This window comes from Pseudarthrobacter quantipunctorum (assembly GCF_045291495.1).
Lineage (GTDB): Bacteria > Actinomycetota > Actinomycetes > Actinomycetales > Micrococcaceae > Arthrobacter > Arthrobacter quantipunctorum.
This window is the reverse complement of the sequence record NZ_CP148033.1, coordinates 399124-509947: the sequence shown is the minus strand read 5'-3', so window position 1 is coordinate 509947 and position 110824 is coordinate 399124. Positions and strand designations below refer to the sequence as shown.

Here is a 110824-nt window from a genome sequence, read left to right as displayed (position 1 = left end):
CACCGGTGGGAAACTGAGGCAAGACCCCGGACGGATTTTGGAGAACTGATGGCAAACCAGGACGCAGGCCGGAGTTCCGGCCCCAGCAGCAGCCGTGCGCTGTACGCCATCTCCGTGGCCGCGGAGCTGGCCGGAACAGGGCAGCAGAACATCCGGCTCTATGAGACGAAGGGCCTGCTGACGCCGTCGCGGACGTCCGGGGGCACCCGCCAGTACAGTGATGACGACATTGCTGTCCTGCTGCGGATCGGCGAGCTCCTGGAGCAGGGCCTCAACCTCGCGGGCGTGGCCAAGGTGCTGGAACTTGAGGCGGCCAACAACAAACTGCACCGCGCCCTCAAAAAGGCCAGGTCCCGGCCGCCAGCCTGAAGGCTGGGCAACAGACCGGTCCCACGGGGACAGTACTGCGGCGGGCCGGCCCCGCGGCAGGCCAGTACCGCGGCGGGTCAGTCCCGGGGCGAGTCCGCCTTGGACAGTTCACCGGTGATGCGTTCCCCGGGGATCCGGGCGGTGCGCCACGTGTCCAGTGCGATAACCCCGCCCAGGATGACCAGGGAGAGGGACAACGATGCGAGGGCGTCGCTGAGCCAGTGGTAGCCCAGGTACAACCTGCTCAGGGCGGCAAGCACGATGCCTATTCCCGCTCCCACGAAACCAAGAACGGCCGCTTTGGTGTTGCTCTGCCGGGAGAACACCAGGAAGGCGCCAACCAGGAGGAAGTCACAGGCACCCAGGACATGCCCCGACGGGAACGAAAACGTGTGGTCGATCCCGAAGAGCATCTGCTCCACGGGCGGACGCGAGCGCTGGACAATCCGCAGGATGATCTGGGAAATGATCACCCCCGTGACCATCGCAGACGCCAGCAGGATGGGGCGCCAGGCATGTTTCGCAGCGAAGCCCCACCACAGGATCACCACCAGGACAATGATGGGCAGGGCGACCGGACCGAAGACCACGGCGAGGAAAATCATGAAGGCAGTACCGGCGTCGGACCTTGTCCCCAGGAGCCAGTCGCGCACCGGGACATCCGCCGCGGACAGGCCATCGGCCTGCAGCACGCTGACCAGCGTGGCAATGAACAGCGCAACCCCCGCCACCACCAGGATGATGGCCGCGCGGTACAACCCGCGCCGGTCGGCGGGGTCCATGTAGCGCTCCTCCACCACGAACTTGTCATGGAAGGCCCGCCACCTGCCCTGGCTCTTGCTGGTGGTTCCGGAACCTGCTGAATCCTGATGTCCCACTGTGATGCCCGTCCCTGCGCCGTTGAGATTTTTCCTAGGGGAAGAGTATCGCGTTCCGCACTGGCACTAGCCTGTCTCCATGGGTGCCATGAATGAACTGATAGACGCTGCTGCGGTTCATTCCGCCGCAGCCATCCTCACGGAGGCTGCTCCCGGCGTGCGGTGGGCCAGGACACGCGCCGCCGCCTCCCTGCTGGGGGACCTTAACCTGCGCGCCAGGACTGATCTAGTGGCCGAGGCGCTGCAGGAGGACATCCGGGGCGTTCCCGGGGCGGGATATCCGACGGCGGCGGGCAGCTTCCGTGCCGCGCTGCGGTTTCCGGAGTTCACGGGCTGGATCCTGTGGCCGGTCTCGGAGGCTGCCGCTGCCCTTGCCGTCGAGTCCGGCGGAGCGGCAGACTTTGACGACGCGCTGGCGCTGCTGGCGGAACTGACGCCGAGGCTCACCAGCGAGTTTGCGGTCCGCCGCCTGCTGCGCCACGACCTGGACCGGGCACTGGGGGCCGCCTTGGAGTGGACGTCCCACCCGGATGAGCATGTACGCCGCCTCGCGAGCGAGGGCACCCGCCCCTACCTGCCGTGGGCGGTGCGTGTGCCCGGCCTCGTGGAGCGGCCCGAGGCCAGCCTTCCCGTCCTGAACGCGCTGTACCGGGACCCCTCGGAGTACGTGCGCCGGTCCGTGGCCAACCACCTCAACGACCTTGCCCGGCACGCCCCCGGCGCCGTGGTGGCTACGGCAGCGCAGTGGCTGTCCGCCCCTGATGGCAACACGGGCTGGGTGGTCCGGCACGGCCTCCGCACGCTGGTGAAGAAGGGGCACACGGAGGCCCTGGCACTGCTGGGCTTTACGCCGGCGCAGATAAACGTGGCCGGGCCCCGCCTGGACCGGAACGTGGTCCCTTTGCCCGGCGAACTGACGTTCTCCTTCGAGATCGCCAACACCGGCACGCAGGACGCGCGCCTGGCCGTGGACTACCTTGTCCATTACCGCAAGGCCAACGGCAGCCAGTCCGCGAAGGTTTTCAAGGTTTCAACCCTCACCCTTGCCCCTGGCGAAAGCAGGAGCCTATCCAAGAGCCATGCCTTTCGGCAGATGACCACCAGGGTGCACCACCCCGGCCTGCACGCCCTGGAGCTGCAGATCAACGGGGCAGTCCACGGGCGCGCAGAGTTCCTGCTGCAAGGACCTTAGACCGCAAGACCTTTGACCGTCCACAATTATTGATTGACTCCTTTATGACTCTGCAGTAACCTGCGTGTTAGCGCTAACAAGAGAACATTCGTGGAAAGACCCGGAACGGGGAACCTGCTGCTCCTGCGTCTGCCGGAACCCACGCCTGGCTAGTGCCGGGAAGGCCCGGGGCCGCATCAACACCAGGTCCTCCTGGCCGCTTTACACGCCGGCATGCGCAGATGCTTGCCGGCCCAGCACCACATCGCGGACCAGCATCCGCGTAAGGAGAAAATCGTGAGAATTAGGAAACTCCTGGGCGCCGTAGCGGTCGCCCTCGCAGTCACAGTCGGGGCCACAGGGTGCGGCACGCGGGGCGGCGCCACTGAAGCGGGAGCCTCCGCCAACCCCAGTGACTCCCTGGTGGGCATCTCGATGCCCACGCAGACGTCCGAGCGCTGGATTGCTGATGGCGGAAACGTGGAGAAGTCCCTCAAGGACCTGGGGTACAAGACGGATCTCCAGTTCGCCAATGACGACATTCCCACCCAGGTCTCGCAGATTGAAAACATGCTGACCAAGGGTGCCAAGGCCCTCATCATTGCTGCTATTGATGGCACCACCCTGACGGACGTCCTTGCCAAGGCCAAAGAGCAGAATGTCAAGGTTATTGCTTACGACCGGCTCATCAACGGCTCACCTAACGTTGACTACTACACCACGTTCGACAACTACACGGTTGGAGTGCAGCAGGCAACGTCGCTGCTGACCGGTCTTGGCCTGGTTGATGCCAGCGGCAAGAAGGTGGACGGCAAAGGTCCGTTCAACGTGGAGCTTTTCGCAGGCAGCCCGGACGACAACAACGCAAACTTCTTCTGGACCGGGGCGATGGACACCCTTCAGCCATATCTTGACGCTGGAACCCTGAAGGTTCCCAGCGGCCAGACCAAGTTCGAGCAGGCAGCCATCCTGCGCTGGCAGGCGCCTGTGGCGCAGAAGCGCATGGAGGACATCCTCACGGCCGCGTACAGCGCCGGGACAAAGCTCGACGGCGTCCTGTCGCCTTATGACGGGCTCTCCATCGGCATCATTTCGGCACTGACCAGCACCGGCGGTTACGCCCAGGGTGACCTGCCTGTTGTCACCGGCCAGGACGCCGAAAAGGGTTCAGTCAAGTCGATCATTGCCGGTGAACAGTACTCCACCATCTTCAAGGACACCCGCAAGCTCGGATCCCAGGCCGTAAAGATGGTTGACGCCGTACTGAAGGGCCAGGAGCCGGAAGTTAATGACACGGAGACGTACAACAACAAGGTCAAGGTGGTTCCGGCATACCTGCTGGAGTCAGTGATCATCACCGGAGACAACTACAAGAAGGAACTCATCGACTCCGGCTACTACACCGAGGCCGACGTCAAGTAGCCGTACCCTCCCTAGAGGTTGTGGCCGGGCCGGCGCGGCCCGGCCACAACCTGTCCCCCGGCACCTGCGGCCGCAGGTGGCCCTCTTTCCAACCAGTCGGCGGGAATTGACGCATGAACACACCCATTCTCCAGATGCGGGGAATTACCAAAACTTTCCCTGGGGTCAAGGCCCTGCAGGATGTCACCCTTGACGTTAACCGCGGCGAGGTACATGCCATCTGCGGCGAAAACGGCGCCGGTAAATCCACGCTCATGAAAGTCCTGTCCGGGGTCTATCCGGACAATTCATTTGACGGCCAGATCCTGTTCGAAAACGAACCCTGCACTTTCTCCAGCATCAATGACAGCGAAAAGCGCGGCATCGTCATCATCCACCAGGAACTGGCGCTGAGCCCGTACCTTTCCATCGCGGAAAACATCTACCTCGGCAACGAGCAGGCCAGGAACGGGTGGGTGGATTGGCGCAAGACCAACCTCGAGGCTGCCAAGCTCCTGGCCCGGGTGGGGCTGGCCGAAAACCCGGTCACGCCCGTGCAGCACATCAGCGTGGGCAAGCAGCAACTGGTAGAGATTGCCAAGGCACTGTCCAAGGAAGTCAAACTCCTCATCCTGGACGAGCCAACGGCAGCCCTCAACGACGAGGATTCCGGGCACCTGCTGGACCTCATCCTGCACCTGAAGGGCCAGGGCATCACCAGCATCATCATCAGCCACAAACTCAACGAGATCCGAAAAGTGGCAGATGCCGTCACCATTATCCGCGACGGCAAGACCATCGAAACGCTCCGGCTCGACGAAGGCGAGATCACCCAGGAACGCATCATCCGGGGCATGGTGGGCCGTGACCTCGACAGCCTTTACCCTGAGCGCACGCCGGTTATCGGCGAGGAAGTGCTGCGGATCGAAGACTGGTCCGTCCAGCACCCGCAGGACCACACGCGCATGGTGGTGTCCAACGCCAACCTCACAGTCCGCAAGGGCGAAGTGGTGGGCCTGGCGGGACTGATGGGAGCCGGAAGGACCGAGCTGGCCATGAGCGTGTTCGGCCGGACCTACGGGCGGGCGGTCTCAGGCAAGGTCTTCAAGTACGGCAGGGAAATTAACACCTCCACCGTGCCCGACGCCATCCGGCACGGTCTTGCCTACGCCACTGAGGACCGAAAACACTACGGTCTGAACCTCATTGAGGACATCAAGCGCAACATCTCCATGGCGGCGCTGGGGAAGCTGGCGAAACGTGGCTGGGTCGACAAAAACGAAGAAACGGCCGTCGCCAACCGCTACCGCACAAGCATGAACATCAAGGCCCCCTCGGTTGCAGCCATCACGGGCAAGCTTTCCGGCGGAAACCAGCAGAAAGTGGTGCTGAGCAAATGGATGTTCTCCGATCCCGATGTGCTGATCCTCGACGAACCCACCAGGGGTATCGACGTGGGCGCGAAGTTCGAGATCTACACGATCATTGCCAACCTGGCGGCTGAAGGAAAAGCAGTCATCGTCATCTCCTCGGAACTTCCCGAGCTGCTGGGCATCTGCGACCGGATCTACACCCTGTCGGCAGGCCATGTCACCGGTGAAGTGCCCATCGCCCAGGCTTCACAGGAAACCCTTATGCACTACATGACCAAAGAGAAGGAATAGCATGTCCGCCCTACGAGAATCACTCGGCTTCCTGACAAGCCGCCTCCGCCAGGTTGGCATCTTCGTCGCCCTGATCCTGATCGTCATCCTCTTCCAAATCCTTACTGACGGCATCCTGCTCCAACCCCAGAACGTCACCAACCTTGTAGTCCAGAACAGCTACATCCTCATCCTTGCCATCGGCATGGTCATGGTCATTATCGCGGGCCATATCGACCTCTCGGTCGGATCCGTCGCCGGCTTCATCGGCGCCGTGGCCGGCGTCATGATGGTCCAGTGGGGGTGGGCGTGGTGGCTGGCCATTCCTGCCTGCCTGGCGGTGGGAGCCCTGGTGGGGGCGTGGCAGGGATATTGGATCGCCTATGTCGGCATACCCGCCTTCATAGTCACCCTTGCCGGCATGCTGATCTTTCGGGGGCTGACGCTGATCACCCTGAAGAACCAGCAGATCACCCCGTTCCCCGACGAACTGCGGGCGCTGGGTGGCGGCTTCCTCCCCGACATCAGCGGAGGCACCTCCGTCCTGGAATGGCTGACCGTCATCCTCGGCGTTGGCGGTACCGCCGCGATCCTCTTCCAGGCACTGAAGGAACGCCGCATCCGCAAGAAGTTCAACCTTGAGAACGAGCCCATGGCCTGGTTCGCCATCAAGACGGCCTTCATCGCGCTGCTCATGCTCATCATCACGTTCCTCCTCGCCAGCTACCGCGGCACCCCCATCGTGTTGATCGTCCTTGCCGTCCTGGTCATCGCCTACTCGGCGTTGATGAACAACAGCATCTTCGGCCGGCACATCTACGCGATCGGCGGGAACCTGCACGCCGCCGAGCTCTCCGGCATCAAAACCAAGGCCGTCACCTTCCGGCTTTTTGTCAACATGGGTGTACTGGCGGCGCTGGCCGGTTTGGTCTTTACCGCCCGGCTGAACTCCGCCCAGCCCGCCGGCGGCACCGGCTTCGAACTTGATTCCATCGCGGCAGCCTTCATCGGCGGAGCCGCGGTCCAGGGCGGGATCGGCACGGTGGCCGGAGCGCTGATCGGCGGATTGATCATGGGTGTCCTGAACAACGGCATGTCCATCCTGGGCCTCGGCACGGACTACCAGCAGCTCATCAAGGGACTCGTCCTCCTGCTTGCCGTTGGATTCGACATCTTCAACAAGAACCGGACAGGTGGCGGCACCAGCATCGCCAGCCGTTTCAAGAGGAAGCCCGCACCACCGGCCGCTGAAGGAACTACTCCCCGCGGGACGGCCACGGACCAGCCCCTTCCTGTACCGGCCAGCACGTCAGATCCCCGCTGACCCTGACGGCCCGGCAGCTGCCTAAGCTGCAGCCTGGCCAAGGGAGTCCGACGGCGGCCGGCAACAGCCGCCGTCGGGCTCTGCCCTCAGTGCTGCGCGCTGCCTGCAGGGTCCTGCCAGTGGTCCCGCCAGGTGTGCTCAGGCTCAAAGCCCAGCAGCCGGCGCGCCTTATCAATGGACAGCATGGTTTCGTGTTCGCCCAGTTCCTTGACCACCTTGACGCCGGGGAACACTTCCGCGGCCAGGCTGGCACTGGACCGGCTCATGACGGTATCCGCGTTGGCAATGATGAACGCCTCGAATCCCGGCGTGCCGTTTTCGAGTGCGCGGGCCACCGCCTGGGCGCCGTCCCGGCCGTCAATGTAGCCCCAAAGGTTCCATTTCCGGAGGGTCGCATCGGAGTCGAAGGAAGGGAACTTTTCGTAGTCCTCCACGTCCATGACATTGGAAAAGCGCAGCCCCACGATGCTCAGTTCCGGGTCCCATCGCGTCAGTTCCACGGCCATCTGCTCTTCCAGGTGCTTCACCAGGGAGTAGGTGCTTTCCGGCCGTGCAGGGTACTCCTCGTCCACGGGGATGTAGGGCGGATCGACGTCGAACGGCAGCCCCAGCACCGTCTCACTGGAGGCGTACACCACCTTCTTGATGCCCGCGCGGCGTGCCGCCTGGAACACGTTGTAGGTGGACAGCATGTTGTTCTCGAAGGTGGCGGCATCGGGAATGATGCCCGGGGCAGGGATGGCACCAAGGTGCACCACGGCGTCGAAACCCTCGTGCCTGTCGTCCAGCCCCAGCAGCACGTCCAGGACCTGGCCGTAGTTGCGCAGATCCACCACAACCAGGCCGGGACTGCGGGTGCCCGCACGGTCCAGGTTGAGAACCTGGTGCCCGTCCTCCGTGAGCCTGCGGACCACGTGCCGCCCAAGTTTTCCGCTTCCGCCGGTGACCGCAATTCTCATCAGGTTTTCCTTTACTGTGGTGGCTTGCGCCGGTTCTTCGGTGCTGGCGTGCGCCCGTTCAGGCGCCGGGGCGCGGGGATGCCAGGAACTTTTCGACGGCGGCGATCGCCAGTTCGGTGATGTCGCCGGGATCCCCGCTGCCGTCCACGGAGACGAGCATTCCACGGCCGGCGTAGACCGAGACTACTTCATGCGTCTCGCGGTGGTAGAGATCCAGGCGGCGCCGGAACACGTCCACCGTGTCGTCCGTGCGGCCCTGCTCCGCAGCCCGCCGGAGCATCCGGCGCTCCAGGACGGCGTCGGGGGCGGTCAGTTCAATGACCGCATCCAGCGCAAGCCCCTGGGCCACGAGCATGTTGTCCAGTTCCGTGACCTGCGGGGCTGTCCGCGGATAGCCGTCCAGCAGGAAGCCTTCCTGGAGGTCGCTGTCCAGCAGGCGGTCCTTGACCATGGCGTTGGTGAGGTGGTCGGGGACAAAATCGCCGCCGTCGAGATAGCCCGCCGCCTGGTTTCCCAGCTCCGTTTCCTGGCTGACGTTGGTCCGGAAAATCTCTCCGGTGGAGACTGTGGGAACACCGAAGTGCCTGGCCAGGTGCTCTGCCTGCGTTCCCTTGCCGGAGCCCGGCGGACCAATGATGAGCAGCCTGGTCATATCTGTCCCTCTTCCTGCCCCTGGGGGCCGTCCAGCCGCCGGTTCCGGGGGTCTGCAGCCGGGAGCACCGGCGCCTGCTTCATTCTGCCGGTAACTCCCCCGCCGGCGCCAGGGAGCCCGCACCCGCATGTGTCAAAGTGACCGTCTTCCCCGTCGGAGGATGTATATACTTCTGGATATCGGTTTAGCAGCAGGCCGTTGGAAAGTTCCTCGATCCAGCGACCTTCACAGCCTGCCCGCACCGCCGGGGAACGCCGGAAGCCGCCGGGTTGTCCTGAGCGAATGGCACCAAAGAACCGTGGCCAGCGAGTCAACAGCAAAAACCGATACATCCATTACCGAGCACCTTCATGAACTGGTCCTCAACAGCTCTGACGTTGAGGACTTCCTCAATGAACTGGCACAGGTGTCCGCACGCAACCTTTCCGAGCCCGGCGATGAAATCATGTGCGCCATCACCCTCCTGCGGCAGCGCAAGGCCGCAACGGTGGCGAGCAGCAGCCCGGATGCCAAAGCCATTGCGCACCTCGAGTACGAGTTCAGCGAGACGCCCAGCCTGACAGCCTCCGCCGCCCTTGAGAGCGTCCACGTCCCCGACGCCCGCCACGACGGCCGCTGGCCGGAATACTCCTCGGCCGTGCTTGCCCAAGGCATCCGCTCCGTCCTTGCACTGCCCTTCCAGGTGGAGGGCGGGACAAAGGCTGCCCTGCTGCTGTACTCCCGCCGGCCGAACCGTTTCGAGCCTCGGATCCTTGAATTCGCCGAGGACTTTGTGGGCCAGACCTCCCTGGCCCTGCGGCTGGCGGTGCGCTTTGCCCACTACAGTGAAACTGCGGCGAACCTCCGGGCCACGCTGGAGTCCCGCACAGTCATCGACATGGCCGTGGGCATCATCATGGCGCAGAACCGGTGCAGCCAGCAGGACGCCTTCGACATCCTGAAAACGGCGTCCAGCACCCGCAACTCCAAGCTGCATGACGTTGCCGCGGCCGTGGTGAATTCGCTGGGCCAAGGCCCCGCGCGGACGCACTACGACGGGTAGTTTTCACAGGCTCCTCATATAGCCGGCAAATCCCCCTGCAAGCTTGCCTCCCTACAAATGAGGCATGACTTCGCAACAGACCAAACAACGTAAACCCGGCCGCGCCCGGCGGGCCGTCGTCGCCAGCGCCGTGGCCCTCACCCTGTCCGCCGGGGGTGCCACGGCCTGGGCGCTGGACCGGTTCGTGGTGGAGCACGTCGAGATCGCAGACGTCTCAGCCTACGAAGCCAGCCAGGCGGGTACCGCCACCGGAGCCTCGGCAGGCACCGCCACCGGCACGACGGCGGGCGGCACCAGCGATCCGGGCGGCACCGCCGTCGCCACGGACACCTCCTACGTCTCCGGCTCTTCCACCATCAATATCTCTGCGGTGGCCAACGGCAGCGGTGACAATACCGTCACCTACTACGTTGCCGACGTCGTCCTCGACGACGCCACCACCCTCCAGTCCGCTTTCGCCAACGACAGCTTCGGCGAGAACATCACCGAAACCACGTCCGCCATTGCTGAGGCCAACAACGCAATCTTCGCCATCAACGGTGACTACTACGGCTTCCGCGACACGGGCATCGTCATCCGCAACGGCGTGGTGTTCCGTGACGAGGGCGCGCGGCAGGGCCTGGCGTTCTACCGCGACGGCACCGTCACGGTCTACGACGAAACCACCACCACCGCGGAGCAACTGGTATCCGAGGGCGTCTGGAACACCCTTTCTTTCGGCCCGTCCCTGCTGGACAACGGCGAAATCGCCGAAGGCATCGAGGACGTGGAGGTGGACACAAACTTCGGCAACCACTCCATCCAGGGCGAACAGCCGCGCACCGCCGTGGGTATTATCGACCAAAACCACCTGGTGTTCGTAGTGGTGGACGGCCGCAGCCCCGGCTACAGCGCGGGCGTCACCATGACCGGACTCGCGGAAACCATGCAGGGCCTCGGCGCCACCACTGCCTACAACATCGACGGCGGCGGTTCCTCCACCATGTACTTCAACGGCGGGCTGGTGAACAACCCGCTGGGTGAAAACAAGGAACGCGGCACCTCCGACATCCTCTACATCGGGCAGTAGGGCCGGCCATGGTCATCCTGATCCCGGCCTACGAGCCGGACCAGCAGTTACCTGCCCTGATCCGGTCCATCCGCCAGGCAGAGCCGTGGCTTCCCATCGTGGTGGTGGATGACGGAAGCGGGGCGGAGTTTAAGGAAGTGTTCGACGCCGTCCGGGCCCTTGGGTGCCACGTCATCAGTTACGGGCGGAACCGGGGAAAGGGCTTCGCCCTGAAATCCGGCTTGGGCTTCATCGCGGACAACCTGCCCGGCCATGACGTGGTCTGCGCCGACAGCGACGGCCAGCACCGGACCGCGGACATCCTTCGGGTAGCCGTGACCCTGCAGGAAAACCGGTCCGCACAGGGCTGGTCCACGATGGTGCTGGGCAGCCGGAAGTTCACCGGCGGTGTCCCGGCTCGCAGCCGGTTCGGCAACACCGCAACCAGGGTGCTCTTCACCTTGGCCACCGGCGAGCGCATCCCCGATACCCAGACCGGCCTCCGCGGGTACCCCGCTGCCATGATCCCCTGGCTCCGGTCCGTCCGCGGCGACCGGTACGAATACGAGCTGAACCTGCTGCTTGAAGCCCGGAACGCCGGCTACGCCATCTGTTCGGTGGAGATCGCCACGGTGTACCTGGACGACAATTCCGGTTCCCACTTCCGGCCGCTGGCCGACTCGGTGCGGATCTACGCCCCGCTGCTGAAGTTTCTGGCCTCGTCCTTCGCGGCGTTCCTGGTGGACACCGTCTTGTTCGTGCTGCTTACGGTGCTCGTCGACTCCCTGCTCCTGGCCGTGCTGGGCGCCCGGGCTGTGAGTTCCGCCGTGAACTTCATGGTGAACCGGCGCATCGTCTTTGAACACGGCAGGGACAGGCCGGCCGGTGCCGCCGGCATCCGATACTTCAGCCTTGCGGCCCTGCTGCTTGCAGCAAACTTCGGCCTCATCTGGGCCTTGGAGGGCGCCGGGCTGCTGGCGCTTCCCGCCAAGATCCTGGCCGAGGCCATCCTGCTGGCCATCAGTTTCGTGGTGCAGCAGCGCCTGCTGTTCACCGCGCAAGCAAGCGGGAAAGCAGCTGGCAAAAGCTCCCGCACCGGGCCCAGGGAACCGTCAGCCAGCACTCATATACCGGGCTAGGTTCCGTCACAGCACCCGCACAGGTTGCCCGGGCATCGTGAATACCAGCCCACCGAAAACATCCCGGAGAATCCCATGAACCCCCTTATTTTCATCCTCGCCGACCTGGCAGCCATCAGCATCCTCACCTTCGCCCTCTACCTTCGCCGCCATCGCCGCCGCGACCTGGTGGTTTCCTACTTGGGCATGAACGTCGGCGTCCTGGCCGTGGCCACGGCCCTCTCGGGTTCCGCCGCCGGCCTGGGCCTGGGCCTGGGCCTGTTCGGGGTCCTGTCCATCATCCGGCTCCGCTCCACCGAGCTGGCCCAGCACGAGGTTGCCTACTACTTCTCAGCGCTGGCGCTTGGCCTGATCGCGGGCCTGGGCATTGAACCGCTTTGGCTGACCGGTTCCCTGATGGCCCTGATCCTGCTGGTGATGTTCGTAGGAGACCACCCGCGGGTCCTGCCGGCCCACCGGCACCAGACCGTCATCCTGGACCGCGCCATTGCCGAGGACGGCGGGCTCCATGCCCGGCTTGAGGAGGTCCTCCACGGCAAGGTCCACTCCGCCACCATTACGGAACTGGATCTGGTGAACGACAAAACCATCGTGGATGTCCGCTACGCCTACTCCCCCGCAACCTTCCCTGCACCGGCGTACCTTTCGGACGTGACGACGCCGGCGCCGCGCCACGCCGAACCGGCGCTCATGGAACCGGCACCGGTTGAACCTGTCCGCGTTGAGCCTGTTCCCGGCGAAGCTGTTCCCGGCGAAGCAGCCCCCGCCCGCCTGTCAGCCCCGGCAGGTGCCGCATGAACGCCCCCGCAACAGCCGTCGTCGGAAACCTCGGTTCCCTCCGGCCCGTAGGACTGGAGGAGCTCAACTCCGAAGCCGCGCTCCAGACCCGCGTGGACCGCAAGTACGTGGTCCCGGCCCGGCTGGCAGGCCAGCTCCTCACCACCTTCCGCGCCGACGTCCGCGTCCTGGACATGGACGGCACCCGCAGCTTCGCCTACGACTCGGTCTACTTCGACACCGCCCGCCTGGACAGCTACCTGCTGGCCGCCCACGGCCGCAGGCGCCGGTACAAGATCCGCACCCGGACCTACGTGGACAGCGCGGTGAGCTTCCTGGAAGTGAAAACCGAAGGCGCCCGGGAAGCAACGGTCAAGGAACGCATCCCGTACCTTCCCGAGGACCGAGCCCGGCTCACCGCCGAAGGCCTGGAATACGTCCGTGAAACACTCTCCGCCGCCGTGGGCTCAGTGCCCGCAGGCCGCCTGGAACCGGTCCTGGAAACCCGCTACCACCGGACCACCCTCTACCTGCCGGAGTCCGGGAGCCGCGCCACCATCGACACGGACGTGACCTGGCAGCGTCCCGGCCAGGCTCCCTGGGTGCTCGACGATGCGGTCATCCTGGAAACCAAGTCGGGCTCCACGGCCGGGCCGCTGGACCGGCACCTTTGGGCCCACGGGGTCCGGCCGTCCCGGATCTCAAAATTCGCCACCGGCATGGCCGCCCTGTGCCCAGACCTGCCCGCAAACCGCTGGAACCGGACGCTGCGCCGCAGCCTCGCCCTCCGGCCCGCAGCCTGACCCTGCTTCCCCCAACTTCACCAAAAGGAACACACACCATGAAACGCTTCCGCACACACCTGTCCGTCACCGCGCTGGCCCTCGCCCTCGGCCTGGCCGGCTGCTCCGTTGCCGGTTCAACTCCCACCGGGGTCTCGGCTGTCACCGCATCGGGATCCACCACCAGCGCCGGAACCACCGGCTCCGCTGCCGCCACCGGCACTGCCCAGGCAGTCTCGTTGGACGCCCTCGCAGAAGACACCCACTATGACGCCGACGACCTGACCTGGGATGCCGCCGCCGAAGTAGCCGTGACACTGGCGGACGGTGCCAGCGCTGCCGCCGGCGGAACGTCGTCGGACGCTGTAAAGGTCGACGGCGACACCGTCACCATCACGGCGGCAGGCACCTACCGCCTCAGCGGTTCCCTGTCCGACGGGCAGGTGGTGGTGGCTGCCGGTGAAGAAGACGTGGTCCGCATCATCCTCGGCGGGGCAGCCATCACCAGCTCGACGGGCTCCCCGTTCGTTGTGCAGGGCGCGAACGAGGCGATCGTCTACCTCGAGGACGGATCCTCGAACTCCCTGGGCGACGCCTCAACCTATGCCGACCAGGGCACGGACGCCCCCAACGCAGCCTTGTACTCCATGGCCGACCTCACCGTCGCCGGCACCGGGTCCCTCACAGTGGATGGCAACTTCAACGACGGCATCTCCTCGAAGGATGGCCTGGTCCTGGCCGCCGGTACCGTGACGGTGGACGCTGCGGACGACGGCATCGTAGGCAAGGACTACGCGGTTCTCCTGGACGGCGCGTACCAGGTGACGGCGGGCGACGACGGCTTCAAGTCGGATAACGGGGAGGACGAGGGCCGCGGCTGGGTGCTGATCAACGGCGGCACCCTGAACGTCAGCGCCGGCGACGACGGCATCAAGGCCTTCAACACGCTCACCATCGCTGCCGGCACCGCCACGGTTGAGGAATCGGAGGAAGGCCTCGAAGCCCAGCACATCATCGTGTCCGGCGGCACGGCCACCGTGACCGCCAACGACGACGGCGTGAACGCCTCCGGCGGCAGCACCAGTTCCGGCGGCATGGGCGGTGAGATGGCCGTGGGCGACTACACCGTGGACATCAGCGGCGGCCTGCTCACCATCAACTCCGAAGGCGACGGCCTGGACTCCAACGGCAACGCCAGCATCTCCGGCGGCACCGTCGTCGTCAATGGCCCCACGAACAACGGCAACGGGGCGCTGGACGTCAACGGTGAGCTGGCCGTCACGGGGGGAACCGTGGCCGCTGCGGGCAGTGCCGGCATGGTGGTCACACCGGGTGCCTCCTCCACGCAGTCCGGCGTGCAGGTGACCCTGGAGTCGTCCGTTCCCGCGGGTACGGTAGTCCAGATTGCCGACTCCTACGGCAACGTGGTGGCAGCCTTCGTCACCACCAAGGCCACGGCGTCACTGGTGTTCTCCTCCGCGGCCATCAACGACGGCGAGGAATACGCCGTCTATACCGGCGGGACGGCAACGGTCAGCGCGGGCATCGGCGAAGGGTCGCTCGACGGTGCCACGGAACAGGATACGGCTACCGGCGGCGAGTACACGGCAGCGCAGGGCCCCGGCGGCGGAGGCGGCGGCCCCCGCTGGTAGGCCCCCACGCTCCATCACTTAACGCGGCATTTCTCCCAACGCTCCATCACTCAACACAGCATTTCCCCCAACGCTCCATCACTCAACACAGCATTTCCCCCAACGCTCCATCACTCAACACAGCATTTCCCCCAACGCTCGCTCACGTCCGGCGGTAGCAGTCATGACACCGCCGGACGTTTGCGTGCGCCGGTGTGCTGTACGGGCGGCTGCTACTTGGCGAGGAAGCGCAGGAGCGCTTCGTTTACTTCGGCGGCGTGCGTCCACAGCAGGCCGTGCGGGGCACCTTCGATTTCCACATATTCGGCGCTTGGCAATGCCTTCGCGAACAGCCTGCCGGTGGAGTCGATGGGCAGGATATTGTCCGCGGTGCCGTGGAGGATGAGCGCCGGGACGTCGATCTTGGGGATGTCGTCCCGGAAGTCCGTGAGCCACGTGGGCTGCGCTGCAACGGATGCTGTGGCGCCCGCGCCGGCGGCGAGGTTCCAGCTGGCGTTCACGGCCTCCTGGCTGAGGCGGGATGTGCCCAGGAACGTGTCCGAGTTGTAGAAGTTCTTGAAGAACTCGGCGAAGAAGGCGTACCGGTCCGCTGTGACGGCCTCCTTCAGCCCGTCGAAGACCTCCTGCGGGACGCCGTCCGGGTTGTCATCGGTCTTGAGCAGGAACGGTTCCAGGGAGCCGAGGAAGGCTGCCCGCGCCACCCGGGCTGAGCCGTAGGTGCCCAGGTAGCGGCCCACCTCGCCGGTGCCCATGGAGAAGCCCACCAGTACAACGTCGTTAAGGTCCAGGGTTGTTAGGACGGTGTTGAGGTCGGCAGCGAAGGTGTCGTAATCGTAGCCCTCAGTGGTCTTGCTTGATTTCCCGAAGCCGCGGCGGTCGTAGGTGATGACACGGTACCCGGCGTCAAGAAGCGCAACGGTCTGCTTTTCCCAGGAGGATCCGTCCAGGGGGTAGCCGTGGATCAGGACGACGGGCTGGCCGGAGCCGTGGTCTTCGTAGTAGAGCTCGATATCAGTGCTGTTTTCGGTTCCAACGGTGATGAAGGCCATCGCGGCGGGTCCTTTCGAGACTGTGGGATCGGTGCGGCCGCCGAAGGTGCCGCGGCCGCGCAGTACCTACTCTAGGGCGGTCCACCGTTCAGTCCAGCCCTTCCCGCGCGGGGTTTCCCTACAGAGGCGTTTCCCTTCAGCCGCGTGGGTTTCCCTTCAGGCCGGTCAGGCTACTGGGAGGGTTGCGGAAGTTCGCAGGAAATCTTGGGATTCGCTCCCATGTAGTTCAGGGGCCCGGCGGCGATGGTGATGGCGATGGTTCCGGCCTCCGCGCAGTTGCCGGGTGCGGCGCCGAAATAGCCCCGCTGCCAGGCGGCCACCCCGCCGATAATGAGCCAGATAACGATGAGTGCTCCGAGAATCCGCATGATTCCTCCATTGGGCGCCGCGGCGGCTATGGGATCAATTATGCGCGCTGCCCCGGGGAGTGCGAGAGCGTCCGCCGAAAGCACGCATCAAATGCGAGAGCGTCCGCCGAAAACACGCATCAAATGCGAGAGCGTCCGTGGGAAACAGAAACACCTCCGGTCCCGGGGTATTCCCGGAACCGGAGGTGCTTTTGGTGCTTGGACTGGCAGTGCTGGGGTCAGGCCTTGGCCGTCTTGCCGGGCAGTGCCAGCTTGAAGATCTTGCCCCAGGTGGATCCGACCTGCTTCAGCAGCGGACCGGTGGTGTACTTCAAACCGTAGCGCTCGCAGATTTCACGGACCTTGGGTGCCACCTCGGCGTACCGGTTGGAGGGCAGGTCCGGGAAGAGGTGGTGCTCAATCTGGTGCGAGAGGTTACCGGTCATGATGTGCATGAACTTCGACCCGGAAATGTTGGCAGAGCCGATCATCTGGCGGATGTACCAGTCACCGCGGGTTTCACCTTCGGCCATTTCCTCCGTGAAGGTGTCCGTGCCTTCGGGGAAGTGGCCGCAGAAGATCACGGCGTGGGCCCAGACGTTGCGCACAGCGTTGGCGGTCAGGGTTCCGTAGAGCGCCTGCTTTCCGGAACCGGTCAGCATGGCGACGGCGGGGGTCGCGGCGTAGTCCTTGGTGAACTGCGTAACCACCTTCTTGCCCAGCGCCTTGAGGTCCTTGAGCAGCGCTTCCTTGGACTTCTTGCCTTCCTTGAACTCCGTCAGTTCGAGGTCGTAGATGGCAATACCCCATTCGAAAAGGGGCGCCAGGATGGCGTTGTACAGCGGGTTGCCGAGGTTCATCGGCTTCCACGGCTGCTGTTCGTCCATCCGCAGGAGGTTGTATCCGACGTCGTTGTCCTTGCCCACCACGTTGGTCCAGCGGTGGTGGAGGTCGTTGTGGGTGTGCTGCCACGAGCGCGACGGGGTGACGAAGTCCCACTCCCAGGTGGTGGAGTGGATGTCCGGGTCCCGCATCCAGTCCCACTGGCCGTGCAGCACGTTGTGCCCGATTTCCATGTTTTCCAGGATCTTGGCCAGGCTCAGCAGCGTGGTTCCGGTGACCCAGGCAGCCTTGTTCTTGCTGACCAGCAGTGCGGCACGGCCGGAGATCTCAAGGCCACGCTGGATCTTGATTACCCGGCGGATGTAGGCGGCGTCGGCTGAACCGCGCTTGGCCAGGACCTCGTCACGGATAGCGTCGAGTTCACGCCCAAGTTCCGCCACCTGCTCATCACTCAGGTGGGCGGCGGCCGGCGGCCGGACGGTGGGGCTGCCGGACTCGGCGAGCTTTCCGGGGCGCGTCCTTGACCCTCCGGTCGGCTTGCCTTCGGCGGGTGTGGTTTTGCTCGGTGTTACTACAGTCATACCGTGATGCTCCTCAGATTTCGAGGTTGACGGGTCCGGCGGCTGCCGAGACACACGTTTGGATCAGTTGGCCGGGTTCGCCGTGGACTTCCCCGGTGCGGAGGTCGCGGACCTGGCCGGACAGGAGTGGGGTTAAGCAGCTGTGGCAGATGCCCATGCGGCAACCACTGGGCATCAGTACCCCGGCGTCCTCACCCACGTCCAGGATGGGGGTGTCGCCGTCGGCTTCCACCTCACGGTCGGAGGCCTCAAAGGTGACCAGCCCGCCGTCGTGCCCCACGCCGGCGTCGAAGGTGGTGTTGAAGCGTTCGATCATGAGGTTGCCGGGGCTGCCGGCCACCGCAACGTCGGAACCCGGCGCTGCCGTGGTCAGCGCCGCGCGCTTCCACAGCGCCTCGGCGTCGTCCAGGAAGCTGTCCGGACCACAGGCATATGCCGCGCGTTCCTTCCAGTCGGGACAGATCTCGTCCAGCTGGGAGGTGTTGGTGAGGTCCATGCGGCCCTGCTCGCCGGTGAACCAGTGGGCGAGGCGGAAATTGGGGAACTGGTCCGCCAGCTCCGCAAGTTCCTCGCGGAAGAGGCTGTCGCCAGGAGTGCGGGCCGAGTGGACCAGCACGACGTCGGCATCCGGACGCCGCGGAACAAGGGTGCGGATCATGGACATTACGGGAGTGATGCCACTGCCCGCGGTGACCATCAGCAGGGGGCGGGGGTGCTCCGGGAGCACGAAATCGCCCTGAGGAGGAGCCAGGAACAGGACGTCGCCCGGCTTGGTGGTCCGCACCAAGGTGCCGGATACGGCCCCCACGTCTGTGACCGTGATGGCGGGGTCCTTGCCCGCAGGGGTGCTGAGGGAATAGGACCGCCAATGGCGGACGCCGTCCAGCTCGACGCCGATGCGCGCCCACTGGCCTGCCAGGTGGGAGTGCCAGCCGCGGCCGGGCCGGAAGAAGATGGTTGCTGACTGTGCCGTCTCCTGCACCACACGAGTGACCACGCCACGAAGCTGGCGGGCAGAGTAGACGGGATTGAACAGGGCTAGGATGTCCTCCGGCGACAAGGGCGTGGTGAGGACAGTGGCCGCCTGGGCCAGCTGGCGTAACCGGATCATGGGATTAAGCCTAGAGCGGCGCGAGCCATATTTCTCTCTCTCCGTCATATGACCGTTCCGCAGTCACGCTGTAGTAATGGCGCTAAGCCCCCAAGCCGCACTCTAAGAGTAACGGTTCGGCAACGCGGAAAGTTCCGTGGTGGTTCAATAAGCCTGCTTAGTATATCGCGGACAGGGCCTGCAGGGGAGAATTTTTTGCCGCCCAAGGGGCGTTACGCCTGTTCAGGAGCCCGGGCTCCATCCCAGCGCAGGCGCGATGTGCCGGGTGATATTGCCCAGCAGCTTCGCATTGAAGTCGACGCCCAGCTGGTTGGGGACGGTCAGCAGGAGGGTGTCTGCCGCCTGGACGGCGGTGTCCGCAGCCAATTGCTCCGCCAGGACGTCCGGGGAACCCGCGTAGCTCTTCCCGAACCTGGCAGTCAGCCCGTCGATAATGCCCACCTGGTCGCGGCCGTCCCGAAGGGCGGCGCCGGCAAAATACCGGCTGTCTTCTTCATCCACGATGGGCAGGACGCTGCGGCTTACCGACACCCGCGGCGCGTGTTGGTGGCCTGCCGCAGTCCAGGCGTCCCTGAACAGCTGGATCTGCTCCGCCTGGAGTTCGTGGAAGGGCACACCGGTGTCCTCGGTCAGCAGCGTGGAACTCATCAGGTTCATTCCGAGTTCAGCTGCCCATACCGCGGTCTTCCTGGAGCCGGCGCCCCACCAGATGCGCTCAGCGAGCCCGGGAGACTGCGGCTGGACCGGCAGGAGCCCGGTGGCCCCACCTGCGTAGCGCGGGTCTGCTTCCGCTACTCCCGCACCGGTGACCGCCTTCCGGAAGAGGGCGGTGTGGCGCCGGGCCATATCGGCGTCGGTTTCGCCGGTGTCCGGCACGTAGCCGAAAGCTGCCGCGCCTTGGCGGGCCGGCTCGGGTGATCCGCGGCTGATGCCGAGCTGCAGCCGTCCGCCGCTGATCAGGTCCGCGGCCGCGGCTTCCTCGGCCATATAGAGCGGGTTTTCGTAACGCATGTCTATGACGCCCGTGCCGATCTCGATCTTGGTGGTGCGCGCGGCGATGGCGGACAGAAGCGGGAACGGCGAGGCCTGCTGCCGGGCGAAGTGGTGAACGCGGAAGAACGCGCCGTCCATTCCGAGCTCCTCCGCAGCCACGGCCAGATCGATGGCCTGGAGGAGGGCATCACCCGCAGTCCTGGTGCGGGAGCCCTGACCGGGGCCCCAATGGCCAAATGAAAGAAATCCAATACGCTCCATACCTGGCCCAACCCCGCCCCGGCATCCAGCATTCCCGTCCCTCAAAGCCCGGCTGGCATGATGGCGGCGTGGGTATCCCTGATGAAGCTGTGAGCATCGCCAAGACTGTGGTGCTGTTTGTCCTGGCCGCAGCGGCGGAAATTGGCGGCGCGTGGCTGGTGTGGCAGTCAGTGCGTGAAGGCAAGGACTGGTGGTGGGCCGGCCTGGGCGTCATCGCCCTGGGGGCATACGGGTTTGTGGCCACATTGCAGCCTGACGCGCATTTTGGCCGGATCCTGGCGGCATACGGCGGGGTGTTCGTGGCCGGGTCGCTTGCCTGGGGAATGGTCTTTGACGGTTTCCGGCCGGACCGCTGGGACATCGCCGGTTCATTGATCTGCCTGCTTGGGGTGGCCGTGATCATGTTTGCCCCGCGCAGCGGCGCCTAGCACAAGGAAACGCAGCGGCACCTAGCACAAGGAAGCACAGCACCGCGCAGGGCAGGACAACCCGGCAAAGAGCAGCGTAGCTAAACTGGCACCGTGACCAACCGCGAGCAGCCCGCCAGCGCCCCCGTCCCGCCGTCGCGCGGGAAAATCGCCGAACGACTGCTGCCGGGCGGGGAAGAGCCGGACCCGCGGTTCACCCTGGCCAACGAGCGCACGTTCCTTGCCTGGATCCGCACGTCCCTGGCGCTGCTGGCCGGCGGCATCGCCATTGAAGCTTTCACCTCGGACCTCTTCCTGGAGCCGGTCCGCAAGGGCCTGGCGGTGGTCCTGCTTCTGCTGGGCATGCTGTTGAGCGCCGGCTCCGCTGTCCGGTGGCTTCGGGTGGAACGCAGCATGCGAAATAAGGCACCGTTGCCTCTGCCGCTTATTGTGCCGCTGCTGGCCGCCGCCGGCGCGCTGGCGGCGGCCGTCGTCCTGATCTTCATCCTCTGGCGCTGACCATGGCACCGTCCCGCGGCGCCGCGGCACTGCATGGGGATCCCGGCCTTCAACCGGAACGGACCACGCTCGCCTGGGGCAGGACCATGCTGGCCCTGGTGACAGTCAGCGCGATCTTCCTGCGGTGGCTGCCGCAGCATGGCCTGCCTATCCTGCTGCTGTTCACGGTGTCGGCCGGAACGGCGGCCGGCATCTACTTCACGCAGCGGCGCCGCTACCGGATCAGCTCGCACGGCATCCGTAAGGAAATGCACGACGCCGATATCACCGCCGTGCTGTGGACGGCTTTTGCCGGGGTGGTCCTGGGCGCCCTTGGCATTGGCGTGGTGCTTATTGGCTAGTGCCGCCGCACCGCTCCGCCTGCGAGAACGCCGGCTTAGAACATCGGCAGGAAGAAGCCGGCAAGGAATGCGGCCGCGCCAATGCCTGTCAGGTACCGGCCCAGCAGCGCTGCCGTCCTGCCCGCCTCTTCCGGCGCAGCAGTTTGCCACTGGGTAGGACGCTTGGGGTGGTAGTAGACCGGAAGGGTGTCGCCCACGGCGAGGTCCCTGATGTCGTGGGGAGACATGGGCGCGTGGTGCACCTGGAATTTGCGGTCGAACCAGCGAAAGCCCACGCCCGTACTGTCGGAGTACACCACGGCCTCAGCCACGGCCCACGGATGAACGAAGCGGCGGAGGAAGCCTGTGTAGAAGAGCAGTGCGAGCCCGGCGGGCAGGCACATCCAGGTCAGCATTTCCAGGATTGGACCTGCCATATCGAGCACAGTGGGCATGATTCAGATGGTACAGGCGTACGCTGAGGGAACCGTTCCGGGAAGTAAGGGGAAGCCATGAATGACCAGGATATTTTGACCCGCATCCAGGCCCTCGTTGAGGAGGAGCACACCTTACGGGAGGCTCCAGGGGACGGGCAGGTGCCTGATAAGGCGCGGCTGAAGCAGGTGGAGGAAAGCCTGGACCAGTGCTGGGACCTGCTGCGGCAGCGCCGGGCAAAGTCCGAATCCGGCGAGGACCCCAACGACGCCGAAGCCCGGCCCGTCAGCGAAGTTGAAGGCTACAAGCAGTAGCTTTCACACAGATTGGAGCATCTATGCGACTGGCTGTCGCCCAGATCATCAGCAGTGCAGATCCCGCCGGGAACCTGGGGCTGATCCGCGACTACGCTGCGCAGGCCAAAGCTGCCGGCGCAGAACTGGTGGTGTTTCCCGAGGCCGCCATGCGCGCTTTCGGCCATTCCCTCCGCGATATCGCAGAACCGCTCGACGGGCCCTGGGCTGGGGAAGTCCGGGCCATCGCGCGGGAACTGGATATTGCGATCGTGGCCGGGATGTTCACTCCCGGGAAGGACGGACGCGTCCGCAATACCCTGCTGGTCACGGGCCCCGGCGTGGAAACGTCCTATGACAAAGTGCACCTGTTCGACGCCTTCGGATTCGCGGAGTCAAAAACGGTGGACGCGGGCGAAACTCCGGTGACCTTCAAGCTCAACGGCACGGTCTTCGGCCTCGCCACGTGCTACGACGTCCGCTTCCCGGCGCTGTTCACTGCCAACGCCCGGGCCGGGGCGCAGGTCAACATCGTGTGCGCATCCTGGGGAGCCGGTGAGGGCAAGGCTGAGCAGTGGGACCTCCTGGTGCGGGCGCGCGCCCTGGACAGCACCACGTTCGTGGTGGCCTGCGGACAGGGGGACCCTGAAACCACCGGCGCAGGCCGGGCAGGGAGCGCCCCAACGGGCATCGGGCACAGCGCAGTGATCACTCCCCTGGGCTCCGCCCTAGTGACGCTGGGCGGCAAGCCGGAACTCGCCGTCGTCGATATCGACCCGTCCGTTGTTGACGAGGTGCGCAGCAAGCTCCCTGTGCTGGCCAACGCCCGGCAGTTCTGACCCACTCACTGCAAGGCCCTCGGTGCATCTCCCCACCTTTCGCTGCGAACGACGACGGCGCACGGCGTTTTTTCTGCCGCGCGCCGTCGTCGTCTTTTAAGCTGCGGAATTTCAGCGGGCCCTGGAGTGAGCTTGCGTTCACGGCCCTGAAACCTGCACGGTTTTCCGCGTTCGACGGCGGTTCTCACCTTTCCCGCCCGGCACCCTGCGCTGTAACGGCCCCTGGAGAACCACCGGTCCGGCCACTTCGCTGCATCGAGGACTTCCGTTAACAAGCCTGAAACATGATGGACGCGCGAACTTCACGTAAGGGCGGATTGTGTAACGCAGCCGCAACTTTTGCGCGCCTTTCCTGAAACACCGGCGGAGAAACATGGACGCCGGGGGAAGTGCGAGGGCCGGAAAGAGCGCCCCGCTGGCGCAACGCGAAGGGACCCGCAGGTGGAGATTTCTGCCCAACATGTCTGGCTGATGATTTCGGCCGCGATGGTACTGCTGATGACGCCCGGGCTGGGGCTCTTCTATGGCGGCATGACCCGCGCCAAGGCCGCGCTCAACATGATCATGATGAGCTTTATCTCCGCCGGGATTGTTGGTGTGGTGTGGGTCCTGTGGGGCTACTCCATGACAACGGGCGACGGCGTGCTGGGCATCTTCGGCAATCCCTTCGCCAACTTCGGCCTGCAGAACCTGATGAGCTCCCCCGACCTGATCAAAGCCGGCTACAGCGCCACGTTTGCGATCATCACTGTGGCGCTGATCAGCGGAGCCATCGCTGACCGCGCAAAGTTCGGCGCGTGGGCGCTGTTCGTACCGCTGTGGATCACCGTGGTCTACTGCCCCCTCGCCTACATGATCTGGGGAGGCGGGCTGATGAGCGCCGGCGGAGCAGTCACCGCCGTGTTCGGCCAGGTCATCGACTTCGCCGGCGGCGCGGTCGTGGAGATCAGCTCCGGGACCGCCGCCCTGGTCCTTGCCCTGATCGTGGGCCAGCGCCACGGTTTCGCCAAGGACCCCAACCACCGTCCGCACAACATTCCCTTCATCATGCTGGGTGCCGCCATTCTCTGGTTTGGCTGGTTCGGCTTCAATGGCGGCGCGGCAACAACAGCCGAGCAGGCCGGCCTGATCTGGGTGAACACGCTGGTGACTCCCGCCGCGGCGATGCTGAGCTGGCTGGTCACCGAAAAGATCCGCCACGGGCATCCCACGTCCCTCGGTGCGGCATCCGGCGTAGTTGCCGGGCTCGTGGCCATCACCCCGTCCTGCGCCAACATCAGCCCGGTTGCCGCAATTGGCCTGGGCTTCGTGGCCGGGGCTGCCTGCGCAGTCTTCGTTGACCTCAAGTACCGGTTCGGCCTGGACGACTCGCTCGATGTTGTGGGCGTGCACCTCGGCGCCGGACTCATCGGCACCCTTGCGCTCGGCTTCATCGCCCTTCCCGTGGATGGCCAGGGCGGCGGACTCCTCTACGGCGGGGGTGTGCAGCAGCTGATCGCCCAGACGGCGGCCGTGGTGATCACCCTGCTGCTCTCCGGCGCCGGGACCTTCGTCATTGGCCGGGCCATCAACAAGACCATTGGCTTCCGGGTCAGCCACGAGGCAGAGACTGCCGGAGTGGATTTGGCTGAACACGCCGAGAGTGCCTATGCCTTCGGTGAAATCGGGGCAGGCTTCAATCCGCTGCACCCCGCTTCCCACTCCCCCGCGGCCAGCGACGCCGGGACCGTAGAAGCAAACAGCAGGAGTGTGGCGCGCACCAAAGAAGACTCCTTCGCCTGAGCGGGGCGGCGTTTACGGCCGGTGGGCGGGCTCTGACAGGAGGGTCAGTCAGCCAGGATCTTGTACAGTGCCCGCCGGGTCTCATCCATCTTTTCGATGGCGGCGGCGCGCTGTTCCTCAGTGACACCGCTGCGGAACTGGTGGATTGCTCCCATCAGCTTGCCGATGCTCTGGTGGAACTCGCGGTCGGAACTGTCCGGCCCAGCACTCCAGGCGTTCTCCATTTCCTCCCCATGCTCGGCCACATAGGCCCTGCCCCGGTCCGTGAGGGTGAACTCCGTCCCGCGCCCCTCGCTGAGTGCTGAGATCAGGTCCTCGTCAACGAGCTGCTGCAGCGTGGGGTAGATGGATCCCGGGCTGGGCCGCCAGGCACCTTCGGTTTTCTCGGCAATCGTCTTGATCAGCCCGTAACCGTTCGAGGGCGCCTCGGCCAGGAGCGAGAGGACAGCTGCCCGGACATCCCCCCTGCTGGCCCGCCGTGAGCCGCGGCCGAAACCCGGACCGAACCCGGGGCCGAAACCTGGCCCAAAGCCGGGTCCGAAGCCAGGACCAAAACCTCCACCGCGGTGCCCGTGCGGCCCCCTGCGGGCCCTGCCGCGCCCGAATGCGTCCCTGCCCGATTCTGTCCCGGGAAATTTCTCCTCATGTATGCCGTTCATGGTGGCACTGTCCTTTCACGTAGGTTCTCTAAAGTTCTTCAGCGATAGTTAACGATATGTCGTTAGCTATCGGGAGGTCAAGACCAGGAGCGTGATCAAATCCTGACCTTCCAGCACCTCAAAGTGCCGCCGGAAGGGCGTATTCTTTGGGGACCTCCAAGCTCGAGGGCTGAACGATGGCGAAGAAAACGAAGCGCAGGCGCGGTCTCGGCACCGCCCTGGGAAGGTTCCTGGGGTTCCTGGCCGCGAGCGTCATGTGCGGCGTCCTGGCGGCCAGCCTTGTAGTTCCGGCGGTGGCGGCAGCTGGATACGGCGTCAGCAGTTCCATTGGTTTCTTCGACAGCCTGCCCGAGGAACTCACTGTCCAGCCGCCGTCGCAATCCACCAAAGTCCTCACCTCCGATGGCCAGCCGATTGCCACTTTCTACGCCGAAAACCGCGTCAGGATTCCGCTGGACCAGATGTCTCCGCACATCAAGGACGCGATCATCGCCATCGAGGACAGCAGGTTCTATGAACATGCCGGCATCGATCCCCAGGGCATCGTGCGGGCAGTGTTCTCGAATCTGACCAAGGGCGGCCAGCAGGGCGCGTCAACCATCACGCAGCAGTACGTCACCAACGTGATCAATGAAGCCCGGCTGTCGCAGGACAGGGCGGATGAGGTGATCCTCTCCGGACAGAAGGATGTTGGTGACAAGCTGCGGGAGATGAAGCTGGCGATTGCGCTGGAGAAGAAGTTCACCAAGGAGCAGATCCTTGAGGGGTACCTGAACATCGTCTTCTTCAACAGCGACGCCTATGGCATCGAGGCAGCTTCGCGCTACTTCTTCAGCACCACCGCCAAGGACCTCACCCTGCCGCAGGCCGCACTGCTGGCCGGACTCGTCAACAGCCCCACGTTCTACAATCCGGCGATCAACCCGGACAAGTCGATCGTCCGCCGGAACCAGGTGCTGTCGGAGATGATGCTGCAGGGCAAGATCACCCAGGCTCAGCACGACGAAGCCGTGGCCACGCCGATCGAGCTGAAGATCAGTCCGGAGCGGCAAGGGTGCGCCTACGCGTCCATGGCGCCGTACTTCTGTGACTACATTTCCCATCTCATCCTGAACAACCCCGCCTACGGGAACAGCCTGATAGAACGGCAGCGGAAGCTGTACCGAGGCGGCCTGACCATCGTCACCACCCTGGACAGCAGGCTGCAGGCAGCCGCCCAGGCGCAGGTGGACGGCACGGCCGGTCCAAACCCGGACAGGTGGGGCGCCGCCCTGGTCACTGTGCAGCCGGGGACCGGCAAGATCCTGGCGATGGCCCAGAACACGGTGTTCCTCCCGGAACCGGGCAAGTTCGACACGCACCTGAACTTCAATGTGGATGCCAAGGACCCGCAGGGGAACGACCTCAACGGAGCGGGCGGTTTCCAGCCCGGGTCCACCATGAAGCCGTTCACCTTTGCCGAGTGGCTGAACGAGGGCAAGTCCCTGACCGCTGAGGTGGACGCTTCACGGCGGGTCTATCCGCTGAACTTTCCCTGGCGGTCCAGCTGCGGGAAGGTGATGGGCGCCTACAGCACCGCGCAGAACAACCCCCAGCTGGGCGCCGCTGACGACCTGCAGAACGCAGAGGAGGGCTTCTACCGGAAGATGCCCATCAACTACGGGCTGTACAACTCGATCAACACGGCTACGTTCGCCTCGGCGGCGCAGCTGGACTTCTGCGGCATCCAGAAGATGGTGGACGCCGTGGGGCTTCACAGCGGGCTGGATGGAACCCCGGTCAACATGCACCAGCTGGGCAACCTTCTGGGCGCTATCGGCGTCGCTCCCCTGCACCTTGCCAACGCTTTTGCCACGTTCGCCAATGACGGCCGCTACTGCACACCCATCGCTTTGGTGGGCGTCAAGGATGCGACCGGGGGCAGCCTGCCCGCCCAGCCCGTGGAGTGCCGGGATGCCGTGAAGCCGGACGTGGCCCGCGGGGTCAACAATGTGCTGCAGGATGTGCTGGTCAGGGGCTCAGGTGTCTGGATCAATCCCAAGACCCACGACAAGTTCCCGGTGGCGGCCAAGACCGGCACCTCGAACAACAACGGGTCCACCTGGATTGTTGGCTACACCTCGGGTATTGCCACTGCTTCCTTCTTCGGCGACGCCCTTGAGGGACAGAAGCGGGCGGGGCAGAACGTCACCATCAACGGGACCTTCTATCCGCGCCTTGACGGCTACATGATTGCCGGACCGCAGTGGGCCAACTACATGCTGCAGGCGGCGCCGTTGTATCCCCGCAATCCGTTCCCGCCCGCTCCGCCGTCGATGATGAGCCCCAGTCCGTCACCCAGCCCCCGTCCCTAAGTCCGGCACCCGCCAGACGGAACAACGCGGCCAAGTACCTGCACTGCGGGTCTTGCCTTTGGCCCGTGCTCGTTGAGACGCCGTTGTGTCCCCGCGGCTGGTGCTGCGGGCGGATATCACGACGGCGGGCTGGCGTGCCCGTGCCGGGTAGGGGTGGTGCTGTGGAGTGGTAGGTGTGGCCGGTGGGGGTTTGGAGTTCGACTGTGTGTCTGGGTCCGGGGACTGGGATGGCTGAGAACCCGGGTGTTTCTTTGGTGTGGTTGCAGGCTTCGCAGAGGCCTTGGCCGTTGTTGCTGGTGGTTGGGCCGTCCTGGTGCCGGGGGGTGATGTGGTCGTGGTGGCGGATGGGTGCGTCGCAGTAGGGGGTGCGGCAGGTGTCGTCGCGGACCTGGAGGAACCGGCGGAGCCCGGGCGGGAAGAGCCGGGCCTTCGAATCCATCGCGAGGAGTTCTCCGCTGCCCGGCGCTGTGTAAAGCCGCCGAAGCCAGACATCGACGTCGCTGCTGTCCCTGACGTCAGTCCCTGCAGCGCCGGCGACGGCCGCTTCCGTATCAGGGGTCCTCTCGGCCAGCGCACCTCCCGTTATATCTTCCGCTGTACCTGCGGGCCGGACGCTACGGGGTTTGGCACCGGCGGGCCTCACGGCTGGCAATCCCTGACCCATAGCTTTCGGCCCGCCCCGCACTCCGGGGGCTTCCAGCTCTCCTAATCCTCCGAGGATTTTTTGCCAGGCCCAGTGGGCGGGGACGATGCCGTAGCCTGCGAGGCGGGCTGGTTCGCTGTCGCCCTGGAAGAGGGTGCGGTCGGTCATGACGAGCTGGACCTCGATGCCGGCGACCCCGCCAGGGGTGCCGGTGATGTTTTCAACGAGCTGGTCGGCCATGATCGCACCCCGGGACCGCTCATCACCCTGTGACCGGACGGTGTCCGCATGCCGGGTCAGGGCCGCGTAGACGGCCACCCCCTGGGCGACCGGGAGCAGTGCGGTCAGGCGGGCCATGGTGTCCGGCGCCGGACGAAGACTCACGGTCCGGTCGTTCACCGCGTGGGCCGCGCGTCGTGTCACCGAATGCGGGTCACGCCGGTACGCGGCGGCCCGGACCGCGGCAATAATGGCCCGGTCCCCGGCACCCGCCAGTGAACCAGCGCCTGCCAGTGAGTCATTGCCTGTCAGGGTGCCGGTGTTGGCGGCGAGTTCCTCGTCCACGGCGCACCGGTCCTCGGCGGACAGGCACGCGGTTTCCTTCACGATGAGGGTGGCGCGCCATTCGTTCAGCTGCCCGGACTCCAGGGCTGCCAGGGCGTGGGGCATCTCAGTGCCGAGGGCTTTGGCAAGGCCCAGGAGCCGGCCGCCGCGGGCCGGGGACTCCCGCCGCGCCAAAGCCACCTGCGCGGCAACACCGGCGCCTTGTTCCTTGGCCGGGACACCGGCCGCGGCCTGCTCCCGCCGCTGGGAAAGATCAAAAGCCACAGTAATCCGGGCCTGTTTAGCAGCGGCCAGCGACTTCAAATCCTCCAGCTCCCGCAACTGATCAATCATCCCCGGACCATCAGCAGCGGCCGTAATCGAAGCTAAGGCGCGAGAGATATCAGCAACGGACAGGACACCCTGAACCGGCGGCACACCAGAGTCAAGGTGCGTGCAGGCTGCAGGCGCAGCGGGGCTCCCCGCCGCCTGCGCTCTTGCCGGTGCCCCTGCCAACCCCTGAACCGCTCCCATGAGTAAAGTCTTTCAGCAGGGTGTGACATTGACCCGCTGCCAAAAACGCTATGTGGAAAACCAGGCACCAGCAGAAGCCGCCACCGCTCTGGCAGCATTGGCGTGGTGAAGAGCCTTGAAACCGATCGGCTAATCCTCCGCCAATGGAAGCCGGAGGACGCCGGCTTTGTACTGGACCTCTACTCGCGCTGGGAGGTACAGCGTTTCATTGGCAACCATCCCCAGGTGATGCGGGACCGGTCCCAGGCCGACGAGCGTATCCGCGCCTGGCAGCAGATGGACAACCCCGTCCACGGTGTCTGGGCAGTGCAGCTGAAGGAACAGCTGCAAGGACAGGCCGGGCTGCGCGGCCATGGCAGCGGCGGTGGCCCGAGCCCTTGCACTGATCAAGACCTTCCTGCCCCGCTTGCCGGCACCCTGCTCCTCAAGTCCATTCCGGCCTCGGGCGATGACTTGCCGTTGGAACCTTCAGGGGACACCGAAATTGGCTGGCACTTCCACCCTGATTACTGGGGGCATGGCTATGCGACTGAAGCTGCGGCAGCGGTCCTGTCCTACGCCTTTGCAAGCGGCCTGGAAAAGGTGGTTGCAGTGACCGCCCCAGCCAATAAAGCCTCGCAGAGCGTCTGTTTGCGGATCGGGATGAGGCATGGCGGGCAAACTCGCAGGTACTACAACGCGCTGTGTGAGCTCTTTGAAGCGACAGCCCCGGCACAAGCCAAGGACCACGCTGAGGCGCGGACCACGAAGGCGGGGAGTACGACGTCGGGAGGCCAGCGCCGTCGTCCGTCCGCCTAAGCCGTACCTTTCCACAGCCGCTGCCACCAGGGGCGCGCGGGCTGCGGTTCCGCCGGAGGCTCGGCGGGGCGGGCCTCCCGGCGCTGGCGCCACCGGTCCACTTCGTCCTCAACATCCCGGGTCTGGGTGATAACCGGCGGCCCGCCCTGCAGCTGGCGGCGGGCGTCGATGACGCGGCGGTTGAAATCCTGCAGGATGTCCCGCACCTGCTGCTCCGTGTACTGGGCGTCGAGCCTGGCATCAAGTTCGGCGTCCTCCTTCCGGAGCAGGATGGCCGCCGGACCGAGGCCGCTGATGTTTTCCCGCTGGATGAGGCCCTTGACCCACCAGTCGGGATCGTACGACTCCCCGAGCCCCGGAATTGGCTTGCCGGCGTACTTGAGGTTGTCGAACTTGCCCTGCGCCATGGCGTCCCGGACAAGGTATTCGGCCCGGGCGGCGTCGCTCACCTTCCTGCGCTTCTCACGCTCCTTCTCTTCAAGGGCGTCCAGCTCCGCTTCTTCCTCTGCGCTGATGCCTGCCCCGCGGTAGGAACGCATTTCGGCAGCACGCTCCAGGCGCTTCCGGTACTCTGCTGCACCGCTCCCCATTGCCGTCACCGCCTCACCTTTTTCCCAACGTCCCCTTCCAGTATTCAGAAGCCTTTGGCCGGGTTCAACGCCCGCCCGCACGACGGCACGGAAAGCCGGAGCCAGGCGGCGTCGCTTCGCTTAAGCTGGGCAGGCGGGGGCCGCACAAGGAGGAGGCAGTGCCATGGATGCCAACGGAGAAGCTGAGCGTTCGGCAACTTTCAGCTGGACAGATCCGCGCGTGGGCCTTGAGCACCTGTCCCGCTTGTCCGGGCTGGACTACCTCACCGGCATGCGGGACGGGACCATTCCGCGGCCGCCCATGGCGTCCCTGATGAACCTGGCCCTTGTTGGAGTTGAGCCGGGGCGCGTGGAATTCGAATGCCGGCCGGCCGAAGCGCACTACAACCCGCTGGGCATGGTGCACGGCGGCTTGGCCTGCACGCTCCTGGACACTGTTGTTGGATGCGCCGGACACAGCACCCTGGCCGCCGGATTCGGTTACACGTCCATCAACCTCTCGGTCAGCTACCTCCGCCCCATCACCCTCGAGCACGGAGTGCTTCGGGCCGAAGGTACCGTGACCAAACCGGGATCGCGGGTGATCTTCGCTGAGGGACGCATCTTCGGGCCGGCCGGTGAACTCCTGGCCACCGCCACCAGTTCGCTCCTGGTTTTCGCCACAGCCCCGGCCCGGTAGGGCTCCAGCCCAACCAGCCAGCAGCAGCCCCGCCAGCCCGGGAAAGACTGAAGCGTACGACGGCGGGACGTCCCGCCGTCGTACGCTTTCGTTGTGCTTGTGGTGCAGTAAGCCGGTCAGGCGTTGGCGTGTTCGGCGAGGATCGCGTCGATCTGGCCGACAGCTCCGGTCATGCCCTCCTCCATGCCCATCTGCACCATCTGTTCCATCTGTTCTTCGGATTCGAAGATGGTGGCAACGGTCATGGTGGTGCGGCCGCTGCTCTCCTCAAGCGTTACCGTGACGTGGGTGCTCCCCATGGCCTCGACGGGCGCGCCGTTGTCGTCCGCGAAACCGTCGTCGAACTCCAGCCTGGCAGGCGGTTGGATGGAGGTGAAACTCCACCACCCGCCGGCTTTCTCGCCCTCGGGACCGGTCATGTAGTAGCCGGCCCTGCCGCCGGGCTCGAAGTCGAACTTCTCGAAGGTGGCCGGCCAGGTGGGCGGCCCCCACCACCGCTCGAGCTGGCGCGGGTCTTCCCAGAGCTGCCAGACGCGTTCGACGCCGGCGTCGAACTCAGCGGTGAGGATGAAGCTGAGCGCCTCAAGATTCTTGGTGGTACCAGTAACGGACATTGCAGAACCCTTCCTTATCCTTCAGCCAGAATGCCTTCGATCTGGTCGACGCGCTGCCGCCAGATCGCCTCATACTCATCGAGCAGCCGCCGGGCTTTTTGCAGGCCTTCATGGTTTCCCCGCACGATCTGCTCCCTTCCGCGCTTCTCCTTGGTCACCAGGGATGCGCGTTCCAACACCGCAACATGCTTTTGGACTGCGGCGAAGCTCATGGCATAGAGGGCCGCGAGGCCGGACACCGAATATTCGCCCACTGTCACACGGCGGACAATATCGCGGCGGGTGGAATCGGCGAACGCCTGGAAGAGGCGGTCCAACTCGGCTTCACGAAGCTGATCTACAACCATTTGGTTGTACGATAGTCCTGCCCGCCCATGCTGTCAATGGCCTGTGGAAACGGGTTTACCGTTTCCCCGGGAAGGCCGTTCCGGCCGGTATCTTGAAGGCCATGAGCATCTTCCTCGCCGGCGCCGGGCCGGACCATGCGGCTTTTCCGGAGGTCTTTGACCGCTTTGCCCAGGCCGTCAGCCTGCGTTCCCGCCGGGAGGCGCCCGCCCGGGTGGCTGTGGTGGTCCATGACCGCCATGGGAACCCGGAAAGCCTCCTCCCGGCTTACGTTGATCCGCTGCTCGCACGGATTGAGGTGGAGGTGGTGCCGGTCCTGCTCGGCGCGGGCGCACCCTGTGCCCCTTCCGTGTTCGACGGCGTCGACGGGCTGGTGGTGGGCGGCGGGCTGACGCCGGGGTACCGGGAGGGGCTCGCGGCTTCGGCGGGCGCCATTTCCGCCGCGGTGGCCAGCGGGGTGCCCTACCTCGGCTTTTCCGCCGGGGCCATGATCGCACCGCAGAGGGCGCTGCTGGGCGGTTACCTGAGCCGGGGCATTGAGGTCTGTGGCGAAGAATGCTCGGAGGGCTTGGCCGAGCTCGAGATCCGGGACGGCCTGGGCCTTGCCCCGTTCGCACTTGATGTCCACGCAGCCCAGGCCGGCACGCTCAGCCGCGCGGTGGCAGCCGTAGCTGCAGGGCTGGTGGAGAGGGCTGTGGCCGTGGACGAGAACACCGCACTGGTGCTGGCAGCGGCAGGCGGTGACAGCTTCGAGGTACTGGGCCACGGCAACTGCTGGGACATCCGCCGGTCCGGCACGGCCTGCATCGTCTCCGTGCTGCAGGCGGATTAAAGGCCCGGGCGGAGCGGCACCAAGGACACCCCTTAGGCGTCGAAGTGCGTTTTGGCCCTGTCGCCGGTCAGTTGTTCAATCAGTTCCGCCGCGACGTCCCGCAGCTTCTGGTTGCGGTTGCTGGAGACCTTGGTGAGGATGTCCATTGCCTCCGCCTGGGAGCACCTGTTCTGGGCCATGATGACACCGCACGCCAGGTTGATGGCAGTCCGGCTCTGCATGGCCGCTTCAAGATTGTCCGCCCGGCTTTGCGCCGTGTCGAGGCGGACCGAAAGATGAAGCGCGTTGTGTGCGGCCGCAGCGAAGCCCAGGGCCTTCTCATAGACACCCGCGGTGAACATGCCCGGTTTCTGCGCAAAGAAATTCAAGGCAACACTGGCTTCGCTGCTGATCTCCAGGGGCACCCCCAAGGAACTGCGGATGTTTGCCTCTGCCAGCTTTCGGGTCAGCTCAGGCCACCGGCCATCGGTGGCGACGTCGTCGATAATCACCGGTGACATCTCCCGCAGCGCCTTGATGCAGGGGCCGTCGCCCACGGCCTGCTCAACCTCGTCCAGCTCCACCGCGCGCTGGCTGCTGCCGGCAACGGTGGTGGGCTTGCGCCGCAGTTTGAGTGTGACTGCACACTCAATATGGTCACCCGCCACTTCGGAAACGGATGCTGCGGCAAGCCCGGCCAGCCCGGTGAGGAACTCAACAACGTTTTCCGCGCCTACCAGAATGCTCTGGAGCTCTTTTATTGGTTCTTTCTCCGGTGAACTCGACATGGGCCCATCTTACTGTGCCACCCCTCGGCGGGCCGCGCGGACGGGAATGCCGGGCCATCAGGGCCTGCCGGCAGCACAGTCGAATACCGCCGGCAACCCCAGCAGAAGCGGCCACCCGTGTGGTTCCGGCATATCCATGGGTGGCGGACCGGCGTAGTGTCAACAGTAGGAGATTTCGGGACAGCCGGGATTGAATACTCGGGCCAGCCAGCGCAGAGAGCAGCGGCCGCCAGCCAGGGGCGAGCCTTCTGGTGCATCCAGGATCGAGGCCCGATGGCCAAGGAAAGCACGCACACAGCGCCGGACCCGATGCGGGACCTCCTGTTTGAAAGTCCTGGTATTCCAACCCCCACCGATGAATCCCCCGGCTCGCGCGGCGGCGGAGCGTAGGCATGTATCCCTACGGAACCGACGGGCCCGACCAGCCGAACCGGGCAGGTGAAGAACCCATGGGGACTGCCCGGCGCTTCCGGGACGCGGACCTGGCCCTGGACAAACTGTGGATCTACTACTACGGCATCGGCGGCGATATTGATGAGGTCTCCCTGGACGCGTACCTCCATGACGCCCTGGACATACCGGCTACGCAGGTGAACCTCATCGCCACAGCCATGACGGAATTGACGGAAGGGGAACCACGGTGACGGCTTACGGAAACAGCCCAGGCGGCATCGGCTCCGGGCGGCACGACCTGCCCGACGTCGACATGAGGCTGCTGGAAATGGTCCTGGACAACGGGGATGTTGCAGCCTTCCTCACCGACCTGGCGGTTGTTGCGGCATCGCGGCTCTCCGTTCCGGGGAATCAGGTCCATTGCGGGGTCACCGTGATCCGCCACAAGAGGCCCGAGGCCGTAGCCAGCAGCGATGCGGAAGCGCGCTCCCTGGACGAACTGCAGAACGGATTCGGGGACGGCCCCTGCCTTACGGCGCTGCGCGGCAAGACGTGGCTGCTGGTTCCGGACCTGGGCATCGAACAACGCTGGCCCGCCTACGTCGAGGTTGCCAGGGCCCAGGGGGTAGCCTCGATCCTTGCCATGCCGCTGGATCTTGCCGGTGAGGCAGAAGCTGTCCTGAACCTCTACGCCGGCCGGAGCCACGGCTTTTCAACGGAGGACATCGCCACTGTTGAAGCGTTCACAGACCAGGCGGCCAGTGCGATTCGGCTGGTCCTTCGCATCAGCCAGCTCAGCGAGGCGCGCAGCGACCTCTCCTCCGCCCTGAAGTCCCGGACCGTCATTGACATGGCCGTGGGAGCAATCATGGCCGAGAACCGGTGCACCAGGGACACCGCATTCAACATCCTCACCAAGGCTTCGAGCACGCGCAACGTCAAGCTCCGCGAAGTGGCGGCGTCCGTGATCGCCTCCATTTCCGGCGAGAAGGAAATCGACACCTACTTCGACGAGTAGGGTCCGTTGCGCCGTGGAGCAAAGGTTCCCCTCCGGGCCGGACGTGATCAGACTCACGCGCAACATTCTTGAGGCAGCGCAGTCCTGCTGGGCACTATGGAAGGGATCGGCAGGCACCACCTCCCACGCGGGAGCACGTGACAGCTGACGGCCGGTGTGCTTGGTCACATCGGGCTTGATCCGGTTGCCAACCCCCTTCGGCAACCTGCACCATTGAAGTACGGGAACGCGCTTTCCCATGCAGTACCGCCTCATAGAAGAGGCCACGGCCCGGTCAAAGAAGATTCCAGGCCGCCAACCGCAAGAAATGGAAGTTGAATAATGACGTTCGATGCCACTGACTCCGTGACCCTGAAAATCTGGGACCGGTCCGCCCTGCACCACACCCTTGACTCCGCCGTCAGCGAGCTGTCCGCGCGACACAACACCACCACCTGCCGTGTCGCCGTTACCTGCAGCGGACCCAACACCTTCACCCTGAGCCTGCGCGGCGAAGGCAAGGCCCTGGCTTCCGCCTAAGGTGCCACCGCTGAAAGGCAAGCGGACGACGCCGGCACCTCCCGGCGTCGTCCGCTTCCTTTAAGCGGGGCGGGCTTCCTTTCCCCGCCCCGGCAGGCGGCAAAGTAAAATGTGAGGAATCCAGGCAGAAGCGCCGTCCGAGCATCAAAGGTAACCATGAGGCAGCAACCACGTGCGCACGCCGAACCCGGCGCACCGGGCACACCACAGACAGACCCGGGACAGCAGGGCCCACGACAGGAGGGGACCGGCCAGTCAGGCACCAAACAGCCAGGCGCCGCGTCACTTTCACTGATTCCCGCGGCCCTTGTCTCGGCGTCGGGCTTCCTGCTGTTCGCATGGCAGGACCGCCTGTCCGGGTTCCTGCTCCTGGCCGCCGCCCTGGTTGTGGCCGGATTCATCAGCCGCAGGCTCCTGATCGACTTGGCCCTGATCGCCGTGGGCCTGACGGCCATGAGCCTGGTCCCCATCACCACGGACATCAGCACCGAGCACATGACGGTGATGGGAACCGCCATGGTCCTCGCCGTCGGCATTCCCTATTCCGTTTCAAGGTTCATCACCAAGGACCACGCCATCCGGTTCCCCATCAGGACGGGCCAGCCCTGGACGAGCGCGGAAAAGTGGTACCTTCCCGCCGTCCTGGTGATCGGGTATGCGCTGATGCCGGTCTACATGATCCGGACCGGCGTCTACACCAACTGGCCGGCTGTGAGCGACCCGGACGGCATCGCCCGGCTGTTCCTCGGCACCAACGTGCTGGGCATCTGGGACGAGCTCTTCTTTATCTGCACGGCGTTCACCCTGCTGCGCCGGCACCTGCCGGACTGGCAGGCCAACCTGCTGCAGGCGGTCCTGTTCACCTCGTTCCTCTGGGAGCTGGGCTTCCACTCCTGGGCTCCCTTCTTCATCTTCCCCTTCGCCCTGCTGCAGGCCCGGCTGTTCACGGTGACCAAGTCGCTGTCCTACATCGTCAGCGTCCACCTCTTGTTCGACTTCGTGCTGTTCCTTGTCCTGATCCACTCCCACAACCGCGAGTGGATCGATATCTTCCTGTACTGAAGTCCCCCGGCATGAAAGCGAACCACCACCTTGGATACTCCGGCCCGCGGCAACACCCGTTTTGACATCGCTTCCCTGCCGTTGCCGGTTATCCAGGCGCCCATGGCGGGTGGGCCGTCCACTCCGGAACTGGCCGCGGCAGTGAGCTCCCGGGGAGGACTGGGCTTCCTGGCCGCCGGCTACAAGACCGCGGCGGCGGTGAAGGCGGAGATCGAGGCAACGCGGAAGCTGACCGGTGCCCCCGTGGGCGTCAATGTCTTCGTCCCGCAACCCTCAATGGTCAGCTCCCGCGCGCTGGAAGAGTACGCCCTGTCCCTGGCTCCGGATGCACAGCGTTTCGGCGTCGCCCTCGGGGATCCGCGCCATGACGACGACGACTGGGACAACAAGATCGATGTCCTGCTGGAGAAGGCCCCCGAGGCGGTTTCCTTCACCTTCGACGTGCCGGACCCCGCCGTCGTTGCCGCCCTGCAGCAACGGGGCGTGTGCGTCATCGGGACGGTGACGTCGCGGCCCGAAGCCGTGCGCGCACTGGAGGCAGGCGTTGATGTGCTGTGCGTCCAGGGACCGGAAGCCGGCGGACACCGCGGCTCCTTTGACGCAGCACGGCGCCCGGAGGGTGAATCCCTCCACGGCCTGCTTGAAGAGTTGGCGGACCTCGGTGTGCCGCTGATAGCTGCGGGCGGGATCGTCACGGGTGCCGATACCCGGGAGGCCCTCTCCCGCGGAGCTGCGGCGGTCCAGGCCGGCACGGCATTCCTCCGCGCGGACGAGGCCGGCACCAAGGAGGCCCACCGGCTTGCCCTGGCCCCGGGGCGCTTCACCACCACGGGGGTCACGCGGGCCTTCTCGGGACGGAACGCGCGGGGGCTCCTCAACGAGTTCATGCGCCGCCATGACGGCGGGGCTCCCGAGGGCTATCCGGAGGTCCACCACCTCACCACTCCCCTGCGCGCAGCAGCGGCCGCTGCGGGGGATGCGGACTGGCTGAACCTGTGGGCCGGCACCGGTTTCCAGCGGACGACGGCGGGCCCCGCCTCGGCAATCCTGGCTTCCCTTACGCCGTAGCCCGGGGGAGTTTTAGGCTTGGCCTATTCCTCGCCCGTGTCCTGCGCTTCCAGGAACCTGTCCATGGCTTCGCAGGCCCGTTTCCAGCGGGCGTTCAGGGCGTGCCGGCTCAACGGTTCGGACATGCCGTTGAGCACTTTCTCGATGGCATCAGATGCGGCGTCCCGGGCCCGGTCCTGCGCCGCCGGGGTGTAGTAGTTCATGCCGGTTATTCGTTGCGCCCGCAGCAGCGGATGGCGGGACTGCCCCTCCACGCACGACGGCGGCCGGCCCCTTCACGGGACCGGCCGCCGTCGAACGCGTTGTGCTGCTAGAGGGTGGAAGTGTCGATCACGAAGCGGTAGCGGACGTCCGAGGCGAGGACGCGCTCGTAGGCCTCGTTGATCTTCTCGGCCGGGATGACCTCGATCTCGGCACCGATGCCGTGCTCGGCGCAGAAGTCCAGCATCTCCTGCGTTTCGCGGATGCCGCCGATCATGGAGCCGGCGAAGGACCGGCGGCCGCCGATCAGTGCGAACGCGTTGACGGGGAGCGGCTCGGCGGGGGCGCCAACGTTCACCAGTGCACCGTCGAGTTTCAGCAGCTGCAGGTAGGAGCTGATGTCGATCGAGGCGCTGACCGTGTTGATGATGAGATCGAACGTGCCGGCGAGGTCGCTGAAGGTGCTCTCATCGCTGGTGGCGTAGTAGCGGTCGGCGCCCAGCTTCAGGCCGTCTTCCTGCTTCTTGAGCGACTGGGACAGCACGGTGACCTCGGCGCCCATGGCGTGGGCGATCTTGACGGCCATGTGGCCGAGTCCGCCCAGGCCGACGACGGCGACCTTCTTGCCGGGTCCGGCGCCCCAGTGGTGCAGCGGGGAGAAGGTGGTGATTCCGGCGCACAGCAGCGGAGCGGCGACGTCGAGCTCGAGTGTTTCCGGGATCCGGACCACGAAGTCTTCGGTCACCACAACGTGGGTGGAGTAGCCGCCCTGGGTGATGGTGCCGTCGCGGTCAACGGCACCGTAGGTGCCCACGTTGCCCTTGAGGCAGTACTGCTCTTCGCCCTTCAGGCAGTTCTCGCAGTCCTTGCAGGAGTTGACCATGCAGCCGACGCCGACGCGGTCGCCCACGGCGTGCCTGGTCACCTCGGAGCCCACCTGGGTGACGACGCCGGCGATCTCGTGGCCGGGAACCAGCGGGTACTGCTGCGGGCCCCAGTCGCCGCGGACCGTGTGGATGTCCGAGTGGCAGATGCCGGCGAACTTGATGTCGATCAGGACGTCGTGGGGTCCCACTTCGCGCCGTTCGATGGTGGTGGGAATGAGGTCCTCAGTGGAGGACGGGGATGCATAGGCCTTGACGGTAGTCATGGGTCTCCTGGGTTCTGTTGGGGGTTATCAAAAATGCTACAGGGGCCGGATGCCATCAAACCGGATACGGGGGTCCGTAGCGGTGGCCCTGCTGTAACTGGTTCTGGCAGTCCTACCCTTGCCGGCCCTCGTACTCAGCATCGGTGATGTGCTCAGCCCAGGCTGTGGTGGCTGCCGGGTCTTCATCGTTTTCGAGGATTGCCAGGTGTTCCATGAAGGTTCCGTTGGCTGAGGCATGCCAGTGCTCTTCGCCCGGCGGAGTGTAGAGGGTCTGGCCGGGGTGGACGTCGATGATGTTTCCGTCCCGGGTGCCGAAGCGTGCCACGCCGGAAGTCACATGCAGGTACTGTCCGCGGGCGTGCGAGTGCCAGGCCGTGCGGGCTCCCGGCGCGAAGCGCACCTTGGCAACAACTGCGCGCTGTTCCGGCCCGTGGGGGAGCACGATCATGTCAACCCAGACATCGCCGGAGAACTGTTCGGGCGGGTTCTTGACGGTTTCGCGGACGGGCTCGAGGTTCATGGTGTTTCCTTTCGGACGGGAGGTGCCTCCATCAAACCGGCTGCCTGGAAAGGTAGCGAGGGCCCTGCTGAACCGGGTTTTGGCAGACCCTCCTTTGGGCGCCGGGATTCGTCGTAACGTGTCCTGTATGGATAACCGAGCCGAAGTACGGCAGTTCCTCTCCACGCGCCGGGGGCGCATCACTCCGGAACAGGCGGGCATTGAACCGTACGGCGGGCGGCGGCGCGTGCCCGGACTGCGCCGGGAGGAAGTGGCCCGGCTCGCCGGAGTCAGCGTGGACTACTACACACGGCTGGAACGCGGGAACCTCTCTGGCGTTTCGGAAAGCGTCCTGGACGCAATCGCCGGGGCGCTGGAGCTGGACCGCGCCGAACATGACCACCTTTACGACCTCGCCAGGACCGCCAACATGTCCGGCCGGAAGCGTGCCGCTGCCCCCGCCCCGTCAGGCGTGCGGCCCGAACTGCGGTACCTCCTGGATACCATCACCGGGGCGCCGGCCTTCATCGGCAACAACCGGATGGACATCGTGGCCGCGAACACCCTCGGCTACGCCTTGTACTCGGACATGTACCGGGGGCCCGGCCGGCCCGCCAACCATTCACGGTTTATCTTCCTGGACCCCAGGGCGCACAACTTCTACACGGACTGGGAGCGGGCGGCGAGCACCAACGTGGCCATCCTGCGGCGTGAGGCAGGCCGGAATCCGCATGACAAGGGCATTGCGGAACTCATTGGCGAGCTGTCCATGCGCAGCGACGAGTTCCGCACCCGTTGGGCCGCCCATAACGTCCGGCGGCACTACGCCGGGACCAAGTTTTTCCAGCATCCCGTGGTGGGCCTGCTGGAACTGAACTACCAGGTGCTGGGGCTGGAAGAGGACCCGGGGCACTCGCTCACGGTCTATCCGGCGACGCCGGGCAGCCCGTCCGAGGAAGCACTGAAACTCCTCGCCTCCTGGGCGGTGACGGAGAACATCGCGGAGCTGGCCGAGGCGAACGCGCGGGGCTAGGCACCATACGGGCTAGGCGGGCGTGCCCTCTTGGGCCGGTTCCGCCGGTTCCTCCGGCTCAAGCCCGGATTCATAGCCGATGAGCCAGTGGAGGCCGTGCTGGTCGATCACCTGCCCGTCCGATGCGCCCCAGGGCTTGGGACCGAGCGGGTCCACCACCCGTCCGTCCACGGCAAGCTTGTCGAACCACTCGTGGAGGACTTCCGGTTCGGCTGTCCCCAGCAGGGATAGCATGACCCCTTCAAGGCGGACGCTGTTCTGCCCTTCCGCCGCGTCCGAGCCCGCCACGGCAACCACGCCCTTGAGCACTCCGTGGGCTATAGCTTCCGGCGGCCCGTCCTTGCGCCCGAAGTCCTCATAGCTGTGCAGGAAAAGTTCCCCGCCGAAGACCTCCGCGTAGAAACTCAAGGCTTCACGGGCTGTGCCGGGAAAGCTGACATAGATCTGGGGTGCCGTCATTTGCCCAGCATACAGACGGCGCGCGGTGCACCTGGGGACGACTCCCGGCTGCAGGCCAGCCGGCTGGGTTGGCGCGCCGGTGGCGGTCAGCTGCCCTCGCGCCGCCAGCGGTAGGGAGTGGTGGTTGAGACCTTGACCAGTCCTGAGCGTTCCAGGATGGGCCGTGAGAATTCGGTCGAGTCGCTGTGGATGAGGGTCTTGCCCAAGCGGAGTGCCGACTGTGCCCGGCGCGCGGTCAGGGCCCGGTAGATCCCGCGACCGCGCCACTCCGGGCGAGTGGCGCCGCCCCAGATCCCGGCGAAGGCGGTGCCTTCCACCGGTTCGAGGCGGCCGGCACTGACAATCCGGCCGTCCGCCTCGGCCACCCACAGCTCCATCCCGTCATCGAGTGAGAGCCGGTGCAGCAGGGCATCGGCCATCCCGTCCGAGACCGGATCGCCAAAAACTTCATCCTGCATGGCGCTCATCGCCCGGACGTCCTGCTCATCCACCACCTGCCGCACCACCACCGCGTCGGGCACCGGTACGGGAACGCTGAGTGCCTGTGCGCTGCCGATCATGATGGATTCCGGCGGATCAGGAACAAAGCCGTGCTCCAGGAGCGCCCCATGCAGCCCGGGAGCGTGGTCGTGGCCGCGCGTTTTCCATTCCACCCTGGTGACTCCGGGATCAGCCAGGAAGTGGTCCACCGCCTCACGGACCAGCCGGCGGATGGCGTCCGAGCCTGCATCCCCAAGGTCCCGGTACGTCACAAATCCGCGGCCGTCGCGGAATGTCCCGAGGTGCAACGGGCCATGCTTTGTCACCGAGGCGGCGCCTGGTGTCTCGGCATCCGTGCGCAACTGGTCATCGTAGGCAGCCAGGAACCGTGCGGATTCACTCATTCCGCGAGTTTACTGGTGGCCGCAGGGTTCGGGTGCTTGGCCGCATCGGACCCATCCGGGGTTTCCTCCCCGGGCGGCTGAGGTTTGTAGACCCATGCCACCAGGACCACTGAGATGATCATCAGCAGGAACCAGGCCACGAGTTTCTCCAACCCAACGGGCTCCCAGCCGTCCACCTGGCCGGGATACAGCCACGCGCCGGACCAGGTTGCGATGTTCTCGGCCACCCAGATAAACAGCGCCACCAGCAGGAAGGCGACCAGCAGCGGCATCCTGTGATGCTTCCGGAACACCCGGAAGTGCATCACGCACCGGCCAAAGACAACCACGACGGCGGCGAGCAGCACCCAGCGCGCGTCCCAGATGTAGTGGTGGCTGAAGAAGTTGACGTAGATGGCCGCGGCCACGGCCGCCGTAACCCAGCGCCGGGGATAGTGGGCGAACCTTAAGTCGAACAGCCGGTAGACGCGGACCATGTAGGAGCCAACGGCCGCGTACATAAAGCCGCTGAAGAGCGGAACAGCGCCGACCCGCAGGAAGCCCTCGGCCTCGTAGGACCAGGAGCCGGCGTCGGTCTTGAAAAGCTCCATGACCGTCCCCACCAGGTGGAACAGGATGATGACCCGCAACTCCTTCAGGGTCTCCAGCCTGAACACGATCATGAGGATCTGGATTACGACGGCGGCGAGGGTCAGGAAGTCGTTCCTTGCCAGTCCGGCCCCGTCCGGGTACCACAGCCGCGCCGCCATAAGCACCGCGAGCAGGGCGGCACCAAAGATGCACGCCCAGGCCTGTTTCAGGCCGAACACCACGAATTCGGTGAGCTTGGGCCGGATGCGGCCTGCAGGTGCGCTGGCCAGGAAGCGGCGCGCCCGTTCGTCAAGCCGCGCCTCCAGCGGCGTGGAGCTAAGCACTCACGCGCCCTGCCCGGCGGGAGAAAGTGTCCAGCTCCGAGAGGCAGTAGTTCTTGAACCAGTGCCGGAGGCCCTGCGGCAGCTTGGGGTAGGCCACGGCGAGCGCTTTCATGGTGCGGTGGAACCGGCGCTCATGGCGTCCGCTCCACGGCAGGCCGAAGTCATCGCGCAGATGGTCCGGGAGGAGGCCGGCCGTCAGGAACCTGGCGAACGGCATGATGGCGCGGTACCAGAGTGCGGCATGCTGTGGGTACAGGAGCCCGCGGCCCACGCGGATGGCGGCGTCGCTCGCCCGGAGGCCGGCCATGCGTTCGTCATAGTACCGGTTGAACGCCGCACGGTCCTTCGGCCACATGTCGAGCGGAAGCTGCAGGGCTGTCCCAAGCTTCGCGTAGTCCCGGTACATGGCATCGGCGGACTCGTCGTCGAGCGGACCGTAGATTTTCTCGATGATGACCAGCGCGGTGTCGTAAAGCGTCGCCGTGACCCACAGCTGCAGCTGCGGGTCGTAGGCGTTGTAGCCGGGCGTTTCGTGATCAGCGTCCCGGCGGACAGGGACGTGGGCGCGGTTCACCCTGCGCCGGACCTCTTTAACCTGCTCGTCCGTCCCGTAGGTGACGGCATATACATAGGTCAGGGTGCCCTTGAGCCTGTTGATCGGGCGGTCCGTGAAGGTGCTGTGCTCCGCAACGCCGCGGCCCACGCCCGGGTCCGCAAGCTGCAGCAGAATGGCCCGTCCCGCTCCCGCGAGCAGGATGACCTCAGCGTTTAGGTCCGCAAGTTCCTGCGCCATTCCATCAGGGTACCGGAGGGTCCAAAGGATGGCGCCGGGCCGGGAACCGCCCTACCTGGACCGGCCAGCGAACCTGACATCGCCAGCACGAGCAACGCCCGCCGAAAATCGAGTACCCACCACTCGTGCCCTCCATCGTCGCTGCCCGTAGCGTCCTACGAAAGCCCGCGGGCATCACCGCGGGAATCTCTGCTGCGAGGGGGGTCATGGGCTGCATCGAGGCACCGACATGACCCAGCCCGACGGGAACGTCCCTCCCCTCCTGGACCCGGCAGTGCTGGAGCGGCTGCGCAACGAACTCGAGGATGACGAGGGCGTGTGGAAGGTCTTCGTGGAGGCCTTCATCGCGCAGATGCCCGAGAGGCTGCAAAAGGTACGGCTTGCCCTGACTACCGGCGATCTGCCGGGTGCCATGGATGCGGTCCTGAGCCTCAAGACTTCCAGCCAGATGGTGGGCGCGGAGAGGCTCGCCGCCCTCGCCCTGGATCTCGAAGGATCACTGCGGGAGGAAGCCAGGACCGCCGACCCGGCCGTTGTTTTGCCCCGGCTTGCGGCGGAGCACCTGCGGCGGCTCAAGCAGTGCGCCCAGCGCACCATCTATGTCCTGCAGGACCACCTGAGGAAGGGGCCCTGAACCGGCGGCACGCCACTATGTCCCGCGAACTAACGCGGCGCCCCGGAACAGCAACGGACGTCGGCGGAACCTCCCGCCGTCGTCCGTTCCAGTTGGGCCTGGCCTGCCGGTGCCGGCCCGGTCCAAGGCCGTCAGACCTGCAGTGTGGCGTAGTAGTGGCTGGTCTGGACGATGGCTGCAACCGTCTCAAGTTCGCTGTCGTCGCGGGGACCATAAACCAGGACCATGCCACTGGCGAGCCGGACGCCGGCCAGTGGATGGGCAACCGCCCAGCCCTTCGCTACCGCTTCCGCGGCCAGTACCGGGGGCAAGGCAACGTGGAGTGAGCCGTCGTGGGCGGGATGCTGATGGGCGAACTCCCCCACGGACGGCACCAGGAAGCCGTCCGGAGTTGCAGAAGGAGCGGGGCCCAGCATGAGTCCCGTGGCTCCGGGGACCGAAATGGCAGACTGCCGGGTGGAAACACCGGCCAGTGTGCTGATGCGGGACAGCAGTTTGTCCTGCAACTCCCGCGGCGCGTTGTCGCTTCGCTGTTCCTGCGGAATAGTCCATGACACCTGCGGACGATGTCCAACACGAAGCGGCAGGCTCTCGTCCCGCATCCCGGTCCACACGGCCTTTACGTCAGTGCCGCCATTGGCGCGCGACCGGGCAAGGAACGCAAGCCGTTCACGGATCCAGCCGCCGAGCTCGGCCAGCGTCTCACCCGTGATTCCGTGACCACCCGGATCGCGGCGGGCATAGGCTGGGGCGGCGGACTCCGTGAGGAGGTAATCCCACGTCCGCCGCAGCAGGTCTGCCGGGATGACCCGGTCCCGCTCGCCCTGCGCAACGAAGACGGGCACCCCGGTCAAGCGAGCCACGGAGAGTGGCACCCCTGCGTCGAAGGGCAGGGTGCCGTACAGGATCGCCGCGCCGGCAAAGCGCTGCGGGTCGGAAAGAAGCAGGCCACCGGCGAACGCCGCTCCCCCGCTGAATCCCACCAGCACCACGGGCCGGCCGGCCGGAGCAACGGCGTCAAGCCAGCTCCGGAACCAGGCCATCGCCTCGGTCAGCGACTCCTCGACAGGCCTGCCGATGCCACGGTTCCGGAACCAGGCGTAGCCGCCACCTTCAGCTATCGGAGCCCGCACAGCCGCGTAGGCCGGGCCGGTGGGCAGGTGCTCTGCAAGACCCATGATCTCGCGTTCATTTGAACCCCTGCCGTGCAGCAACACCACCAGCGGCTGCGCCGGATCCGACGATCCGGCGGTCGCAACCACGTGCGGGATGTTCATTAGTTGGTGACCTTGAGCCCGGTGTCCCAGTTGAAGTCTGCGAATTCAGGGTTGGCCTGCAGGGTCATCAGGACAAACTGGAAGCCTTCGAGCTCACGGGCGCGCTTGAGCGGCCCCACGACCAGGGGGCGCATCCCGGCGGCGCTGACAAAACCGCTGACCGCGCGGGCGGCTGCGTCGTCGTCGCCTGCGATGAAGACGTCGAGTGGCTGGCCGTCCGATTCCCCGACCATCAAGGTGCCTGCGAAGGTGGTGTTGAAGGCCTTGACCACGCTTGCACCTGCGGGTGCCAGCGCGGCGATTTCCTCTGCGGCGGACGTGCCCGGCTCCACCACCAAAGAATCGAAGGTTTCGAAGTTCACCGGGTTGGTGATGTCCACGATGGTCTTCCCTGCCAGCGCTGCACCGTAGGTGCTGACGACGGACTTGGCGGCCCCAAAGGGCACGGCGAGGACAACGATGCTGCCCCGGGGATCCTGCGCCGTGGTGCCGGAGGCGACGCCGGCACCCAGTTCGGCGGCGAGGGCCTGGGCCTTGCCTGCGTCCTGGCTGAGGATTTCGACGGTCTTGTTTGCTGCCAGGGCCCGGGTTGCGATGCCGCGGGCCATGTTGCCGTTGCCGATGATGGTGATGTCAGTCATGGGATTCTTCTTTCCAAAGATGCGGGCCAGGAGGTTTTTCATGGGGTTCTGTTCTGCCGGTTTGTGGATTACTACTTGAAGCTACAACTAAATGTACGCGCGCTTAGTTGAAGTGTCAAGTAATTATTTTGGGCCTAAAGACACCAGAAAAAAGTGCTGGGGACAGTGCATACTGGCGCCATGACTGATGCAGCGCGAAAACCGGACCGGCTCCTCCTCGTGCTGCTGGGGGTCGTCGGACTGCTGGTGGTGGTGGCGCTTGCCGTGGTGTTTTCCCGGGGAGAGCCGGAACCATTGGACGAGGCCAGCCCGGCGGGAGTTGTCCAGCGGTACAGCACTGCGGTCATCGACGGCGACCTCGAAACGGCCGAAACCTACCTCACGGACTCCGCCCGCACCATCTGCCGCGGCTCGTACTACGGTGAGCCCCGGCCCGCCCGCGTGGTCCTGGTGTCCACGTCGGAGCGGGACCAGTCGGCCACCGTGCGGGTCTCAATCGTCAATTCGTCCCAGGACGGACCCTTCGGCCCCTCCGAGTACGAGTCGGAGGACATGTTCAGCCTGGTGAAGGCGGATGGAGACTGGAAGATCAGCCAAGCGCCGTACCAGCTGATGGCATGTACCGGAACATTGGTCAAACCATGAGCGCCCCGGCCGGCATGACGGTTTCGACGGCGGGACTCGCCCAGGTGACACTGCGGCGGCTCATCCAGTACGCCCTGTTGTTTGCCCTGGTGGTGATTGCCGCCAGCGGCCTCAGCGGGCTGCTGGAGCGGCTGTTCACCTCAGGTGCTGTCCTGGCATCCACCGATGTCGCGGGGCTCGCCCGGTCCCTGGCCTTCACCCTGATCGGCGGCCCGCTCGCCCTGCTTCTGTGGTGGTTTGTGTGGCGGAGGCTGGACGACGAGGCCGAGCGCACATCCGCCGGGTGGGGCCTTTACATCACCGCCATGTACGGCGTTTCCCTCATTGTCTTCACCACCTCGCTGCTGGGGATGGCGGCCTCGCTCATAGGGCAGCGGGACGGTGACTGGGCGCCGGCGCTTGCCAACAGCATCGCCTGGGCCGCCATTTGGGCATGGCACCGGTGGATGTGGAAGCACCCCCGGAAGCCCACCGTCCACCTGGACGACGTGCGCGCCGTCGTCGGCTCTGTATTCGGCCTGCTGCTCGGCGCCGGTGCCGGCATCGCCGCGCTCAGCGGCCTGCTCGACGTCGCCATCCGGGGCTTCCCCCTGACCGTGACCGTTGAGCCGTGGTGGTACTCCGTGCTCCGTTCACTGGTGTGGGCGGCGGGCGGAACCGTCATCTGGTGGTGGCACTGGTTCAGGGAGGGCGGGCGCCGCTTCCAAACCAACCTGGTTGACAGCATCATGATCATCGTCGGCGTTTTCGCGGCCGGCATCACCGCCCTTGGCGGGGCCGGCGTGGTCCTTTTCGTGTTCCTGCGGCTGGCGTTCGACCGGGACGACCGCCTGAACGACCTGCTGGAGCCGCTGGCACCGGCCGTGGCCGCAACACTCGTGGGGGCGGTGGTGTGGCGCTACCACCGCACCGCGTCCATCCGCCGGTCCTCAGCCACCACGCGGGCAAGCCTCCTGGTGACGTCCGCGGTTGCCCTGGCGGCATCCGCTTCCGGGGTGGGCGTTGTGGTGAACGCGCTGCTGGCAGCCGCCGTCTCACCACTGGCGGGAGGGGCCACACGCACCCTGCTCCTTGGCGGCATCAGTTCCCTCCTGGTGGGCGGTCCGGTCTGGTGGCTGGCGTGGAAGCCCCGGTACCAGCCGCAGGCCGCCGACGCCATCCCGCCCGGACGCCGCGTGTACCTCATCGCGTTCTTCGGCGTCAGCGCCGTGGTGGCGCTTATTACGCTCCTGGTGATCGGCTACCGGGTCTTCGAGTTCCTGCTCGGAGACGTCACGGGCGGCAGCCTCCTGGACCGCATCCGCGCCCCGTTCGGGCTCCTGGTGGCAGCCGCCCTTGTGGCCGGGTACCACTTCGCCCTGTGGCGGCACGACCGGGGCCTCCTCGCGGCCGCCGAGCCGGCCAGGAAACGGACCATCGAGCAGGTCACCCTGGTCATCGGGCAGCACCCGGACCCGGACGCGTTGGCACGAGGCGTTGCCGAGGCTACGGGTGGCGCCAGGGTTACCGTCTGGCTTCGGGCGGACGACGGCGGTACGGGCCTTCCGGCGTCGGGCACGGCTTTGCCGGGGGCAGCTTCCCAAGCGCCGGCTGAGACGGTGAGTCAGGTGGCGGCCGCCCTGGACGGAGTCACGGCGCAGCACGCACTGGTACTCGTGGGCCACGGCAGGCTGGAAGTCATACCCCTGCACAGCCCGCCAAAATAGCGGGAGTTTTTGTCCAGATATGCAGGTTTCAGCGGCACTTATCCCCACATATCTGGACAAAAACTCTAGGCGGAGGCTGGGCGGTTTTCGCCGAAACTCAGCAGCACCTTCCCGGACTCAGCCGAGTTGCGCGCCACGCCGAAGGCTTCCAGGGCCTCCCCTACCGGGTATTCGTGCGTAATAACGGGGTCGATCTGCAGTGAGCCGTCCGCCAGGGCGGCAATAACGTCGTCGATCTCGTCATTGAAGCGGAACGACCCCTTGAGCTCCAGCTCCCGGGTGATGGCCAGGGAGATCAGCACCGGCTGCGGGCCGGTGGGCAGCAGCCCCACCATCACCACGGTGCCGCCGCGGGTTGCGCCCTGGATGGCGGAGGCGAGGCCATGATGGTTGCCGGATGATTCAATCACGACGTCGGCCTCCACGGCGGCGATCCCCTCGGCGTCACCGGCTGCGAGTACCGAGTCCGCCCCCACGGCTTTCGCGATGTCCAGCGGCTTTTCATGCATGTCGACGGCGGTGATACGGCTTGCGCCCGCCCGCTTCAGGACTGCGACGGCAAGGGCGCCGATGGGGCCGCTGCCGATCACCAGCGCGGACTTCCCGGCAACATCCCCTGCCCGCGACACTGCGTGCCAGGCCACGGCGGCGGGCTCGATCAGGGCTGCGGTGCGCAGGCCGATGCCCTCCGGCAGCGTCCGGAGCATCCGGGTGGGGAGGTTTACGTAGCGGCTGAACGCGCCGTCTTTGTGCGGGAACCGCGCGGCGCTGCCCAGGTAGGTGCAGCCTGGCGAGAGGTTGGGCCGGTCCGCCGGATACCGTGCAGCGCCGGGACCGGGTGTTGCCGGGTGGACTGCCACCGGAGTACCGGCGGCTGGTCCGGTTCCGTCAGTTGCGGCCCTGACCACCGTCCCCGAAATCTCATGCCCGAGCACCAGAGGTGCCTTCAGGATTGATTCACCGGCGGCGCCGTGCAGCCAGTAGTGCAGGTCGGAGCCGCAGATCCCTCCGTAGTGCACCTCGATCACGGCCTCATCAGGGGCGGGAGCCGCGAGGGTGAGTTCGTCGATCCGCAGGTCTCCGGCGGCATGGGCCACCACCGCCGGGCCTGTGACGGGAAGGACCGGGGAGGAAAGGTCTATATTGGTCAGCATCAGACCACCACCGTCATTCCGCCGTCGATAAAAATGGTCTGCCCGTTAACGAAGTCCGAACCGCTGGATGCCAGCCACACGGCGGGCCCGGCAAGATCCTGGACGGTTCCCCAACGGTTGGCCGGGGTCCGGCCCAGGATCCAGGAGTTGAACTGCTCGTCGTCCACCAGGTTCTGGGTCATTTCGGTGTGGATGTACCCCGGCGCGATCCCGTTGATCTGAAGGCCGGAGGCCGCCCACTCAGCAGTCATGGCACGGGTCAGGTTGCGCAGCCCGCCCTTCGCCGCGATGTAGGGCGCAATGGTGGGGCGGGCGAGGTCTGTCTGCACGGAACAGATGTTGATGATCTTGCCGTGGCCGCGCGGAATCATGAAGCGTGCCGCCTCGCGGCCCACCAGGAAAGCACTGGTCAGGTCCGTGGAGATCACCCGTTCCCAGTCCTTCACGTCCAGGTCCAGCATGGGCACCCGGTGCTGGATGCCCGCGTTGTTCACCAGGATCTCCAGCGGGCCCACGTGCTCTTCCACCCACGCGATGCCGCGCGCCGCCTCGGCGTCGCTCGTGACGTCGAAGGCGACGCTGTGGATGCGCCCGGGTGCGAAGTCGGCAGCCATTGCTGCGGCGGCATCCTTGAGCCGCTCCCCGTTGATGCCGTTCAGCACAACTGTTGCCCCGGCGTCGGCCAATGCCCTGGCCAGCGCGTTGCCGATCCCCCGGCTGGAACCGGTGACCAGGGCGACCCGGCCCGTCAGGTCAAAAAGCGAACTCATGCGAAGGGACCTGCCTGTACCAGGTTGGCCGGGGCCTGGCCCGCGGCGAGCGCCTCGAGCTGCTTCCGCAGGAGTTTGAGGATCCGTGGCTGGAACGCCGAGGCGTTGCCGCCCACGTGGGGGGTGATCAGGGCGTTGGGCGTGGACCATAGCGGGTGGTCCTGCGGCAGCGGCTCGGGATCGACGACGTCAATGGCGCACTGCAGGCGGCCGGAGAGGACTTCCTTGGTCAGCGCAGCGGTGTCCACCACCGAGCCTCGGCCCACATTCACCACCAGGGCGCCGTCGGGCAGGGCAGCCAGGACCTCCTCGCCGATCAGCTGGTGCGTGTGATCATTCAGGGGCAGCACCGACACCAGGATGTCGTGCGTGGCGGCGAGCGCTGTCAGGTCCGAGGACGCGTGGACCTTGCCGTGCTCGTCCGTCCGGGCCGAGCTCCCCACCCGCGTGACGGTGACTTCGAACGGCTCAAGCCGGCGTGCAATCTCGTGGCCAATTCCGCCGACCCCCACCAGCAGCACCCGCCGGTCCGCCAGGGACTGGCGCCGCTCCGGCTTCCACAGCCCATACTGCTGGTCCCGGACGGCCTGGTCGATGCCGCGCAATTTGGCGAGGATGAGCCCGATGGCCAGTTCCGCCGTCGCCGCCGCATGGACTCCCGACGCGTTCGCGACGCCGGCCGCCGGGCCCGCAGCCTCAATGACGCCGTCGAACCCGGTGGACTGCGTCTGTACAAACTTCAGCCCGGGAACCTTGGCGAGGGAACCCAGGACCGCGCCGGCGTTGATGTACGGCAGGATGACGCCGTCGATCCCGGCCAGCGTCCCGCCGTCGGGATCCTCCTGCAGGTCCCAGACGACGCCCCGCAGCCCGTCGGGCAGGGGTGAGAGATCATCGAGGAGCTGCTGGTCGGGGAAGCTGACGGTGCGGACTGTTTGCATCGGGAAACCTATCAATCTGGGACGGGAGTGCTGGGGCTAGCGGCGGTCGAAGGTGAGGCCGCCGGGGACCTGGAACGTGGGCATAAGCTCCAGCATGCCAACATTCACGTGCCGGGGCGTTTCGATGGCGTAATCCATGGCGTTGACGATGTCATCGGTGGTAAGTGACTCGTAACCTTCGTAGTACGTCTTCCACGCTTCCTCCATCGCCTCAGGGGTGCCGCCCATGTTCCGGCCGAAGATCTCAGTCTCCACGCGTCCGGGGCAGATTTCGGTGACCCGGATGCGCTTGCCCACGGTGTCGTTGCGGAGCTGGCGGGAGACCTGGTGCACCGCGGCCTTGGTGGCGTGGTAGACCGTGTGGCCGTAGAAGTTGTAGGTGCCTGCAATGGAGCTGACGTTGATGACGTGCCCCAGATCGCGCTCCACCATGCCCGGCAGCACCAGCCGGGTCAGCTGGAGCAGTCCGCGGAGATTGACGTCCACGAGTTCGTCAATATCGCTTTCACTGGAGTCCAGGATGTTGCCGGGCCGGGAAACACCGGCACAGTTGACGAGGACATCCACCTGGAGGTTTCCGACGGCGGCGGTCAGCGCTGCGGTGTCCGTCAGGTCCACCACGTGGGGCACCGCGCCGGTCTTGTCCGCGAGTTCCTTCAGGCGGTCCTCGTTCCGGGCCAGGGCGTGGACGGTGAGTCCGCGCTTGGCCAGGCGTTCGGCGATCGCGGCGCCCATGCCGGTGGAGGCACCGGTGACGAGGGCCGTTGAGTAATCGGAAAAGGACATGGAAGTCTCCTAGGAAGGTGCAGCGGCGTGCTGCGCAGGTGGTGGAAATTCGGTGAAATGAAGTGGAAAGTCAGGCGTCGCGAAGGGGCAGGTGCGCCCTGTCCTTGACCGTGCTGACGGCGGCCAGCGTGCCCAAGGCTGTGATGACCGCGTAGAAGGCTGGCATGTAGATGTTGCCGGTGGACGAGATCAGCCAGGTCATCAGCAGCGGCGCGGTGCCGCCAAAGAGTGCGGAGGAGATGTTGTAGCCCAGGCCGTATGCGGAGTACCGGACGCGGGTGGGGAAGAGCTCCACGATCAGGATGTGGATCACCGCGGTGTGCCCGGCGAAGACCACAGCCATGATGGAGGCGCCCAGGATGGCCAGTGCCATCTCGCCGGTGGCAATCAGCGCGTACGAAGGGATGCCCAGGACAGCCATGGCGATGGCGGAGCCGGCGATGACCTTCTTGCGGCCGATGCGGTCCGAGAGTGCGCCCATGAAGGGGATGGCGATGCAGATGACCACCAGGCTGCAGGCGGTGACCAGCAGCGCCTCGCCGATGGTGAAATTCAGCTGCTTGCCCTTGAGGAAGGTGGGCATGTAGGAGAACAGGACGTAGTAGCCGGAGCCGTTCATCAGCGGAATGAAGAGTGCCAGCAGCATGGCACGGCGGTGCTCGGCGGAGGCGAAGGCTTCCTTGAGCGGGTTGGCGGACAGCCCGCCCTCTTCCTTGAGCTTTTCGAAGTTGGGGGTGTCGCTGATGGCCTTGCGGATGTACCAGCCGATGATGCCCATGGGGATGGCCACCAGGAACGGGATACGCCACGCGAACGAGCCGAACCCGCCGCCGTCGATCGCTTCCTGCGTGAGCCAGGGGGACATGGAGTAGGCAACCAGGGTGCCGGTCAACAGTGCTGCGAAGGACGCGATCTGCGCGTAGGAGGTGATGACGCCGCGCTTGCCTTCGGGGGCGTGTTCAGCCAGGAACGTCATGGCACCCGCGGCTTCGCCGCCCACGGAGAAGCCCTGCAGCATGCGGAGCAGCACCAGCAGGATGGGGGCCGCGACGCCGATGGCGGCGTAAGGAGGCAGCAGGCCTATGCCTGCGGTTGCCACGCTGATGAGCAGGATGACGAAGACGAGCAGCTTTTGCCGCCCGATCCTGTCACCCAGGTACCCGCAGACGACGGCACCGAGCGGCCGCACGAAGAAGGAGACGGCGTAGCCGGCGAAGACGAAGAGCAGGGCGTTGTCCGGGTTCCCCGGCGCCAGGAAGACGAGAGCAAGCGTTCCGGCCATGAAGGCGAAGATGCCGTTGTCGTAGAGTTCCACGAAGATGCCGACGCAGCCGGCCGTGACGACCTTGCGGGTCTGCTTGCTGCTGAGCCGCTCTTGGTGCGGCTGGGCCGCATGCGTAGAGGTGGACATGGCTTTCCTTACTTAAGGGGATGGTAACAATGCTTTTCGGGGGAAGCGAGGGTCTTCAGCTTCCGGCGGCTGGTGCGAGCCGGGGCGGGCCCGGAGGTCCGCCCACGCCGAGGAGGGAGAACACGGTGCCCACCGTGGAGCGGAGGGTTTCCAGTTCCCTCAGCGCCGCGCGGTGTTTCGCTGTAGCTTCCGGGACGGAAGTTTTTTTGAACTGGATCTTATGGCCCGGCCTGGCTTGGGCCAGGACATCGAGTGAACGGCTGGTGACCACGGCCAGGACAGGGTAGCCGGCGGTGACGCCGCGCCCGCGGTGCAGCACTAGGAGTTCCTCCCGGGAGGGCACTTCGATTGCTCCCACCGGAACGCCGCGGGAGAGCACCTCGGCGGTGGACTGGCGTTCCGGAAGCGCCCCGCCAAGCCGCAGCCCGATGTGGTTGCTCCGGCCGCTGACGGTGTACTCGCTGTTGTAGAGCAGGTCCGCGGTATCCCCGAACTCTTCCACGTCCGGACCGTCCGTTACTTCCACCACCGCGGTGCTGTGGAACTCCGGCCGGGTCAGGCCCAGACGGAACAGTGGGAGGTCGAAGTACGGCTGCCGGATGGGCGGGACACTCTTGAATGTCCTAAGCTCAGTGCCTTCCGTGAGCCGCAGCCCGAATCCAACGACGGTGTCCGGCGCGCAGCTGCCCAGAAGGACCGGTGCGTGCACTGAGCCGTGGACCGCCACGTAGGCCCGGAGGCCGCCGTCGATCCGGCGCAGTGCCACCGTCTCCCCCGCCCGCACGGATACTGGCTCCCACTGCTGGCACTCGCGCCCGCCCACTGTGAGGTGCAGTGGTGCGCCGGTGACAGCGATGAGGATGTCCGTGGTGGCGCGCATCCGGAAGTCGAGGGCAGTGATTTCCAGGAGCGGGGAGTTGTCCGCGTTGCCGGCGAGGATGTTCGCTGCACGGGCTGAGAACTGGTCCAGCGCGCCGTTCACGGGCAGCCCGAACCGGGGTCCCCGGAAGCGGCCAAGGTCCGTGACCACGGAGTTGCCGGGCTGCTGGATGACCAGGCTCATCGGGCTGCCTCCAGTTTCCGGCCGGCGTATGTGGCGAAATCCTGGGGTTGGATCCGGTGGAACCGCAGCAGGTCGCCCGGCACGTAGGGAACCAGCGGCTCGGCCGTTGCGTCGAGGATGGAGAGCGGGGTCTGGCCGATGACGCACCAGCCGCCCGGCGCGGCAGCAGGGGCGATGACAGCCTGCCGACCGGCCACCGAGACGGCACCTGCGGGGACGGACAGCCGGGGATCCTTCAGCCGCGGGACGGGGAAGGGGAAATCAGGCCCGTCCATCATGGGCGAACCGGCCGGAGCGCCCAGGCAGCGGATCACGTACGCCCTGGCGGTGTGCAGCCGGATGATCTCCTCCACCGGGAGCTGCTGCTGTTCCGCAACGCGCTCCAGGTCCGGCCCATACTCGCCGCCGTAAACCACCGGGACACTGAACTCGCGGGGTGCGCGGGCGCGGGCACCGGTGAATTCGAGCTGGCGCAAGCCCAGCTGCACGAAGGCCCGGACCTGGCGGGCGGAGGTGGCGCCGGGGTCGAATTCCACGAGCAGGGAGTCGTATGTCGGCACCGCACCGTGGACGCCGTCGGCACCGGCAGCGTCCAGCCATTCGGCGAGGGCGTGGACGGCGGCCCAGTTGGCCTCCCGGTCTGTGGACGAGGCGACGACGCGCAGGGCAGCGTCCCCGGATTCGAAAACCTCCACCGGAGGCAGCGCTGGCGTGTTTATGGCGGTCATGTCAGGCAGCTTCCACTTTGGCTGCGAGGACCTGGGTGAGCGGCGCAATGGTGACGCAGGCGCGTTCCAGTTCCGCGCGGACCTGCCGCGCCAGCTGGACAGCTCCGGGAGTGTCCCCGTGCAGCAGGATGGTGTCCGCGGTGATCGGCAGGTCGGTTCCCGCGACAGTCTCGATCAGGCCCTCGCAGACCATGCGGACAGTGCGGTCAACGATGGCCGAGGGGTCGTGGATGACGGCGCCCGGCTGGCTGCGCGGCACCAGGGTGCCGTCTGCCTGGTAGGCGCGGTCTGCGATGCCCACGATGCCCACGGGCAGCTGGCGCGCTTTTGCGGCGTCTGCGAGTTCGCCGTCCTGGGCCAGGACAATGAGGTCGGGGCTGATGCGTGCGGCCGCGTCAGCCACGGCCTGGGCGTAGTCCGGACGGGTGGCCACGAGGTTGCCCAGGCGTCCGTGCGGTGCGAGGTGTACGACGGCGGCGCCATGGTAGCCGGCGAAGGCGGCCAGGGCTCCGAACTGGTACAGGACGTCATTACGGACTTCGTCAGCGGTGAGGTCCATGGCCCGGCGGCCAAACCCGCGCAGATCCGGGAAGCTGGGGTGTGCCCCGATGCTGACGCCGCGGCGCACGCACTCGGCGACCGTGGCGTTCATGATGTCAGGGTCCCCCGCGTGGAAGCCGCAGGCGATGTTGGCGCTGGACACTACTTCCAGGAGTGCCGCGTCGTCGCCCATGGAGTACGTGCCAAAGCCTTCTCCAAGATCTGCAACGAGATCAACGATGGGTCCCATGAGAGCCCTCCTTGGGGGTGGTGGCGCGGCGCTGGCCAGGGAAAGCGGCAGCTGCCGGAAGCGGAAGTCTGTGGACCCGCCGGAGGCGGCCTGGGTCCCGGAGCCCGGATTACCCGGGCTTGTAGAAAAAGTCTGACACCGGGACTTTGATCACACAAAGACGTAATCGGTGTCACGGGATAGGTGCCGGTTATGACCCGGCACTTATGTGGACGGCGGCCTGCCCGGCCCGCTTGTGCGGACCGGGCAGGACTGTTTCGTTGTGCGGGCAGAAGGGACGGACGAATCAGCGCAGGGCTTTGCGGAGTCCCATGACCCGCTCCACGACCACCACCACGGCGAGCGAAATGAGGATGAGGATGACGGAAAGGGCGGCGACGGCGGCATCCGCGGAGTTTTCCACGTACCTCAGCACCTGCACGGGGAGGGTTGGCAGGCCTGATTCGGCCACGAACAGCGAGATCACGGCTTCATCGAAGGAGACGATGAAGGCGATGACGCCGCCGGCGATCACCCCTGGCTGGATGATCGGGAGTGTCACGCGCCGGAACACGGTCCAGGAGTCGGCCCCCAGGATGCGGGCGGCCGCCTCGCAGGAAGTGTCGGTGGTGGCCAGGCTCATCAACGTGGTCCTGATGACGAACGGGATGGTGATGGCCACGTGGCCGATGATGATGCCCGCGTAGGTGTTGTTGAGTTCAAGCGGACCAAAGAGCAGCACCATGCCCAGCGCAAGGACGATGCTGGGGATCAGCAGCGGCGAGAGGAAGAACGACTGCACGGCGGCCTTGGCCTTGAACTCGAAGCGGTCCAGCGCCAGCGCGGCCGGCACCCCCAGCACCAGGACAATGAGCGTGACAATGACGGCCACGATCAGGCTGACCTTCATGCCCTCCATGAACGTGCTTTCCTGGGGCAGCATTTCGTACCACTTCAGGGTGAGCCCCTCCGGAGGGAAGGACAGGTACTGGTTGGACGCGAAGGACACCACAAAGACAATCAGCAGCGGTGCCAGCAGGAACAGGTACAGCAGGAACACCAGCGCGCCGAAGGCGGGTTTGGCGGGATTGAAGCGCGGCTTGAAGACTTTGGCACTGCTTACGTTGGCACTGCTCACGGTCAGCCTCCGATTTTCTTGGTGAGGCGCTGGTAGACGGCGATGATCAGGCCGAAGAGCACCAGCAGGATGACGGACAGGGCGGCGGCGAACGGCCAGTTGAGCAAGCCGGTGGTCTGGTCGTAGATCTCCGTGGCCAGGACCTGCACGCTGCCGCCGCCCAGGAGCCGCGGGGTGATGAAGGTACTAATGGAGAGGACAAAGACCAACAGGAAGGCGGTCAGGAGGCCTGGCAGGCACAGCGGCAGCGTGACCCGGGTGAAGACTTTGAACTTGCTGGCTCCCAGGGAACCGGCTGCCTCCTCCAGTTGGGGGCTAAGCCTGCCGAACCCGGAGATCATGGCCAGGATCGCGTACGGCATGAAAATCTCCACCAGGCCGATGGTCACGCCGGTCATGTTGTTAGTCAGCTTCAGGGGCGTGTCGATCAGGCCCAGGCCGTCAAGCGAGGAGTTGATCAGCCCGTTGGTTCCCAGGATGACCATCCACCCGTAGGTGCGGACCACGGCGGAGGTGAGCAGCGGGGCGATGGCGATGGCAATGAGCAGACCGCGCCATTTGCTGGTGCTCCGTGCGAGGAAGAGGGCTACCGGGTAGGACACGATGACGCAGAGGATGCCGACGGTGACGCCCATCTGGAAGGTATCCAGCGTGACCCGCCAGTAGTACGGATCGGTGAGGGGCTGGATGTAGGTGTCCGGGGTGAACGTCTCAACGATGACACCGTCCGGTGCGCCCTGGTTGAAGGACATCCGGACCATGTACGCCAGCGGGAAGACGAAGCTGACCAGCAGGCCGAGCAGGCCCGGCAGCAGCAGCGCCAGGTACGTGCGCCGGTTGCGCCGTTCAGTGGCCCGTTCGAGCTGCCCTTCGTCCCGGGCCCTTGGCCGTTCCGGCGCGGCGGGGGCTTCCAGGACCGTCATGCTGCCAGCCTCTCCGGTTGGGCGGTTGCCGGGAGGAGGTAGGCGTCGCCGGCTGCCCAGGAGAGGTAGGCGGCGTCTCCGATGCGGGGCAGGTCACCGCTGCTGGTCAGCATCTGCGCGTTGAGCTGCTGGTCCCCGACGCGGACCGCGACGGCCAGAGCGTCACCGGTGTAGCTCACCCGTTCGATGGTGCCTGCGAGGGGTTCTTGCGCCGCCCCGGGATGCAGGGACACGTTGAGCCGGTGCGGGCGGATGACCAGCTCGTGGCTGCTGCCTGACAGGCCGGTGGACCCGATGGCGCCGAACTGGCCCAGGCCGTCCACCTCCACCTTGTAGTAGCTTTCGCCTGCCAGGTTCGCCCGTCCCGTCTCCCCGCCGACGCGGGCGGCCAGGAAGTTGGCCTGGCCAATGAAGTTGGCGACGAAGTGCGTGCGGGGCCGCTCATACACCTCGGTGGGCGAGCCGAACTGCTCGATCAGGCCGCCGTTCATCACGGCGATCCGGTCCGCCATGTCCAGGGCCTCGTCCTGGTCATGGGTGACGAAGAGCGTGGTTGCCCGGGTGCGCTGCTGGATGGATCGGATTTCGGTGCGCATGGTTTCGCGGAGCTTGGCGTCGAGGTTGGACAGCGGTTCATCCAGAAGGAGCAGGGTGGGCTCCACCACCAGGGCACGGGCCAGGGCGATGCGCTGCTGCTGGCCGCCGGAAAGCTCTTTGGTCTGGCGCTTGCCGAGGTGGCCCAGCTGGACCATGTCCAGGGCGGCCGCAACGCGTGCCTTCTGCTCAGTCTTGGAAACCTGCCGCATTTCCAGCCCGAAGGCCACGTTCTGCTCCACGTTCATGTGCGGGAACAGGGCGTAGGACTGGAACACCATGCCCATCCCGCGCTTGTTCACCGGCGTGTGGGTGATTTCCTTGCCGTCCACCACGATGGAGCCGGCGGTTGGATCCATGAGGCCGGCAACCATCCGGAGGGTGGTGGTCTTGCCGCAGCCGGACGGACCGAGGAGTGCCACCAGGTGCCCCTCCTCAACTTCCATGTTCAGGCGGTCGACGGCGGGGTCAAGATCTGCTGCGTATCTTTTGGTCAGATCAACGATCGACAGTTTGGGTTCAGTCACGGTTTCAGTTCTCCTGAAGGGAAGTTGGGGAGGGGGCGCCGGCAGGCGCTAGTTGGTGATGATCTGGCGCTTCCAGGTGTCGGTCCACTTGTCGCGGGCCGAGGACAGGAATTCGACGTCCAGCGGGACGATGTTGAGGGAGCCGTCGGTGGGAACCACGCGGTCCTTCACATCGGCGGGCAGTTCAGCATTGGTGACGGAGGGTGCGTAGAACAGTGCCTTGGCGAAGGCCGTCTGTGCCTCTGCGGACAGTGCGTAGTCAACAAAGGTCTTGGCAGCCTCGGAGTGCGGGGCGTCCTTCACCAGGTTGATGGTGTTGATCTGGTAGACGGTGCCTTCCTTGGGGAAGGTGACGCCCATCTTCTTGTTGCTCTGGTCGCTGTAGAACTGGCCGCGGGCGTTCTGGCCAAGGCCAAGGACGGTCTGTCCGGTAATGACGTTCTGGTATTCGTCCGGATTGGGTGCGAACGTCTGGACGCCCGGCGCCATTTCCTTGAGGCGGGTCACGGCGGAGTCAATGCCCTGGGTGTAGTCCTCGCCCTCCATCTTGGAGGTGATGGCGGTCAGGGACAGTCCCAGCAGCGACGGCGGGGCGTTGACGTTGATCTTGCCGGCGTAGGCCGGGTCCCAGAGGACCTTCCAGCTGTCCGGGGCCTCGGGGAACGTGGCAGTGTCGTACACCAGGCCCACGGCGTCGAGCATGGCTACGGGACCGTACCCTTCCTTGTCCCGGAACTTTTCCGGGACGTTGGCAAGGTTCGGGACGCTTTCCTCGTCTACCTTCTCGAACAGGCCCTGCTTGTTGCCGGTAGTGGACACGGAGTTGTCCATGATGGCGACGTCGGTGGCGGGGTTGTTCTTCTGGCCCTGGAGGGCGCTAAGCATCTCGGCGGAGGACCGCTTGGAGGCGTAGTTGATCTTGATGTCCGGGTACTTGGCCTGGAAGGGTTCAATCACTGCAGCGGTGTACTGGTCCTGCCAGACGCCTGAGTAGGCAATGAGGTTCACTTCCCCCGAGGTGGCGCTGCCGTCGCTGCCGGCTGCCTCGCTGCCGCCCCCGCAGCCGGAAAGGACCAGAACCGCTGCGGAAAGGGCGGCCACGGCCGCCATTTTGCCTTTGATAGTTGCTCGCATTTGCTGTCTCTTTCTCAAGAAGAATCCGGGATGGTGACGGATTCTTGGATGCCCTGAAGCTATTGAGTGCATATTTCGGATATGTAAAAGAAAACGCCTATCCCGGTAAACACCGCATTTATGCAGAATGCGTCTGACGTCATCGTTAAATCGCATGCCTGGCCGGGGTAGAATGTATTGCTAATGAAATAGCGTTCCGGATTCAACCTAGTGTCAGAGATGTGCATCACACAAAGACCAGTTGCATATCCCTCCATAGCATCCGGTTATGGTTCAGGACGCGGCGAAGAGAGAAGGCGGCCATGGATACGCGGAAGCTTGCGTACTTCGTGCAGATTGTGGATTCCGGCAGCATCACCAAGGCCGCGGCGGCGCTGCACGTGGCCCAGCCTGCCCTGAGCCAGCAGGTTTCAGCCCTTGAGAATGATCTCAAGCAGCGCCTGTTGATCCGCAGCAAGCAGGGCGTCAAGCCCACCGCCGCCGGACACACGCTGTACCGCCATGCCCAATCCATCCTGCGGCTGGTGGACCAGGCCCGGCAGGACGTCGCCAAGTCAGGGGCAGCACCGTCCGGGCGCGTGTCCATTGCGATTGCGCCCTACAGCATGGCCTCAAGCCTGACGCCGCGGATCATCAGCGAGGTGGCCAGCCGGTACCCGGACATCGTCCTGCACGTGACGGAAATCTACGGCGGAGTGCTCAGTGAAGCCATCAAGAACGGCCGCCTGGACATGGCCCTCATCTACGAGCCCGGCCCCATTCGCGGCGTGCAGTTCACCACGATGATCGTGGAGGACCTGCACTTCGTGGTCAACGCAAACCGCGCCGGGGTGCAGCAGGCGGACGGCGGTATCACCCTTGAGGAGGTGGCCCGCCACGGGCTGTTCCTGCCCGAGCAGATCCACACCCTGCGCCAGGCAGTGGAGGCCGGTTTGGCGAGCAAGGACCTGAAGCTCCGGCTGGTGGGCGAGGTGGAGTCCGTCCCCTCCCTTACCCGGCTGCTGCGCGCCGATCTCGGTGCCACCATCATGCCCAAGTCGGCTGCTGACGCCCTGTTCCACGAGGAAGACTTCCAGGTGCTGCGCATTGTGGATCCGGCACTGCAGTGCAAGATTGCGCTGTGCACCCCGGACCATGATCCGCTGTCCGAGGCGGCGTCCGCGGTCCTGCTCGTTGTGAAGGAAATGCTGCAGGAAATGCTCAGCAGCACATATTCACGGTAGCGGGTCCATAGCTTCCGCTTATCGCGTCACTCATCATTGGTCTTAGTATTCCCACTCCCCCGATCCTAGAATCTAAGAAAAGCCGGGCAATTACGGCGAATTAATTCTTATGCGGATCAATGGGAGCACGCCGTGAAAAAGATAAACACCTTGGGCAGAAAATCGGGTAAAAGCCTGGGATTGATGGCAAAAACCGGATTCCACTGCCCCGCCAATGGTTTTTGGCGGCCCGAGGACCGCTCTGTTGAGCCTGTTTTTGTGTTCGAAGGCAGCATCATGCCAGCCGGCGGCAGGGGGTCCACCGTGTGGTACCTGGAGGATCCGTCATTCGGTCCCCCGGAGTATCCGCTGCCAGCACAGTAGGCCCCATGCTGGTTCTGCTGCGGCCAGGACTAGAGGTGCCGGAGGTACCGCTGCGGCGCATCAAGAAATGCGCGCCAACTGTCCACCAGGTCCAGCTCTTCCCAGTTTTGGGGCCGCAATCCCCATGGCCCAACCTCCAGGATCCGGGCCCCCGGAAGGGCCGCCAGAAGAGGCGAGTGCGTGGACATGATGACCTGGGATTCCCCGGACGCCAAGAGATCCTTCAGGACACCGAGGAGGCTCAGGCAACCGCTGAAGGACAACGCGGACTCCGGCTCATCGAGCACCCAAAGACCCCGCCCACGGAATCTGTTGACGGCAAGTTCCAGGAATGACTCCCCGTGGGACATGTCGTGGAAGCGGACGTCGTCGCGGCCCGAGGTGCTGGGATTTTTCTCCAGGTACGTAAAGAATCCGTGCATTGTTTCGGCCCGCAGGAAGTACCCGCGCCTGGTGGTGCCCGCGTTCCTGACAAGCTGCAGGTGATCGGCCAGCAGCGATTCACTGGCCCGGGTGCTGTGTCGCGCGCCGGATGAGCCGCCTTCGGGAGACAAGCCATACGCCAGGGCTATAGCTTCCACGATCGTTGATTTCCCTGACCCGTTCTCGCCCACCAGGACGGTGGCTGGCGTCAGGTCGAGCCCGTCTTCCAGTACCTGCGCCACGGGCGGCAGGACTGCCGGCCACTTCCGGCGGTCCAGGACGTTGGAAGGGTCCTCTTCCAGCCGGCGGATCGGATATCTGTCGAGGGCCATTCGTCCATTCTCGCAGCCGTCGCGGCGGGGAAGCGCGAGCCGCAGGCCGCAAATCGGGCCGGCGGCTCGCGCGTGGACTCCGCTCCAATCGGGCTGCTAGGGCTGTTCCACCAGCAGTCCCTTGGCCTTCAGGACATCCGTGAGGTTGCAGAGGTCGATGGTGGTGCCGCCGGCTTTGTACAGGCCAATGAGCTCACGCTCGGCGTCATCCCGTTCCTGCGAGAGGCGGATGACCTCCTCGATCTCGTCCTTGCGGACCACCACCACACCATCGGCGTCCCCTCGCAGGACGTCACCGGGATAGATGATCTCATCGCCAAAGACCACCGGGTGGTTGATGGGGCCGATGGTCTCTTTAACCGTGCCCTTGATGGACACGCTGCCGGAGAACACGGGCAGGCCCAGTTCAATAAGGTCCTGGGTGTCGCGGACACCGGAGTCCGTCACAAGCCCGGCCAGGCCCTTGGCCTTCATGGCGTTCCCCAGGACGTCGCCAAAGGTCCCGGCTTCTTCGTACTCCCCCGCGGAGGCCAAAATAACGTCCCCGGGCTGCGCGTAGTGGATCGCCACCTGCAGCATCAGATTGTCCCTGGGAGCGCAGCGGACGGTGGTGGCTGGACCGCAGAAGGACATGGCCCTATCGATGGGCTTGATGCGGGAGCTCAGTGCGCCCTTACGGCCCTGTGCCTCATGAATGGTTGCTGACGAGAACTTCGCGAGCCGGCTGACGGCGTCGGCGCTGGGGCGGTCGATGGTGGTTTTGACGTGGATCACGGCTTAATTTCCTTCGGTGGGGTTGGATCAGTTGAGGGCCTGGACGGCCTTGTCGATGGCGGCGATGGATTCCTCGATGATGTCCAGGCTGGTGGCGTAGGAGATCCGGAAGTACGGGCCCAGGCCGTAGGCAGAGCCCTGGATCACGGCTACGGAGGCGGCATCAAGCAGGTATAGGGTGAAGTCCTGGTCGTTGTGGATGGCCTGGCCCTCGGGCGTCGTCTTGCCGATGACCCCCGCACAGTTCACGTACGTGTAGAAGGCACCCTCCGGCGTCGTGCATGACAGGCCGTCAACGGCGTTCAGGGCAGCGACGGCGGTGTCCCGCCGCTTGCGGTAGGTCTCCACGCTGTCCCGGACGAAGTCCTGGCTGCCCGTGAGGGCAGCAGCAGCGGCGGCCTGGCTCACCGAAGACGGGCAGGAGGAAATCTGCGACTGCAGCTTGTTGATGGCGGCAATCAGCGGCGCCGGCCCGGCAGCGTAGCCCAACCGCCAGCCGGTCATGGCGTAGGCCTTGGACACGCCATTGACGGCCAGGACGCGGTCCTTGAGTTCCGGTGCCACCTCCACCAGGCTGGCGAGCTTGCCGTCGCCAAAATAGATCTGGTCGTAGATTTCATCCGCGAGGACAGCGACGTGCGGGTGGCCGACAAGGACATCGGCGAGCGCCCGCAGTTCCGGCCGGGAGTAGACGGCGCCGGTGGGGTTGGACGGTGCGTTCAGGATGACCCACTTGGTCCGCCCGGTAATGGCACCGGCCAGCGCCTCGGGTGTGAGCTTGAATCCGGAGTCCTCGCCGCAGGGAACCACGACGGGAGTGCCGTCGTTGGCAAGCACCATGTCCGGGTAGGAAACCCAGTAGGGAGCGGGGACAATCACTTCGTCACCGGCGTTGAGGGAGGCCATGAAAGCGGTGAAGATGACCTGCTTGGCTCCCCCGCCGATGGTGATTTCAGCAGGGGTGTAACGCAGGCCGCTGCGCAGTTCGAGGGTTTTGAGGATGGCCTGCTGCAGTGCAGGAGTTCCGGTGACGGACGTGTACTTGGTTTCGCCGCGGGTGATGGCCTCCACGGCGGCCGCCTTGATGTGTTCCGGGGTGTCGAAGTCCGGCTCGCCGACTGTCAGGTCAAGGATGCGGCGTCCTTCCGCCTTCAGCTCACGCACCCGGGCCGCAGCGGCCACGCTGGCCGAGGACTTGATGCGGGAAACCCGCGAGGCAGGTACAAATTCAGACATGGTCTCTTCCTAGGGAGTCAGGAGCGAGCGGCACTCGTTTCCTTCGAGACTAGGGAAATCCCGCTGCCATGGATAAGACCTAAAGTGCGTGGACGGATAAGCGTCCCTTATGGCTGGCGCACCCACAGTTTCCGGTTATGGGTCCACTCACTATTGGTATTTCCGGCGCGGACGCCTGGCTGCCTAGCCTTCTAGGTACGCCGGCCCGTTTAACGGGAAACCGAACCGAGGAGTGATCGTGAGCATTACGCACCAGGACGATTCCGGTTACTACCGCTACCGCGGAACGCCGAAACCCGACCCGGCCGCCCGGCAGGCGGACAAGCTCCGCAGGCTGCTCAAAGCGAACCGGCAGCGGATCGCCTTCAACGCCAGCAGCAGCCGCCCCCTGTCTGTGCGCCTGAACCAGCACATCGCGCAGGCCCTCCGCGACGGGATGAAGGTGACGCGCCTGGCCGAGGCAAGCGGACTTTCCCGCTGGACCATCCGCACCATCGGCCTGTCTTTTGATGACCTGCTGCCCTCCGGGACGCACCCGGAGCAGCAGTTGGCTGTCATCGCAGCGCTGAAGTCCGAGCTCGCTGAACTGGAGGAAGCGAAAGCTGCCCTGGAGGAGCGGCGGCTTAGCCTCCTGGCGGCTGCGCGCCGCCTCGGCGTCATGGATGACTTCGAGCTCGCTGCGCTCACCGCACTACAAAGTGGGGACATCCGCAAAATGACGTGGGGTCTTCAGCCCGGACTTCTCTAGACTGGCCAGTGGACGTTGAACCACGGACACAGAGCGAAGGAGCACAGTATGAGCGGAGTAGTTGTTGTGGGTGTGGACGGCAGCCCGTCGGCACGGAAGGCTGCGGAAGTGGCGCTGGGACTTGCGAAGTCGCTGGGAGGTTCCCTCCACATCGTCACCGCGTTCGACGTGGACCGGTCCGAAACCTTCGGCGTCGGCTCGGATGAAGTGAAGGTCTGGAATTCCGAAGCCGCCGAAACAGTCGCGAAGTCCCTCGGCGAGTCGCGGCCGGGAGTGGAGATCAGCTACTTCGCCGCCCGCGGGAAGCCCGCCGACGCCCTCATCAAGGAAGCCATGCGCCTCGACGCCCGGCTGATCGTCGTCGGCAACCGGCGCATGCGCGGTATCGGCCGACTCCTCGGCAGCGTGGCCAACAGCGTGGCGCACAACGCGCCCTGCGATGTCTACATCGCCAACACGTACGACGACTAATTCGCCTCCCCTGGCGGGGCAAAAGGACAGCAGGCGACGGCGGGACCTCCCGCCGTCGCCCGCTTGCTTTATGCGCCTATTGATCAAGATTTCCCAAGTTTATCCCGTCGATAGATAAACCCTCTTCCGTTGCCGCCCGGGCCTGCCTACCGTTGACTCCACAAGCACACCAAGGGGGATCTATGGAACGCTCGGACGACGGTACGCAGACGGCCCGCGAGGATGTTCAGCAACCTGACATTTCGGATCCGCTGGAGGGCCGGCAGCGCACAGTGGCCGAGTGGACCGGCGACCTCCTGCTCGGCATCCGGCAGCCCGTCCCGTTCAGGCTGGCCGACTGGCCGTAGGAAATTCCAAGGACCGGCCGCTGCGAAGTGCGGGCCACCTGGATCACCGGTATGACTACCCGGCAAGGGGTTTGGGAGCCATGCGCCCAACACGGCCAGCGCACTGATCCAGGTTGTTGCCTGCCGTTTCCGGCCCGCACGCCTCCGCGCCGGGAAACCTAGGTTGAGGCGTCCTTCTCGATTTCCTCGGCGAGGTCATCCACGGCCTCGGGACGCAGCCTGATGCCCGCCTCGTCGAAGCGTTCCTCGAGCACGTGGCTTACGTCGTCCTGTACGTGGCCCAGCCGGATCTCGTCACGGATCTCGTCCGCGATGCTCTCCGCCGTCTCCACGCCAGCAACCTCCTCCGCGCCATCGTTGCCAGAAGGGGCACCTGCGGTTTCAGCTCCGGTGTCAGTCATACTTCATCGTTGCCGGTTGCGCGGGAGTGGTCAACAGCCGTGCCTAGCCCTCGATCTCCACCTTGACGAAGTCCTCCCGGTGGAACATCCGGCGCTCGCGCCAGCCGTCCAGGACCACCCAGATGATGGAGCCGTCCGGCGTGGTCCCGTCCACCACGCCGCAGCCGATGGCCTGCCCGTCCTGCGAGAGGCGCACCGGCTGGCCCGCGGGCAGCGCGTTCCAGGACACCCGCCGCCAGCTGTCTGGTTCGCTCGGTTTCATGGCGCCTACCGCAGGACCACGGTCCGGTTGCCCAGAAGCAGGATCCTGCCCTCGCAGTGCCAGCGGACTGCGTTCCGGAGTGCCACGCATTCCGCGTCCCGGCCCACGGCCACCAGGTCATCGGCCGTGTACGTGTGGTCCACCTCGATGACCTGCTGGGAGATGATCGGCCCCTCATCCAGCTCCGCGTTGACGTAGTGCGCCGTGGCGCCCACCGTCTTCACGCCGCGCTCGTACGCCTGGTGGTAGGGCTTCGCGCCCTTGAAGCTCGGCAGGAACGAGTGGTGGATGTTGATGGTCTTGCCCGCGAGCCTAGCGGACAGCTCGTCGCTGAGCACCTGCATGTACCGGGCCAGGACCACCAGTTCCACGTCGAACTCGTCCACCAGCTCCAGGAGCCGGGCTTCGGCGACGGCCTTGGTGTCCTTGGTGACCGGCACGTGGAAGAACGGGATGCCGTGCCACTGGACCAGGCCCTCCTGCTCACGGTGGTTGGAGACGACGGCGACGATCTCCACCGGGATATCTCCGGTGCGTGCGCGGAACAGCAGGTCGTTGAGGCAGTGGCCCATCTTGGACACCATCACCAGGACCCGGCGCTTCCGGCCGTGCGGCTCCAGCTGCCAGTTCATCTTCCACTTCTCCGCCACAGGCGTGAAGCCGCGGCGCAGGTCTTCGGTGCTCTGCAGTTCCTGCGCTGACGCGAAGTGCACGCGCATGAAGAAGTGCCCCTGCGCCTTGTCCCCGTACTGCTTGATGTCGATGATGTCGCAGCCCTGCTGCAGCAGGAATTCCGAGACCGCGTGCACAATCCCGGGCGATTCCACGCAATCAACCGTCAGGACGTGCTCGACGGCGGTAGCCGGCTCCTGCGTCAAGGCACCAGCGGCGGGGGTTGGCAGGGTCGTTTCCACGGTTGTACTCACTTTTTGGCTCCATCAAGGTCGCGGCCAATGGCCGAAGCTTCGGAATCCAAATCCTGCGCCAGCTCGGACTTGAACGTGGCATACCGGGCCAGGTGCGCGGGGCGGCGGCGCAGCACCAGCCACGCGGCACCGAGGATGAGGAACCACACCGGCGTGACCAGCAGCGCCAGCAGGGTGTCCGGCTGCGTGGTCAGCGCCCACAGGACGAAGGCGAAGAACGCGAACACCACCCACACCATCGGCACCCCGCCCGGCATCCGGTACTTGGACGCCTGGTGCAGGTGGGAGCGCCGGCGCCGGAACGCCAGGTAGCTGGCCAGGATGATCGACCAGACGAACACGAAACAAACGGCGGAGACGGTGGTGACCATTTCGAAGGCCTTGCCGATGTCCTGGCCCGCGTACATCAGGATGACGCCGGAAAGCAGCAGGACGCAGGAGAGGAACAGCGCGTTCTGCGGCACCTTGCGGGCGGACAGGTGGCGGAAGACCGACGGCGCGTCCCCCTCCTGTGCCAGGCCGTAGACCATGCGGGAGGTGGAGTAGATGCCCGAGTTGGCCGAGGACATGGCCGAGCTGAGCACCACCAGGTTCACCACGGTGGCGGCGGCACCGAGGCCGGCCAGGGAGAACATGGCGATGAACGGGCTGTGGCCTGCCTGGAACTGCGTCCACGGGGTGACGGACATCAGGATGATCAGGGCGCCCACGTAGAAGAGCAGCACGCGGATGGGGATGGAGTTGATGGCGCGGGGCAGGTTCTTCTCCGGGTCCTTCGCCTCGGCGGCGGTGGTGCCCACGAGCTCAATGCCCACGAACGCGAACACCGCGATCTGGAAGCCGGCCACAAAACCCATGAACTCGTTCGGGAACATCCCGCCGTGGCTCCACAAATTCGTGAAGGTGGCAGGGCCGGCGTCGGACTGGAAACCCGTGAAGATCATGAACATGCCCACGATGATCAGCGCCGCGATGGCAATGATTTTGATCAGGGCGAACCAGAACTCGGTCTCGCCGAAGGCCTTCACCGTGACCAGGTTCAGGAGCAGGAGGATGGCCACGGTGGCCAGGCCCGGGATCCACAGCGGCAGGCCCGGCCAGAGTTCCTTGGAATAGCCGGCGATAGCAATCACGTCTGCGATGCCGGTGATCACCCAGCAGAACCAGTAGGTCCAGCCCGTGAAGAAGCCCGCCCAGGGCCCCAGGAGGTCCGCCGCGAAGTCGCTGAAGGACTTGTAGTTCAGGTTGCTTAGCAGCAGCTCGCCCATGGCACGCATAACGAAGAACAGCATGAAGCCGATGATCATGTAGACGAAGATGACGGACGGTCCGGCCGCGGAGATGGTTTTGCCCGAGCCCATGAACAGGCCGGTGCCGATGGCGCCGCCAATGGCGATCAGCTGGATATGCCTGTTGGTGAGCTGCCGCTCCAGGTGCGGCTCCTGGTGAGTTTTTACAGGGTTAGTTGTCACGTGCTGCTCCTCGGATCAAAGCTGTCTGGAGTGCGGAAGGGGAAGCCTGTTCGGGCCCGGCGGGCAGGGAATCTAGGCTGTTGAAGCTGTAAAGGTGGATGCCGGCGATGGTGCCGGGCGTGTTTGCGAGCCCGGCCACCAGGGAGTCCGGGGAGTACCGGTCGCCGCTGAGGAGTTTTCGGGCCAGCGGACCTTTGCGGCTGAGGAATTTCAGGGAACTTCCGACGCCGATCTGCGTGGCGAGTGCCACCAGCTTGGTCCGCGGGACGGACCCCGCGACTCCCGCCCAGAGGGGCAGGTGGACGCCTTCGCGGCGCAGGAGCGCTGCGTAGTCTTGGATTTTTTCGGCTGAGAAGCACATCTGCGTGACCACGTGTGAGGCGAGGTGCTGCTTGGCCTGCAGCCCGTCCAGCAGGTCCAGGGGGCTGACCAAGGGGTGGCCCTCCGGGTAGCCCGCCACGCCCACGCGCATCATTCCGCCGGTGTACTGGGCGATGTCTTCAAGGACCGGAAGCGCCGAGTCGTACGTGCCGGCGGGCTGCTTCCGGTCTCCCCCAATGACGAAGACTTCACGGATTCCCGCAGCATCGCAGCCGCGGATGATCTCGGTGAGCTCCGCGCGGCTGCGGATGCCCCGGGCGGCGAGGTGCGGGATCACCTGGTAGCCGGCGTCGCTCAGTTCCACGGCGGTGCGCAGGGTCCGCTCGATGCCGTGGTTCGGCAGGCAGGTGACGCTGAGCGGCGTGGCCGCGGACACCCGGGCCCGGACCTGCTCAACGATTCCCTCGGAAGGGATGATTTCGATTCTGACGGGGAACATCATTGGTCCTGTCTTTGCTTCGGGTGTGGGGGCTTCAGCGCTGGCTGTTCCGCCTCACGCAGTGTTGGCCAGCAGGGAGCTGGCTTCTTGGCGGGTGCTGCCGGAGGACTCGATGTGGGCGAGTTCGGCGGGGATTTCCCAGCCTTTCTTCCGCATCGCGGTGGCCCAGAGCCGGCCGGCGCGGTAGGAGGAACGGACCAGCGGCCCGGACATCACGCCGAGGAACCCGATCTCGGTGGCCTCGTCCTGGAGGTCCACGAATTCCTGGGGCTTGACCCACCGGTCCACCGGCAGGTGCCGTTCACTGGGGCGCAGGTACTGGGTGATGGTGATCAGGTCGCAGCCGGCCTCGTGCAGGTCCCGCAGGGCCTCGGAGATCTCCTCTCGGGTCTCGCCCATGCCCAGGATCAGGTTGGACTTGGTCACCATGCCCAGGTTCCGGCCCTGCGTGATCACATCCAGGGACCGCTCGTACCGGAACGCCGGGCGGATCCGCTTGAAGATCCGCGGCACGGTCTCGACGTTGTGCGCGAAGACCTCGGGGTTGGAATCGCAGATCGCGGCGATGTGCTCGGGTTTGCCGGAGAAGTCCGGGATCAGCAGTTCCACGCCGGTGCCGGGGTTCAGCTCGTGGATCTTCCGGACCGTCTCGGCGTACAGCCACACACCCTCGTCTTCGAGGTCGTCGCGGGCCACCCCGGTGACCGTGGCGTAGCGCAGCTGCATCGCCTGCACCGAGCGGGCCACCTTGGTGGGCTCGAACCTGTCCACCGGGGACGGCTTGCCGGTATCGATCTGGCAGAAATCACACCTACGGGTGCACTCCGAGCCGCCGATCAGGAACGTGGCTTCCTTGTCCTCCCAGCACTCGAAAATGTTGGGGCAGCCGGCCTCCTCACACACCGTGTGCAGGCCCTCTTTCTTGACCAGGTTCTTGAGCTGGACGAACTCCGGGCCCATCTGGACCTTCGCCTTGATCCACTCCGGCTTACGCTCCACCGGGACAGCAGAATTACGCTGTTCAACGCGCAAAAGCTTCCGGCCTTCAGGTGCCAATGTCATTTCTGTACTTCCTTCAGCATTCGACGACGTTGACGGCGAGGCCGCCCATGGCCGTTTCCTTGTATTTGGAGCTCATGTCCTTGCCGGTCTCGCGCATGGTGATGATGACCTCGTCGAGGGAGACGCGGTGGGACCCGTCGCCCCAGAGCGCCATCTTTGCGGCATTGATCGCCTTGGCTGCGGCAATCGCGTTGCGTTCGATGCACGGGATCTGGACCAGACCCCCGATCGGATCACACGTCAACCCCAGGTTGTGCTCCATCGCGATCTCCGCCGCGTTCTCCACCTGCGCCGGGGACCCGCCCATCACCTCAGCCAGCCCGGCGGCGGCCATCGACGACGCCGAGCCCACCTCACCCTGGCAGCCCACCTCAGCCCCCGAAATAGACGCCTGCTCCTTATAAAGCACCCCCACCGCACCGGCGGCGAGCAGGAACCTCACCACCACGTCATCCCGGTCCTCCTGGGAGGCGTTCTCCATCCCCGGCGCGAAATGCAGCGCGTAATACAGCACCGCCGGGATGATCCCTGCCGCCCCGTTCGTCGGGGCCGTGACCACCCGGCCGCCAGAGGCGTTCTCCTCATTCACCGCCAGGGCGACCAAGTTAACCCACTCCTGCCAATACTTCGGGTCATGGAACTCGGTCTCCGCGCCTTCACCGTCCTGGCTGTCACCGGCGGGCCGGGCGCTTTCCTTCCGCAGCCGGTCATACCAGTCAGGCGCCCGCCGTCGGACCTTCAACCCGCCCGGCAGCACCCCCTCACGCTTCAGGGACGTGGCCACACACCCTTCCATCACGGAGTAGATGTGCAGCAGGCCCTCCCGGATCTGCTCCGGGGTGCGGCTGTCTTCCTCGTTGACCCGCATCACGTCGCTGATGCCCAAACCGGTGTCCCGGCAGTGCTCCAGCAGTTCGGCGGCGGTCCGGAACGGCAGCGGCAGTTCCTTCTTGGACTCCTCCAGCTCCTGCAGCGCGGCGTCCTCCTCACCCTCCCGGACAATGAACCCGCCACCCACCGAAAAGAATGTCGCCGCATGCAGAACCCGGCCACCGGCGTCGGACACCGTAAAAGTCATCCCGTTCGTGTGCCGCGGCAGGACGGTCAACGGCCGCAGCACCATATCCTTCACCCCGTACGGCAACGCCACCGCACCGGCCAGCTGGAGCATCCCGGTCTCGGCGATCGCGGCCAGGCGTTCCTCCACCTCATCGGGCAGGATCAACTCCGGATGGAACCCCTCCAACCCCAACAGGATCGCCGTCATCGTCCCATGCCCATGACCCGTCGCCGCCAACGACCCATACAGATCCACCCGCAACGACGCCACCCCAGCCAGCATGCCGGAGGCCTTGAGCTCCTCCGCAAACACAGCAGCAGCCCGCATCGGCCCCACGGTATGCGAACTCGAAGGCCCGATTCCGATGGAAAAAAGGTCAAAGACGCCAACAGCCATGCGCGTATTTCCTAACTGGATGGAGAAGGTGAGAAACGGTGCCCTTGTGGGACCGGTATCCGGAAGCGTGCGTCTAAGGGAGCGTCGCGTCCGCTCAGCGGGCGTCTTCGCGACCGAGCACGCGGAGGATGCCGGTCCCACCGGGCAAAGGTGAGCACGGCTTAGGACAGTGGTGCTACGCCCGGGTACAGGGGGTGGGCCTTCGCCAACTCCTCGACGCGGTGACGCAGCCCGGAAAGGTCCGTGCCGGCGTCGGCCGTTAATGCCTCGGCGATGATGTCCGCAACCTCGCGGAAGGCAGCCTCGCCGAACCCGCGGGTGGCAAGGGCGGGGGTGCCGATACGCAGGCCGGAGGTGACCATGGGCGGGCGCGGGTCGAAGGGTACGGCGTTGCGGTTGACGGTGATGTCGATTTCCGCGAGCCGGTCCTCGGCCTGCTGGCCGTCCAGCTCACAGTTGCGCAGGTCCACCAGGACCAGGTGCACGTCGGTGCCGCCGGAGACCACGCTGATTCCCTTGGCGGTGACGTCCGGCTGGACCAGGCGTTCGGCCAGGATCCGGGCACCGGCCAGGACGCGTTCCTGGCGCTCCTTGAACTCGGCGGACGCTGCGATCTTGAACGCCACGGCCTTGCCCGCAATGACATGCTCCAGCGGGCCGCCCTGCTGGCCCGGAAACACAGCCGAGTTGATCTTCTTGGCGATGTCGGCGTCGTTCGTCAGGATGATGCCGCCGCGCGGACCGGCGAGGGTCTTGTGCGTGGTGGACGTGGTGACGTGGGCATGCGGCACCGGTGACGGGTGGAGCCCGGCGGCAACCAGTCCGGCGAAGTGCGCCATGTCCACCATCAGGTAGGCGCCCACGGAATCGGCGATGCGGCGGAACTCGGGGAAGTCCAGCTGCCGGGCATAGGCGGACCAGCCGCCCACGATCAGCGCCGGCTTGTGCTCCTGGGCCAGGCGCTCCACTTCGGCCATGTCCACGGTGTGGGTGTCCTCGCGGACGCCGTACGGCACCACGTTATAGAGCTTGCCGGAGAAGTTGATCTTCATCCCGTGCGTGAGGTGTCCGCCGTGGGCCAGGTTCAGGCCCATGATGGTGTCGCCCGGCTTGATCAGCGCATGCATCACCGAGGCGTTGGCCTGCGCGCCGGAGTGCGGCTGCACGTTGGCGAATTCGGCGCCGAACAGTGCCTTGATCCGGTCAATGGCGAGCTGTTCGATGACGTCAACGTGCTCGCAGCCGCCGTAGTAGCGCTTGCCCGGGTAGCCCTCGGCGTACTTGTTGGTGAGCACGGAACCCTGGGCCTGCATGACGGCGACGGCGGTGTGGTTCTCGGAGGCGATCATCTCCAGGCCGTCGCGCTGGCGGGTCAGCTCGTCGTCGATCTTCGCGGCGATCTCCGGGTCCAGGGCGGAGAGGTCCGCGTCCAGGGACGGGGAGACCACCTGCTCGAAGGCTGCTGTTGTGGTCATGCCCGCGCCGCTCACAGTTCGCCGCCGTTGGCTGCCGCGTACTCTTCGGCGGACAGCAGCGGGCCTTCTTCGGTGACGGCCACCTTGAACAGCCAGCCGGCGCCGTAGGGATCGTTGTTGATCAGCGCGGGGTCGGAGACGACGTCGTCGTTGATCTCCACAACCTCGCCCGTGACGGGGGCATAGAGGTCCGAGACGGACTTGGTGGACTCTACTTCGCCGCAGGTCTCGCCCGCGGTGACCGTGGAGCCAACCTCGGGCAGGTCCACGTAGACGATGTCGCCCAGGGCTTCGGCGGCCACGGCGGAGATGCCGATGTTGGCAGGTCCGGATCCGTCAGCAGCAACCCATTCGTGCTCGGCGGAGTACTTCAGTTCAGCAACAACTTTTGCCATGGTGTGTTTCCTTCAATCTGGTGTGTGAAAAGTGAGAGAGCATCCGGTCAAACCGCGCATCAAGTGAGAGAGCGTCCGGTCAAACCGCACATCAAGTGCGAGAGCGTCCGGATAAAACCGACATTGAGTGAGAGAGCGTCCTAGGGCCGGCGGAGCCGGGCTTTTCGAAAGCGTGCGTCAAAGGCGAGGAACGAGCCAGCACGCGTGAAAAGTCCGGTCTGCCAGCCCGAACCCGGCCCCGAAACTTACTTCTGGCGCTTGTAGAACGGGAGCTCTACTACTTCGAAGGGCTCGGGCTTGCCGCGGAGGTCGATGTCCAGGGCGGTGCCGGGTTCGGAGTGTTCGACGTCGACATAGGCCAGGGCGATCGGGTAGCCAAGGGTGGGTGAAGGCTGGCCGGAGGTCACCTCGCCCACGACGACGCCGTCCTTGAGGACCGGGTAGTGGCTGCGGCCGGCGCGGCGGCCCAGGCCCTTGAGGCCCACGAGCCTGCGGCCGGAAGTGGAGCCGGCACCCAGTTCCTTGAGTTCGGCCAGCACGGCCTTGCCCACAAAGTCGGACTCCTTCTTGAGCGAGACAACCGGGCCCAGTCCTGCGGCGTACGGGTTGCCCCCGCGGGAAAGCTCGTTGCCGTACAGCGGCATGCCGGCCTCCAGGCGAAGCGAGTCACGGCAGGCCAGGCCGGCGGGGATGAGCCCGTGGCCGGCGCCGGCTTCCAGCAGCGCGTCCCACAAACCGGCCGCGTCCTCGTTGGGGACGTAGATCTCGAAGCCGTCCTCGCCTGTGTAGCCGGTGCGGGCCAGGAGCAGGTCCTGGACGGTGCCGTTGACGGTGATACCTACCTCAACGGCCGCGTAGTACTTCAGCTCGGTCACCAGGGAGTGCTGCTCGGCAGGAACCAGCGTCAGCAGGATGGCCTCGGCGTTGGGTCCCTGGACCGCGATGAGGGAGGTCTCGGCGGAGACGTCGTCAACAACAACGTCGAAGCCCGCAGCCCGCTCGGCGAGTGCGGCGGCGACCACCGCAGCGTTGCCGGCGTTGGGGACCACCAAGTACTTGTCTTCCGCTCGCCGGTAGGAGATCAGGTCATCGATGATGCCCCCGTCTTCCTGGCAGATCAGCGAGTACTTCGCCTTGCCAACCGCGACGGCGGACAGCTTGCCGGCCAGGGCGTAGTCCAGGAACGCTGCGGCGTCCGGCCCGGTGACCCAGACTTCGCCCATGTGGGAGAGATCGAACAGGCCTGCAGCGTTACGGACGGCATGGTGTTCAGCCAGTTCGGAGCTGTACTTCAGGGGCATCTGCCAGCCGCCGAAATCGGTAAAGGAGGCGCCGGCGATTTTGTGCTGCTCGTAGAGCGCGGTGTAGTTCTCAGTCATCAGAAAATCCTTAGTTCTCAAACTCGGAAAGCGGAGGGCAGGAGCACACCAGGTTGCGGTCACCTGCTGCACCGTCGATGCGGCCGACGGGCGGGAAGTACTTGTCCTGCCGCAGCGAAGCCACCGGGAAGGCGGCCTGCTCGCGCGGGTACGTCCGGTCCCAATCGGAGGAGACGACGGCGGCGGCCGTGTGGGGTGCGTTGCGCAGCGGGCTGCTGGTCACGGTGAAATCGCCGTTGGCCACCTGGTCGATTTCCTTGCGGATGGTGATCATGGCTTCGATGAAGCGGTCGATCTCCGCGAGGTCCTCGGATTCGGTGGGCTCCACCATCAGGGTGCCCGCTACCGGGAAGGACAGCGTGGGGGCGTGGAAGCCGAAGTCGATCAGGCGCTTGGCGACGTCCTCGGCTGTGACGCCCGTCTGCGCCGTCAGGTCGCGCAGGTCCAGGATGCACTCGTGCGCCACCAGCCCGGTTTCGCCTGTGTAGAGGACCGGGAAGTGCTCGTCCAGGCGGGCGGCAACGTAGTTGGCCGCCAGCAGCGCGGACTTGGTCGCCTCGGTCAGGCCCTGGCCGCCCATCAGCTTCACGTAGGCCCAGGAAATCGGCAGCACGCCCGCGGAGCCAAAGCGGGAAGCGGAGATCGCGACACCGTGCCCGGCTTCATGGGCCGCCTTGTTGGCGTCGCCCGGCATGAACGGTGCCAGGTGCGCCTTGGCTGCAACCGGTCCGACGCCGGGTCCGCCGCCGCCGTGCGGGATGCAGAAAGTCTTGTGCAGGTTCAGGTGGGACACGTCCCCGCCGAACTTGCCCGGCTGCGCCAGGCCAACGAGCGCGTTCAGGTTGGCTCCGTCAACGTACACCTGTCCCCCGGCGGCGTGGATCGCATCGCAGACCTCACGGACGTCGGCGTCGTACACACCGTGGGTGGACGGGTAGGTGATCATGATCGCCGAGAGGACATCCTTGTGTGCCTCGATCTTCGCAGCAAGGTCCGCGTGGTTGATGGTGCCGTCGGCGGCGGTGGCCACCACAACAACCTTCATGCCCGCGAGGACAGCGGACGCGGCGTTGGTGCCGTGGGCCGAGGCGGGGATCAGGCAGACGTTGCGCTGCTGGTCGCCGCGGGAGTGGTGGTAGCCGCGGATCGCCAGCAGGCCGGCCAGTTCACCCTGGGATCCGGCGTTGGGCTGGATGGACACCTGGTCGTACCCGGTGATTTCGGCGAGGTCGGCTTCCAGGCCGGAAATCAGTTCGCGCCAGCCGGCGGTCTGGGAGTCCGGGGCGAACGGGTGGATGGAGGCGAACTCCGGCCAGGAGATCGCTTCCATCTCGGCCGTGGCGTTCAGCTTCATGGTGCAGGAACCCAGCGGGATCATGGTGCGGTCCAGCGCCAGGTCCCGGTCTGAGAGGCGGCGGATGTAGCGCAGGAGCTGGGTTTCGGAGCGGTGGGTGTTGAACACCGGGTGCTGCAGGTAGGTGGAGGTGCGCAGCACCGGCTCCGGCAGCTCAAAGCCCTCACCGGACACAACCGGGCCGGCGCCAAAGGCGACCGCCACCGCGGAGAGGACCTCCGGCGTCGTGGTTTCGTCAACGGACACGCCAACTGTGTCCGCGTCGACGAGGCGCAGGTTGATGCCGCGGGCCTCTGCGGCGGTGATCACCTTGGCGGCCTTGCCGGGCACGCGGACGGTGAGGGTGTCGAAGAAGGACTCGGACACCAGTTCGCGGCCGGCATGCTTCAGCGTCGCAGCCAGGGAGCGGGCGTTGTTGTGGACGGTTTCGGCGATCGCCTTCAGCCCGTCGGGGCCGTGGTAGACGGCGTAGAAGGACGAGACGATGGCCAGCAGGGCCTGCGCGGTGCAGATGTTGGACGTGGCCTTTTCGCGGCGGATGTGCTGCTCGCGGGTCTGCAGGGCCAGGCGGTAGGCGGGGACGCCAGCGTTGTCCTTGGACACACCCACGATACGGCCCGGCAAGGTGCGCTCCATGCCGTCGCGGACGGCCATGTAGGCGGCGTGCGGCCCCCCAAAGAACAGCGGCACGCCAAAGCGCTGGGTGGAGCCGACGGCGATGTCCGCGCCCTGCTCGCCCGGCGGGGTGATCAGGGTGAGGGCCAGGAGGTCGGCGGCGACGGTGACCAGTGCGCCGCGTTCCTTGGCCCCGGCGATGACGGCTGACTGGTCCCAGACCCGGCCGGAGACGCCCGGCTGCTGCAGGACTACGCCGTTGATGTCGCCCTCGGGCAGGCCCGTGGTGAGATCGGCGATTTCCACCTCAAAGCCCAGGGCTTCGGCGCGGCCCAGCACGATGGCGATGGTCTGCGGGAGGAGGTCGGCATCCAGGACGGTTTTGCCGTCTTTCGCAGCCTTGTTCTTGTTCGCGCGGCGCATCAAAAGCACGGCTTCGGCCACGGCAGTGGCTTCGTCGAGGAGTGAGGCGTTGGCCACCGGAAGTGCGGTGAGGTCCTGCACCATCGTCTGGAAGTTGAGCAGCGCCTCGAGCCGGCCCTGGGAAATCTCGGGCTGGTACGGGGTGTAGGCGGTGTACCAGGCGGGGGCTTCAAGGATGTTGCGGCGGATTACCGGCGGGGTCACGGTGTCGTAGTAGCCCTGGCCGATCATCTGCACGGCCATCTTGTTTTTGCCGGCCAGCTTGCGGAGCTCGGCGAGGACCTGGACTTCGCTGAGGGCGCTCTCAAGGGTGAGCGGCTTGTCCTGGCGGATGGAATCCGGAACCGCGCTGTCCACGAGGCCATCTAGGGTGTCGTAGCCGACGGCCTTGAGCATGGTGTCGATATCGGACTGGCGGCGCGCGCCGATATGGCGGTCAGCGAAGGTGGTTGGGGACGATTGAACCGTCATGAGAGGAACTCCATAATTCAGGTGGCATAAGGTGCCACTTTGATTCGGGTTCCTCCCCGCTCTGTATTGGACCTGAGAGTTTTGCGTTGCCCTGCTGTTCAGCGGGGCGCCACTTGCACCGTCGGTGAGCCCGGTTGCCCGGACTGCTTTCCAGAGTTGCCTTGCCGCGGCGGTACGTGGGCCTGAGAGATTCCTGGGGAGGATTTGCTCCTACGGCGCCTGCAGAACGTACCGGCAGGACTCTCCCGCCGCAGATCATAAGCGTGTGCCACTGGTGGGTGACACGACTCACACCATACCAAGATCCGTGCCTGGATCCAAACTTCTGGCCCCTAAGGCGACTTACGACGCCGGGACGCGCCGCCGTCGCCATCCCTTTGTCACTGTTCCCGGCCGCTGGCTTTCCGGCCGATGTTGTACCCGGCCCAAAAGGCGAGCAGCAGCAGGCCCACGACGGCGATTGCCAGGCCCGCCTGCGTCCCCGGGCTGAGGAAGGCCATCCCTGTGCCGGAGAAGGGCTGGTTGCTCAGCGGCGCGTAGGCGAACCAGCCGATGTAGGTGTTCCGGTTGAGCCAGGCCACCGTGCACCCCACAAGCAGGATGACGAGCCCGGCTATGGGCAGGACCGCACCCGGTATCCGGGCGGGTTTCCGCGGTTCGTGTTCTTCGGTGCTGTTTTCTTCAGGCGTGCTGTTGTCCCCCATGCAGGCGAGTCTAGCCGGGCTTCCAAGGACGGGATTAGGCTGGGCCCATGTTGACCCTCGGCAGCACCGTCCTCGGCGTCAATGACGTCGCCCGCGCCACCGCCTTCTGGCACGCAGCCCTCGGCTACGTACCGCGTGAACCCGGTGACGAGACCTGGATAACCCTGGTTCCGGCGTCGGGCCACGGCGCGCAGCTGGCACTGATGTTGAGCAAGACGCCTGCCCAGGACCACCCGCGCATCCACCTGGATTTGTATGCGGACAACCAGGAGGCAGAGGTGGAACGGCTGATCTCGCTCGGGGCGGCCCGGGTCGACTGGGACCTGTATCCCGAAGACCCGGATTTCGTTGTCCTTGCCGACCCCGACGGAAACCGCTTCTGCGTTGTCGCCCATAACCCGCAGTAGCCCCGGCCAGCAGGTGCGGCCGGGGCTACGGGGTCTGGCAATGTCAGGAACTTACACCTTGGCGGGTTCGGCCACCTTCAGTGGTTCGATCTTGCCCATCACGAACAGGTAGTTGGCGGCGCCCACCAGAGCCACCCCGCCGATCACGGCAAGCGGCGCCACGAAGGAACCGGTCTGGTCAACCAGGACACCGATGAGGATGGGCGTGAAGATGCCGGCAAGGTTGGAGGCAAAGTTCTGCAGCCCGCCGATGGAGCCCACGTGGCGGGAGCTCGGGGCCACGTCCGCAGGCAGCGACCAGATGCCGGTGGCTGCGACCGTCAGGCTGGAGTAGGCCACTGACAGCAAAGCCAGCGCCATCCATGCCTCGGGCACCAGGGCCGCGAACATAATGACCGAACCGCCCGCCAGGCCGCCGGCGATGGCGGTCTTGCGTACACGGGTAATGGAGACTCCCCGCTGCACGGCCCGGTCCGCCACGTAGCCTGCCAGCCAGCCGAACAGGACGGCGCAGATTCCGGGGATGGCACCGAAGAAGCCGAGCTTGAGCAGGTCGAAACCGCGCTCCTTTACCAGGTAGCTCGGGAAGAAGGTGATGAAGAAGTAGATGGCGCTGTTGAGGCAGAAGAAGCCGAACATCATGCTCAGGACAGTCCGGTACTTGAACAGCGAGCGCCACGGAAGCTTCGCTGCACCCTCGTCGTCGCTGGCGGCGCTGCGTGCGCCGCCTTCGCGGATGTAGGCGACCTCGGCCGCGTCCGCCGTCGGGTGTTCCTCCGGGCTCCGGTAGACCTTCCACCAGACGGCAGCCCAGATGATTCCGGCGATACCGATAATGATGAAGACGGCGTGCCACGAGGTGAAGGCAACAATCAGGGTCACGATCGGCAGGGCAATGACAGCTCCTACCCGTGAGCCTGAATCCCAGATGCTGGTGGCGAAGGCGCGCTCCCGGACCGGGAACCAGGTGGCAACCACTTTTGCCGCGGTACTGGGGGCCGGGCTTTCGCCCACGCCGAGCAGGAACCGGGCGGCGAAGAGGGACCAGAAGCTGGTGGCGGCGGCCGTGACCATGGTGAAGATGGACCACCACACTGCCGCGAGCGAGAAGGACCGGCGCGGACCCACTTTGTCCACGTACCAGCCTGCGGCCAGCTGGCAGAAGTCGTAGGCCCAGAAGAAGGCGGCGAAGATAAGACCCTGCTGGGTTGCCGTCAGTTCGAAATCCTCACCCATGAAGGGCAGGGCCACGCTGAGGCTGGATCGGTCCAGGTAGTTGATGCTCAGCCCGATGAAGGCGAGCCAGATGATCATCCATCGTTTGCGGGTCATGGTGCGGGGTGCCTTGGGGGAAGTTTTGGGGGCAAGCCTACTGCCTAGAGCAGTCATACGGTCTCCTTTGACGTAAAGACGGGCTTTGGGCGCAGTGGCACAGGGATGGCCAGGCGCAAGGTTTCAGGGGAATGATCGTATAGGAATCTGGTTAATCATATATAGAAAGTGATCCAGGACAAGTCCCCGCCGGGAAAAACTTCGGCTCGGGCCCGAATCCGGCGGGTGGCTTATGATTCCCACAGCGACTCCGGCCCCCATGCAAAGAGGTAAAAAGCGTGCCCCCACGTCAACCGTCCGATACGTCCCGCACCAAGGCAGCCGTTACCGACGTCTATGCCGCCATGCGCACGTCCATCCTGAACGGCGAGATCGAGCCGGGTACGCGGATCAACATCGACGCGGTATCACGCGCCATGGGTGTCTCCCAGACTCCGGTCCGGGAAGTGCTCCAGCGGCTGGAGGGTGACAACCTGGTGGTCTACACGCCGGGCCGGGGTTACAGCACCACTCCCCTGCTGGCGCTCGACGAACTGCGCTCCCTCTTTGAATTCCGGCTGCTGGTGGAGCCGTGGGCTGCCCGGGCGGCGGCAGTGGACCGGCTGGCCAATCCTGCGCGCGCCCTGGAGAAGGAGCTGGCCGCCTTCCAGTCCGTGATGCGGGACGGTCACGACCTTCGGCAGGACCTCGTTGCCCACGACACCCGCTTCCACGACACCATCCTGGCCGCGGCAGGGAATCCGGTAGTCCGGCACGCCTTCGCCCAGACCCACTGCCACCTGCACACCTTCCGCCTCTACCCGGCGGACGTGGACGGGGCCATCACGGTGGCCGAGCACTCGGCAGTCAGGGAGGCCATCCTGGCCTGCCGGCCCGAGGCGGCGGAGGAGGCGATGGCACAGCACATCAGGAACTCGTTCGCCCGCTTTGCGCAGGCCTTCGAGGGGACCGTCGACCTTGAGCCGCTCGAGGAGGGCGGACCACCCAGGACCCGCATCGTGTGAAACGAACAGAAGCCCCGGCCACCAGGCCGGGGCTTCTTTTTTGGCCTCAGCCCGCCCGCCCTTGATTCACATCACACTTCATATATGATTAAGAGGATTCGTATAGGAATTACCCTCACTCCTCAGATTTCAGAGAGAAGAACAGCATGCCTTCCATTACTTCCATCCATACCCAGGACGTCCGCTTTCCCACGTCCCTGGAACTCGATGGCTCCGACGCGGTCAACGTTGACCCTGACTACTCCGCCGCTTACGTAGTCATCCGCACCGACGCGGGCGACGAAGGCCACGGCTTTGTGTTCAGCTGCGGCCGCGGCAACGAAATCATCACCCACGCCATCAATTCCTATGCCGCCCTCCTGCGCGGCCGGGACATCGACGAGCTCATTTACGACCTCGGCAACGCCTCCAAGCGGCTCATCCACGATTCGCAGCTGCGGTGGCTCGGCCCGGAGAAGGGCGTCACCCAGATGGCAGCCGGCGCCCTGGTCAGCGCACTGTGGGACATCCGCGCCCGGCGGGAAAACAAACCGCTCTGGCTCCTGCTCAGCGAAATGCCCGCCGAGGAAATCGTCGACGTCGTGGACTTCACGCACATCCGTGATGCCCTCAACCCCCAGCAGGCGATGGACATCCTCCGCGCCGGTGAGGACGGCAAAGCCGCACGGATCGCTTCCCTCAAAGCCGACGGCTACCCCGCCTACACCACGTCCCCGGGCTGGCTGGGGTACAGCGACGAAAAGCTCGTAAGGCTGAGCAAGGAAGCGGCGGCGGACGGCTTCTCCATGATCAAGCTCAAGGTGGGCGGCGACATCAACGATGACCGCCGCCGCATGGCCCTTGCACGGCAGGCCGTGGGCGGGCTGCCCATTGCGATCGATGCCAACCAGCGGTGGGAAGTCTCGGAAGCCATCGAGTGGGTGAACCAGCTCGCCGAATTCAACCCGTACTGGATTGAAGAGCCCACCAGCACGGATGACATCCTGGGCCACGCGGACATCCGCAAGGGTGTTGCGCCCGTCCGCGTTGCCACCGGTGAAGCCGTCGCCAGCCGCATCGTGTTCAAGCAGCTGCTGCAGGCCGGTTCCATCGATGTCCTCCAGCTCGATTCAACCCGCGTGGGCGGCGTCAACGAGAACGTCGCCATCCTGCTGCTCGCTGCCAAGTTCGGCGTCCCGGTGTGCCCGCACGCCGGCGGAGTGGGGCTCTGCGAACTGGTCCAGCACTTCTCCTTCTTCGACTACGCGGCAATCACCGGCACGCAGGACAACCGCATGATCGAATACGTGGACCACCTGCACGAGCACTTCGCCGAGCCTGTCCGCATCACCAATGGCCGTTACGCTGCCCCGCAGCTGCCCGGCACCGGCGCCGAAATGCTCAGCGCCTCGCGGTCCCGCTGGGAATTCCCGGGCGGCGCCGGCTGGGCCGAAGTAGGCACCCGCGCCGCAGTCACCGGCGCCACGCTCGCCCAGGCGGGAGGCGCCCGATGACCACCGGCGCCGAAAAGCTGGGCACCGTCGTCGAGAGCGCCCACGCCGCCTTCGAAAAAGCACGCACGGCGGATCCTTTCACCCGCGCCGCCTGGCTGGACGCCGTGGCAACAGCGCTGGACGCAGACGCTGACGCGCTTGTGGCGCTGGCGGAACAGGAGACGCACCTGGCCGAGGCGCGGCTCCGCGGCGAACTAAGGCGCAGCACCTTCCAGCTGAGGCTGTTCGCGGACGAAATCCGGCGCGGCGAACACTTCGACGCCACCATCGATCACGCGGATCCGGAGTGGGGCATGGGGCCCCGGCCCGACCTGCGCCGGTACAACGTGCCGCTCGGCGTGGTGGGCGTCTTTGGCGCTTCCAACTTCCCCTTTGCCTTCAGCGTGATGGGCGGCGACAGCGCATCCGCGCTTGCGGCCGGCTGCGCCGTGGTGCACAAGGCGCATGACGGCCACCTGCAGCTTGCCCTGCGGACCGCGGAGGTGGTGGTGGCCGCACTGGACGCCGCCGGGGCGCCGTCGGGCCTGTTTGCCCTGGTGACCGGGCGGCCAGCAGCAGAGGCGCTGGTGGACCACCCGCTGGTCAAGGCCATCGGCTTTACGGGCTCGACGGCGGGTGGCCGCGCCCTGTTCAACCGTGCCGCCGCTCGGCCGGAACCGATCCCTTTCTTTGGCGAGCTGGGCGGCATCAACGCTGTCTTTGTCACCGAGAACGCCTGGTCAGCCCGCCGCGACGAGATCGTCGCCGGCTATGCCGCGTCCTTCACCCTGGGCATGGGACAGTTCTGCACCAAACCTGGTCTGCTCTTCGTTCCTGGCGGGCACTGGGACACGGTCCGCGCGGCGCTGAACGGAGCGCTTGAGGGATTCGCCCCTGCCCCGCTGCTGAGCGAACGCCTGCACGAGGGGTACGCCGGCGCCGTCGGCCATCTCCGTGGCACGCACGGCGTGGAGGTGCTTGTTGAGGGCGACTTCGCCGAGGCGCCCTCACCCACTGTGCTGCGCACCTCGGCGGACGCGGTGCGCACCGATCCCTCCATCCTCCGGCAGGAAATGTTCGGGCCGGCAAGCCTCATTGTGGAGTACGGGGATGAGTCCGAGCTCCCGGCCCTGGCCGGGCTCCTTGAGGGGCAGCTCACCACCACCCTCCAGGCGGAAGCGGGCGACGACGTCTCCGACCTCGCCGCGCGGCTCACCGACATCAGCGGCCGGGTGCTGTGGAACGGCTGGCCCACCGGGGTCACCGTCAGCTACGCCCAGCACCACGGCGGCCCGTACCCGGCCACCTCGTCCAACACCTCGTCCGTGGGCACCGCCGCCATCCGCCGCTTCCTGCGGCCGGTGGCCTACCAGTCCTTCCCGGAGGGACGGCTGCCGGAACCGGTGCAGGACGGCAACCCCTGGCGGGTGCCGCAGCGCGTCGACGGCGCATGGCGGCGGCCCGCAGCCGTGTCCGCTTCAGCGGCTGGGGGCGGACAGTGAACGGGTCCCGTGACCTGAGCCCGTCAGCTGTCCTGCCGGAGGATGCCGGGTCAGCCCTCCTGATTGGCCGGGTGTGGGACGTGGAAACGTCAGGGCCACGCGTCGTCGCGGTCCAGGGCGGGGACGTATATGACCTCCAGCCGCTGGCCGGGACGGTCTCCGAACTCCTCGAGCGCCCGGATGTCGTGGCCGATGTCCGGGCGGCGATGACCCGGCCGCGGTGGTCAACACCGGAGATCATCAAGGCATCGCTGGCGCGGGACACAGCGCGGCCGTACCTCCTGGCGCCGGTGGACCTGCAGGTGGTCAAAGCCTGCGGCGTGACATTCGTGGACAGCATGATCGAGCGGGTCATCGAGGAGCGCTGCGGCGGAGACGCCAGCCGTGCCCGGCAGACCCGTGAGCTGGTGTCCACGGCCCTGGGCGGAAGCATCGCCTCCATCCGGCCGGGCTCCCCCGAGGCTGCCGAGGCCAAGAAGGTGCTGATCGCGGAAGGGCTGTGGTCGCAATACCTCGAGGTGGGCATCGGGCCGGACCCCGAGGTGTTTACCAAGGCTCCGGTGCTGGCGTCCGTAGGGCTTGGCGCGCAGGTGGGGATTCCGTCGTTCTCCCACTGGAACAACCCCGAACCGGAGCTCGTGATGGTGGCTGCGTCGGACGGTTCCGTCGTGGGTGCAACACTGGGCAACGACGTCAACCTGCGTGATGTGGAGGGCCGGAGCGCGCTTCTGCTGGGCAAGGCCAAAGACAACAATGCGTCAAGTGCGCTGGGCCCGTTTATCCGGCTGTTTGACGGGGCCTTCACGCTGGACACGCTCCGCGACGAGGAGATCCTGCTGCGGGTGGAGGGTGCGGACGGCTACGTGCTGGAGGGCCGCAATTCAGTGGCCCGGATCAGCCGGCCGTTCGAGGAGCTCGTGGCCGCCACGCGCGGGCGGCACCACCAGTACCCTGACGGCTTCGCCTTGTTCACCGGCACCCTCTTTGCCCCGACCCAGGACCGCGACGAACCGGGGCAGGGGTTCACGCACAAGATGGGTGACACCGTGACCATCCGCAGCCGGCACCTCGGCGCACTCATCAACCAGGTGGGCCCCGCCGAGGAACTGCCGGAATGGCAGTTCGGGCTTCGGCAGCTGTTCGAATACCTGCACCACCAGCGCGAGCCTGCCGGGTCCGCCGCCGCCAGACGCTAGGCCGGGTGCCGCGGCGCTCCCAAGGAGGCCGGACGACGGCGGAACCTCCCGCCGTCGTCCGCTTCCGGCGCCCGCCCTCCCGGCTCGGTCCGCTTCCGTCCGGGAACAAGCCCGCCGGGCGCGGCGTTGGGATACCTACGACAGTTCCGCCGCCGCGCGGCACCCAACAGAACGGAACCACATGGTCAGGGCTATCTGGAACGGAAAAGTCATCGCCGAATCAACGGACACCGTGGTGGTGGAGGGCAACCACTACTTCCCCCGCGACGCCGTTAACGCCGGCTACCTGAGGGACAGCGACCTTTACTCCGTCTGCCCATGGAAGGGCCGGGCCAGCTACCACACGCTGGAAGTGGACGGGAAGCTCAATGTGGACGCCGCCTGGTTCTACCCGGATCCCAGGCCCCGCGCCCAGCAGATTGAGGACCGGATCGCCTTCTGGCGCGGAGTGACCATCGAGGGCTGACTGATCCTCCTACCAGCCGGGATGCCCGGGCGGTAACGTGGCGATCACGCTGATAACCGTTCAAGGAGGAATCCGGCATGGAAGTCATCACCATCGAAACGCCCCAGCTGGGCGACCGCACTTACCTGGTGCACGACGGCGCGGTGGGAGTGGTCATCGATCCCCAGCGGGACACGGACAGGGTGGAAAAGGCCGTCTCGGACGCCGGCGTGAGGATCACCCACGTGGCCGAGACGCACATCCACAACGACTACGTCACCGGCGGGCTGCAGCTGGCCCAGGACCACAACGCCGCCTACCTGGTCAACGCCGCGGACGATGTCCCGTACAGCCGCCAGCCGATCTCCGACGGGGAAACGGTGCAGGTGGGACGGATGGTCCTCAAGGCCGTGGCGACGCCGGGGCACACCCACCACCACCTCTCCTACATCGTGACCGACGGCGAGCGCCAGGCGGTGTTCTCGGGCGGCAGCCTGCTGTACGGCTCCGTGGGCCGCACGGACCTGGTCAGCGAGGAAGACACCGTGCCGCTGACCCACCACCAGTACAGGTCGGTCCGGCGGCTGGTGGATGAGGCGGCTGAGGACGCCGGGCTGTACCCGACCCACGGCTTCGGTTCCTTCTGTTCCTCGGGCCCGGCCAGCGGCGCGGAGTCCTCCACCATCGGCGAGCAGCTGAACGACAACCATGCCCTGACGGACCCCGACGAGGACCACTTTGTCCGCGAACTGATCCACAACCTCACGGCCTATCCGTCCTACTACGCCCACATGGCCCCCATCAACATGGCAGGCCCCACCGCACCGGACCTGGACCTGCCGGACTCGCTGGACCAGGACGAGCTGGCATTCCGGCTGGAGCGGGGAGAGTGGGTGGTGGACCTGCGGAACCGCGTTGCCTTTGCCAGCAACCACCTGAGCGGCAGCCTCAGCTTCGAGTACGGCGACGGCACCCAGTTCACCGCCTTCCTGGGCTGGGTCCTGCCCTGGGACGAACAGCTAACGCTGGTGGGTGAACGCCAGGACGTGGAGAACGCCATCCGGGACCTGTCCCGCATCGGCATCGACAACCCGGATGCGGCCATCGGCGCCGGACCCGGGGACGTTGCGCCCCGGGCGGCAACCTCCTCCTATGACAGTGTCGGCTGGCAGGAAGTGCTGCAGAAGCCCGAGGACGATCCCATCCTGGATGTCCGCCGCACGGACGAGTTCGAAAAATCCCACATCCAGGATGCGGTGAACATCCCGCTCCACGAATTGCTCCGGCGCAAGGATGAGGTCCCCTCAGGCCGGCTGTGGGTGCACTGCGGCTCCGGCTACCGCTCCGCCGTGGCTGCGAGCCTGCTGCAGCGCACCGGCCGCGACGTGGTGCACATCAACGCGAGCTTCGGCGACGCGAAGAAGGCCGGCCTCACCCTGGCGTGAACCAGTAATGGTGAGCGGACGACGGCGGGACCTCCCGCCGTCGTCCTCTTGCTTTTAGTCCCGCTAGAGGTTTGCGGCTTCCTCTTCCGCCAGCCTGATCATGCGGAGTTCATCCTCCACCGCCCGGGACGGCCAGTAGTCCTTGGCCAGTTCACTGGCCCGGATCCTGTCCGCCTCCGGAAAGAGCTTGCCGAGCAGCCCGGCCGCCTGCATCAGGGCGATCAGCGCTATGGTCCGGGGCTCGGGCCCCGTGGTTGCTGGCTTCGCGGTGGCTGGCGTTGCTTCGGATGTTGCGGATTCCGGCCCTGTAGCCGCGCCGGCCTCAGCCGCGCCCGCCTCAGCCGCTCCGGATTCCGGCGGCTGGAGGCCGGACGGGGCCGCCCTGAGTGCTGTCCGGATCTTTTCAAGCAGCGCGGCCTCCGGGGCATGGTCCTTCTCGGGGTAGCGCACTGCCCGGAACCGCCCCAGATGCTTCTCGCCAGCGTGTTCCACCATGCCCGCCGCTGCCATCTGTTCGTAGATGCGCTGCGTCTGGGCGCGGCCTTCCAGCATGGACACCCACCGCCGGGGGCTGTGCGGCCGTGACTTGCCGCGGATGAGCTCCAGCTCGTGCTGGAGCTCCGTTTCAGGGGTGGTGCCGGTGGCCCGGACGTGTTTACCCTCCAGCCCGATGGCACCGAGGAGGTCCAGCTCGGCCAGGATTGCCCCGGCCACCGTGGTCCGCAGGGCGAACACCGGAACTTCGGGTTTGCCGTCCTTGTCATCGGTGGCCAGAAGGAGGAAAGCCTGGGGAAGGCTCAGTTCAACCGCTTGGGGAGTTTCCGCGTTCATAGCACCATGGTGCGCCCGCAAGTTGGCGGCCGCTACGGCCGAAGTACCTGTTTTGCGGCGGATCTGCGGGCTTAAGCTGGTACCACAAACGTCCCTTCCAGCGCCGCGGAGGCCGCCGTGGACACCGAAACTGCCGATGTGATTGGCCATGACGTCACCACCATCACCTGCCTGTGCGGCAACACCGTGAGCAAGGACGGACTGATCCAGGCCAACGCCCAGGGCGTCCCCGTGTATTCAGGTGAAGCCCCTGCCCCGCCGGAGCTTGCGGAGTGGCCCAGGGACGAGGATCTCTACACCCTCTGTCCCTCCTGCGGCCGCGTCTACCGCGACGCCGTCATCGAAGAAACCGGGACCGCGCCTGTTGCGTTCCGGGTTGACGTCAAGGCCGCCCCCATCGCCGAGGCCATCCGCGTCCATTGGAGCCTCAGCACCTAAGCACCTCAGCCAAGGGGGAAGCGGACGATGGCGGCCGCCTCCCGCCGTCGTCCGCTTGCGTGTCGCACCCGGAGGGGCTGCCCGCCCCGCTGCGATGCTGGCACACTAGGCCAATGAACGAGGCACTCTCCCCCTCCCGCCGGCCCGGCATCCGGGCAGCGATGTTTGTTGACTTCGACAACGTGTTCACAGGCCTACAGGCCCTGGACCCCCTGGCCGCCAAGCGGTTTGCCGAGGACCCCAAGCATTGGGCGGACGCCTTGTCAGCCGGAGGATCCGGGGAGGGCGCCCGCCGCTTCCTGATCCGCAACTGCTACCTGAACCCCATGGTCTACTCGAAGTACCGGACTTACTGGACCCGCGCCGGCTTCCGTGTGATCGACTGCCCGTCGCTGACGCAGCGGGGCAAAAGCAGCACGGACATCAACCTGGTGCTGGACGCGATGGACGCCCTGTCCGGCAGCGGCGGCATCGAGGAATTCTTCATCGCCTCGGCCGATGCCGACTTCACGTCCCTGATCCAGCGGTTCCGGGCCGCCGACCGGATGACCACCGTTATCGCGGCCGGCGCCGTGGCCTTCGCCTACCGGGAAATGGCGGACCACGTGGTGGAGTCGCACGACTTCGTGGCCATCCTCCACGGCACCACCGCCGAGCCCCTCCACGCGGGGGCAGCAGCGAAGCAGGCGCAGGCCCCTGCCGCGGCCAAGCCGAAAACCAAAGCCAGCTCCCCTGCCATCCGCGAGGTGCTGGACTTCGTCCGGTCCGCGCCGGGACCGGTGGTGGGGGCGATGGTGGCGCACCGGGCGCTCACGGCCGACCCCTCGCTGAAGACGGACTGGGGCGGGTTCGGAAAGTTCGGCACGTGGGTCTCGCAGATCGGCAAAGACGTGGAATATTCGGCAGCGCAGGGCGGCTGGGTCTGGGACGCGAAGCGGTTTTCAACCGAGGATCTTCCCCTGCCTGCGGACCTCCAGCCGCGCATCGAGGAGCAGGTCACCCGGGTGACGGACGTGCCGGCACTGTCCACTGCCCAGTTCCGGCAGATTTTCCAGTCCATGGCGGCCCGGCTCCGGGAACATCCGCCGCTCAACCGCACCGAACTGTCCCGCCAGGTCCGGGACGACTGCGTCAGCGCGGGCCAGCCGGTCTCCCGGAATGCGGTGAGCTTTGTGCTGCAGGGCCTCGCCTACGCCAACTTCCAGCTCAGCGACAAGTCGACGGCGGCCGAGCTGGCGGCAGCGTGGACGGCGAACGTGGAGGAACTCTGCCGGGTGGCGCTGCTGGAGTTCGACGCCGGCGAAAAGCTTGCGGTGCGGCGCTGGGCGAGCGGCGGGCTGCTGGAGAACGGACAGGCTTAGGCGGACGACGGCGGGACGCGCCTCTGAAGCCGGCGGCCGCTTGCGGGAGGGCCGGCTCCGGGACGTTTGGCTCTGGGCCCATCCCCTGCCGGTTGCAAGACTGGCTTGCATGAAGTTCCTTGACGCCCCGCCCCGGTTCCTGTTTTTCACGGGCAAAGGCGGCGTGGGCAAGACATCGGTGGCGTGTGCGTCGGCTCTCTCCCTGGCGCGGGCCGGCCGGAAGGTGCTGCTGGTCAGCACGGACCCCGCGTCCAACATCGGGCAGGTCTTCGGCCTTACTGTTGGAAATACCGTCACCGCAATTCCGGAAGTACCGGGCCTCGCTGCCCTGGAAATCGACCCGGAGCAGGCAGCCGAGGCTTACCGGGAGCGGATCCTCACCCCAGTCCGCGGAATCCTGCCGGAGACGGAACTGGCCGGCATCGCCGAGAGCCTTTCCGGTTCCTGCACCACGGAGGTGGCCTCCTTCGACGAGTTCACCCGCCTGCTCGGAGACGATGCTTCCTATGCGGAGTATGACCACATCATCTTTGACACCGCCCCGACCGGCCACACCATCCGCCTGCTGCAGCTGCCCGGCTCGTGGACGGATTTCCTTGCCACCGGCGCAGGGGAACCGTCCTGCCTGGGTCCGCTGTCCGGGCTGGACAAGCACAAGGAGGTGTATGCTCGGGCGGTCCAGGCCCTCGCCGATCCGCTGCGTACCCGGCTTGTCCTGGTGACCCGGGCCCAGCCGTCATCCCTTAAGGAGGTTGAGCGGACCTACCTTGAGCTGAACCAGATCGGCATCAGCGGCGGTTACCTGGTGGTTAATGGTGTGCTGCCCGAGGCAGCCGGCGGGGAGGAGCTTGCGAAGGCCCTGCGTGCCCGGGAGGCTGCGGCCATGGCGGCCATCCCCGGGGCGGTTGCCGGGCTCCCCCGCGATGTCCTCGAGCTCAAGCCCGGCAACATGGTGGGGATTCCTGCGCTCGAATCCCTGTTTGCTCCCTCGCTGCTGGCGGACGCTGCGGAGGGACCGCCGTCGTTCCCTGACGTCGAAGACGCCCCGCTTGCCGCACTGGTGGACGGCATTGAGGCCAACGGACACGGGCTGGTGATGTGCATGGGCAAGGGCGGCGTGGGAAAGACGACGGTGGCTGCGGCGATCGCGGTTGCCCTGGCCAGGCGGGGGCACGCGGTCCACCTCACCACCACCGATCCGGCGGCGCACCTGTCCGAGACGCTGCACGGGTCCGTCGCAGGGCTGACGGTGTCCCGCATTGACCCGGCGGCGGCCATCCAGGAATACCGCGCCCACGTGATGGACACCAAGGGCAGGAGCATGGACGACGAAGGCCGGGCGGCGCTGGCGGAGGACTTGATGTCGCCCTGCACGGACGAGGTTGCGGTGTTCCGGCAGTTCTCCCGGGTTGTCCAGGAGTCCCGGCGGCACTTCGTGGTGATGGACACCGCACCCACCGGACATACTCTCCTCCTGCTGGATGCCACGGGCTCCTACCACCGGGAGATCTCCCGGCAGGTGGGGGACTCGATGGGATTCGTGACTCCGCTGATGCGACTCCAGGACCCGGTGGGAACAAAGGTCATCCTGGTGACGCTGGCCGAGACCACGCCCGTGCTGGAGGCGGAGGAACTCAAGGTAGACCTGGAACGGGCCTGGATCCATCCGTGGGCCTGGGTCATCAACAACTCCATCGCCGCCGCCCACCCGCGCTCGCCGTTCCTTCGTGCCCGCGCGGCCCAAGAGGCGGACCAGATTACGAAAGTTCGGGCCATGGCCGAGCGGTTTGCCCTCATTCCCCTGCTGCCGGAAGAGCCCATTGGAGAGGCGAAGCTGACGGCGCTGACGGCGTTCACCACCCAGCGGGTTTAGCGGGAAGGTGGGACGGACGACGGCGGGACCTCCCGCCGTCGTCCGTTTTCTTGTTAGGCCGGCCACGCACTGTTCGAGCGGTCACGCAGCCAGCGGGATGTCGAACAGCTGCTCAGCGAGGCTGATGAGGTGACGTGGCGCGTCCGTCTCGTCGCCCGGGTCCACGTAGCCCAGCAACAGGGCCGTTCCGTGGATGGGCTCGTCCAGCTCGACGCCCGCTTCCCGGATAAGCACTTCCGCCCGCAGGTTGGGGAAGGACCGGCTTCCGTCATTGTTCAGGTAGGCGCGCCAGCCGCGGCCGGCGATGTACCCGATTTCTCCGGCGGCCACGCGCTGGAGTGCTGTGGCGTCCAGGTCAAGGGGTTTGAGGTGCACCGGGTGGGACAGCCGGGCCGGAACCACCAGGGCCTTGCAGGAAATGTTCATGGTGAGTCCTTGGAACTGAGCACGAGGATATGAAACAGGGATGGAGCGCGGGCAGCCGGGCGGGCTAGGAGTTCCGTTCCCGGCTGCCCGCGGGCTTGTCAGCGCTGGTTCTTGCGCGGCTTTGCGAAATTCAGTTCGCTGTTCTCGTTTTTAGCCCTTTTATCGGCACGCTTTTCGAGAATTGTCTTGCCCGCCTTTTTTATGGCACCGCTTTTCGGGGATTTTCCGGACATCGGAATCACGCCTTTCTATGCTTTGCGTTACCCAGTACCATACCCACTTTTAACTTTTAAGCCAGCCCGGTGAAAATCCCGGAGTTCCCGGCTCAGATGGGCCAGCCCGGCTGAAATTGGCACCGTAACCACGGACACTTGAGGGAATTGTCTTTTGCCAATCCAGGCGTTTTTCCCACGATTCATGTCACCGCAGTGAAAAGGCTAAATAAAAGTGTCATTACGATGCAGTCATGCGCCTTCGCACCGCCGCATAAGGCCCTCAGACAGTGGGCCCGGAGCACCCCATGGCGGGGCCGGGAAACAGCCATTATGCTGAGCGGACCTGTCTCAGAGGATGGGTTTGGGGGCGCAAGGGGGCACCGGTGGTACCGGATTTCGGCAAGAGCGATTTCTCCGGCACGTCGGCCGGCGGGCGGAACATCCCGGGCGTCCGGCGTTCGCCGAGCGGGCGTATCCCGCAGTGGGCGATCGATGAAGCCCTCGGCAAACTGCAGGATCCCGAGCCCTGGCGTACAGTTCCTTTACAAATTGCGGGCAAAAGACGCGGCTATCGCCGCATCAAACCAGCACGCGCCCGTAAATGGAAGGCGAGGTGGGCCACGGTCCTGGGCCTCGCACTCGTCGTAGGCCTCTATTTCACCCCCAACCTCTTCGACCGGTTCGTCCTGTCCGCGGCGTTGCCCCACCTGCCTGGATCAGACGTGCCTCCCCCGGGGTTCGAAGCTGCTTCGTCTCCGCTCGGCGTCTAGCCTGCCACGACCGGGTCCACCGCGTTCGTCCTGCAGGAGTCTCCTGACCCGGGCCAGCCTTTTGTGGCCTATGACCCGTGTCGCCCGGTCCATTACGTTGTCCGCCCGGAATTGGCGCCACCGGGCACGGAGCAGCTCATCACGGATTCCGTGGCCGCGGTTTCCGCAGCAACCGGGCTGAAGTTCGTCTACGACCGCCTTACGGACGAGGCACCATCACAAGACCGCGCGGCATACCAGCCTGACAGGTACGGCAAGAAGTGGGTGCCTGTCCTGATCTCATGGTCCACACCGGAGGCAGCGCCGGAGCTGGCGGGAAGCGTCGCGGGGACCGGCGGCAGTACATCCATCCAAATGCCAGGCGAGCCCTATGTGTACGTCAGCGGCCAGGTCCTCCTTGACGCACCGGCCCTCTCGGAAACGCTGGCTTATCCGGACGGGCCCGCATTGGTCCGGGCCGTCATCATGCATGAGCTGGCGCATGTGGTCGGGCTGGACCATGTAAGCGACCCCACCCAGCTCATGTATGAAGAGAACAGCGGGCAGCTGGACTTCGGTGCCGGCGACCGCGCCGGCCTGGCTTTGTTGGGGACCGGCAAGTGCGTTCCGCGGATGTGACCGGGCTGATCTGCCGGCCCCCAACAGGCTTCAGGGTGCTGTGCGTGCAGGTGCATCCTCAACCGCTTTTTCGTCCACCAGGTGGTGCAGCTGTTCGGCATGTCCGCGCGGGGCGTGGGCCTTGGCCTCGCCGTTTTCGTAGGCGTTCTCAGCGTGGAGGCTGATATCGAGCCCCTTCGCCTCCATCGGCGCCGCAACCCGGATACCCATGGTCAGGTCAAGGACCTTTGCGATCACCCAAGTGACGGTGAAGGTGTAGGCGAAGACGGCCAGGATTGCGAGCGCCTGCCGGCCCAGGAGTTCGAAGCCGCCGCCATAGAGCAGCCCTGCCGCGCCGCTGGGCGCCTCCGGAGTGGAGAGGATGCCGATCAGGAGGCCGCCAACTACGCCGCCGATGAAGTGCAGAGCGGTGACGTCGAGTGCGTCGTCGAAACCGAGCTTGTACTTGAGCGCGACCGCGAAGTAGCAGACGGCGCCGGCGGCACCGCCAATGGCCATTGCAGCGAGCGGAGTGACGGCACCGCAGGATGGGGTGATGGCGACGAGGGCGGCGATGGCACCCGAGGAAGCGCCGAGGGTGGTGGGATGACCGTCCCGGAGCTTCTCCACGAGGAGCCAGAAGACGACGCCGGCGCAAGTGGCCGCGACGGTGTTGAAAACTGCGACGGCTGCGTTATTGTCGGCAGCACCCAGGCCGCTGCCGTCGAATCCGATCCAGCCTGTGAAGAGTAGCCCGACGCCCAGCAGCGTCAGCGGGAGGCTGTGAGCTTTGGGCTGCACGGGCCACGTGCGGCGCTTGCCGAGCACAACAGCCAGGGCGAGCGCGGCCACACCTGAGTTGACGTGGATGGCTGTGCTGCCGGCGTAGTCGACGGCACCGAGAGTGTTGGCGATCCAGCCTCCCTGGACGGAACCGTCCGCCGAGTCGAAGGCGAATACCCAGTGGGCAACCGGGAAATAGACCAGGCTGGCCCAGATGCCCGCAAAAGCAAGCCAGGCACCAAACTTCATCCGGTCAGCCGCCGCACCAGCTACGATGCCGGCCGTCAGGCCGGCGAACATCAAGTGCAGTGCCGCGAGCGCGAGTGGCGGCAGGGCGGCGTCGTCCGGGGCGGTCAGAAGCTGGCCCAGCCCCGCGAACTCCAGCGGGTTGCCCAGCAGGCCCAGCCCGCCGATTGAATTGCCGAAGACGGCGGAGTAGCCGAAAACGATCCAGAGAACACCCACAACGCAGAAGGAGCCGAACACCATGAGCATCATGTTCATGGCGGTTTTGCGGCTGACCATCCCGCCATAGAAGAGCGCCAGGCCGGGCAACATCAGCGCGACGGCAATGACGGCGGTGAGCACCCACGCCGTGTTGCCCGCGATAGTGGCAGTGTCCATTCGAATCTCCAAGGGCTAGGTGACGGGCACGCCGCCCGGGAGCGGGGCACCAGCGTTTCGATACGCTATGTAAATACTTGGAGCCGACGTTTTCGATGCCATATCGAATTCGTTTCGGGTGAGTTAACTTTCGGCGGAGGGGTTCCACGCGGCGGTAAGGGCCGCTGCATCTGCCCTGATGTCAGCCAAGTCCGCTTGCAACACCAGCAGCCGGGCAAGGGTGGTGTCTGCGCTGAGTCCTGAAACCTGCTCCGCGGTATAGGATCGCAGCCCCGGAAGGGGCTGGCGGTAGTGCCGCTGAAGGCCCTCGTTCAGACCCAGCGCGGCCGTGGCCGCATCGTCGGAGTCAATAGCCTGAAACTCACCCGATTCGACACCCTGCCGGACAAGTGATGCCGTCAGCCTGTGCAGCGCGGCATAGTCGTCAAAAAATGCGCCGAAGTTCTGGGGCTGGGTGCGCGCCACCCGCTCGAACTCATAGAAATCCAGCGGCGCCGAGCATAACTGCATGGCATCGGCGTGAAGGACGGCGTACAGCCGAGGTGAGGCCGGGCCGGTCTGGACCTCCAATGCCGCCGCCAGCGCGAGTGAACCCCGATTCTCCTCCAAAAGCGCCTGGAGAATATGCTCCTTCCGGGCGAACCAGTAGTAGAGCGAGGACTGCCGCAGCCCGGCGCTGCGGGCGATCTCGCTCATTGTGGTTTCCGCGTAACCCTTTGCCACGAACAGTGCGGTGGCCTCACGGATAATGTCCTGCCGCGGGGACCCAGTAGGGGCGCCGCTCAGGCGCGGACGCCCCGCCGTCGATGATGCCGCATCCTTCGCCATTTCTACCCCTGCCGCCGCACTGTCCTGAACTTACCCAAGAGCCTATCCGCGAATGATTTACGGGCCTGAAACAATTTCGACACCCTATCGAAATTGCTGCCAGACAGACTTTCAATAACTTATCGAAAAGGCATCGGCCAGGATGCCGAAGCGAACCCCAATAAGGAGACACCATGAGCGTGGAAACGGCACAGGCCGCGGTTGATACAGTGCAGCAGAAGCTCCGCGAGGCAGGCGTCAAATACGCGATGTCGAGCTTCGTTGACCTGCACGGCAATATCAAGACGAAGTTCGTCCCGCTGTCACATCTGCCGCAGATGGCCGCCGGCTCGGAACTGTTCACCGGCGCCGCCCTGGATGGCCTCCCCCAGGACATCAGCGACGAGGAGCTCTCGGCCATTCCCGACCTGGACAGCGCCGTGCAGCTTCCCTGGCGCAAGGAGGTGGCCTACTTCGCCAGCGACCTCTACACCGAGGGCAAGCCCTTCGAGGCGGCCTCACGGAACATCCTGAAGCGGCAGCTTGAAGCCGCCAAGGAGCTGGGATTCACTTTCAATCTGGGTATCGAGACCGAGTTCTTCGTCCTGAAGGACACCCCTGGGGGTCCTGTTGAGGTCAGCGACCGGGACAACCTCAGCAAGCCCTGTTACACCGCCCCGGCCGCCCTGGACAACTTCGACTGGCTCACCGAGATGGTCGAGGCAATGAACGACATGGGGTGGGGCGTCTACTCCTTCGACCACGAGGACGCCCAGGGACAGTTCGAGATCGACTTCAAGTACTCGGATGCCCTCACGATGGCAGACCGGGCAGTGTTCTTCCGGCTCATGGCCAACGAGATGGTCCGCAAGCACGGGTACTTCGCCACGTTCATGCCGAAGCCCTTCGCCGACCGGAGCGGCTCCGGCGCCCACTTCAACATGTCCCTTGCCGACGCGGAAACCGGCGTCAACCTTTTCGAGACCGACGACGACCCCCGCGGCTGCGGCATCTCGGAACTGGGCTACAAGTTCATCGCCGGCGTCCTGAAGCACGCACCCGCCATCTGCGCCGTCATTGCCCCCACCGTCAACAGCTACAAGCGCCTGGTCCGCAAGGGCAGCATGTCCGGCTCCACCTGGGCGCCTGTGTTCGTCAGCTATGGCAACAACAACCGCACCAACATGATCCGCGTGCCCCTGGCGGGCGGCAGGGTGGAGTGCCGCGCAGCGGACATCAGCTGCAACCCCTATCTCGGTGCTGCCATCATCCTCGCGGCAGGGCTGGAAGGCATCCGCGAGAACCTCGATCCCGGGGCGCCGCACACCGAGAACATGTACAACTACACGGAAGCCGAGATCCTGAAGAACGGCCTGGGCCTGCTCCCCCGCAGCCTGGGCGAGGCCATCGAGGAGTTCGCCGCGGACAGCCTGTCCCGCGATGTGTTCGGCGAGTCGATGTACAACGCCTACATTGACTACAAGGGGCAGGAGTGGGACGAATACCAGGCCCACGTCTCCGAATGGGAGACCAAGCGGTACCTGAAGTTCTTCTAAGCGGTCCCGTGCACCAGGAATTCGCACTCGGCAGGATCGGGCTGGTCTCCGGCCCGGACCTGCCGGACGCCAAGCTCGCCTACAAGACCTACGGGGAACTCAACGAGGCCCGGGACAATTGCGTCCTCCTCCCCTCTTACTACACCGGCACTCACGCAAGCTACGAACCCTGGATCGGCTCCGGCAGGATCCTGGACCCGGAGCGCTGGTTCATCGTTGCCGTCAACATGTTCGGCAACGGCCTGTCCACCTCCCCCTCTTACGCCTCCCCCGAGATCAGGGGTGCTGCTTTCCCGGGTGTCGACATCGCGGACAACGTCATCGCGCAGCATCGCCTGCTCACCGCCCTCGGAGTCCAACACATCCGCATGGTCGCCGGCTGGTCCATGGGCGCCCTGCAGGCGTACGAATGGGCTGTCCGCTTCCCGGAGATGGTCTCCGCCATCCTTCCGGTTGCCGGGGCAGCCCGTTGTTCACCGCACAACTTTGTCTTCCTTGAGGGCGTGAGAGCTGCGCTGACCACTGACCAGGCGTACGACGGCGGCCGGTACAGCTCCCCGCCTGTCAGCGGCCTGCGGGCGTTTGGGACGGTGTATGCCGGCTGGGCGTACTCCCAGGAGTTCTTCCGGAACGGCACTTACCGGGAGCTCGGCTACAGCGACGTTGGCTACGTGCTCGACGACTGGGCAGACGATCACGAGCACATGGATGCCAACAACCTGCTGACGGTGCTGGGCACATGGCAGCGGGCCGACGTCGGGAATCCTGCGCGCGGCGGGTTCGAGGCGGCACTGGGGCGGATCCGGGCGCGCTGCATCGTTATGCCGGGCACCTCCGACCTCTATTTCCCCGTAGCGGACAGCAGGATCGAAGCCGATTTGATCCCCGGAGCCGAATTCCGTCCGCTCCAATCCAACCTTGGGCACATCGCCGGACGGCCCGGAATCCGGGCCGCGGAAACGGATCAGATCGGCGATGCCATGCGACAGCTTCTTGATGGCTGACAAGTGCCAGAACTAGTACCCGTGGGCGAAGAACTCCGAAAGATGGGAGATCAGCACGCCAGGTGCCCGATCCAGCGCGCCGTGATCCGCTCCAGGCACAGCCGTGCAGCGGCCGTCCAACAACTGGGCGGAGAGGGCCTGGGCTATCACCCGGTAAAACTCATCGCTCCTGGAACCGAAGAGCACAAGCACGGGAACGGGAATGTCGGCGTAGCGCTCCGCAGGAGGCCGGTGGCCGTCCAGCAGGGCGAGTTCCTTCACCGCACTGTGCACCGTGCCTTTCCACGCCCTGCCCTTGCGTGTGGCCACCGCCAGGATACGGACCACCGCTTGGAAGGCAGGTTCCGGAAGCGGGCTTGCGTTGAGCTTGGCGGATATACCCTTCCCCAGGATTGACACAGCCCGGTGCACGTCACCTCGTTGCACCGCCGATTCGAACTCGGGCAGGAAATGGGTTGGCACTGCACCGCCGATGTTGGGAACGGCATCGTAGACGGCGATCCGCCGGACGGGCAGCTGAAGCCCGGCCTCGAGGGCAACCGCCCCGCCATAGCTGTGGCCGAAAACCATAGTGCTGCCGGTGGCGTCCAGGACGCGCCCGAGGTCGGCCACCTCGGTGTGCATGGAGTAGTCGTGCGGCTGCAGGCTGGATCCAGGCCTGCCCCGTCGATCGTAGACGTGGACGGGCAGGCCTTTGCTGAGCCGCCTCGCGGTTCTGAAGTAGGTTGGCGCAACGGTATTCGTCCCGCACACAAGCACCACACCCGGCCCGTCCCCGAAGCTGGAAACGCGAAGGTGGCCGCCGTCGGACGTTTCCACTGTGTGCTGTCGCATGGCCCGGGCGCCGTCGGCTTTAAAGGGCTACCGTGCGGAATCCGGTGTTCCCGCTGGAGGATTCCGGGGTGTTCGAACTTCGGGCGGCCACACGGTAGCGGTTGCAGTAGGAGTCGTGGCACAGGTACGAGCCGCCGCGCATCACACGTCCTGCACCGATAGTGGGCCCAGGCGGGTTCTCAGCCGCTGAGTTGCGGTAGTACTTAGGCAGGAACCAGTCGGAGCACCACTCCCACACATTGCCGCTGACCTCGTAAAGGCCGTACCCGTTCGGCGGAAAGGACATCACGGGAGCCGTCCCCAAATGGCCGTCGTCCTGCGAGTTCGCAGCAGGGAAGGTGCCCTGCCAGATGTTGCAGAGGTGTTCCTCCCCGGGACCGAGCAGGCTGTTCCCCCAGGGGTAGCGCTGCCCTTCGAGGCCGCCCCTGGCTGCGTACTCCCACTCAGCCTCCGTGGGGAGCCGGCGTCCGGCCCACGCGCAATAGGCCAGCGCGTCATTGTGCGAGACATGGACCACCGGGTGCGTCGCCAGCGCTGACCAGTGGGACTTCGGTCCGCCGGGGTGGGCCCAGTCAGCCCCACGGACGTTGAGCCACCAGGGAGTCCCGGCAGCAACACCGAGCACGTCCTTTTTGTCTGCCTGCGCCAGGAGGTGGAAGACGGCCGACGATCCGAACAGTTCCGCTTCCGTCCGGTACCCGGTTGCCTCGACAAAGGCGGCGAACTGCTCGTTGGTGACGGCCGTGGCGTCAATGCGGAAGCCGTCGAGCACCACGCCGTGCACGGGTGTTTCTCCGTCGGCCGGGTAACCTTCATCGAAGGCGTCCCCCATTCGGAACCGTCCGGCCGGAACAGCTACCTCGGCCCGCGCCTGGGATGCTCCGCCTACCCGGATTGGCGGTACGTCTTCGGCGGGGAAGTCTCCGGCAGTCCGGTTTCCGGAACTCCGCCGGGCCGGGGCGCAGCATCCGTCCGCGTCGTGCATCTGCCCTCCGGATCACCCATTGCCGGCAGGCCAACGTGGTGGGGGCGGCCGCCGTCGTGGTTTAGTTGAGTTAGATAACAAAACTATACCCTTTTCATCTCAGGAGACTCCGTGACAAAGCTGGGGGGCAGGCCCACTACGGGAAAGCCGCAAACGACGGCGTCGGCTGGCGGAGCAGGTGTCCCGCCGAGCCTGGTGGACATCCGCCGGCACAACCTCTCGGCGACCTTGAAGGCCGTGCGGGACCGCCAGCGCGTCACCCGCGCGGACCTCATTGCAGAATCAGGGCTGAACCGGGTTACCGTCCTGCACCTCGTCAACGAGCTTCAGGAGATGGGGCTGATCCAGGAATCCGGCCTGGCGCCGACCGGAAAGTCCGGGCGGCCCGCGCGCGTCCTTGAGATGAGCGACACCGCCCTGGCCGTTGGGGCCCTGGAACTCAACGTGGACCACATCGCCCTCAAGTGCACGTCTCTCCAAGGCAGGGTCGTGTTCACCAGGCGGCTGGAGGTTTCGGCCAGTGACCACCAGCCGGAATACGTCCTGGATCTTGCAGGCGACCTGATCAGGAAGGCCGAGTCCTCCGCCGCAGCCGAGGACATGAGAATCGTGCGTGTCAGCGTCGGCTGCCCCGCCTTCGTGGACAACGCCGAAGGCGTGGTGCTGAAATCCCTCAGCTTGGGCTGGACGGACGTGCGGGTCGTCGATGAGCTGGAAAAACGCTCCGGCGGAGGCGTTGCCTTCACCCTGGACAAGCTGGCGGATCTGGCGATCCATGCCGAACGCAAGAACTCCGAAATTCCCAGCGAAGAAGGCGTCCTCCTCCTCTACGGCGAAATGGGCGTGGGTGGTTCCTTTCAAAAACATTCGGAAATCCTCCGGGGTGACGCCGGCATGGGCGGCCAGTTCGGGCACCTGACGGTCAACCATGACGGCCGTCCGTGCTACTGCGGCCGCGCCGGCTGCCTGGAAACCTACGTGGGCGTTGCCCCGCTGTCACTTGCGCTGGAGAGTTCCACCGGCCACCATTCGTCCTCCGCCGCGGTCAGGGTCAGTGAAGCCCTGGCGGCAGTCCAGGACGGGGACCCTGCCGCCCGGAAGGAACTGGCCGACCAGGGAAAGTGGCTTGCCCGCGCGGTGTCCACCCTGACGGCCATCTTTGATCCGCGCGTGATCATCCTGGGCGGATACCTGACCCAGCTGGCCCCGCTGCTGATGCCCGCCTTTGAAGAAGAGCTCGGCCTCTGGGCTGAGGGCGAGTTCACCCACGGGACGGAAATCACCGTTTCGCGGCTTGGCACTGACGCGGTCCTTGATGGCGGGATTGATACAGCCATCAGCGATCTGGTGCGCTCCCCCTGGACCGTCACAGGGTAGAGGCATGTATTGACAATGTGATGCAGCCCACCCTAATCTGAATTTAGTTACATCACCTAACCAAACCCTATCCCTCCGTTGCCGCGGAGGCCGTTCAATGGAGAGCGCGATGATCCCCAAGAGTGACCAGGCCAAGTTTGAAACCAACCGCCGCCGCTTCCTGCAGGTTCTTGGGCTGGGAGCCTCAGTCCCGCTCCTGGGCGGCGTGGCGGCGTGCAGCCAGGGAGGGGGCGGCGCACTCGGAGGCGGCGGCGGTGGCGGAAAAGTCACAGAGCTGGTGATCCCCACGGCCAAGACCCCCTGGCTTGAGGCCTACCGCAAGATGGCCGCGAAATACCAGGAGCAAAGCGGCATCAGGGTAACCCTGAGGGAGTTCCCGTACGACGGCCTGTTCACGCAGCAGACGAACGCCGTCCAGGGAAGCAGCTTCCCCTTCGATGTCTTCCAGATCGATGAATTCGGTGTTGGCCAGTTCTACTCCAACGGCTGGGTCCAGCCCTTCGATGCCATCGATCCCGGCTTCACCATCGATTCCGAAGTCCTGACGTACGCAAACCTCCCCTACTGGGACGCGGAAAAGAAGAGCTCCGCCGAGACCGGCAAGGTCATGGGCTACCCGATCAACGGCAATATGGACCTCTTTGTGTACCGCAAGGATCTCTACGAGGAATTGGGCCTTTCGGTTCCCAAGACCTGGGAGGAAGCCATTTCCAACGGACGCAAGGCCGTGGAGTCCGGAAAGATCCGCTACGGTTACGTGCCCCGCGCCCAGGCCGCCCAGGCCGGCCTTTCTGTGACTTATGAATTCATGCCCGTCTTCTACAGCCACGGAGGCTCGTGGTTCAAGGAAGAAGGCGTGGACTGGACACCCACCATCAACTCGCAGGCAGGCATCGCGGCCGCCACAACGTACCGGGAACTGGCCAAGATCGGACCCGAACAGCCCCAGACCGTGGGCCAGGCGGAAGTCATCTCGCTCATGCAGGGCGGCCAGGCACTGCAGACGCATGTGGTGGCCGCAGCGGCCAGCCAGTTCCTGAGCGAGGACAAATCCCAGATCGCCGGCGTCGTGGGCTTTGCCGAAGTACCTGCCGGGCCCGGCGGCACCCCGGCCCCCACCAGCGGCACATGGAGCCTGGCCATCCCCGCCGGGTTGCCGGCAGAACGGGCGACGGCGGCACTGGACTTCATCAAATGGGTCCTCACCGACGAGGCACAGTCCATCTTCATGAACGCCGGCGGCATCCCCACCCGCCGCAGCGCGCTGGCTTCCGGTGCGGAATCCGGCGACGGCTCGGCCTACCTAAAGCCGCTGCAGGAATCCGTGGAACACATCAAGCCGTCCATCCGGCAGCCTTTTGGCCCCGCCATGGCGGCTGAGACCGAGAAGTACCTGTCCCAGATCGCCGCGGGCCAGGTCAGCCCCGCAGAGGGCATGGAAGCCCTGCAGTCCGCGGTCACCAAGGTGGTCAAGGATGCGGGGTACCTGAAGTGACCGCCGCCACCACGACGGCGCCGCTGCGCGCCTCCCGTCGAACAGCGGCCCGGCGCGGGAAGAAGTCCTGGTCCAAATTTGGGCTGGTTGCGCTCACCCCGTTCGCGCTCTTCCTCCTGCTGTTCGGCGTCTACCCCGCAGTGGAGCTGTTCCGGATGGCCACCTCCGAAGTACAGGTCATCCAGGGCGGATTCCAGATGGAGTTCGCCGGGCTGGACAACTTCTCCCGCATCCTGACGGATCCCGATACCCTCCCCGTCCTGTTCGCCACCGTGGTCTTCATCATCGGCGCCGTCGTGTTCACGGTGGTGCTCGGAACGATGCTGGCCGTCATGCTGGACCGGGCCGTGTTCATGAAAACTGTTGCCAAGCGGATCCTGATCTGGCCCACCGTGGTGGCTCCCGTCGTCGTCAGCGTTATCTGGCTTCTGCTCCTCAGCCCCACCATCGGCGCCGTCAACAAGGTGCTGCTCGCCGTCGGCCTTCCTGAACAGGGGTGGCTGGGCGAGCCCGTCGGCGCCATGCTGTCCATCCTCGCGGTGGACGTCTGGCACTGGACTCCCTTGGTGTTCCTGCTGGTGTACACCTCACTGCAATCGATCGATACCGAAATCCTTGAGGCTGCACGGGTGGACGGCGCCAGCGAATGGCAGAGCATCAAGATGGTGGTCCTGCCCATGGTCCTGCCCGTCATCATCACCTCCGCAGTGATCCGCCTCATCATGTCCGTCAAGGCGTTCGACGAAATGTTCCTGCTGACCCACGGCGGGCCTGGCAACGCCACGAACCTCATCAGCCTCCACATCCGCACCATCTTCTTCGACAGGCTGGAACTGGGCTACGGCTCAGCACTGGGCGTGGCCATCATCCTCATCTTTGCGGTGCTGGGCGCCCTCTACGTCCTGGCCAAGAAGGCAGTTACCGGAAGGCGCACCTCCAATGCCTAAGACCCAAACCCGCTCCAGCATGGGCATCATCGGGACCATTGCCGAACTCGTGCTCATCGCTGCCATTGCCGCCACGATCGTGCCCATCCTCTGGATGGTTGCGCTCAGCTTCCAGCCGCTGAAAAACATCATCGGTGCAGACATCGTTGCGGGCTTCTCCCTCAGCAACTACACCGACCTGCTCTCACCCGGCAATCCGCTGCTGGCACAGCTCGGGAACAGCCTGGTCATTGTTGTTGGAACCGTCCTGCTGTGCCTGGTGTTCGGTTCACTCGCCGGCTATGCCCTGTCCCAGCTGGTAATTCCCCGTGCCGTCCTCCTGCCGCTGCTGGCACTGACGGCCTTCATCCCGCTGATCCCGCCCATGGTGCTGGTGCCGGGCCTCTACGCCACCATGTCCTCCTTCGGCCTCATCGGCGGAACCCTTGGCCTGGTCATCCTGAACACCGTGTTCCAGCTACCGTTCGCGGCACTGCTCATGAAGGTCTACTTTGATGGACTGCCGGCAACCCTGCGCGAGGCTGCGCTGATCGACGGCGCCTCCGAGGCCACTGCCTTCCGTTCAGTGATGCTCCCCCTGGTGAAGCCGGGCCTGGCATCCGTGGGCACGTTCACCGGGATCATGGCCTGGAACGAATTCCTGTTCGGCCTCACCATGACCTCCGGCGGCGTCACCGCACCGCTCACGGTGGGCATCGCCTCGCTGGTCCAGCCCTTCGAGGTGGCCTGGGGCCAGATGGCGGCGGCCGGAACGCTGGCGGCCATCCCCATCATCATCATCACGATCATTGCCAACCGCTACATTGTTGCGGGCCTGACCGCAGGCGCAGTGAAGGGTTAGGAGCCGCTATGAATGACACTCCCACGGCTCCTAAGCAGCCAAACATCGTGCTCATCCTGGCCGACGACCTCGGGTACTCGGACCTGGGATCCTACGGCGGCGAGATTGACACCCCCAACCTGGACCAGCTGGCCGCTGGCGGCACCAGGCTCACCCAGTTCTATACCACCGCCCGCTGCAGCCCCTCCCGGGCCTCCCTCCTGACCGGACTCCACCCGCACCAGACCGGCATTGGCGTCCTCACCGGGGATGACTCACCCGTTGGGTACAAAGGGAACCTGAACCGCAGCTGCGCCACAGCAGCGGAGGTCTTCTCCGCAAACGGCTACGCCACGGGCATCACCGGCAAGTGGCACCTGGCCGCAGACGCACGCACCCCGAACGATGCCTGGCCCACGCGGCGCGGGTTCGACTACTTCTACGGAACACTCACCGGCTGCGGCAGCTTCTACAGCCCGGGGACCCTGGTCCGGGGCGAAACCAACATTGAGCATGAGGCCCAGGACCCGGATTTCTACTACACGGACGCCATTACCCAGGAGGCCGTCGGTTTCCTGGACCGCGCCACAGCCGAGAATAAACCCTTCTTCCTCTACGTCGCCTACACCGCCCCGCACTGGCCGCTCCACGCACCGGAGCGCGACATCGAAAAGTACGGGGGCCGTTTCGACGCTGGCTGGGACCACCTGAGGCAGGAGCGCTTCGAGCGCCAGTACGAGCTTGGCATTGTGGAACCCGGCAGCCAGCTCAGTCCTCGAGATCCTGAAGAACCGGCGTGGGAGGACACTCCGGAGAAGTCCTGGCAGGCCCGGCGCATGGAAACGTACGCGGCGCAGGTGGACAAGATGGACCGGGGAATCGGCAGGATTATTGCCGAGCTCAAGGAGAGGAATGAGTTCGACAACACCGTTATTATTTTCCTCTCGGACAACGGCGCCTCCCCCGAGGAGATCCCACACTTCGAGCGGGAAACGTTCGTCAAACGCACGGATATCTACAGTTCCCACACAAGGGATGGCCGGCCCGTGCAGCTGGGCAACGAGCCCGGGATCGTGCCGGGGCCGGAGGATACGTACTCGAGCTACGGCAGGGCGTGGGCCAACCTGTCCAACACGCCGTTCCGCATGTACAAGAAGTGGACCCATGAAGGCGGCATCGCTGCGCCGTTCATCATCCACTGGCCGGCGGGGGCGGTCCAGCAGTCCGCGCTGCTGCGCCAGCCGCTGCAGCTGACCAGCGTCCTGCCCACGCTCCTGGACGCCGCGGGGATCAGCCCGCTGACGGAGCTGGACGGGAATCCCGTCCAGCAGCTTGAAGGGACCAGCTTCCTGAACCTGCTGCGGCAGGAGCCCGGGAGCAGCCTCCGCCGGCAGGCCATGGATGCCCAGACCGGCACGCTCTACTGGGAACATGCCGGCAACGGCGCGATCCGCCGGGGAGACTGGAAACTCGTCCGCACCTTCCCTGGGCCCTGGGAGCTGTACAACCTGGCAAAGGACCCGACGGAGCTGAACGATGTTGTCACCGAGAACCGTGACCTTGCGGAGTCACTGCTCGCGGACTGGTCGCAGTGGGCTGACCGGGTGGGTGTGCTGCCCTTCGGGCGGATCGTTGAGCTGTATGAGCTCCGCGGCCGCCCCGCCATCGAGGCAGCGGGGTAGCGCGATGAAGCAGCTAGTTGCGCCGGTGATGGAAAGCCATACCCGGCAGAGAATCGTTTCGCTCCTGTACTCGGCACCCCAGGGCCCCTCGGAAATCGCAACCGCCCTGGGCCTCTCCCAGCCGTATATCTCCAACCAGCTGGCGGCGCTGAAGAGCCACCGGCTGGTGACATCCCGGCGCGTGGGGCGCAAGTCGGTGTACCAGCTGGAGGACAAAGCGAAGGCAGCCATGATGACCGCCCTTTCGAGCTTTTCCTCCCGCTAAGCCTGCTGGTACTGCCAGCGTCAAGCGGCCGACGGCGGGAGGCACCCGCCGTCGACCGCCTTCTGTTTGTTCCGGGTGGCTTCAGCCGCTCGCTTCCGCACGCCTAGAGCTGCCCGGCGGGGCCGCTGTCCTTGACTTCGCCGCGCCAGCCGCCGGTTTCGGACCCGCGCGATTCGATGAAGTCCTTGAACTTCCGCATGTCTGCCCTGACCTGCATCTCGTCGATCTTCAGCGCCGCGCCTGCCTTTTCAGTGACGGTCTCCGGTGCCCACTCGAAATGGACTTTGACCTTCGTGTGGTTGGCATCCAGCGGCGTGAACCTGATGATGCCGGCATGGGACTTGCCGTCGGTGCTGCGCCAGGCAATCCTGTCGTCAGGCTCCTGGTCGACGATCTCGGTATCGAATTCCCGGTGGACGCCACCCACATTGGTCACCCAGTGGTTGGTGGTGTCAGTCAGCTGGGTTACGGATTCCACACCGGACATGAACTGCGGAAAGGATTCGAACTGGGTCCACTGGTTGTACGCGGTCCGCACCGGGACATCGACTTCAACGGTCTGTTCAACGCGTTCCATCTGCTTCCTCCTCATGAAGGACGGCCGCAACGGCGGACCGGCAGAGCTTGCCATCCTGACGGTCAGGCAGCCGCCACCTTTGCACCATAAATCCGGCGGCAGCCAGTGTCCAGAGCTTCGGAATTCCCCGCACGCCGGACGGAGATAGGCGTGTCGAAAGCAGGGCGGACGACGGCGGGAGGCGCCCGCCGTCGTCCGCTTCCGTTTGGTGCCTACGAGCTGAAGGGGACCTTCTCCCAGCTCAGCACGTCGCCGCCGTCGGCACTGTTGCCGGCGACTGAGAACCTGACGTAGTTGGTGGCGTTCGCGGAACCGTCCACGGTGATGCGCTGCAGGTCATCGGCTGGTGCCTGGCCGTAGATCTCCAGCCAGGGTGAGCCCGCGGCGAGCGGCTGGTTTTCCGCGAACACGTGGCTGTCGCCGTTGATGAGGTACACCGGCGCGTCGAAGCTGTTGGTCTCCTCAACGATGGCCGCCACGATCTCGCGGAAGCCGGACATGATCTCCGGGTTGGTGGTGGCCGCGGCGAGCAGCGAGGGGTCGAACATGTCGGCCTGGGTCATCAGGACGACGGCGCGGCTGTTGCGGCGTCCGGCGTCGGCAAAGGTCTCGCGGATCTGGGCCAGGACGGCGCCGGTCCGGTACTCCACCTCGGCCACCTGTTCCGGCGTTGCGGTGGTTTCACCCAAACCGGTCCACGGCTGCAGTGAGTTGTTGCTGCCCTGGACGTTCAGCACGGAGAAGGCAACCCGGTTCTGTTCGAACCTGACGTTCTCCGGCAGCCCAAGGTTCTCCTGGGTCTTGACCGGCATCGTGGCCCCCAAGGTCTTTCCGGGCTCATTGAAGAAGACCTCACGGAGCCGGTCCAGGCGCTCCAACGGATTGTAGGCGCCGTTGTTGGTGCGGTGGCAGTCCACCCATTCGTTGTCGCCCGGGGTGAAGACCAGCGGGTGCTCAAACGTGTCGAACTGGGTCCGGATGTTGGTGAAGTACTCGTCCGAGCAGACCGAGGAGCCGTTCTTGATGTCGCCCACGTGGGTGACGAACTTCAGGTCCCTGTCCGCGTTCATGACCTGGATGCGGGCGGGAAACTTGGCGATCTCGGCGTCGCCGTAGGGGATGTCGCCAATAACGCCGAAGGTGAAGGACTCCTTGTTGGGGCTGTCCTCGGCGGCGTTGGCGGGCTGGGCGGCAAGGAGGCCGAGCGCCAGGACGGCTGCCGCCGTCGTCGTTTTCATGGTTTTTGAAGGCATGGGGATGTACCTGATTCTGGAGAGGGCTTAGGCCGTGCGGGCGGTGAGGAACTGCTGGAGCGCGGCGAGGTCATCGGTGTTGATGTGGTCCACGCCGGCGTCGGCGAGTTCGGTCCAGATGGCCTCGCGTGCTGCGCCGGGCTGGTCCAGGGTGGCCCAGAAGCGGACGCGGTAGCCGCTGGCGTGCGCCTCGGCCACGTAGGCGTGGAGCCTGGTGCGCTCGGCTTCCGGCATGGGGCCGATGCCCTGCCAGGTGAAGAGTTTGGTCCAGTTGTCGCTGACCAGCGGCATCAGGCCGGCGGGCTTGCCGGTGGCGAGGTCGGCGGAGCGGCCGTCGTAGAAGCTGAACCGCTTCTCCTGCGCCTGCATCGTGGCCAAGGGGCGGTTGCCGCTGATGACAGCGGTGACCGGTCCGGTCTTGACGTTGCCATTCGTGTAGCGGCTCATGATGTCGCGGTGCTCGGCCAGTTCCTGCTCGATGGCGGCGTAGGTGGCCTCGCCGTCGCTCTTGATGTCGATCAGGAGCTGCAGGCTGCCGTCCCAGTGCGGGTAGACGCTGT

At 65.6% G+C, this 110824-nt stretch carries 116 protein-coding genes, 1 pseudogene and 1 riboswitch (1 of these 118 cut by a window edge); of the genes and pseudogenes, 55 read left to right on the top strand and 62 right to left on the bottom strand.

What is annotated here, in order from left to right:
- Positions 1–48 precede the first annotated feature (48 nt).
- Positions 49–369: a MerR family transcriptional regulator gene (locus tag WHH00_RS02335; protein ID WP_350005549.1), complete on the top strand. Its 321-nt coding sequence runs from the start codon at positions 49–51 to the stop codon at positions 367–369.
- A gap of 77 nt (positions 370–446) precedes the next feature.
- Here the strand turns inward: WHH00_RS02335 and WHH00_RS02330 are convergent, their stop codons facing one another.
- On the bottom strand, positions 447–1247 hold the full coding sequence (locus WHH00_RS02330; protein WP_406636180.1) for a phosphatase PAP2 family protein: 801 nt from the start codon (positions 1245–1247) through the stop codon (positions 447–449).
- Positions 1248–1326: 79 nt separating this feature from the next.
- Between WHH00_RS02330 and WHH00_RS02325 the strand changes: the two genes are divergently transcribed.
- From WHH00_RS02325 to mmsB, 4 genes are all read left to right on the top strand, one after another.
- Positions 1327–2439 (top strand): DNA alkylation repair protein, encoded by a 1113-nt coding sequence (locus WHH00_RS02325; RefSeq protein WP_406636178.1) that lies wholly within the window; start codon positions 1327–1329, stop codon positions 2437–2439.
- Between the two features lie 276 nt (positions 2440–2715).
- Positions 2716–3840 (top strand): multiple monosaccharide ABC transporter substrate-binding protein, encoded by a 1125-nt coding sequence (gene chvE, locus WHH00_RS02320; RefSeq protein WP_406636176.1) that lies wholly within the window; start codon positions 2716–2718, stop codon positions 3838–3840.
- 113 nt (positions 3841–3953) lie between these two features.
- Positions 3954–5483 (top strand): multiple monosaccharide ABC transporter ATP-binding protein, encoded by a 1530-nt coding sequence (gene mmsA, locus WHH00_RS02315; RefSeq protein ID WP_406636174.1) that lies wholly within the window; start codon positions 3954–3956, stop codon positions 5481–5483.
- Position 5484: 1 nt separating this feature from the next.
- Complete coding sequence (mmsB, locus tag WHH00_RS02310) at positions 5485–6786, top strand: multiple monosaccharide ABC transporter permease (RefSeq protein ID WP_406636172.1); 1302 nt, start codon at positions 5485–5487, stop codon at positions 6784–6786.
- A gap of 86 nt (positions 6787–6872) precedes the next feature.
- On the opposite strand, the gene WHH00_RS02305 is transcribed toward mmsB, so the two are convergent.
- Positions 6873–7745 (bottom strand): NAD-dependent epimerase/dehydratase family protein, encoded by an 873-nt coding sequence (locus WHH00_RS02305; protein WP_406636170.1) that lies wholly within the window; start codon positions 7743–7745, stop codon positions 6873–6875.
- 58 nt (positions 7746–7803) lie between these two features.
- A complete protein-coding gene (locus WHH00_RS02300; protein ID WP_406636168.1) occupies positions 7804–8397 on the bottom strand; it encodes an adenylate kinase in 594 nt (197 codons plus the stop codon).
- A 298-nt stretch (positions 8398–8695) separates the two neighbouring features.
- On the opposite strand from WHH00_RS02300, the gene WHH00_RS02295 reads away from it, so the two are divergent.
- The 6 genes from WHH00_RS02295 to WHH00_RS02270 all read left to right on the top strand — a co-directional run bounded on the left by WHH00_RS02295 (position 8696) and on the right by WHH00_RS02270 (position 14837).
- A complete protein-coding gene (locus tag WHH00_RS02295) occupies positions 8696–9439 on the top strand; it encodes a GAF and ANTAR domain-containing protein (protein WP_350005559.1) in 744 nt (247 codons plus the stop codon).
- A gap of 64 nt (positions 9440–9503) precedes the next feature.
- A complete protein-coding gene (locus WHH00_RS02290; RefSeq protein WP_406636166.1) occupies positions 9504–10508 on the top strand; it encodes a phosphodiester glycosidase family protein in 1005 nt (334 codons plus the stop codon).
- Positions 10509–10516: 8 nt separating this feature from the next.
- Positions 10517–11626 (top strand): GtrA family protein, encoded by a 1110-nt coding sequence (locus WHH00_RS02285; protein ID WP_406636164.1) that lies wholly within the window; start codon positions 10517–10519, stop codon positions 11624–11626.
- Positions 11627–11701: 75 nt separating this feature from the next.
- A complete protein-coding gene (locus WHH00_RS02280; RefSeq protein WP_406636163.1) occupies positions 11702–12424 on the top strand; it encodes a DUF4956 domain-containing protein in 723 nt (240 codons plus the stop codon).
- Positions 12421–13206 carry a polyphosphate polymerase domain-containing protein gene (locus WHH00_RS02275; protein WP_406636161.1) on the top strand — a complete coding sequence of 262 codons (786 nt, stop codon included), beginning with the start codon at positions 12421–12423 and terminating at the stop codon, positions 13204–13206. The genes WHH00_RS02280 and WHH00_RS02275 overlap by 4 nt, the downstream gene beginning before the upstream one ends.
- 38 nt (positions 13207–13244) lie before the next feature.
- Positions 13245–14837, top strand: coding sequence for a carbohydrate-binding domain-containing protein (locus tag WHH00_RS02270; protein ID WP_406636160.1), 1593 nt, complete (start codon positions 13245–13247; stop codon positions 14835–14837).
- A gap of 212 nt (positions 14838–15049) precedes the next feature.
- Here the strand turns inward: WHH00_RS02270 and WHH00_RS02265 are convergent, their stop codons facing one another.
- The 5 genes from WHH00_RS02265 to WHH00_RS02245 all read right to left on the bottom strand — a co-directional run bounded on the left by WHH00_RS02265 (position 15050) and on the right by WHH00_RS02245 (position 20022).
- The gene (locus WHH00_RS02265; RefSeq protein ID WP_406636158.1) at positions 15050–15886 is read right to left on the bottom strand and encodes an alpha/beta fold hydrolase; all 837 of its coding nucleotides are present in this window, start codon (positions 15884–15886) and stop codon (positions 15050–15052) included.
- Positions 15887–16056: 170 nt separating this feature from the next.
- On the bottom strand, positions 16057–16254 hold the full coding sequence (locus WHH00_RS02260; RefSeq protein ID WP_231457626.1) for a hypothetical protein: 198 nt from the start codon (positions 16252–16254) through the stop codon (positions 16057–16059).
- A 218-nt stretch (positions 16255–16472) separates the two neighbouring features.
- On the bottom strand, positions 16473–17657 hold the full coding sequence (locus tag WHH00_RS02255) for an acyl-CoA desaturase (RefSeq protein WP_231457625.1): 1185 nt from the start codon (positions 17655–17657) through the stop codon (positions 16473–16475).
- Positions 17658–17670: 13 nt separating this feature from the next.
- Positions 17671–18768 (bottom strand): ferredoxin reductase, encoded by a 1098-nt coding sequence (locus tag WHH00_RS02250; RefSeq protein ID WP_066279078.1) that lies wholly within the window; start codon positions 18766–18768, stop codon positions 17671–17673.
- A gap of 222 nt (positions 18769–18990) precedes the next feature.
- Positions 18991–20022 carry an LLM class flavin-dependent oxidoreductase gene (locus WHH00_RS02245; RefSeq protein ID WP_406636155.1) on the bottom strand — a complete coding sequence of 344 codons (1032 nt, stop codon included), beginning with the start codon at positions 20020–20022 and terminating at the stop codon, positions 18991–18993.
- Positions 20023–20111: 89 nt separating this feature from the next.
- Between WHH00_RS02245 and WHH00_RS02240 the strand changes: the two genes are divergently transcribed.
- From WHH00_RS02240 to WHH00_RS02230, 3 genes are all read left to right on the top strand, one after another.
- Complete coding sequence (locus WHH00_RS02240) at positions 20112–20450, top strand: YnfA family protein (protein ID WP_406638470.1); 339 nt, start codon at positions 20112–20114, stop codon at positions 20448–20450.
- A gap of 93 nt (positions 20451–20543) precedes the next feature.
- The gene (locus tag WHH00_RS02235) at positions 20544–20948 is read left to right on the top strand and encodes a YidH family protein (RefSeq protein ID WP_406636153.1); all 405 of its coding nucleotides are present in this window, start codon (positions 20544–20546) and stop codon (positions 20946–20948) included.
- Positions 20949–20950: 2 nt separating this feature from the next.
- Positions 20951–21289, top strand: a complete 339-nt coding sequence (locus WHH00_RS02230; RefSeq protein ID WP_406636151.1) for a DUF202 domain-containing protein — start codon at positions 20951–20953, stop codon at positions 21287–21289.
- A 35-nt stretch (positions 21290–21324) separates the two neighbouring features.
- Here the strand turns inward: WHH00_RS02230 and WHH00_RS02225 are convergent, their stop codons facing one another.
- On the bottom strand, positions 21325–21723 hold the full coding sequence (locus WHH00_RS02225; protein ID WP_406636149.1) for a hypothetical protein: 399 nt from the start codon (positions 21721–21723) through the stop codon (positions 21325–21327).
- Positions 21724–21780: 57 nt separating this feature from the next.
- Between WHH00_RS02225 and WHH00_RS02220 the strand changes: the two genes are divergently transcribed.
- The 3 genes from WHH00_RS02220 (at position 21781) to WHH00_RS02210 (ending at position 24617) form a co-directional block, all read left to right on the top strand.
- A complete protein-coding gene (locus WHH00_RS02220) occupies positions 21781–22017 on the top strand; it encodes a DUF2630 family protein (protein WP_231457620.1) in 237 nt (78 codons plus the stop codon).
- Between the two features lie 23 nt (positions 22018–22040).
- Positions 22041–22835, top strand: a complete 795-nt coding sequence (locus WHH00_RS02215) for a carbon-nitrogen hydrolase family protein (protein WP_406636147.1) — start codon at positions 22041–22043, stop codon at positions 22833–22835.
- 441 nt (positions 22836–23276) lie between these two features.
- Positions 23277–24617 carry an ammonium transporter gene (locus WHH00_RS02210; protein WP_406636146.1) on the top strand — a complete coding sequence of 447 codons (1341 nt, stop codon included), beginning with the start codon at positions 23277–23279 and terminating at the stop codon, positions 24615–24617.
- 44 nt (positions 24618–24661) lie between these two features.
- Here the strand turns inward: WHH00_RS02210 and WHH00_RS02205 are convergent, their stop codons facing one another.
- Complete coding sequence (locus WHH00_RS02205; protein ID WP_406636144.1) at positions 24662–25276, bottom strand: PadR family transcriptional regulator; 615 nt, start codon at positions 25274–25276, stop codon at positions 24662–24664.
- A gap of 176 nt (positions 25277–25452) precedes the next feature.
- Here WHH00_RS02205 and WHH00_RS02200 point away from each other — a divergent pair, with 176 nt between their 5' ends.
- A complete protein-coding gene (locus WHH00_RS02200; protein ID WP_406636142.1) occupies positions 25453–27630 on the top strand; it encodes a transglycosylase domain-containing protein in 2178 nt (725 codons plus the stop codon).
- Positions 27631–27772: 142 nt separating this feature from the next.
- On the opposite strand, the pseudogene WHH00_RS02195 reads toward WHH00_RS02200, so the two are convergent.
- A pseudogene (locus WHH00_RS02195) lies at positions 27773–29350 on the bottom strand (DUF222 domain-containing protein); the annotation flags it as partial.
- 105 nt (positions 29351–29455) lie between these two features.
- On the opposite strand from WHH00_RS02195, the gene WHH00_RS02190 reads away from it, so the two are divergent.
- Complete coding sequence (locus WHH00_RS02190; protein WP_406636140.1) at positions 29456–30148, top strand: GNAT family N-acetyltransferase; 693 nt, start codon at positions 29456–29458, stop codon at positions 30146–30148.
- Here WHH00_RS02190 and WHH00_RS02185 read toward each other — a convergent pair.
- On the bottom strand, positions 30145–30738 hold the full coding sequence (locus WHH00_RS02185) for a DUF1992 domain-containing protein (protein ID WP_406638468.1): 594 nt from the start codon (positions 30736–30738) through the stop codon (positions 30145–30147). The two genes, WHH00_RS02190 and WHH00_RS02185, sit on opposite strands and share 4 nt — an antisense overlap.
- A gap of 163 nt (positions 30739–30901) precedes the next feature.
- Between WHH00_RS02185 and WHH00_RS02180 the strand changes: the two genes are divergently transcribed.
- Positions 30902–31417: a PaaI family thioesterase gene (locus WHH00_RS02180; RefSeq protein WP_406636138.1), complete on the top strand. Its 516-nt coding sequence runs from the start codon at positions 30902–30904 to the stop codon at positions 31415–31417.
- A gap of 116 nt (positions 31418–31533) precedes the next feature.
- Here the strand turns inward: WHH00_RS02180 and WHH00_RS02175 are convergent, their stop codons facing one another.
- Both WHH00_RS02175 and WHH00_RS02170 read right to left on the bottom strand, forming a co-directional pair.
- The gene (locus WHH00_RS02175) at positions 31534–32031 is read right to left on the bottom strand and encodes an SRPBCC domain-containing protein (protein WP_406636136.1); all 498 of its coding nucleotides are present in this window, start codon (positions 32029–32031) and stop codon (positions 31534–31536) included.
- A gap of 14 nt (positions 32032–32045) precedes the next feature.
- Positions 32046–32378, bottom strand: coding sequence for an ArsR/SmtB family transcription factor (locus tag WHH00_RS02170; protein WP_406636134.1), 333 nt, complete (start codon positions 32376–32378; stop codon positions 32046–32048).
- A 101-nt stretch (positions 32379–32479) separates the two neighbouring features.
- Between WHH00_RS02170 and WHH00_RS02165 the strand changes: the two genes are divergently transcribed.
- The gene (locus tag WHH00_RS02165; RefSeq protein ID WP_406636132.1) at positions 32480–33208 is read left to right on the top strand and encodes a hypothetical protein; all 729 of its coding nucleotides are present in this window, start codon (positions 32480–32482) and stop codon (positions 33206–33208) included.
- Positions 33209–33240: 32 nt separating this feature from the next.
- Here WHH00_RS02165 and WHH00_RS02160 read toward each other — a convergent pair whose 3' ends face one another.
- The gene (locus tag WHH00_RS02160; protein ID WP_406636130.1) at positions 33241–33975 is read right to left on the bottom strand and encodes a GAF and ANTAR domain-containing protein; all 735 of its coding nucleotides are present in this window, start codon (positions 33973–33975) and stop codon (positions 33241–33243) included.
- Between the two features lie 392 nt (positions 33976–34367).
- Between WHH00_RS02160 and WHH00_RS02155 the strand changes: the two genes are divergently transcribed.
- The 5 genes from WHH00_RS02155 (at position 34368) to WHH00_RS02135 (ending at position 38035) form a co-directional block, all read left to right on the top strand.
- A complete protein-coding gene (locus WHH00_RS02155; protein WP_406636128.1) occupies positions 34368–34619 on the top strand; it encodes a hypothetical protein in 252 nt (83 codons plus the stop codon).
- A 62-nt stretch (positions 34620–34681) separates the two neighbouring features.
- The gene (locus tag WHH00_RS02150) at positions 34682–35386 is read left to right on the top strand and encodes an ANTAR domain-containing response regulator (protein WP_406638466.1); all 705 of its coding nucleotides are present in this window, start codon (positions 34682–34684) and stop codon (positions 35384–35386) included.
- A 321-nt stretch (positions 35387–35707) separates the two neighbouring features.
- Complete coding sequence (locus WHH00_RS02145) at positions 35708–35905, top strand: hypothetical protein (RefSeq protein WP_066279129.1); 198 nt, start codon at positions 35708–35710, stop codon at positions 35903–35905.
- Between the two features lie 156 nt (positions 35906–36061).
- Positions 36062–36967: a CPBP family intramembrane glutamic endopeptidase gene (locus tag WHH00_RS02140; protein WP_406636126.1), complete on the top strand. Its 906-nt coding sequence runs from the start codon at positions 36062–36064 to the stop codon at positions 36965–36967.
- Between the two features lie 30 nt (positions 36968–36997).
- Positions 36998–38035, top strand: coding sequence for a nitronate monooxygenase (locus tag WHH00_RS02135; RefSeq protein WP_406636124.1), 1038 nt, complete (start codon positions 36998–37000; stop codon positions 38033–38035).
- A gap of 23 nt (positions 38036–38058) precedes the next feature.
- Here WHH00_RS02135 and WHH00_RS02130 read toward each other — a convergent pair whose 3' ends face one another.
- The 3 genes from WHH00_RS02130 to WHH00_RS02120 form a co-directional block, all read right to left on the bottom strand.
- Positions 38059–38238, bottom strand: coding sequence for a hypothetical protein (locus WHH00_RS02130; RefSeq protein ID WP_188731601.1), 180 nt, complete (start codon positions 38236–38238; stop codon positions 38059–38061).
- Between the two features lie 107 nt (positions 38239–38345).
- Complete coding sequence (locus tag WHH00_RS02125) at positions 38346–39386, bottom strand: NAD(P)-dependent alcohol dehydrogenase (protein ID WP_406636122.1); 1041 nt, start codon at positions 39384–39386, stop codon at positions 38346–38348.
- 112 nt (positions 39387–39498) lie between these two features.
- Positions 39499–39906 carry a cupin domain-containing protein gene (locus tag WHH00_RS02120; protein ID WP_231457159.1) on the bottom strand — a complete coding sequence of 136 codons (408 nt, stop codon included), beginning with the start codon at positions 39904–39906 and terminating at the stop codon, positions 39499–39501.
- A gap of 127 nt (positions 39907–40033) precedes the next feature.
- Between WHH00_RS02120 and WHH00_RS02115 the strand changes: the two genes are divergently transcribed.
- A complete protein-coding gene (locus tag WHH00_RS02115; protein WP_406636120.1) occupies positions 40034–40918 on the top strand; it encodes a helix-turn-helix transcriptional regulator in 885 nt (294 codons plus the stop codon).
- Between the two features lie 12 nt (positions 40919–40930).
- Here the strand turns inward: WHH00_RS02115 and WHH00_RS02110 are convergent, their stop codons facing one another.
- From WHH00_RS02110 to WHH00_RS02095, 4 genes are all read right to left on the bottom strand, one after another.
- Positions 40931–41377 carry a VOC family protein gene (locus WHH00_RS02110; protein WP_406636118.1) on the bottom strand — a complete coding sequence of 149 codons (447 nt, stop codon included), beginning with the start codon at positions 41375–41377 and terminating at the stop codon, positions 40931–40933.
- 86 nt (positions 41378–41463) lie between these two features.
- Entirely contained in the window at positions 41464–42261 is a 798-nt protein-coding gene (locus tag WHH00_RS02105; RefSeq protein WP_406636116.1) for a GNAT family N-acetyltransferase, read from the bottom strand.
- On the bottom strand, positions 42258–43175 hold the full coding sequence (locus WHH00_RS02100; protein ID WP_406636114.1) for a DUF817 domain-containing protein: 918 nt from the start codon (positions 43173–43175) through the stop codon (positions 42258–42260). The genes WHH00_RS02105 and WHH00_RS02100 overlap by 4 nt, the downstream gene beginning before the upstream one ends.
- Entirely contained in the window at positions 43168–43968 is an 801-nt protein-coding gene (locus WHH00_RS02095) for an oxygenase MpaB family protein (protein WP_406636112.1), read from the bottom strand. The genes WHH00_RS02100 and WHH00_RS02095 overlap by 8 nt, the downstream gene beginning before the upstream one ends.
- A gap of 229 nt (positions 43969–44197) precedes the next feature.
- On the opposite strand from WHH00_RS02095, the gene WHH00_RS02090 reads away from it, so the two are divergent.
- Complete coding sequence (locus WHH00_RS02090; RefSeq protein ID WP_350005639.1) at positions 44198–44602, top strand: Hpt domain-containing protein; 405 nt, start codon at positions 44198–44200, stop codon at positions 44600–44602.
- A gap of 131 nt (positions 44603–44733) precedes the next feature.
- Here the strand turns inward: WHH00_RS02090 and WHH00_RS02085 are convergent, their stop codons facing one another.
- Positions 44734–45879 (bottom strand): phospholipase, encoded by a 1146-nt coding sequence (locus tag WHH00_RS02085; RefSeq protein WP_406636110.1) that lies wholly within the window; start codon positions 45877–45879, stop codon positions 44734–44736.
- A complete protein-coding gene (locus WHH00_RS02080) occupies positions 45879–46520 on the bottom strand; it encodes an NAD(P)-binding domain-containing protein (protein WP_350005643.1) in 642 nt (213 codons plus the stop codon). Before WHH00_RS02080 ends, WHH00_RS02085 begins: the two co-directional genes overlap by 1 nt.
- Before the next feature lie 180 nt (positions 46521–46700).
- Between WHH00_RS02080 and WHH00_RS02075 the strand changes: the two genes are divergently transcribed.
- Positions 46701–47165: a hypothetical protein gene (locus tag WHH00_RS02075; RefSeq protein WP_350005645.1), complete on the top strand. Its 465-nt coding sequence runs from the start codon at positions 46701–46703 to the stop codon at positions 47163–47165.
- Positions 47162–48871, top strand: coding sequence for a DUF5671 domain-containing protein (locus WHH00_RS02070; RefSeq protein WP_406636107.1), 1710 nt, complete (start codon positions 47162–47164; stop codon positions 48869–48871). Before WHH00_RS02075 ends, WHH00_RS02070 begins: the two co-directional genes overlap by 4 nt.
- Positions 48872–48936: 65 nt before the next feature.
- Here WHH00_RS02070 and WHH00_RS02065 read toward each other — a convergent pair whose 3' ends face one another.
- From WHH00_RS02065 to WHH00_RS02010, 12 genes are all read right to left on the bottom strand, one after another.
- On the bottom strand, positions 48937–50025 hold the full coding sequence (locus WHH00_RS02065; RefSeq protein WP_406636105.1) for an L-idonate 5-dehydrogenase: 1089 nt from the start codon (positions 50023–50025) through the stop codon (positions 48937–48939).
- Complete coding sequence (locus WHH00_RS02060) at positions 50025–50795, bottom strand: SDR family oxidoreductase (protein WP_231457145.1); 771 nt, start codon at positions 50793–50795, stop codon at positions 50025–50027. Before WHH00_RS02060 ends, WHH00_RS02065 begins: the two co-directional genes overlap by 1 nt.
- Complete coding sequence (locus tag WHH00_RS02055; RefSeq protein ID WP_406636103.1) at positions 50792–51736, bottom strand: 2-hydroxyacid dehydrogenase; 945 nt, start codon at positions 51734–51736, stop codon at positions 50792–50794. Before WHH00_RS02055 ends, WHH00_RS02060 begins: the two co-directional genes overlap by 4 nt.
- Before the next feature lie 36 nt (positions 51737–51772).
- On the bottom strand, positions 51773–52522 hold the full coding sequence (locus tag WHH00_RS02050) for an SDR family oxidoreductase (RefSeq protein WP_231457143.1): 750 nt from the start codon (positions 52520–52522) through the stop codon (positions 51773–51775).
- Positions 52523–52592: 70 nt separating this feature from the next.
- Positions 52593–53933, bottom strand: a complete 1341-nt coding sequence (locus WHH00_RS02045) for an MFS transporter (RefSeq protein WP_231457142.1) — start codon at positions 53931–53933, stop codon at positions 52593–52595.
- Between the two features lie 55 nt (positions 53934–53988).
- On the bottom strand, positions 53989–54996 hold the full coding sequence (locus WHH00_RS02040; protein WP_350005097.1) for a biotin-dependent carboxyltransferase family protein: 1008 nt from the start codon (positions 54994–54996) through the stop codon (positions 53989–53991).
- Positions 54993–55724: an allophanate hydrolase subunit 1 gene (locus WHH00_RS02035; protein WP_406636100.1), complete on the bottom strand. Its 732-nt coding sequence runs from the start codon at positions 55722–55724 to the stop codon at positions 54993–54995. Before WHH00_RS02035 ends, WHH00_RS02040 begins: the two co-directional genes overlap by 4 nt.
- Before the next feature lies 1 nt (position 55725).
- A complete protein-coding gene (locus WHH00_RS02030) occupies positions 55726–56514 on the bottom strand; it encodes a LamB/YcsF family protein (RefSeq protein WP_406636098.1) in 789 nt (262 codons plus the stop codon).
- A gap of 286 nt (positions 56515–56800) precedes the next feature.
- Positions 56801–57631, bottom strand: coding sequence for an ABC transporter permease (locus WHH00_RS02025; RefSeq protein WP_350005088.1), 831 nt, complete (start codon positions 57629–57631; stop codon positions 56801–56803).
- 2 nt (positions 57632–57633) lie between these two features.
- Positions 57634–58554 (bottom strand): ABC transporter permease, encoded by a 921-nt coding sequence (locus WHH00_RS02020; protein ID WP_406636096.1) that lies wholly within the window; start codon positions 58552–58554, stop codon positions 57634–57636.
- A complete protein-coding gene (locus WHH00_RS02015; protein ID WP_406636094.1) occupies positions 58551–59675 on the bottom strand; it encodes an ABC transporter ATP-binding protein in 1125 nt (374 codons plus the stop codon). The genes WHH00_RS02020 and WHH00_RS02015 overlap by 4 nt, the downstream gene beginning before the upstream one ends.
- 48 nt (positions 59676–59723) lie before the next feature.
- Positions 59724–60809, bottom strand: a complete 1086-nt coding sequence (locus tag WHH00_RS02010; RefSeq protein ID WP_406636092.1) for an ABC transporter substrate-binding protein — start codon at positions 60807–60809, stop codon at positions 59724–59726.
- 302 nt (positions 60810–61111) lie between these two features.
- Here WHH00_RS02010 and WHH00_RS02005 point away from each other — a divergent pair, with 302 nt between their 5' ends.
- Together WHH00_RS02005 and WHH00_RS02000 are read left to right on the top strand one after the other, a co-directional pair.
- Positions 61112–62032 carry a LysR substrate-binding domain-containing protein gene (locus WHH00_RS02005; protein WP_406636090.1) on the top strand — a complete coding sequence of 307 codons (921 nt, stop codon included), beginning with the start codon at positions 61112–61114 and terminating at the stop codon, positions 62030–62032.
- 132 nt (positions 62033–62164) lie between these two features.
- Positions 62165–62395 carry a hypothetical protein gene (locus tag WHH00_RS02000; protein ID WP_406636088.1) on the top strand — a complete coding sequence of 77 codons (231 nt, stop codon included), beginning with the start codon at positions 62165–62167 and terminating at the stop codon, positions 62393–62395.
- Between the two features lie 29 nt (positions 62396–62424).
- Here WHH00_RS02000 and WHH00_RS01995 read toward each other — a convergent pair whose 3' ends face one another.
- The 3 genes from WHH00_RS01995 to WHH00_RS01985 form a co-directional block, all read right to left on the bottom strand.
- Positions 62425–63150: an AAA family ATPase gene (locus WHH00_RS01995; RefSeq protein ID WP_406636086.1), complete on the bottom strand. Its 726-nt coding sequence runs from the start codon at positions 63148–63150 to the stop codon at positions 62425–62427.
- A 96-nt stretch (positions 63151–63246) separates the two neighbouring features.
- The gene (locus tag WHH00_RS01990) at positions 63247–63924 is read right to left on the bottom strand and encodes a 4-carboxy-4-hydroxy-2-oxoadipate aldolase/oxaloacetate decarboxylase (protein WP_231457132.1); all 678 of its coding nucleotides are present in this window, start codon (positions 63922–63924) and stop codon (positions 63247–63249) included.
- Between the two features lie 27 nt (positions 63925–63951).
- Positions 63952–65160, bottom strand: coding sequence for an aspartate transaminase (locus tag WHH00_RS01985; RefSeq protein ID WP_350005074.1), 1209 nt, complete (start codon positions 65158–65160; stop codon positions 63952–63954).
- A gap of 238 nt (positions 65161–65398) precedes the next feature.
- Between WHH00_RS01985 and WHH00_RS01980 the strand changes: the two genes are divergently transcribed.
- From WHH00_RS01980 to WHH00_RS01970, 3 genes are all read left to right on the top strand, one after another.
- Positions 65399–65908 carry a hypothetical protein gene (locus WHH00_RS01980; RefSeq protein ID WP_406636084.1) on the top strand — a complete coding sequence of 170 codons (510 nt, stop codon included), beginning with the start codon at positions 65399–65401 and terminating at the stop codon, positions 65906–65908.
- A 48-nt stretch (positions 65909–65956) separates the two neighbouring features.
- The gene (locus tag WHH00_RS01975; RefSeq protein ID WP_406636082.1) at positions 65957–66379 is read left to right on the top strand and encodes a universal stress protein; all 423 of its coding nucleotides are present in this window, start codon (positions 65957–65959) and stop codon (positions 66377–66379) included.
- A 182-nt stretch (positions 66380–66561) separates the two neighbouring features.
- Positions 66562–66726, top strand: coding sequence for a hypothetical protein (locus WHH00_RS01970; protein ID WP_350005069.1), 165 nt, complete (start codon positions 66562–66564; stop codon positions 66724–66726).
- Positions 66727–66884: 158 nt separating this feature from the next.
- Here the strand turns inward: WHH00_RS01970 and WHH00_RS01965 are convergent, their stop codons facing one another.
- The 12 genes from WHH00_RS01965 to WHH00_RS01910 form a co-directional block, all read right to left on the bottom strand.
- Positions 66885–67127, bottom strand: coding sequence for a hypothetical protein (locus WHH00_RS01965; RefSeq protein ID WP_350005067.1), 243 nt, complete (start codon positions 67125–67127; stop codon positions 66885–66887).
- A gap of 43 nt (positions 67128–67170) precedes the next feature.
- A complete protein-coding gene (locus WHH00_RS01960; protein ID WP_406636079.1) occupies positions 67171–67389 on the bottom strand; it encodes a hypothetical protein in 219 nt (72 codons plus the stop codon).
- Between the two features lie 5 nt (positions 67390–67394).
- The gene (gene purU, locus WHH00_RS01955) at positions 67395–68291 is read right to left on the bottom strand and encodes a formyltetrahydrofolate deformylase (RefSeq protein WP_406638464.1); all 897 of its coding nucleotides are present in this window, start codon (positions 68289–68291) and stop codon (positions 67395–67397) included.
- A gap of 20 nt (positions 68292–68311) precedes the next feature.
- On the bottom strand, positions 68312–69787 hold the full coding sequence (gene cycA / locus WHH00_RS01950; RefSeq protein ID WP_350005060.1) for a D-serine/D-alanine/glycine transporter: 1476 nt from the start codon (positions 69785–69787) through the stop codon (positions 68312–68314).
- Complete coding sequence (locus WHH00_RS01945; protein WP_406636077.1) at positions 69777–70610, bottom strand: methylenetetrahydrofolate reductase; 834 nt, start codon at positions 70608–70610, stop codon at positions 69777–69779. Before WHH00_RS01945 ends, cycA begins: the two co-directional genes overlap by 11 nt.
- A gap of 51 nt (positions 70611–70661) precedes the next feature.
- Positions 70662–71669 (bottom strand): lipoyl synthase, encoded by a 1008-nt coding sequence (lipA, locus tag WHH00_RS01940; protein WP_350005056.1) that lies wholly within the window; start codon positions 71667–71669, stop codon positions 70662–70664.
- A gap of 13 nt (positions 71670–71682) precedes the next feature.
- Positions 71683–73125, bottom strand: a complete 1443-nt coding sequence (locus WHH00_RS01935) for an L-serine ammonia-lyase (RefSeq protein WP_406636075.1) — start codon at positions 73123–73125, stop codon at positions 71683–71685.
- Positions 73126–73286: 161 nt separating this feature from the next.
- Positions 73287–74600, bottom strand: a complete 1314-nt coding sequence (gene glyA, locus WHH00_RS01930) for a serine hydroxymethyltransferase (protein WP_406636073.1) — start codon at positions 74598–74600, stop codon at positions 73287–73289.
- Between the two features lie 11 nt (positions 74601–74611).
- On the bottom strand, positions 74612–74995 hold the full coding sequence (gene gcvH, locus WHH00_RS01925) for a glycine cleavage system protein GcvH (protein ID WP_406636072.1): 384 nt from the start codon (positions 74993–74995) through the stop codon (positions 74612–74614).
- A gap of 245 nt (positions 74996–75240) precedes the next feature.
- Positions 75241–76374 carry a glycine cleavage system aminomethyltransferase GcvT gene (gene gcvT, locus WHH00_RS01920; RefSeq protein WP_406636070.1) on the bottom strand — a complete coding sequence of 378 codons (1134 nt, stop codon included), beginning with the start codon at positions 76372–76374 and terminating at the stop codon, positions 75241–75243.
- A 10-nt stretch (positions 76375–76384) separates the two neighbouring features.
- On the bottom strand, positions 76385–79237 hold the full coding sequence (gene gcvP / locus WHH00_RS01915; RefSeq protein ID WP_406636068.1) for an aminomethyl-transferring glycine dehydrogenase: 2853 nt from the start codon (positions 79235–79237) through the stop codon (positions 76385–76387).
- Positions 79238–79397: 160 nt separating this feature from the next.
- Positions 79398–79495, bottom strand: a riboswitch (glycine riboswitch).
- A gap of 122 nt (positions 79496–79617) precedes the next feature.
- The gene (locus WHH00_RS01910) at positions 79618–79941 is read right to left on the bottom strand and encodes a hypothetical protein (protein ID WP_406636066.1); all 324 of its coding nucleotides are present in this window, start codon (positions 79939–79941) and stop codon (positions 79618–79620) included.
- 47 nt (positions 79942–79988) lie between these two features.
- Between WHH00_RS01910 and WHH00_RS01905 the strand changes: the two genes are divergently transcribed.
- On the top strand, positions 79989–80348 hold the full coding sequence (locus tag WHH00_RS01905) for a VOC family protein (protein ID WP_406636064.1): 360 nt from the start codon (positions 79989–79991) through the stop codon (positions 80346–80348).
- Between the two features lie 51 nt (positions 80349–80399).
- Here the strand turns inward: WHH00_RS01905 and WHH00_RS01900 are convergent, their stop codons facing one another.
- Positions 80400–81680 carry an MFS transporter gene (locus tag WHH00_RS01900; protein WP_406636062.1) on the bottom strand — a complete coding sequence of 427 codons (1281 nt, stop codon included), beginning with the start codon at positions 81678–81680 and terminating at the stop codon, positions 80400–80402.
- Positions 81681–81958: 278 nt separating this feature from the next.
- Here WHH00_RS01900 and WHH00_RS01895 point away from each other — a divergent pair, with 278 nt between their 5' ends.
- The 6 genes from WHH00_RS01895 to WHH00_RS01870 all read left to right on the top strand — a co-directional run bounded on the left by WHH00_RS01895 (position 81959) and on the right by WHH00_RS01870 (position 88744).
- Positions 81959–82684, top strand: a complete 726-nt coding sequence (locus tag WHH00_RS01895) for a GntR family transcriptional regulator (RefSeq protein ID WP_406636060.1) — start codon at positions 81959–81961, stop codon at positions 82682–82684.
- Positions 82685–82830: 146 nt separating this feature from the next.
- Positions 82831–84177 (top strand): L-fuconate dehydratase, encoded by a 1347-nt coding sequence (locus tag WHH00_RS01890; RefSeq protein ID WP_406636058.1) that lies wholly within the window; start codon positions 82831–82833, stop codon positions 84175–84177.
- The gene (locus WHH00_RS01885) at positions 84174–85658 is read left to right on the top strand and encodes an aldehyde dehydrogenase (NADP(+)) (protein WP_406636056.1); all 1485 of its coding nucleotides are present in this window, start codon (positions 84174–84176) and stop codon (positions 85656–85658) included. The genes WHH00_RS01890 and WHH00_RS01885 overlap by 4 nt, the downstream gene beginning before the upstream one ends.
- Positions 85655–86854 carry a fumarylacetoacetate hydrolase family protein gene (locus WHH00_RS01880; protein WP_406636054.1) on the top strand — a complete coding sequence of 400 codons (1200 nt, stop codon included), beginning with the start codon at positions 85655–85657 and terminating at the stop codon, positions 86852–86854. The genes WHH00_RS01885 and WHH00_RS01880 overlap by 4 nt, the downstream gene beginning before the upstream one ends.
- A gap of 181 nt (positions 86855–87035) precedes the next feature.
- Positions 87036–87320, top strand: a complete 285-nt coding sequence (locus WHH00_RS01875) for a DUF427 domain-containing protein (RefSeq protein ID WP_406636052.1) — start codon at positions 87036–87038, stop codon at positions 87318–87320.
- A gap of 77 nt (positions 87321–87397) precedes the next feature.
- Entirely contained in the window at positions 87398–88744 is a 1347-nt protein-coding gene (locus WHH00_RS01870) for a rhodanese-like domain-containing protein (protein ID WP_406636050.1), read from the top strand.
- A 63-nt stretch (positions 88745–88807) separates the two neighbouring features.
- Here the strand turns inward: WHH00_RS01870 and WHH00_RS01865 are convergent, their stop codons facing one another.
- A complete protein-coding gene (locus WHH00_RS01865; protein WP_406636048.1) occupies positions 88808–89575 on the bottom strand; it encodes a GPP34 family phosphoprotein in 768 nt (255 codons plus the stop codon).
- Between the two features lie 117 nt (positions 89576–89692).
- On the opposite strand from WHH00_RS01865, the gene WHH00_RS01860 reads away from it, so the two are divergent.
- From WHH00_RS01860 to arsA, 3 genes are all read left to right on the top strand, one after another.
- Positions 89693–90013, top strand: a complete 321-nt coding sequence (locus WHH00_RS01860; protein ID WP_406636046.1) for a hypothetical protein — start codon at positions 89693–89695, stop codon at positions 90011–90013.
- A 113-nt stretch (positions 90014–90126) separates the two neighbouring features.
- Positions 90127–91374 (top strand): NYN domain-containing protein, encoded by a 1248-nt coding sequence (locus WHH00_RS01855; protein WP_406636044.1) that lies wholly within the window; start codon positions 90127–90129, stop codon positions 91372–91374.
- A gap of 109 nt (positions 91375–91483) precedes the next feature.
- Positions 91484–93247 (top strand): arsenical pump-driving ATPase, encoded by a 1764-nt coding sequence (arsA, locus tag WHH00_RS01850; protein ID WP_406636042.1) that lies wholly within the window; start codon positions 91484–91486, stop codon positions 93245–93247.
- A gap of 81 nt (positions 93248–93328) precedes the next feature.
- On the opposite strand, the gene WHH00_RS01845 is transcribed toward arsA, so the two are convergent.
- The gene (locus tag WHH00_RS01845) at positions 93329–93673 is read right to left on the bottom strand and encodes a hypothetical protein (protein WP_406636040.1); all 345 of its coding nucleotides are present in this window, start codon (positions 93671–93673) and stop codon (positions 93329–93331) included.
- A 98-nt stretch (positions 93674–93771) separates the two neighbouring features.
- Positions 93772–93906: a hypothetical protein gene (locus WHH00_RS01840; protein ID WP_350005026.1), complete on the bottom strand. Its 135-nt coding sequence runs from the start codon at positions 93904–93906 to the stop codon at positions 93772–93774.
- A gap of 365 nt (positions 93907–94271) precedes the next feature.
- Between WHH00_RS01840 and WHH00_RS01835 the strand changes: the two genes are divergently transcribed.
- Complete coding sequence (locus WHH00_RS01835) at positions 94272–94658, top strand: hypothetical protein (RefSeq protein ID WP_406636038.1); 387 nt, start codon at positions 94272–94274, stop codon at positions 94656–94658.
- Positions 94659–94808: 150 nt separating this feature from the next.
- Complete coding sequence (locus WHH00_RS01830) at positions 94809–95276, top strand: matrixin family metalloprotease (protein WP_406636036.1); 468 nt, start codon at positions 94809–94811, stop codon at positions 95274–95276.
- Between the two features lie 30 nt (positions 95277–95306).
- Here the strand turns inward: WHH00_RS01830 and WHH00_RS01825 are convergent, their stop codons facing one another.
- Together WHH00_RS01825 and WHH00_RS01820 are read right to left on the bottom strand one after the other, a co-directional pair.
- The gene (locus WHH00_RS01825) at positions 95307–96662 is read right to left on the bottom strand and encodes an ammonium transporter (RefSeq protein ID WP_406636034.1); all 1356 of its coding nucleotides are present in this window, start codon (positions 96660–96662) and stop codon (positions 95307–95309) included.
- 123 nt (positions 96663–96785) lie between these two features.
- A complete protein-coding gene (locus tag WHH00_RS01820; RefSeq protein ID WP_406636032.1) occupies positions 96786–97490 on the bottom strand; it encodes a TetR/AcrR family transcriptional regulator in 705 nt (234 codons plus the stop codon).
- Between the two features lie 173 nt (positions 97491–97663).
- Between WHH00_RS01820 and glnT the strand changes: the two genes are divergently transcribed.
- Both glnT and WHH00_RS01810 read left to right on the top strand, forming a co-directional pair.
- Entirely contained in the window at positions 97664–99025 is a 1362-nt protein-coding gene (gene glnT, locus WHH00_RS01815) for a type III glutamate--ammonia ligase (RefSeq protein ID WP_406636030.1), read from the top strand.
- Positions 99026–99033: 8 nt separating this feature from the next.
- Positions 99034–100029, top strand: a complete 996-nt coding sequence (locus WHH00_RS01810) for an alpha/beta fold hydrolase (protein WP_406636028.1) — start codon at positions 99034–99036, stop codon at positions 100027–100029.
- 12 nt (positions 100030–100041) lie between these two features.
- On the opposite strand, the gene WHH00_RS01805 is transcribed toward WHH00_RS01810, so the two are convergent.
- Positions 100042–100863 carry an alpha/beta fold hydrolase gene (locus WHH00_RS01805; protein WP_406636026.1) on the bottom strand — a complete coding sequence of 274 codons (822 nt, stop codon included), beginning with the start codon at positions 100861–100863 and terminating at the stop codon, positions 100042–100044.
- A gap of 19 nt (positions 100864–100882) precedes the next feature.
- Positions 100883–101848, bottom strand: coding sequence for a formylglycine-generating enzyme family protein (locus WHH00_RS01800; protein ID WP_406636024.1), 966 nt, complete (start codon positions 101846–101848; stop codon positions 100883–100885).
- 111 nt (positions 101849–101959) lie between these two features.
- Here WHH00_RS01800 and WHH00_RS01795 point away from each other — a divergent pair, with 111 nt between their 5' ends.
- The 6 genes from WHH00_RS01795 (at position 101960) to WHH00_RS01770 (ending at position 108434) form a co-directional block, all read left to right on the top strand.
- The gene (locus WHH00_RS01795; RefSeq protein WP_406636022.1) at positions 101960–103225 is read left to right on the top strand and encodes an ROK family protein; all 1266 of its coding nucleotides are present in this window, start codon (positions 101960–101962) and stop codon (positions 103223–103225) included.
- 109 nt (positions 103226–103334) lie between these two features.
- Positions 103335–104720 carry an extracellular solute-binding protein gene (locus WHH00_RS01790; protein ID WP_406636020.1) on the top strand — a complete coding sequence of 462 codons (1386 nt, stop codon included), beginning with the start codon at positions 103335–103337 and terminating at the stop codon, positions 104718–104720.
- Entirely contained in the window at positions 104717–105667 is a 951-nt protein-coding gene (locus WHH00_RS01785) for a carbohydrate ABC transporter permease (RefSeq protein WP_406636018.1), read from the top strand. The genes WHH00_RS01790 and WHH00_RS01785 overlap by 4 nt, the downstream gene beginning before the upstream one ends.
- Complete coding sequence (locus tag WHH00_RS01780; protein WP_406636016.1) at positions 105660–106508, top strand: carbohydrate ABC transporter permease; 849 nt, start codon at positions 105660–105662, stop codon at positions 106506–106508. Before WHH00_RS01785 ends, WHH00_RS01780 begins: the two co-directional genes overlap by 8 nt.
- Positions 106509–106516: 8 nt before the next feature.
- Positions 106517–108169: an arylsulfatase gene (locus WHH00_RS01775; RefSeq protein WP_406636014.1), complete on the top strand. Its 1653-nt coding sequence runs from the start codon at positions 106517–106519 to the stop codon at positions 108167–108169.
- A 4-nt stretch (positions 108170–108173) separates the two neighbouring features.
- On the top strand, positions 108174–108434 hold the full coding sequence (locus WHH00_RS01770) for an ArsR/SmtB family transcription factor (RefSeq protein WP_406636012.1): 261 nt from the start codon (positions 108174–108176) through the stop codon (positions 108432–108434).
- A 103-nt stretch (positions 108435–108537) separates the two neighbouring features.
- Here the strand turns inward: WHH00_RS01770 and WHH00_RS01765 are convergent, their stop codons facing one another.
- The 3 genes from WHH00_RS01765 to WHH00_RS01755 all read right to left on the bottom strand — a co-directional run.
- Positions 108538–109011, bottom strand: a complete 474-nt coding sequence (locus tag WHH00_RS01765; RefSeq protein WP_406636010.1) for an SRPBCC family protein — start codon at positions 109009–109011, stop codon at positions 108538–108540.
- Positions 109012–109223: 212 nt separating this feature from the next.
- Positions 109224–110264 carry a hypothetical protein gene (locus tag WHH00_RS01760; RefSeq protein ID WP_406636008.1) on the bottom strand — a complete coding sequence of 347 codons (1041 nt, stop codon included), beginning with the start codon at positions 110262–110264 and terminating at the stop codon, positions 109224–109226.
- Between the two features lie 27 nt (positions 110265–110291).
- On the bottom strand, positions 110292–110824 hold the 3' portion of the coding sequence (locus WHH00_RS01755; RefSeq protein WP_406636006.1) for a phosphatidylinositol-specific phospholipase C/glycerophosphodiester phosphodiesterase family protein. Its footprint extends 331 nt past the window's final position; the window shows 533 of its 864 coding nt (coding positions 332–864); its start codon lies beyond the right edge, outside the window — the gene reads right to left on this strand; the stop codon is at positions 110292–110294.

Coding starts and splice junctions, on each gene's coding strand:
- WHH00_RS02335 (WP_350005549.1), top strand. CDS start 49: ATGGCAAACCAGGACGCAGGCCGGAGTTCCGGCCCCAGCAGCAGCCGT.
- WHH00_RS02325 (WP_406636178.1), top strand. CDS start 1,327: ATGGGTGCCATGAATGAACTGATAGACGCTGCTGCGGTTCATTCCGCC.
- mmsA (WP_406636174.1), top strand. CDS start 3,954: ATGAACACACCCATTCTCCAGATGCGGGGAATTACCAAAACTTTCCCT.
- mmsB (WP_406636172.1), top strand. CDS start 5,485: ATGTCCGCCCTACGAGAATCACTCGGCTTCCTGACAAGCCGCCTCCGC.
- WHH00_RS02305 (WP_406636170.1), bottom strand. CDS start 7,745: ATGAGAATTGCGGTCACCGGCGGAAGCGGAAAACTTGGGCGGCACGTG.
- WHH00_RS02300 (WP_406636168.1), bottom strand. CDS start 8,397: ATGACCAGGCTGCTCATCATTGGTCCGCCGGGCTCCGGCAAGGGAACG.
- WHH00_RS02290 (WP_406636166.1), top strand. CDS start 9,504: ATGACTTCGCAACAGACCAAACAACGTAAACCCGGCCGCGCCCGGCGG.
- WHH00_RS02285 (WP_406636164.1), top strand. CDS start 10,517: ATGGTCATCCTGATCCCGGCCTACGAGCCGGACCAGCAGTTACCTGCC.
- WHH00_RS02280 (WP_406636163.1), top strand. CDS start 11,702: ATGAACCCCCTTATTTTCATCCTCGCCGACCTGGCAGCCATCAGCATC.
- WHH00_RS02275 (WP_406636161.1), top strand. CDS start 12,421: ATGAACGCCCCCGCAACAGCCGTCGTCGGAAACCTCGGTTCCCTCCGG.
- WHH00_RS02270 (WP_406636160.1), top strand. CDS start 13,245: ATGAAACGCTTCCGCACACACCTGTCCGTCACCGCGCTGGCCCTCGCC.
- WHH00_RS02265 (WP_406636158.1), bottom strand. CDS start 15,886: ATGGCCTTCATCACCGTTGGAACCGAAAACAGCACTGATATCGAGCTC.
- WHH00_RS02260 (WP_231457626.1), bottom strand. CDS start 16,254: ATGCGGATTCTCGGAGCACTCATCGTTATCTGGCTCATTATCGGCGGG.
- WHH00_RS02255 (WP_231457625.1), bottom strand. CDS start 17,657: ATGACTGTAGTAACACCGAGCAAAACCACACCCGCCGAAGGCAAGCCG.
- WHH00_RS02250 (WP_066279078.1), bottom strand. CDS start 18,768: ATGATCCGGTTACGCCAGCTGGCCCAGGCGGCCACTGTCCTCACCACG.
- WHH00_RS02245 (WP_406636155.1), bottom strand. CDS start 20,022: ATGGAGCGTATTGGATTTCTTTCATTTGGCCATTGGGGCCCCGGTCAG.
- WHH00_RS02230 (WP_406636151.1), top strand. CDS start 20,951: ATGGCACCGTCCCGCGGCGCCGCGGCACTGCATGGGGATCCCGGCCTT.
- WHH00_RS02225 (WP_406636149.1), bottom strand. CDS start 21,723: ATGCCCACTGTGCTCGATATGGCAGGTCCAATCCTGGAAATGCTGACC.
- WHH00_RS02220 (WP_231457620.1), top strand. CDS start 21,781: ATGAATGACCAGGATATTTTGACCCGCATCCAGGCCCTCGTTGAGGAG.
- WHH00_RS02215 (WP_406636147.1), top strand. CDS start 22,041: ATGCGACTGGCTGTCGCCCAGATCATCAGCAGTGCAGATCCCGCCGGG.
- WHH00_RS02205 (WP_406636144.1), bottom strand. CDS start 25,276: ATGAACGGCATACATGAGGAGAAATTTCCCGGGACAGAATCGGGCAGG.
- WHH00_RS02200 (WP_406636142.1), top strand. CDS start 25,453: ATGGCGAAGAAAACGAAGCGCAGGCGCGGTCTCGGCACCGCCCTGGGA.
- WHH00_RS02185 (WP_406638468.1), bottom strand. CDS start 30,738: ATGGGGAGCGGTGCAGCAGAGTACCGGAAGCGCCTGGAGCGTGCTGCC.
- WHH00_RS02180 (WP_406636138.1), top strand. CDS start 30,902: ATGGATGCCAACGGAGAAGCTGAGCGTTCGGCAACTTTCAGCTGGACA.
- WHH00_RS02175 (WP_406636136.1), bottom strand. CDS start 32,031: ATGTCCGTTACTGGTACCACCAAGAATCTTGAGGCGCTCAGCTTCATC.
- WHH00_RS02170 (WP_406636134.1), bottom strand. CDS start 32,378: ATGGTTGTAGATCAGCTTCGTGAAGCCGAGTTGGACCGCCTCTTCCAG.
- WHH00_RS02165 (WP_406636132.1), top strand. CDS start 32,480: ATGAGCATCTTCCTCGCCGGCGCCGGGCCGGACCATGCGGCTTTTCCG.
- WHH00_RS02160 (WP_406636130.1), bottom strand. CDS start 33,975: ATGTCGAGTTCACCGGAGAAAGAACCAATAAAAGAGCTCCAGAGCATT.
- WHH00_RS02155 (WP_406636128.1), top strand. CDS start 34,368: ATGTATCCCTACGGAACCGACGGGCCCGACCAGCCGAACCGGGCAGGT.
- WHH00_RS02150 (WP_406638466.1), top strand. CDS start 34,682: ATGAGGCTGCTGGAAATGGTCCTGGACAACGGGGATGTTGCAGCCTTC.
- WHH00_RS02145 (WP_066279129.1), top strand. CDS start 35,708: ATGACGTTCGATGCCACTGACTCCGTGACCCTGAAAATCTGGGACCGG.
- WHH00_RS02140 (WP_406636126.1), top strand. CDS start 36,062: ATGAGGCAGCAACCACGTGCGCACGCCGAACCCGGCGCACCGGGCACA.
- WHH00_RS02130 (WP_188731601.1), bottom strand. CDS start 38,238: ATGAACTACTACACCCCGGCGGCGCAGGACCGGGCCCGGGACGCCGCA.
- WHH00_RS02125 (WP_406636122.1), bottom strand. CDS start 39,386: ATGACTACCGTCAAGGCCTATGCATCCCCGTCCTCCACTGAGGACCTC.
- WHH00_RS02120 (WP_231457159.1), bottom strand. CDS start 39,906: ATGAACCTCGAGCCCGTCCGCGAAACCGTCAAGAACCCGCCCGAACAG.
- WHH00_RS02115 (WP_406636120.1), top strand. CDS start 40,034: ATGGATAACCGAGCCGAAGTACGGCAGTTCCTCTCCACGCGCCGGGGG.
- WHH00_RS02110 (WP_406636118.1), bottom strand. CDS start 41,377: ATGACGGCACCCCAGATCTATGTCAGCTTTCCCGGCACAGCCCGTGAA.
- WHH00_RS02105 (WP_406636116.1), bottom strand. CDS start 42,261: ATGAGTGAATCCGCACGGTTCCTGGCTGCCTACGATGACCAGTTGCGC.
- WHH00_RS02095 (WP_406636112.1), bottom strand. CDS start 43,968: ATGGCGCAGGAACTTGCGGACCTAAACGCTGAGGTCATCCTGCTCGCG.
- WHH00_RS02090 (WP_350005639.1), top strand. CDS start 44,198: ATGACCCAGCCCGACGGGAACGTCCCTCCCCTCCTGGACCCGGCAGTG.
- WHH00_RS02085 (WP_406636110.1), bottom strand. CDS start 45,879: ATGAACATCCCGCACGTGGTTGCGACCGCCGGATCGTCGGATCCGGCG.
- WHH00_RS02080 (WP_350005643.1), bottom strand. CDS start 46,520: ATGACTGACATCACCATCATCGGCAACGGCAACATGGCCCGCGGCATC.
- WHH00_RS02075 (WP_350005645.1), top strand. CDS start 46,701: ATGACTGATGCAGCGCGAAAACCGGACCGGCTCCTCCTCGTGCTGCTG.
- WHH00_RS02070 (WP_406636107.1), top strand. CDS start 47,162: ATGAGCGCCCCGGCCGGCATGACGGTTTCGACGGCGGGACTCGCCCAG.
- WHH00_RS02065 (WP_406636105.1), bottom strand. CDS start 50,025: ATGCTGACCAATATAGACCTTTCCTCCCCGGTCCTTCCCGTCACAGGC.
- WHH00_RS02060 (WP_231457145.1), bottom strand. CDS start 50,795: ATGAGTTCGCTTTTTGACCTGACGGGCCGGGTCGCCCTGGTCACCGGT.
- WHH00_RS02055 (WP_406636103.1), bottom strand. CDS start 51,736: ATGCAAACAGTCCGCACCGTCAGCTTCCCCGACCAGCAGCTCCTCGAT.
- WHH00_RS02050 (WP_231457143.1), bottom strand. CDS start 52,522: ATGTCCTTTTCCGATTACTCAACGGCCCTCGTCACCGGTGCCTCCACC.
- WHH00_RS02045 (WP_231457142.1), bottom strand. CDS start 53,933: ATGTCCACCTCTACGCATGCGGCCCAGCCGCACCAAGAGCGGCTCAGC.
- WHH00_RS02040 (WP_350005097.1), bottom strand. CDS start 54,996: ATGAGCCTGGTCATCCAGCAGCCCGGCAACTCCGTGGTCACGGACCTT.
- WHH00_RS02035 (WP_406636100.1), bottom strand. CDS start 55,724: ATGACCGCCATAAACACGCCAGCGCTGCCTCCGGTGGAGGTTTTCGAA.
- WHH00_RS02030 (WP_406636098.1), bottom strand. CDS start 56,514: ATGGGACCCATCGTTGATCTCGTTGCAGATCTTGGAGAAGGCTTTGGC.
- WHH00_RS02020 (WP_406636096.1), bottom strand. CDS start 58,554: ATGACGGTCCTGGAAGCCCCCGCCGCGCCGGAACGGCCAAGGGCCCGG.
- WHH00_RS02010 (WP_406636092.1), bottom strand. CDS start 60,809: ATGCGAGCAACTATCAAAGGCAAAATGGCGGCCGTGGCCGCCCTTTCC.
- WHH00_RS02005 (WP_406636090.1), top strand. CDS start 61,112: ATGGATACGCGGAAGCTTGCGTACTTCGTGCAGATTGTGGATTCCGGC.
- WHH00_RS01995 (WP_406636086.1), bottom strand. CDS start 63,150: ATGGCCCTCGACAGATATCCGATCCGCCGGCTGGAAGAGGACCCTTCC.
- WHH00_RS01985 (WP_350005074.1), bottom strand. CDS start 65,160: ATGTCTGAATTTGTACCTGCCTCGCGGGTTTCCCGCATCAAGTCCTCG.
- WHH00_RS01975 (WP_406636082.1), top strand. CDS start 65,957: ATGAGCGGAGTAGTTGTTGTGGGTGTGGACGGCAGCCCGTCGGCACGG.
- WHH00_RS01970 (WP_350005069.1), top strand. CDS start 66,562: ATGGAACGCTCGGACGACGGTACGCAGACGGCCCGCGAGGATGTTCAG.
- WHH00_RS01965 (WP_350005067.1), bottom strand. CDS start 67,127: ATGACTGACACCGGAGCTGAAACCGCAGGTGCCCCTTCTGGCAACGAT.
- WHH00_RS01960 (WP_406636079.1), bottom strand. CDS start 67,389: ATGAAACCGAGCGAACCAGACAGCTGGCGGCGGGTGTCCTGGAACGCG.
- WHH00_RS01945 (WP_406636077.1), bottom strand. CDS start 70,610: ATGATGTTCCCCGTCAGAATCGAAATCATCCCTTCCGAGGGAATCGTT.
- lipA (WP_350005056.1), bottom strand. CDS start 71,669: ATGACATTGGCACCTGAAGGCCGGAAGCTTTTGCGCGTTGAACAGCGT.
- WHH00_RS01935 (WP_406636075.1), bottom strand. CDS start 73,125: ATGGCTGTTGGCGTCTTTGACCTTTTTTCCATCGGAATCGGGCCTTCG.
- glyA (WP_406636073.1), bottom strand. CDS start 74,600: ATGACCACAACAGCAGCCTTCGAGCAGGTGGTCTCCCCGTCCCTGGAC.
- gcvH (WP_406636072.1), bottom strand. CDS start 74,995: ATGGCAAAAGTTGTTGCTGAACTGAAGTACTCCGCCGAGCACGAATGG.
- gcvT (WP_406636070.1), bottom strand. CDS start 76,374: ATGACTGAGAACTACACCGCGCTCTACGAGCAGCACAAAATCGCCGGC.
- gcvP (WP_406636068.1), bottom strand. CDS start 79,237: ATGACGGTTCAATCGTCCCCAACCACCTTCGCTGACCGCCATATCGGC.
- WHH00_RS01910 (WP_406636066.1), bottom strand. CDS start 79,941: ATGGGGGACAACAGCACGCCTGAAGAAAACAGCACCGAAGAACACGAA.
- WHH00_RS01905 (WP_406636064.1), top strand. CDS start 79,989: ATGTTGACCCTCGGCAGCACCGTCCTCGGCGTCAATGACGTCGCCCGC.
- WHH00_RS01900 (WP_406636062.1), bottom strand. CDS start 81,680: ATGACCCGCAAACGATGGATGATCATCTGGCTCGCCTTCATCGGGCTG.
- WHH00_RS01890 (WP_406636058.1), top strand. CDS start 82,831: ATGCCTTCCATTACTTCCATCCATACCCAGGACGTCCGCTTTCCCACG.
- WHH00_RS01885 (WP_406636056.1), top strand. CDS start 84,174: ATGACCACCGGCGCCGAAAAGCTGGGCACCGTCGTCGAGAGCGCCCAC.
- WHH00_RS01875 (WP_406636052.1), top strand. CDS start 87,036: ATGGTCAGGGCTATCTGGAACGGAAAAGTCATCGCCGAATCAACGGAC.
- WHH00_RS01870 (WP_406636050.1), top strand. CDS start 87,398: ATGGAAGTCATCACCATCGAAACGCCCCAGCTGGGCGACCGCACTTAC.
- WHH00_RS01865 (WP_406636048.1), bottom strand. CDS start 89,575: ATGAACGCGGAAACTCCCCAAGCGGTTGAACTGAGCCTTCCCCAGGCT.
- WHH00_RS01855 (WP_406636044.1), top strand. CDS start 90,127: ATGAACGAGGCACTCTCCCCCTCCCGCCGGCCCGGCATCCGGGCAGCG.
- arsA (WP_406636042.1), top strand. CDS start 91,484: ATGAAGTTCCTTGACGCCCCGCCCCGGTTCCTGTTTTTCACGGGCAAA.
- WHH00_RS01845 (WP_406636040.1), bottom strand. CDS start 93,673: ATGAACATTTCCTGCAAGGCCCTGGTGGTTCCGGCCCGGCTGTCCCAC.
- WHH00_RS01840 (WP_350005026.1), bottom strand. CDS start 93,906: ATGTCCGGAAAATCCCCGAAAAGCGGTGCCATAAAAAAGGCGGGCAAG.
- WHH00_RS01825 (WP_406636034.1), bottom strand. CDS start 96,662: ATGGACACTGCCACTATCGCGGGCAACACGGCGTGGGTGCTCACCGCC.
- WHH00_RS01820 (WP_406636032.1), bottom strand. CDS start 97,490: ATGGCGAAGGATGCGGCATCATCGACGGCGGGGCGTCCGCGCCTGAGC.
- glnT (WP_406636030.1), top strand. CDS start 97,664: ATGAGCGTGGAAACGGCACAGGCCGCGGTTGATACAGTGCAGCAGAAG.
- WHH00_RS01805 (WP_406636026.1), bottom strand. CDS start 100,863: ATGCGACAGCACACAGTGGAAACGTCCGACGGCGGCCACCTTCGCGTT.
- WHH00_RS01800 (WP_406636024.1), bottom strand. CDS start 101,848: ATGCACGACGCGGACGGATGCTGCGCCCCGGCCCGGCGGAGTTCCGGA.
- WHH00_RS01790 (WP_406636020.1), top strand. CDS start 103,335: ATGATCCCCAAGAGTGACCAGGCCAAGTTTGAAACCAACCGCCGCCGC.
- WHH00_RS01780 (WP_406636016.1), top strand. CDS start 105,660: ATGCCTAAGACCCAAACCCGCTCCAGCATGGGCATCATCGGGACCATT.
- WHH00_RS01775 (WP_406636014.1), top strand. CDS start 106,517: ATGAATGACACTCCCACGGCTCCTAAGCAGCCAAACATCGTGCTCATC.
- WHH00_RS01770 (WP_406636012.1), top strand. CDS start 108,174: ATGAAGCAGCTAGTTGCGCCGGTGATGGAAAGCCATACCCGGCAGAGA.
- WHH00_RS01765 (WP_406636010.1), bottom strand. CDS start 109,011: ATGGAACGCGTTGAACAGACCGTTGAAGTCGATGTCCCGGTGCGGACC.
- WHH00_RS01760 (WP_406636008.1), bottom strand. CDS start 110,264: ATGCCTTCAAAAACCATGAAAACGACGACGGCGGCAGCCGTCCTGGCG.